The 112,184-nt window shown below is 70.2% G+C and carries 112 protein-coding genes, 5 tRNA genes, 1 other RNA gene and 4 pseudogenes (2 of these 122 cut by a window edge); 60 read left to right on the top strand and 62 right to left on the bottom strand.

Annotated features, from left to right (window positions below):
* From OG607_RS23330 to OG607_RS23305, 6 genes are all read left to right on the top strand, one after another.
* Nucleotides 1-933 carry the 3' portion of a cytochrome P450 gene (locus OG607_RS23330; RefSeq protein ID WP_405726677.1) on the top strand. The gene continues 342 nt to the left of window position 1, outside the view, so only the last 933 of its 1,275 coding nucleotides appear in the window; the start codon falls outside the window, past its left edge; its stop codon occupies nt 931-933.
* Nucleotides 930-1,727, top strand: a complete 798-nt coding sequence (locus tag OG607_RS23325; RefSeq protein ID WP_405726674.1) for an isocitrate lyase/phosphoenolpyruvate mutase family protein — start codon at nt 930-932, stop codon at nt 1,725-1,727. The genes OG607_RS23330 and OG607_RS23325 overlap by 4 nt, the downstream gene beginning before the upstream one ends.
* A gap of 255 nt (nt 1,728-1,982) precedes the next feature.
* A complete protein-coding gene (locus OG607_RS23320) occupies nt 1,983-3,479 on the top strand; it encodes a hypothetical protein (RefSeq protein ID WP_405726671.1) in 1,497 nt (498 codons plus the stop codon).
* A 139-nt stretch (nt 3,480-3,618) separates the two neighbouring features.
* Nucleotides 3,619-4,905, top strand: a complete 1,287-nt coding sequence (locus OG607_RS23315; RefSeq protein WP_405726668.1) for an AAA family ATPase — start codon at nt 3,619-3,621, stop codon at nt 4,903-4,905.
* A 152-nt stretch (nt 4,906-5,057) separates the two neighbouring features.
* Nucleotides 5,058-6,263 carry a DUF2201 family putative metallopeptidase gene (locus OG607_RS23310; RefSeq protein WP_405726665.1) on the top strand — a complete coding sequence of 402 codons (1,206 nt, stop codon included), beginning with the start codon at nt 5,058-5,060 and terminating at the stop codon, nt 6,261-6,263.
* Between the two features lie 64 nt (nt 6,264-6,327).
* Nucleotides 6,328-6,525, top strand: coding sequence for a DUF4232 domain-containing protein (locus OG607_RS23305; protein WP_405736983.1), 198 nt, complete (start codon nt 6,328-6,330; stop codon nt 6,523-6,525).
* 151 nt (nt 6,526-6,676) lie between these two features.
* Here the strand turns inward: OG607_RS23305 and OG607_RS23300 are convergent, their stop codons facing one another.
* The 5 genes from OG607_RS23300 to OG607_RS23280 form a co-directional block, all read right to left on the bottom strand.
* Nucleotides 6,677-7,219, bottom strand: a complete 543-nt coding sequence (locus OG607_RS23300; RefSeq protein ID WP_405726662.1) for an SMI1/KNR4 family protein — start codon at nt 7,217-7,219, stop codon at nt 6,677-6,679.
* A complete protein-coding gene (locus OG607_RS23295) occupies nt 7,216-7,752 on the bottom strand; it encodes a hypothetical protein (RefSeq protein ID WP_405726659.1) in 537 nt (178 codons plus the stop codon). Before OG607_RS23295 ends, OG607_RS23300 begins: the two co-directional genes overlap by 4 nt.
* A gap of 40 nt (nt 7,753-7,792) precedes the next feature.
* Nucleotides 7,793-9,790 (bottom strand): PE-PGRS family protein, encoded by a 1,998-nt coding sequence (locus tag OG607_RS23290; RefSeq protein ID WP_405726656.1) that lies wholly within the window; start codon nt 9,788-9,790, stop codon nt 7,793-7,795.
* Nucleotides 9,791-10,318: 528 nt separating this feature from the next.
* Nucleotides 10,319-10,741 (bottom strand): PIN domain-containing protein, encoded by a 423-nt coding sequence (locus OG607_RS23285; protein WP_405726653.1) that lies wholly within the window; start codon nt 10,739-10,741, stop codon nt 10,319-10,321.
* Nucleotides 10,738-11,016, bottom strand: a complete 279-nt coding sequence (locus OG607_RS23280) for a ribbon-helix-helix domain-containing protein (protein ID WP_405726650.1) — start codon at nt 11,014-11,016, stop codon at nt 10,738-10,740. The genes OG607_RS23285 and OG607_RS23280 overlap by 4 nt, the downstream gene beginning before the upstream one ends.
* 1,048 nt (nt 11,017-12,064) lie before the next feature.
* Here OG607_RS23280 and OG607_RS23275 point away from each other — a divergent pair.
* On the top strand, nt 12,065-12,349 hold the full coding sequence (locus tag OG607_RS23275; RefSeq protein ID WP_405726647.1) for a hypothetical protein: 285 nt from the start codon (nt 12,065-12,067) through the stop codon (nt 12,347-12,349).
* A complete protein-coding gene (locus OG607_RS23270; RefSeq protein ID WP_405726644.1) occupies nt 12,331-12,744 on the top strand; it encodes a DNA-binding protein in 414 nt (137 codons plus the stop codon). Before OG607_RS23275 ends, OG607_RS23270 begins: the two co-directional genes overlap by 19 nt.
* 274 nt (nt 12,745-13,018) lie before the next feature.
* Here OG607_RS23270 and OG607_RS23265 read toward each other — a convergent pair whose 3' ends face one another.
* The 6 genes and pseudogenes from OG607_RS23265 to OG607_RS23240 all read right to left on the bottom strand — a co-directional run bounded on the left by OG607_RS23265 (nt 13,019) and on the right by OG607_RS23240 (nt 18,620).
* Nucleotides 13,019-14,491: an ATP-binding protein gene (locus OG607_RS23265; RefSeq protein ID WP_405726641.1), complete on the bottom strand. Its 1,473-nt coding sequence runs from the start codon at nt 14,489-14,491 to the stop codon at nt 13,019-13,021.
* Between the two features lie 51 nt (nt 14,492-14,542).
* The gene (locus OG607_RS23260) at nt 14,543-15,367 is read right to left on the bottom strand and encodes an ATP-grasp domain-containing protein (RefSeq protein WP_405726638.1); all 825 of its coding nucleotides are present in this window, start codon (nt 15,365-15,367) and stop codon (nt 14,543-14,545) included.
* A pseudogene (locus OG607_RS23255) lies at nt 15,367-15,603 on the bottom strand (ADP-ribosylation/crystallin J1); the annotation flags it as partial. The pseudogene OG607_RS23255 and the gene OG607_RS23260, both read right to left, overlap by 1 nt.
* Before the next feature lie 177 nt (nt 15,604-15,780).
* Nucleotides 15,781-15,906 carry a hypothetical protein gene (locus tag OG607_RS23250; protein WP_405726635.1) on the bottom strand — a complete coding sequence of 42 codons (126 nt, stop codon included), beginning with the start codon at nt 15,904-15,906 and terminating at the stop codon, nt 15,781-15,783.
* 748 nt (nt 15,907-16,654) lie between these two features.
* Nucleotides 16,655-17,599 (bottom strand): FAD-dependent monooxygenase, encoded by a 945-nt coding sequence (locus OG607_RS23245; RefSeq protein ID WP_405726632.1) that lies wholly within the window; start codon nt 17,597-17,599, stop codon nt 16,655-16,657.
* A gap of 55 nt (nt 17,600-17,654) precedes the next feature.
* Nucleotides 17,655-18,620 carry a zinc-binding dehydrogenase gene (locus tag OG607_RS23240; RefSeq protein ID WP_405726629.1) on the bottom strand — a complete coding sequence of 322 codons (966 nt, stop codon included), beginning with the start codon at nt 18,618-18,620 and terminating at the stop codon, nt 17,655-17,657.
* Between the two features lie 120 nt (nt 18,621-18,740).
* On the opposite strand from OG607_RS23240, the gene OG607_RS23235 reads away from it, so the two are divergent.
* Nucleotides 18,741-19,250, top strand: coding sequence for a MarR family winged helix-turn-helix transcriptional regulator (locus tag OG607_RS23235; protein ID WP_405726626.1), 510 nt, complete (start codon nt 18,741-18,743; stop codon nt 19,248-19,250).
* Nucleotides 19,251-19,274: 24 nt separating this feature from the next.
* Here OG607_RS23235 and OG607_RS23230 read toward each other — a convergent pair whose 3' ends face one another.
* The gene (locus OG607_RS23230) at nt 19,275-20,234 is read right to left on the bottom strand and encodes an NADP-dependent oxidoreductase (protein ID WP_405726623.1); all 960 of its coding nucleotides are present in this window, start codon (nt 20,232-20,234) and stop codon (nt 19,275-19,277) included.
* Nucleotides 20,235-20,364: 130 nt separating this feature from the next.
* Between OG607_RS23230 and OG607_RS23225 the strand changes: the two genes are divergently transcribed.
* The 4 genes from OG607_RS23225 to OG607_RS23210 all read left to right on the top strand — a co-directional run bounded on the left by OG607_RS23225 (nt 20,365) and on the right by OG607_RS23210 (nt 22,673).
* Complete coding sequence (locus OG607_RS23225) at nt 20,365-21,228, top strand: helix-turn-helix transcriptional regulator (RefSeq protein WP_405726620.1); 864 nt, start codon at nt 20,365-20,367, stop codon at nt 21,226-21,228.
* A 106-nt stretch (nt 21,229-21,334) separates the two neighbouring features.
* Nucleotides 21,335-21,751, top strand: coding sequence for a hypothetical protein (locus OG607_RS23220; protein ID WP_405726617.1), 417 nt, complete (start codon nt 21,335-21,337; stop codon nt 21,749-21,751).
* Entirely contained in the window at nt 21,748-22,350 is a 603-nt protein-coding gene (locus OG607_RS23215; protein ID WP_405726614.1) for a DUF4232 domain-containing protein, read from the top strand. The genes OG607_RS23220 and OG607_RS23215 overlap by 4 nt, the downstream gene beginning before the upstream one ends.
* Before the next feature lie 35 nt (nt 22,351-22,385).
* Nucleotides 22,386-22,673, top strand: coding sequence for a hypothetical protein (locus OG607_RS23210; RefSeq protein WP_405726611.1), 288 nt, complete (start codon nt 22,386-22,388; stop codon nt 22,671-22,673).
* Nucleotides 22,674-23,005: 332 nt separating this feature from the next.
* Here OG607_RS23210 and OG607_RS23205 read toward each other — a convergent pair.
* A tRNA-Ser gene (locus OG607_RS23205) sits at nt 23,006-23,090 on the bottom strand.
* A gap of 75 nt (nt 23,091-23,165) precedes the next feature.
* On the opposite strand from OG607_RS23205, the gene ffs reads away from it, so the two are divergent.
* Nucleotides 23,166-23,256: signal recognition particle sRNA small type (ffs, locus tag OG607_RS23200), an RNA gene on the top strand.
* A gap of 22 nt (nt 23,257-23,278) precedes the next feature.
* Here ffs and OG607_RS23195 read toward each other — a convergent pair.
* Complete coding sequence (locus OG607_RS23195; protein WP_405726608.1) at nt 23,279-24,844, bottom strand: helicase HerA-like domain-containing protein; 1,566 nt, start codon at nt 24,842-24,844, stop codon at nt 23,279-23,281.
* Nucleotides 24,845-24,945: 101 nt separating this feature from the next.
* Here OG607_RS23195 and OG607_RS23190 point away from each other — a divergent pair, with 101 nt between their 5' ends.
* The 3 genes from OG607_RS23190 to OG607_RS23180 all read left to right on the top strand — a co-directional run bounded on the left by OG607_RS23190 (nt 24,946) and on the right by OG607_RS23180 (nt 27,322).
* Entirely contained in the window at nt 24,946-25,242 is a 297-nt protein-coding gene (locus tag OG607_RS23190; RefSeq protein WP_329315766.1) for a type II toxin-antitoxin system VapB family antitoxin, read from the top strand.
* Nucleotides 25,243-25,365: 123 nt separating this feature from the next.
* The gene (locus OG607_RS23185) at nt 25,366-26,073 is read left to right on the top strand and encodes a LytR C-terminal domain-containing protein (protein ID WP_405726605.1); all 708 of its coding nucleotides are present in this window, start codon (nt 25,366-25,368) and stop codon (nt 26,071-26,073) included.
* A gap of 292 nt (nt 26,074-26,365) precedes the next feature.
* A complete protein-coding gene (locus tag OG607_RS23180) occupies nt 26,366-27,322 on the top strand; it encodes an IS481 family transposase (protein WP_405723995.1) in 957 nt (318 codons plus the stop codon).
* Here OG607_RS23180 and upp read toward each other — a convergent pair.
* Nucleotides 27,319-27,954 carry a uracil phosphoribosyltransferase gene (gene upp, locus OG607_RS23175; protein WP_405726602.1) on the bottom strand — a complete coding sequence of 212 codons (636 nt, stop codon included), beginning with the start codon at nt 27,952-27,954 and terminating at the stop codon, nt 27,319-27,321. The two genes, OG607_RS23180 and upp, sit on opposite strands and share 4 nt — an antisense overlap.
* Between upp and OG607_RS23170 the strand changes: the two genes are divergently transcribed.
* The 9 genes from OG607_RS23170 to OG607_RS23130 all read left to right on the top strand — a co-directional run bounded on the left by OG607_RS23170 (nt 27,953) and on the right by OG607_RS23130 (nt 33,187).
* The gene (locus OG607_RS23170; protein ID WP_405726599.1) at nt 27,953-28,273 is read left to right on the top strand and encodes a hypothetical protein; all 321 of its coding nucleotides are present in this window, start codon (nt 27,953-27,955) and stop codon (nt 28,271-28,273) included. The two genes, upp and OG607_RS23170, sit on opposite strands and share 2 nt — an antisense overlap.
* A 197-nt stretch (nt 28,274-28,470) precedes the next feature.
* Nucleotides 28,471-29,022 carry a hypothetical protein gene (locus OG607_RS23165; protein ID WP_405726596.1) on the top strand — a complete coding sequence of 184 codons (552 nt, stop codon included), beginning with the start codon at nt 28,471-28,473 and terminating at the stop codon, nt 29,020-29,022.
* Nucleotides 29,023-29,084: 62 nt separating this feature from the next.
* Nucleotides 29,085-29,516, top strand: a complete 432-nt coding sequence (gene tadA, locus OG607_RS23160) for a tRNA adenosine(34) deaminase TadA (protein ID WP_405726593.1) — start codon at nt 29,085-29,087, stop codon at nt 29,514-29,516.
* A 57-nt stretch (nt 29,517-29,573) separates the two neighbouring features.
* Nucleotides 29,574-29,663 (top strand) — tRNA-Ser (locus OG607_RS23155).
* Nucleotides 29,664-29,821: 158 nt separating this feature from the next.
* On the top strand, nt 29,822-29,986 hold the full coding sequence (locus tag OG607_RS23150; RefSeq protein WP_329315755.1) for a hypothetical protein: 165 nt from the start codon (nt 29,822-29,824) through the stop codon (nt 29,984-29,986).
* A gap of 31 nt (nt 29,987-30,017) precedes the next feature.
* The gene (locus tag OG607_RS23145; RefSeq protein ID WP_405726590.1) at nt 30,018-30,311 is read left to right on the top strand and encodes a Dabb family protein; all 294 of its coding nucleotides are present in this window, start codon (nt 30,018-30,020) and stop codon (nt 30,309-30,311) included.
* Nucleotides 30,312-30,504: 193 nt separating this feature from the next.
* Nucleotides 30,505-31,350 carry an RNA polymerase sigma factor SigF gene (locus tag OG607_RS23140; RefSeq protein WP_405726587.1) on the top strand — a complete coding sequence of 282 codons (846 nt, stop codon included), beginning with the start codon at nt 30,505-30,507 and terminating at the stop codon, nt 31,348-31,350.
* 173 nt (nt 31,351-31,523) lie between these two features.
* The gene (locus OG607_RS23135) at nt 31,524-32,465 is read left to right on the top strand and encodes an RNA polymerase sigma factor SigF (RefSeq protein ID WP_329315750.1); all 942 of its coding nucleotides are present in this window, start codon (nt 31,524-31,526) and stop codon (nt 32,463-32,465) included.
* 41 nt (nt 32,466-32,506) lie between these two features.
* Nucleotides 32,507-33,187, top strand: coding sequence for a hypothetical protein (locus OG607_RS23130; RefSeq protein WP_405726584.1), 681 nt, complete (start codon nt 32,507-32,509; stop codon nt 33,185-33,187).
* Here OG607_RS23130 and OG607_RS23125 read toward each other — a convergent pair.
* Entirely contained in the window at nt 33,180-33,371 is a 192-nt protein-coding gene (locus tag OG607_RS23125) for a hypothetical protein (RefSeq protein ID WP_405726581.1), read from the bottom strand. The two genes, OG607_RS23130 and OG607_RS23125, sit on opposite strands and share 8 nt — an antisense overlap.
* 60 nt (nt 33,372-33,431) lie before the next feature.
* On the opposite strand from OG607_RS23125, the gene OG607_RS23120 reads away from it, so the two are divergent.
* The 3 genes from OG607_RS23120 (at nt 33,432) to OG607_RS23110 (ending at nt 36,629) form a co-directional block, all read left to right on the top strand.
* A complete protein-coding gene (locus tag OG607_RS23120) occupies nt 33,432-34,379 on the top strand; it encodes an aldo/keto reductase (protein ID WP_405726578.1) in 948 nt (315 codons plus the stop codon).
* A gap of 170 nt (nt 34,380-34,549) precedes the next feature.
* Nucleotides 34,550-34,978: a MarR family winged helix-turn-helix transcriptional regulator gene (locus OG607_RS23115; RefSeq protein ID WP_405726575.1), complete on the top strand. Its 429-nt coding sequence runs from the start codon at nt 34,550-34,552 to the stop codon at nt 34,976-34,978.
* Nucleotides 34,979-35,015: 37 nt separating this feature from the next.
* Complete coding sequence (locus OG607_RS23110; RefSeq protein WP_405726572.1) at nt 35,016-36,629, top strand: MDR family MFS transporter; 1,614 nt, start codon at nt 35,016-35,018, stop codon at nt 36,627-36,629.
* 124 nt (nt 36,630-36,753) lie between these two features.
* Here the strand turns inward: OG607_RS23110 and OG607_RS23105 are convergent, their stop codons facing one another.
* Nucleotides 36,754-37,314 carry a Uma2 family endonuclease gene (locus OG607_RS23105; protein ID WP_405726569.1) on the bottom strand — a complete coding sequence of 187 codons (561 nt, stop codon included), beginning with the start codon at nt 37,312-37,314 and terminating at the stop codon, nt 36,754-36,756.
* Nucleotides 37,315-37,367: 53 nt separating this feature from the next.
* Between OG607_RS23105 and OG607_RS23100 the strand changes: the two genes are divergently transcribed.
* A complete protein-coding gene (locus OG607_RS23100) occupies nt 37,368-37,838 on the top strand; it encodes a PPOX class F420-dependent oxidoreductase (protein ID WP_405726566.1) in 471 nt (156 codons plus the stop codon).
* 6 nt (nt 37,839-37,844) lie between these two features.
* Nucleotides 37,845-38,300 (top strand): hypothetical protein, encoded by a 456-nt coding sequence (locus tag OG607_RS23095; protein WP_405726563.1) that lies wholly within the window; start codon nt 37,845-37,847, stop codon nt 38,298-38,300.
* Nucleotides 38,301-38,348: 48 nt separating this feature from the next.
* Here OG607_RS23095 and OG607_RS23090 read toward each other — a convergent pair whose 3' ends face one another.
* From OG607_RS23090 to OG607_RS23075, 4 genes are all read right to left on the bottom strand, one after another.
* The gene (locus OG607_RS23090; protein ID WP_405726560.1) at nt 38,349-40,793 is read right to left on the bottom strand and encodes a glycosyltransferase family 39 protein; all 2,445 of its coding nucleotides are present in this window, start codon (nt 40,791-40,793) and stop codon (nt 38,349-38,351) included.
* Nucleotides 40,790-42,313 carry a glycosyltransferase gene (locus OG607_RS23085; RefSeq protein WP_405726557.1) on the bottom strand — a complete coding sequence of 508 codons (1,524 nt, stop codon included), beginning with the start codon at nt 42,311-42,313 and terminating at the stop codon, nt 40,790-40,792. Before OG607_RS23085 ends, OG607_RS23090 begins: the two co-directional genes overlap by 4 nt.
* 26 nt (nt 42,314-42,339) lie before the next feature.
* Nucleotides 42,340-43,842 (bottom strand): sensor histidine kinase, encoded by a 1,503-nt coding sequence (locus OG607_RS23080; protein WP_405736980.1) that lies wholly within the window; start codon nt 43,840-43,842, stop codon nt 42,340-42,342.
* 130 nt (nt 43,843-43,972) lie between these two features.
* Complete coding sequence (locus OG607_RS23075) at nt 43,973-44,716, bottom strand: response regulator transcription factor (protein WP_329315729.1); 744 nt, start codon at nt 44,714-44,716, stop codon at nt 43,973-43,975.
* 234 nt (nt 44,717-44,950) lie between these two features.
* On the opposite strand from OG607_RS23075, the gene OG607_RS23070 reads away from it, so the two are divergent.
* Together OG607_RS23070 and OG607_RS23065 are read left to right on the top strand one after the other, a co-directional pair.
* The gene (locus tag OG607_RS23070; protein ID WP_405726553.1) at nt 44,951-45,796 is read left to right on the top strand and encodes an LLM class F420-dependent oxidoreductase; all 846 of its coding nucleotides are present in this window, start codon (nt 44,951-44,953) and stop codon (nt 45,794-45,796) included.
* A 152-nt stretch (nt 45,797-45,948) separates the two neighbouring features.
* Nucleotides 45,949-46,824 carry an MEDS domain-containing protein gene (locus tag OG607_RS23065; protein WP_405726550.1) on the top strand — a complete coding sequence of 292 codons (876 nt, stop codon included), beginning with the start codon at nt 45,949-45,951 and terminating at the stop codon, nt 46,822-46,824.
* Between the two features lie 30 nt (nt 46,825-46,854).
* Here OG607_RS23065 and OG607_RS23060 read toward each other — a convergent pair whose 3' ends face one another.
* The 3 genes from OG607_RS23060 to OG607_RS23050 form a co-directional block, all read right to left on the bottom strand.
* Entirely contained in the window at nt 46,855-47,067 is a 213-nt protein-coding gene (locus tag OG607_RS23060) for an EF-hand domain-containing protein (protein ID WP_405726547.1), read from the bottom strand.
* Between the two features lie 75 nt (nt 47,068-47,142).
* Nucleotides 47,143-47,544, bottom strand: a complete 402-nt coding sequence (locus OG607_RS23055; RefSeq protein ID WP_405726544.1) for a hypothetical protein — start codon at nt 47,542-47,544, stop codon at nt 47,143-47,145.
* Entirely contained in the window at nt 47,534-48,145 is a 612-nt protein-coding gene (locus OG607_RS23050; protein ID WP_405726541.1) for a histone deacetylase, read from the bottom strand. Before OG607_RS23050 ends, OG607_RS23055 begins: the two co-directional genes overlap by 11 nt.
* Before the next feature lie 108 nt (nt 48,146-48,253).
* Between OG607_RS23050 and OG607_RS23045 the strand changes: the two genes are divergently transcribed.
* Nucleotides 48,254-49,258, top strand: coding sequence for a Bro-N domain-containing protein (locus OG607_RS23045; protein ID WP_405726538.1), 1,005 nt, complete (start codon nt 48,254-48,256; stop codon nt 49,256-49,258).
* A gap of 126 nt (nt 49,259-49,384) precedes the next feature.
* On the opposite strand, the gene OG607_RS23040 is transcribed toward OG607_RS23045, so the two are convergent.
* The 3 genes from OG607_RS23040 to OG607_RS23030 form a co-directional block, all read right to left on the bottom strand.
* A complete protein-coding gene (locus OG607_RS23040; RefSeq protein ID WP_405726535.1) occupies nt 49,385-50,512 on the bottom strand; it encodes a GNAT family N-acetyltransferase in 1,128 nt (375 codons plus the stop codon).
* A 117-nt stretch (nt 50,513-50,629) separates the two neighbouring features.
* Nucleotides 50,630-50,702 (bottom strand) — tRNA-Arg (locus tag OG607_RS23035).
* A 193-nt stretch (nt 50,703-50,895) separates the two neighbouring features.
* A tRNA-Ser gene (locus OG607_RS23030) sits at nt 50,896-50,986 on the bottom strand.
* A 210-nt stretch (nt 50,987-51,196) separates the two neighbouring features.
* On the opposite strand from OG607_RS23030, the gene OG607_RS23025 reads away from it, so the two are divergent.
* The 3 genes from OG607_RS23025 (at nt 51,197) to OG607_RS23015 (ending at nt 55,865) form a co-directional block, all read left to right on the top strand.
* On the top strand, nt 51,197-51,688 hold the full coding sequence (locus OG607_RS23025; protein WP_405726532.1) for an SSI family serine proteinase inhibitor: 492 nt from the start codon (nt 51,197-51,199) through the stop codon (nt 51,686-51,688).
* A 178-nt stretch (nt 51,689-51,866) separates the two neighbouring features.
* On the top strand, nt 51,867-55,283 hold the full coding sequence (locus OG607_RS23020; protein WP_405726529.1) for a PAS domain-containing protein: 3,417 nt from the start codon (nt 51,867-51,869) through the stop codon (nt 55,281-55,283).
* A 90-nt stretch (nt 55,284-55,373) separates the two neighbouring features.
* Entirely contained in the window at nt 55,374-55,865 is a 492-nt protein-coding gene (locus tag OG607_RS23015; RefSeq protein ID WP_405726526.1) for a hypothetical protein, read from the top strand.
* A 77-nt stretch (nt 55,866-55,942) separates the two neighbouring features.
* On the opposite strand, the gene OG607_RS23010 is transcribed toward OG607_RS23015, so the two are convergent.
* From OG607_RS23010 to OG607_RS22955, 12 genes are all read right to left on the bottom strand, one after another.
* Nucleotides 55,943-57,592: a long-chain fatty acid--CoA ligase gene (locus OG607_RS23010; RefSeq protein ID WP_405726523.1), complete on the bottom strand. Its 1,650-nt coding sequence runs from the start codon at nt 57,590-57,592 to the stop codon at nt 55,943-55,945.
* A gap of 85 nt (nt 57,593-57,677) precedes the next feature.
* The gene (locus OG607_RS23005) at nt 57,678-58,226 is read right to left on the bottom strand and encodes a SigE family RNA polymerase sigma factor (RefSeq protein ID WP_405726520.1); all 549 of its coding nucleotides are present in this window, start codon (nt 58,224-58,226) and stop codon (nt 57,678-57,680) included.
* Nucleotides 58,227-58,373: 147 nt separating this feature from the next.
* Nucleotides 58,374-59,438, bottom strand: a complete 1,065-nt coding sequence (locus OG607_RS23000; protein ID WP_405726517.1) for a DUF1906 domain-containing protein — start codon at nt 59,436-59,438, stop codon at nt 58,374-58,376.
* A gap of 113 nt (nt 59,439-59,551) precedes the next feature.
* Nucleotides 59,552-60,748 carry a lipid-transfer protein gene (locus tag OG607_RS22995; protein ID WP_405726514.1) on the bottom strand — a complete coding sequence of 399 codons (1,197 nt, stop codon included), beginning with the start codon at nt 60,746-60,748 and terminating at the stop codon, nt 59,552-59,554.
* Nucleotides 60,745-61,125 carry an acyl dehydratase gene (locus tag OG607_RS22990; RefSeq protein WP_405726511.1) on the bottom strand — a complete coding sequence of 127 codons (381 nt, stop codon included), beginning with the start codon at nt 61,123-61,125 and terminating at the stop codon, nt 60,745-60,747. The genes OG607_RS22995 and OG607_RS22990 overlap by 4 nt, the downstream gene beginning before the upstream one ends.
* Before the next feature lies 1 nt (nt 61,126).
* Nucleotides 61,127-62,020 carry a bifunctional MaoC family dehydratase N-terminal/OB-fold nucleic acid binding domain-containing protein gene (locus tag OG607_RS22985; protein WP_405726508.1) on the bottom strand — a complete coding sequence of 298 codons (894 nt, stop codon included), beginning with the start codon at nt 62,018-62,020 and terminating at the stop codon, nt 61,127-61,129.
* A gap of 246 nt (nt 62,021-62,266) precedes the next feature.
* Nucleotides 62,267-62,572 (bottom strand): hypothetical protein, encoded by a 306-nt coding sequence (locus OG607_RS22980; RefSeq protein WP_405726506.1) that lies wholly within the window; start codon nt 62,570-62,572, stop codon nt 62,267-62,269.
* 333 nt (nt 62,573-62,905) lie between these two features.
* Nucleotides 62,906-63,691, bottom strand: coding sequence for a calcium-binding protein (locus tag OG607_RS22975; RefSeq protein ID WP_405726503.1), 786 nt, complete (start codon nt 63,689-63,691; stop codon nt 62,906-62,908).
* A gap of 101 nt (nt 63,692-63,792) precedes the next feature.
* On the bottom strand, nt 63,793-64,215 hold the full coding sequence (locus OG607_RS22970) for a hypothetical protein (RefSeq protein WP_405726500.1): 423 nt from the start codon (nt 64,213-64,215) through the stop codon (nt 63,793-63,795).
* A 365-nt stretch (nt 64,216-64,580) separates the two neighbouring features.
* A complete protein-coding gene (locus OG607_RS22965; protein WP_405726497.1) occupies nt 64,581-65,069 on the bottom strand; it encodes a hypothetical protein in 489 nt (162 codons plus the stop codon).
* 167 nt (nt 65,070-65,236) lie between these two features.
* A tRNA-Ser gene (locus OG607_RS22960) sits at nt 65,237-65,321 on the bottom strand.
* Nucleotides 65,322-65,386: 65 nt separating this feature from the next.
* Nucleotides 65,387-66,886 (bottom strand): S1C family serine protease, encoded by a 1,500-nt coding sequence (locus tag OG607_RS22955; RefSeq protein WP_405726494.1) that lies wholly within the window; start codon nt 66,884-66,886, stop codon nt 65,387-65,389.
* A gap of 89 nt (nt 66,887-66,975) precedes the next feature.
* Between OG607_RS22955 and OG607_RS22950 the strand changes: the two genes are divergently transcribed.
* The 3 genes from OG607_RS22950 to OG607_RS22940 all read left to right on the top strand — a co-directional run bounded on the left by OG607_RS22950 (nt 66,976) and on the right by OG607_RS22940 (nt 69,603).
* Nucleotides 66,976-67,818 carry a glycerophosphodiester phosphodiesterase gene (locus OG607_RS22950; RefSeq protein ID WP_405726491.1) on the top strand — a complete coding sequence of 281 codons (843 nt, stop codon included), beginning with the start codon at nt 66,976-66,978 and terminating at the stop codon, nt 67,816-67,818.
* Nucleotides 67,819-67,989: 171 nt separating this feature from the next.
* Complete coding sequence (locus tag OG607_RS22945) at nt 67,990-68,520, top strand: ATP-binding protein (protein WP_405726488.1); 531 nt, start codon at nt 67,990-67,992, stop codon at nt 68,518-68,520.
* A 90-nt stretch (nt 68,521-68,610) separates the two neighbouring features.
* Entirely contained in the window at nt 68,611-69,603 is a 993-nt protein-coding gene (locus tag OG607_RS22940) for a DUF5926 family protein (protein ID WP_405726485.1), read from the top strand.
* A 175-nt stretch (nt 69,604-69,778) separates the two neighbouring features.
* On the opposite strand, the gene OG607_RS22935 is transcribed toward OG607_RS22940, so the two are convergent.
* Both OG607_RS22935 and OG607_RS22930 read right to left on the bottom strand, forming a co-directional pair.
* On the bottom strand, nt 69,779-70,330 hold the full coding sequence (locus OG607_RS22935; RefSeq protein WP_405726482.1) for a hypothetical protein: 552 nt from the start codon (nt 70,328-70,330) through the stop codon (nt 69,779-69,781).
* Nucleotides 70,331-70,441: 111 nt separating this feature from the next.
* Entirely contained in the window at nt 70,442-71,110 is a 669-nt protein-coding gene (locus OG607_RS22930) for a bifunctional DNA primase/polymerase (RefSeq protein ID WP_405726479.1), read from the bottom strand.
* Between the two features lie 623 nt (nt 71,111-71,733).
* Between OG607_RS22930 and OG607_RS22925 the strand changes: the two genes are divergently transcribed.
* The 4 genes from OG607_RS22925 (at nt 71,734) to OG607_RS22910 (ending at nt 76,593) form a co-directional block, all read left to right on the top strand.
* Complete coding sequence (locus tag OG607_RS22925; protein WP_405726476.1) at nt 71,734-73,119, top strand: PP2C family protein-serine/threonine phosphatase; 1,386 nt, start codon at nt 71,734-71,736, stop codon at nt 73,117-73,119.
* 49 nt (nt 73,120-73,168) lie between these two features.
* Nucleotides 73,169-74,626 carry an aminopeptidase P family protein gene (locus OG607_RS22920; protein WP_405726473.1) on the top strand — a complete coding sequence of 486 codons (1,458 nt, stop codon included), beginning with the start codon at nt 73,169-73,171 and terminating at the stop codon, nt 74,624-74,626.
* Nucleotides 74,627-74,748: 122 nt separating this feature from the next.
* Complete coding sequence (locus tag OG607_RS22915; RefSeq protein ID WP_405726470.1) at nt 74,749-75,528, top strand: polysaccharide deacetylase family protein; 780 nt, start codon at nt 74,749-74,751, stop codon at nt 75,526-75,528.
* Between the two features lie 213 nt (nt 75,529-75,741).
* The gene (locus OG607_RS22910; RefSeq protein WP_405726467.1) at nt 75,742-76,593 is read left to right on the top strand and encodes a hypothetical protein; all 852 of its coding nucleotides are present in this window, start codon (nt 75,742-75,744) and stop codon (nt 76,591-76,593) included.
* Between the two features lie 36 nt (nt 76,594-76,629).
* On the opposite strand, the gene OG607_RS22905 is transcribed toward OG607_RS22910, so the two are convergent.
* Nucleotides 76,630-77,103 carry an ATP-binding protein gene (locus OG607_RS22905; protein WP_405726464.1) on the bottom strand — a complete coding sequence of 158 codons (474 nt, stop codon included), beginning with the start codon at nt 77,101-77,103 and terminating at the stop codon, nt 76,630-76,632.
* Nucleotides 77,104-77,359: 256 nt separating this feature from the next.
* On the opposite strand from OG607_RS22905, the gene OG607_RS22900 reads away from it, so the two are divergent.
* The 9 genes from OG607_RS22900 (at nt 77,360) to OG607_RS22860 (ending at nt 86,962) form a co-directional block, all read left to right on the top strand.
* Nucleotides 77,360-78,085: a hypothetical protein gene (locus tag OG607_RS22900; protein ID WP_405726461.1), complete on the top strand. Its 726-nt coding sequence runs from the start codon at nt 77,360-77,362 to the stop codon at nt 78,083-78,085.
* A gap of 101 nt (nt 78,086-78,186) precedes the next feature.
* Nucleotides 78,187-78,957 (top strand): YcnI family protein, encoded by a 771-nt coding sequence (locus OG607_RS22895; RefSeq protein ID WP_405726458.1) that lies wholly within the window; start codon nt 78,187-78,189, stop codon nt 78,955-78,957.
* 70 nt (nt 78,958-79,027) lie between these two features.
* Nucleotides 79,028-79,681 carry an SCO family protein gene (locus tag OG607_RS22890; RefSeq protein WP_405726455.1) on the top strand — a complete coding sequence of 218 codons (654 nt, stop codon included), beginning with the start codon at nt 79,028-79,030 and terminating at the stop codon, nt 79,679-79,681.
* Nucleotides 79,678-80,145, top strand: coding sequence for a copper chaperone PCu(A)C (locus OG607_RS22885; protein ID WP_405726452.1), 468 nt, complete (start codon nt 79,678-79,680; stop codon nt 80,143-80,145). Before OG607_RS22890 ends, OG607_RS22885 begins: the two co-directional genes overlap by 4 nt.
* Nucleotides 80,146-80,155: 10 nt before the next feature.
* Nucleotides 80,156-82,096 (top strand): copper resistance CopC/CopD family protein, encoded by a 1,941-nt coding sequence (locus OG607_RS22880; protein ID WP_405726449.1) that lies wholly within the window; start codon nt 80,156-80,158, stop codon nt 82,094-82,096.
* Entirely contained in the window at nt 82,096-83,343 is a 1,248-nt protein-coding gene (gene efeB, locus OG607_RS22875; RefSeq protein ID WP_405726446.1) for an iron uptake transporter deferrochelatase/peroxidase subunit, read from the top strand. Before OG607_RS22880 ends, efeB begins: the two co-directional genes overlap by 1 nt.
* 35 nt (nt 83,344-83,378) lie before the next feature.
* The gene (gene pheA / locus OG607_RS22870) at nt 83,379-84,308 is read left to right on the top strand and encodes a prephenate dehydratase (protein WP_405726443.1); all 930 of its coding nucleotides are present in this window, start codon (nt 83,379-83,381) and stop codon (nt 84,306-84,308) included.
* A 552-nt stretch (nt 84,309-84,860) separates the two neighbouring features.
* Nucleotides 84,861-86,138: a serine--tRNA ligase gene (gene serS / locus OG607_RS22865; RefSeq protein ID WP_405726440.1), complete on the top strand. Its 1,278-nt coding sequence runs from the start codon at nt 84,861-84,863 to the stop codon at nt 86,136-86,138.
* Nucleotides 86,135-86,962 carry an HAD-IIB family hydrolase gene (locus OG607_RS22860; RefSeq protein WP_405726437.1) on the top strand — a complete coding sequence of 276 codons (828 nt, stop codon included), beginning with the start codon at nt 86,135-86,137 and terminating at the stop codon, nt 86,960-86,962. The genes serS and OG607_RS22860 overlap by 4 nt, the downstream gene beginning before the upstream one ends.
* Here the strand turns inward: OG607_RS22860 and OG607_RS22855 are convergent.
* The 11 genes from OG607_RS22855 to OG607_RS22805 form a co-directional block, all read right to left on the bottom strand.
* Nucleotides 86,892-87,662, bottom strand: a complete 771-nt coding sequence (locus OG607_RS22855; RefSeq protein WP_405726434.1) for a rhomboid-like protein — start codon at nt 87,660-87,662, stop codon at nt 86,892-86,894. The two genes, OG607_RS22860 and OG607_RS22855, sit on opposite strands and share 71 nt — an antisense overlap.
* A gap of 35 nt (nt 87,663-87,697) precedes the next feature.
* Nucleotides 87,698-88,291, bottom strand: coding sequence for a YceI family protein (locus OG607_RS22850; RefSeq protein WP_405726431.1), 594 nt, complete (start codon nt 88,289-88,291; stop codon nt 87,698-87,700).
* Nucleotides 88,292-88,381: 90 nt separating this feature from the next.
* Entirely contained in the window at nt 88,382-88,561 is a 180-nt protein-coding gene (locus OG607_RS22845) for a hypothetical protein (RefSeq protein WP_405726428.1), read from the bottom strand.
* A gap of 132 nt (nt 88,562-88,693) precedes the next feature.
* Nucleotides 88,694-89,416 carry an ABC transporter permease subunit gene (locus tag OG607_RS22840; protein WP_405736978.1) on the bottom strand — a complete coding sequence of 241 codons (723 nt, stop codon included), beginning with the start codon at nt 89,414-89,416 and terminating at the stop codon, nt 88,694-88,696.
* Between the two features lie 30 nt (nt 89,417-89,446).
* Nucleotides 89,447-90,364, bottom strand: coding sequence for an ABC transporter ATP-binding protein (locus OG607_RS22835; RefSeq protein ID WP_329315609.1), 918 nt, complete (start codon nt 90,362-90,364; stop codon nt 89,447-89,449).
* The gene (locus OG607_RS22830) at nt 90,361-91,275 is read right to left on the bottom strand and encodes an ABC transporter permease (protein ID WP_405726423.1); all 915 of its coding nucleotides are present in this window, start codon (nt 91,273-91,275) and stop codon (nt 90,361-90,363) included. The genes OG607_RS22835 and OG607_RS22830 overlap by 4 nt, the downstream gene beginning before the upstream one ends.
* Nucleotides 91,256-92,179: an ABC transporter ATP-binding protein gene (locus tag OG607_RS22825; protein WP_405726420.1), complete on the bottom strand. Its 924-nt coding sequence runs from the start codon at nt 92,177-92,179 to the stop codon at nt 91,256-91,258. The genes OG607_RS22830 and OG607_RS22825 overlap by 20 nt, the downstream gene beginning before the upstream one ends.
* A gap of 131 nt (nt 92,180-92,310) precedes the next feature.
* Nucleotides 92,311-92,919, bottom strand: coding sequence for a hypothetical protein (locus OG607_RS22820; RefSeq protein WP_405726417.1), 609 nt, complete (start codon nt 92,917-92,919; stop codon nt 92,311-92,313).
* Nucleotides 92,916-93,179: a hypothetical protein gene (locus OG607_RS22815; RefSeq protein ID WP_405726414.1), complete on the bottom strand. Its 264-nt coding sequence runs from the start codon at nt 93,177-93,179 to the stop codon at nt 92,916-92,918. The genes OG607_RS22820 and OG607_RS22815 overlap by 4 nt, the downstream gene beginning before the upstream one ends.
* Before the next feature lie 18 nt (nt 93,180-93,197).
* Nucleotides 93,198-94,418: a hypothetical protein gene (locus OG607_RS22810; protein WP_405726411.1), complete on the bottom strand. Its 1,221-nt coding sequence runs from the start codon at nt 94,416-94,418 to the stop codon at nt 93,198-93,200.
* Between the two features lie 116 nt (nt 94,419-94,534).
* Complete coding sequence (locus OG607_RS22805) at nt 94,535-94,894, bottom strand: DUF6344 domain-containing protein (RefSeq protein WP_405726408.1); 360 nt, start codon at nt 94,892-94,894, stop codon at nt 94,535-94,537.
* A 280-nt stretch (nt 94,895-95,174) separates the two neighbouring features.
* Between OG607_RS22805 and OG607_RS22800 the strand changes: the two genes are divergently transcribed.
* Nucleotides 95,175-96,062: a D-alanyl-D-alanine carboxypeptidase family protein gene (locus tag OG607_RS22800; RefSeq protein WP_405726405.1), complete on the top strand. Its 888-nt coding sequence runs from the start codon at nt 95,175-95,177 to the stop codon at nt 96,060-96,062.
* Here OG607_RS22800 and OG607_RS22795 read toward each other — a convergent pair.
* Nucleotides 96,052-96,285, bottom strand: a pseudogene (locus OG607_RS22795) (HEAT repeat domain-containing protein); the annotation flags it as partial. The gene OG607_RS22800 and the pseudogene OG607_RS22795 overlap by 11 nt on opposite strands.
* A gap of 24 nt (nt 96,286-96,309) precedes the next feature.
* Nucleotides 96,310-96,570, bottom strand: a pseudogene (locus OG607_RS22790) (winged helix-turn-helix domain-containing protein); the annotation flags it as partial.
* Nucleotides 96,571-96,778: 208 nt separating this feature from the next.
* On the opposite strand from OG607_RS22790, the gene OG607_RS22785 reads away from it, so the two are divergent.
* The gene (locus OG607_RS22785; RefSeq protein ID WP_405726402.1) at nt 96,779-97,666 is read left to right on the top strand and encodes an LLM class flavin-dependent oxidoreductase; all 888 of its coding nucleotides are present in this window, start codon (nt 96,779-96,781) and stop codon (nt 97,664-97,666) included.
* Here the strand turns inward: OG607_RS22785 and OG607_RS22780 are convergent.
* Nucleotides 97,659-98,084, bottom strand: coding sequence for a DUF6083 domain-containing protein (locus tag OG607_RS22780; protein ID WP_405726399.1), 426 nt, complete (start codon nt 98,082-98,084; stop codon nt 97,659-97,661). The two genes, OG607_RS22785 and OG607_RS22780, sit on opposite strands and share 8 nt — an antisense overlap.
* Before the next feature lie 116 nt (nt 98,085-98,200).
* Between OG607_RS22780 and OG607_RS22775 the strand changes: the two genes are divergently transcribed.
* Both OG607_RS22775 and OG607_RS22770 read left to right on the top strand, forming a co-directional pair.
* Nucleotides 98,201-99,058, top strand: a complete 858-nt coding sequence (locus OG607_RS22775) for an HAD family hydrolase (protein ID WP_405726396.1) — start codon at nt 98,201-98,203, stop codon at nt 99,056-99,058.
* A gap of 101 nt (nt 99,059-99,159) precedes the next feature.
* Nucleotides 99,160-99,543 carry a hypothetical protein gene (locus OG607_RS22770; protein ID WP_405726393.1) on the top strand — a complete coding sequence of 128 codons (384 nt, stop codon included), beginning with the start codon at nt 99,160-99,162 and terminating at the stop codon, nt 99,541-99,543.
* A 13-nt stretch (nt 99,544-99,556) separates the two neighbouring features.
* Here the strand turns inward: OG607_RS22770 and OG607_RS22765 are convergent.
* The 5 genes and pseudogenes from OG607_RS22765 to hisC all read right to left on the bottom strand — a co-directional run.
* Nucleotides 99,557-100,675, bottom strand: a pseudogene (locus tag OG607_RS22765) (GAF domain-containing sensor histidine kinase); the annotation flags it as partial.
* Between the two features lie 236 nt (nt 100,676-100,911).
* Entirely contained in the window at nt 100,912-104,394 is a 3,483-nt protein-coding gene (gene cydD / locus OG607_RS22760) for a thiol reductant ABC exporter subunit CydD (protein ID WP_405736975.1), read from the bottom strand.
* A gap of 34 nt (nt 104,395-104,428) precedes the next feature.
* Entirely contained in the window at nt 104,429-105,433 is a 1,005-nt protein-coding gene (gene cydB / locus OG607_RS22755; protein ID WP_405726390.1) for a cytochrome d ubiquinol oxidase subunit II, read from the bottom strand.
* A gap of 15 nt (nt 105,434-105,448) precedes the next feature.
* Nucleotides 105,449-106,957: a cytochrome ubiquinol oxidase subunit I gene (locus OG607_RS22750; protein ID WP_405726387.1), complete on the bottom strand. Its 1,509-nt coding sequence runs from the start codon at nt 106,955-106,957 to the stop codon at nt 105,449-105,451.
* Nucleotides 106,958-107,088: 131 nt separating this feature from the next.
* Nucleotides 107,089-108,162 carry a histidinol-phosphate transaminase gene (hisC, locus tag OG607_RS22745; protein ID WP_405726384.1) on the bottom strand — a complete coding sequence of 358 codons (1,074 nt, stop codon included), beginning with the start codon at nt 108,160-108,162 and terminating at the stop codon, nt 107,089-107,091.
* Nucleotides 108,163-108,453: 291 nt separating this feature from the next.
* Between hisC and OG607_RS22740 the strand changes: the two genes are divergently transcribed.
* From OG607_RS22740 to OG607_RS22730, 3 genes are all read left to right on the top strand, one after another.
* Entirely contained in the window at nt 108,454-109,551 is a 1,098-nt protein-coding gene (locus OG607_RS22740; protein WP_405726381.1) for a LacI family DNA-binding transcriptional regulator, read from the top strand.
* Between the two features lie 115 nt (nt 109,552-109,666).
* Nucleotides 109,667-110,740 carry a metallophosphoesterase gene (locus tag OG607_RS22735; protein WP_405726378.1) on the top strand — a complete coding sequence of 358 codons (1,074 nt, stop codon included), beginning with the start codon at nt 109,667-109,669 and terminating at the stop codon, nt 110,738-110,740.
* 135 nt (nt 110,741-110,875) lie between these two features.
* Entirely contained in the window at nt 110,876-111,775 is a 900-nt protein-coding gene (locus OG607_RS22730) for a hypothetical protein (RefSeq protein WP_405726375.1), read from the top strand.
* 35 nt (nt 111,776-111,810) lie between these two features.
* Here OG607_RS22730 and thiC read toward each other — a convergent pair whose 3' ends face one another.
* On the bottom strand, nt 111,811-112,184 hold the final stretch of the coding sequence (thiC, locus tag OG607_RS22725) for a phosphomethylpyrimidine synthase ThiC (protein WP_405726372.1). It continues 1,351 nt past the right edge of the window; only the last 374 of its 1,725 coding nucleotides appear in the window; the start codon falls outside the window, past its right edge — the gene reads right to left on this strand; the stop codon is at nt 111,811-111,813.

Raw genomic sequence — 112,184 nt, 5'->3', positions numbered from 1 at the left:
TTCGGCGGGGACGGCGCGGATGCCGACGCGGATGCCGACGCGGCGGTGGCCTGGCTCCTGCCCCGGATGCTCGCCGCCGAGCCGGAGGTCGCCGCCAATCGCATCGGACTGCTTGTGCAGGCATGCGATGCGACCGGCAGCCTGGTCGACCACGCTCGGCGCGCGGCCGGCGACTGCCCGGTCGCGCACTCCACCGAGACGCTGCTGGCCGAGACGCTGCGGTACGACCCCCCGGTCCGTGCGATGTACCGGATCGCCGTCCGCGGCACCCGCGTCGCGGGTGTCGCCATCGCCGAAGGCGATCTGGTGACCCTGGACATCGCGGCGGCAAACCGGGACCCGGAGGTCTACGAAGATCCCAGTGCCTTCGACCCCGAACGGTCCGGCCCACCTACCCCGACCTTCGGCGGCGAACCCCGAATCTGCCCCGGAAGGAACCACGCCCTGGCCCTCGCGGCCGGGATCCTGGACAGAGCACCGGGCGAGATCGTCGAGGCCATGGTGGAACACGTCCTGACCCTCGCGGACACCTGGACAGCCTGGGACGGGCGCCCCGCCCCCGTCGACGACCGGATCTACACCCCGCACAAGGCGATCCGCAGAGTCGCCGACCATCTGGTCGACCACCTCGCCGAGATGGAGGCACGTCTCGCCGGAACGGAACCCCAGCCCGACCACTGGCACGCATCGGAGACCACCACGCCGGCCGACCTCGCCCCGTTCACACAGGCCGACCTCGACGAGGCGCACAGCCGGCTCAGCCGACTCGCCCGGATCTGGTCGAACCGTCTCAACGCCCTGACGCCCGAGCAGCTCGACCAGTCCCCCGGCTCCGGATGGAGCTTCCGCAGGCTCGCGCTCCACCTGGCAGGCTCCGTCTACTACGCAGACGCGATCGGCTTCCTTGCGCCCACCGAACGCAGGACGCCATGACCAACTTCTCCGTCTTCTCCGCACTGCACCACGCCGATACGCCGCTGCTGCTCCCCAACGCCTGGGACCACGCCTCGGCGGCAGCCCTCGCCCAGCAGGGTTTCGCGGCGATCGGCACAACGAGTCTCGGCACGGCCGCAGCGGCCGGCCTGCCCGACGGCATGGCAGCGACCCGGGACGAGACCCTCCTTCTGGCCAAGCGGCTCGGCAACGGGCCGTTCCTGCTCTCGGTCGACGCCGAAGGCGGGTTCAGCGACCACCCGGCGGCTGTGGCCGAACTGGCCCGCGAACTGGCCGCCGCCGGGGCAGCCGGCATCAACCTGGAGGACGGCCGGGCCGACGGCACCCTCACACCGGTGGACCTGCACGCAGCCAAGATCGCGGCAGTGAAGGCCGCAACACCCGATCTCTTCGTCAACGCCCGTACCGACACCCACTGGCTGGACGGCCCGCAGACCGAGACCTCCCGTCGGCTCGACGCATACCAGCAGGCGGGCGCCGACTGCGTGTTCGTCCCAGGCCTGTCCGACCCGACGCAGATCGCCGCCCTGGTGAAGACCCTCGACGTCCCGTTGAACATCCTCTACTCCCCCTCCGGCCCCACCGTTGCGCACCTCGGCAACCTGGGCGTACGCAGGGTGAGCCTCGGCTCGTTGCTCTTCCGAACCGCACTCGGCGCCGCGGTGAGTGCGGCGACGGACATTCGTGCGGACCGACCGGTGCGGGGAAAGACACCGACATACTCCGAGGTCCAGCAACTGTGCCCCGGCGTCGACCCCGACCTGGCGAAGTGATCCACACGAAACGCGCAGCGGAACCTGAGTCCGGCAACCTGAGCCCAAGACCTGGTCGCGTGCCGCTGCTCAGCGGCCGAAGCGCTTACAGGGCGGTGTCACGCAGCCCACTCCGGGTGTTGCGGCGTGCGTCGAGGAAGGGTGATGGGCGGTCGAATAGGACTGACAGTTCTCCATCGTGGTGCTTATGATGCCGGGGATGAAGAAGAACTCCTCGTACGGATCGGGGGAATCGTTCGCGCAAGGTGAGTGCTGATGGCACATCACTTCGTGAACACGATTCCGCCCCACCTGTTGATGTGGCAGCGCGTACGCGAGTACGCCGTGCCGCCGTCCATGATCGAGACCGCGACCGCACGGCGTGCGGCCGGTGACTGGGCGGGGGCCTGTGCCGCCGCCCGGGTCGACACCGATCTCGATCTGCGCGCCGTGCGCGACCGCCACGGCACCGAACTCGTCACCCGCCTTCGTGCGGATCTGCGTCGGTTGGCGCCGGATCTGCTCCGTTGGCACATGCCCCGGATCTTTCCCGACGGACGGCTCCGGCCCGGCCTGACCATCTCCCTGAGTCGTTACCGCAGTGGCGGCGCCACGCCGTTGCAGCTGGTCGTGCGGACACCGCCGGCCTGGGCGGACGCCGGACAGCGGATGTCCCTGGCCCTGTGGGAGGAGTCCGGGATCGGCGCCCCGAGGCACCATCCACACCCGCATCCCGACCGGCGTTTCCGGCTCGACCTGCACCGGCATCTCTGGGACTCCGGGCGGTGCGGCGAACTGGCGTGGCGGTGCGGTGCGGGCGGGGCGCCGTTCCTGGCGCCGTCCGACCAGCCCTACGCGCTCGCCCGGCCGGACGTGCCGGACCTGCCCGATCGGTCCGCCGTCCACGACTGCTCGTGGGCGTCGGCACGGTGGGCCGCCGAGGCCGAGCTGCTGTTGGGGGCCGAGGGGCGCCCTTACGGGTCCTTCACCGTGCGGCTCGGTGCGCGGAGCCGCGCCGTGTTCGAACTCGTCGCCCCCGACGAAAGCCATGTCCCGACGTTCCGGCCGCTTCGGGAGACGCTGCCGCCGCAGGAGGTCGCGGCGCTTCCGGTGCTGCCGGAGGCGGCGGCGCGGGTCCTTCCGGATCTGGAGCTGCTGAGGGCCGGGCTGGTCGCGTCCGATCGGCTGCATCCGCTCGTGGCCACAGCGTTGGCGGTGGCTGACTCGGTGGCGGCGGCCGGCCCCGGCCCCCAGCCCGGCGACCCGCACCGGGTGGAGTGCCGGGGCGAGATCCACCGGATCGCGCTGCGGGACGGGGTGCTGGCGGCGATCGATCACGACCCGGCACAACTGCGCCTGGAGGAACTGCTGGTGGCGCTCGGCGGCCCCGCGCTGCCCTGCCTGCGGGCGATCGACGCGGTGCACCGCGATCCGGAGGCCCTGCCCGCGGTCCGGGAGCGGATCGGCCACGGTGACATCGCCGGGGCGCTGAACGTGGTCGAGGGGCTGCTCGGTCCCGGTGCGGTCCTGCGCGACGGGCCGCTCCGGGAGGAGCTGGAGTCGGCTGCGGCCCGCCGCATCGACCACGGACTTTTCCGCTCGGGGCTGGTCGCCGTGCACCCCGCTGCCGGTGCGGTCGGGGGCGGTAACGCCTCCGGCCCGGGGCATGCGGAGCCGGGCCACCGGCCCCGGCTCGACCGCCGCATGCCTGCCTCGATGCGCCACAAGCGGAACAGCCGGGCACGGCCCCGTACCGGCCTGACCCTGACCTGACCTGCCCCTGGTTACCGCGCGACCGCCTGACCGGCTGCCCCGCCTACGTCCCGCATTCGCACTGCGCGTTCCGCGCCGCACGACCCCAACACCTCCGGACGGGCCGTCCCGTTCCCCTATCCCACCCCAGGTGATGCCCATGAACTCCAGTACCCTCCTGCCCGCACCCACCCCCGCCGGCGCATCCGCATCCACAACCGGCACCCGACTCGTCGTCGCCGAGGACCTCCTGGCCCTGCTGCGGACGACCACCACCGAGCCGCGCCCCGATGAGCAGCTCGAAGCCCTCACCCTGGCTGTCGCGGCCGACCTGCCCGTGCTGCTGTGGGGCGAGCCGGGCATCGGCAAGACCGCGGCCCTGACACAGCTCGCGGCCTCCCTCGACCTGCCGCTGACGACCGTGATCGCCAGCGTCCACGAGCCGACCGACTTCTCCGGGCTGCCCATCGTCGGCGACGACCCCACGGTGCAGGGGGTGCCGATGGCGCCGCCGCAGTGGGCCGTGGAACTCGTGCGGGCCGGGCGGGGGTTGCTTTTCCTGGACGAACTCTCCACCGCCACCCCGGCCGTCCAGGCCGCGCTGCTCCGGGTCGTCCTGGAGCGGAGGGTCGGGGCACTGCAACTGCCGCCGGGAGTACGGATCGTGGCCGCCGCCAATCCGCGCGCGTCGGCGGCGGACGGGTGGGAGCTGAGCCCTCCGCTGGCGAACCGGTTCGTGCATCTGTACTGGGTGCATGACCGGGATGTGGTGGTGCGCGGGCTGGGCGGGATCTGGCCCCGGGCGGAGCTGCCCTCGCTGCTGCCGGAGCGGCTGCCGGAGGCGGTGGCTTACGCCCGGCGCGCAGTCTGCGGTTTCCTGGAAGCCCGGCCGACGCTGATCCACCGGCTGCCGAACACCGAGACACGGCGCGGCGGTGCTTGGCCCTCGCCCCGGAGCTGGGAGGCCGCGTTGACTCTGCTGGCCTTCGGCACGGCGGCCTCCGCCTCCCGGGAGGTGCTGGCGCTGCTGGTGAGGGGCGCGGTGGGGGACGGGCCAGGGCTCGAACTCCTCGCCCATCTGGACCGGATGGAACTGCCGGACCCGGAGTCGTTGCTGGGCGATCCGGCCGCCGCCGAACTGCCTGCGCGGGGCGATCTGCGGCAGGCCGCGCTGGAGGCGGTGGTGGCCGCCGTAGGGGCACGGCCGCAGCGGGCGCGGTGGGAGGCGGGCTGGGCGGTGCTGGTCCGGGCGCTGGAGACCGGGGCCCCGGACCTGCTGGTCGCCCCGGCGACGACGCTGGCCGCGCTGCGGCGCGACGACTGGGAGGTGCCGGAGGCGGTGGAGCGGCTGGCCGGGGTGATCGGTCTCGCCCGGCTGGCGGACCGGTCGGTGGGGCGGGCCGCGGCGGCGGCCGACGCCAGGCGTACGACGGGGGCGCGCCGATGACGGGGGCCGCGAAGCGCCCGGGGCCGCGCCCAGTGCCGCGCCCGATGTCCCGGCCCGCGCCGCCGCGCCCGGTGCGGGCCACCGTGCCGAGGCCGCCGGCCGGCTCGTCCGGGCCGTCCGGGCCGTACGGCCGGCCCGGACTCCCTCTGGACATGGAGAAGTTGCTGGCCGCACGGCTGCACGCGGTGAAGGTCCGTCCCTACCTGGCCGGCGCGCTCTTCGCACTGCACGTGGTGGAGGACCGGTCGGTGCCGACGATGGCGGTGGACGCGCACTGGCGCTGCTACGTCTCCCCCGGCTTCGTGGCGCGCACCCCGGTGGAGGAACTGGCGGGCGTCTGGGTGCACGAGGTCTCCCACCTGCTCCGAGACCACCACGGACGGGGCGAGCGGTATGCGCGGGAGCACGAGGAGTACGGGCCGGGCGAGCGGCTGCGGCGGAACATCGCCGCCGACTTCGAGATCAACGACGACATCTACGGCGACGGTCTGCCCCGGCCTGCCGGGGCGGTGCTGCCGTCGCTGCTGCGGCTGCCCGACGGGCTGCTGATGGAGGAGTACCTGCGGAGGGCGTCGATGTCCGGGCTCGCCGCGGACCTGGCCTGGCTGGACTGCGGCAGTGGGGCCGACGGGCAGGACCGGCCGTGGGAACTGGGACCCGACGGGGCACACGGGCTGAACAAGCAGCAGCGGGACGCGGTCCGCTTCCGGGTCGCCGAGGGGATCAAGGGCCGGCCGGGCGACGCTCCGGAGGGATGGCGCCGGTGGGCGGACGAGGCGTTCCATCCACCGCAGCCGTGGCGGCAGTTGCTGGGGGCGGCGGTCCGCTCCGCGGCGGGTGCGGCGGGAGCGGGCGAGGACCACAGCTACCGGCGTCCGTCCCGCCGATCGGCCGCTGTTCCCGGGGTGCTGCTGCCGAGCCTGCGCCGTATGCCACCCCGGGTCTGCGTCGTGATCGACACCTCAGGGTCGGTGAGCGACGCCGAGTTGGGCAGCGCGCTGCTGGAGGTGGCGGCGATCTCGCGGGCGGTGGGCGGGCGGCGCGACCTGGTCTCGGTGATCTCCTGCGACGCGGCGGCCGGGGTCGCCGTCCCGCTCTGCCGCGCCGAGAACATCGAACTGGTCGGGGGCGGGGGCACGGATCTGCGCTCCGGTTTCGCCCGGGCACTCCGCTCCCGGCCCCGCCCGGACGTGATCGTCGCCTTGACGGACGGCCAGACACCCTGGCCCTCCGCACAGCCACCCTGCCGCACCGTCGTCGGTCTCTTCCCCCGTCCAGCGAGCGCAGTGGACGAGGAAAACCCCGACTACGCCCCGGACACCCCGCCACCCTGGGCTCGCGTCGTCATCATCAGCTGAGAAAGCGCAGCGGCGCGGCACCACGATCGTGGTCGCAGGACGCGTTGTGCGGGCACGCTGAGTAATCGGTGAGCAGGTCCGCCCGCACCGGTCGGCGTACGCAACGATCCGCACCAACAATCCTGACGTCGTGCCGAAGTGCCGACCGACGTCGGCTTACATCCGGGTCTACCCGCCCGCCAGCCACCGGACCGTACTCATTCGGTACCACCTACGTGTCTGCGGCCTCTTCGAGATCAACCCGGTGCAACGCACCCCATAGCAGGGAAACGCAGCCGCACTGCGGCGGCGCGAGTCAGCTGACCTTGACGGTCCACGCCGCCGAGTGCGGCCAGTCGAGCAACTCGACCGTCACCGCGACGTGCATGGGCTCGCTCTCGATCTTCTTGCCGGTCGATGTCCCGTGCGACTTCTCAGCCGCTCGCTGCGAGGCGGCGTGCGGCGTCGGGCCAGGGCGTGGGTTGCGGCCCGTCCTCGGCCATCATCACCTCCTCCTCCCACCAGCCGGTCCCGTCCAGCCAGGAGGTCAGCCACTGGGCCACGGACGGCGAGTCCAGGAACCACGCGTCGGCCCAGTCGTCAGGGCCGGCATTCGGCTCGAAGAGGAGAACGGGAGCGTCGGGGGCCAGGCAGTCGACAGCGGCGTACATGCCGCAGCCCCAGTCCAGGATCGGCAGCACGCCGCGCGGCCAGTATTCCGAGCGAGCGTTCTGAAGCGGCCCGTACTCGGATACGGCGGTTCGCCCGTCGCCGACGAGCGGCAGAAGGGTGTACTCAGGGCCGAAGCCGCCGTTGGCGACCTGGAGGTACAGCAGGCGGAGCAGCGGCGGCAGGCTGAAACCGAGTGCATGCTCGGCGTCGGCGATGTCCTGTTCGCTGACGGACGGGGCAAGGGCCCCTGCCTCCCGCTCAGCGCGGTCACGCACACGCAGCAGGAGCTCGGACAGGTCGTTCATGCAACTGCCTCTTCGACGGTGAGATGCCGGGCGATGATGTCTGCGGACTCCGGCGCGAGCCGGTAGATCCCCTGCAGGCTCAGCGCCCGCAGGAGCCGGCCGTCCTCGACGTACTTGAGCTTCCGCTCGCCCCGGCGCGAGGTGAAGGTGAGGTGCTCCAGGTGCTCTCCGGGCAGCGGCCGGTCGAACCTGAGCGGACTGCCGGGCGGCCCCAGCACGACCTCGGAGATGCAGCCGCTCTTCAACGGGCGCCAGTGGATCAGCTTGGGATAGTCCTCGTCGGCCAGTTCCGCGCCGGCCCTGTCGTAGTCGACGATCCGCTGGACCTCCATCGAGCAGACCGGGTACAGCGCGGCCTGCCAGGCCCGAACGGCGAAGATCCGGTCGCCGGGCGCGACGCCGGCACGTCGGAAGCTCGGACGCGACTGATGGGGACCGCCGAACAGCGTCGTCGGGCGCTGCCCCGTGAAGCCTGCGCGTATCAGTTCACGGCACAGGTCATTGGTCCACAGCACGGTGTAGGAGTTGGCCACGGCCCCGAACATAGCGGCGGGCACCGACAGCGCGTCCCGGCTACCGGTCCAGGAGGTGTTGCATGACGGTTTCGGGAACAGCCGGGTTCGCGGCGGCGCGGGCGGCGGTTGCGGTGTCGTGCAGGAGGGTGGCCAGGACGCGGGTGGGCAGGCGAGGGTCGGCCGCTGCCTCGTCCCTGATGCCATGGTGGGGGTCGTCGAGCAGGCGGATCACGGATGCGGCGGACAGTCGCCGGTCGCGCAGGGCGCACCAGCGGACACCTGAGTCCGCGTCCCTGCTGAACCGCTCCACCAGTTCGACGGTCGACTCCGGATCGAGGAGAGCGAGCTTGCGCCTGAGGGGGTTGGGATCGTCCGCGTAGCGCATGGTCCCGAGCCGGGGGAAGTTGGGGTGCTCGACCATCCGTGCAGCCGAGTAGCCGTCCCAGCTCTCCACCATTTCCAGCAGCACGTCGGCAGGGGCCTGGGCGCAGTGTTCGGCCAGGAAGAGCCGGACGACCCAGTCCTCGTCGTGCGCCAGCAGGTCCACCACGTCGGGTGGCAGGTTCTTCGCGCAGGCGGCGCTGCGGCGGAGCATCACGTGTGCGGAGGTGGCGCAGCGGCGCATGGCCTCCTCGTCGTCCTCCAGTTCCCGGACCCACGGGAGCGGGTGGCAGCAGGCCTTGGGGTCGAACTCGATCGCTGTTCGGGAGCGTTCCGCTTCGGTGAGGTCCGGGCGGATGGAGACCAGCCGGCGGACTTGGGGGTCGGGGTCCTGGCCGAGCAGGGCCACCAGGTCGGCGTCCAGGTTCGGGTTCTGCGCCGCGGCACTGTGCAGCTCGGTCTCGGTGCCGTGGACCAGGTCCTCGGCCAGCTCCCGGGCGAGCACGCAGGTACGGGCGGCACGCTCTCGGTGCCTGTCGCTGGGGAGTTCGGCGAAGTCAGCCGCCGAAAGTGGCGTGGGAGGCGTGGAGCAGTGGTGCCTCAGAACGGCTTCGGCTCGCACCCCGGCGTCGGGGTCCGCGAGGAGGGCTGCCTGCGTCGAGGGGGCCAGGTGAGTCCAGGCGCGCGGGGCGGCTGCATCACGCACCCGGGGGTCCGGGTCGACGGCGAGTGCGGCAAGATGCCGCACCGGCAGATCGCGGTGGAGAGCCAGTTCGGCGCGCACGCGCGGGCTGGGATCGGCGGCGAGCTGGGCGTACGTCGCATCGGTGAGTGATGATCGGCCGTCCACGGCGCACGTGAGGAATATCCACCGGTGATTGGGCTCGGGATCGTGGAAGAGTTCGGCGCGCTGTTCGGCGTTGAGCAGCCACCGTTCCGCCAGCCCTTTGCGTACTCGCCACTCGGGGTGCGCAACCCAGGCCCGGACCACGTCTTCGGGGAGTTCCCGGTAGATCAGCCAGGACGGAAGCCGCTCCTCGGGGCCGACGTCGAGGAGACGGAGCAGCACGGGCGCCGGCGCGGCACGGTTCCTGGCCAGCCCATCGCGCCACGCTCCGCGCAGCCCGGCCGGGGCGGTCTTCCACCGCAGGACGGTGTTCCAGCCGGCCTTGCGCTCCTCCGCGCTCTCCGCAGCCCGGGCCTGTGCCGACGATTCCAGCCAGTCGGTGAACGGGGCGATGGCGACGAACCAGACCGCGTACTCCTCGGTGGTGGCGCCCAGAACGCTCTCTCCGTCCAGGGACATGGCCACGAATTCCGGTTGGCCCGGCTTCGGGCCGAGAAGCCCGGCCAGATCCCAGCGCCCCGCCAACCGCACTCTGGTCCAGTGGCCGCGCTCGCAGCAGGTGCAGCCCTGATTGGCGACGCTGATCAGGAACTCCCCGTCGGTGTTGATCACGCCGTGCTCGACAGCGAGCCGGTGCCACTGCTGGTTCAACTCGGCGACCAGGTCGGGATGGTCGTTCGGCACAGCGAGCGTGGGCTCTGCGTTCCCTGCGATCACCGGCCGCCAAGCGGCCGCTGCGGGCCGTGCATCGGAGACCCGGCCGTGCCCGACTACCTCCAGGCCGGCGCGATGGAGCAGTTCGCTCAGTGCACTCTTCCCACCCGTCACGACGGCCATCTTCCTCTACGGCCAATGGTGCGAAGTTGTGAACCTCGGCCCGATCTGTCGCCGACTCGGACAAGGCTCCTGCGTCACCGAAGGCCGTGAGCGGGGGCAAACCCCACCAGGGATCTCGCCCAGACGCGTGCCCTGCTTCATGGGCTCGTCCGGCAAGGAGCGCGACGGATGCCCTTCGTCATCCCATCGTGCAGCTCATAGCGGGGCAGAAGCCCCGCGCAGGCTGCACATGAGACCAGAACTGAGACCATGCAACGACGGAAGCCCCGACCATGATCAGTCGGGGCTTCATGTCTGCCCTGGCGGGCGGGTGCGGAGGATACGAGATTCGAACTCGTGAGGGGTTGCCCCCAACACGCTTTCCAAGTCTCCGCCCGGGCGTTCGGGGGCGGCCATGGGCGTCCCAACCTGCGGCGGAGGGGCCTGACCCCCAGGCTTCGGATGGTCCTGAACGGGGGCGAATGCAACTGGAACTGCAACTGCGCCCGGACCTGCCGGGACGGAGCGGCAGCAGCGGAGTCAGACTTTTCTGACAACGATTCGGTTTGGAAGAAGCTTCTCCAGGTCGCCCACGTCGGAGGTGAAGACGGTGACTTGACCCTTTTGCGAGAGGGCGACGACGGCGAGCATGGCGTCGATTGCGTACTTGTGACCGTGCAGGTTGGTGTCGGCCAACAGTCTGCGCGCCCGCCTGGCTTCCTCCTTGCCCAGGTCGGCCACGTTGACGCGGGAGAGGACCCAATCCCAGCGCTGTTCTGTCGTTCTTCCGTCGTAAGCCTCGACCAGTGTCATGGGAGAGGTCACCACCTCGGCTTCCCCGCGCGCAGCGAGGTCGAGCCAGGCGATCATCGAGCGATCACCACGGACGGCGAGAGACAGCGCCTCGCAGTCCAGGACGAAGACGCGAAGTGACTTCGCCTCGCTGGCGCGCTTCTTGGTCACGCGGCCTCGCCGGCACGCTTGGTACCGGCGGTCTGGCGGCGCTTGTGCTCGGCATCGAGGTCTTCCAACGCGTCGTACGCCGCCGAACGCTCGGGATCGGTGACCGGTCCGTGCTCCTCTTCGAGCCAGTGCACGAGTTCCTGGAGCTTGTCCCGGTCCCGCTTCGAGCGGAGCGCCTCGGTGACGTAGGCCGAGATGCCGCGTTCATCTGCCTCCGCACGGATCTCCTCAAGGAGATCCTCGGGGATGGTCACTGTCACCTTCTTTGATGCCATACAGATGACCATACTCGCCGTATACTTAGCCCGCAAGATGCTTGGGCTGGCGCCACCGGCTGGCAGATGTGATTCACATGATCCAAAAATGCCTCATGCTTGCTGCTGACTTCGATCTTGTGGAGCTGCACGATGGTCCTACTTGGCGCTGGATCGACGAATGCCGGGCTTCCTCTCCCTCGGCCTGAATGATCAACACGGTGGATGTACCTCGGCGGGTACAGACATCCGCCAGGCAGAGTTGGACGATTCAAGTGTTGAAATCCCAGACTGGCCGGCAAGCAGTGACGGAGCGGCCCATGTGGAACATTGCCGCTGGTTGGAGCACCGCGATACTTGCGGTCGCCTCCCTGCTGGGCTTGCTTGGCATCCTGCTGGATCGGTTGGCCGCAGTATTGCGGAAGGTCGGAAACCTGGTGCACGCCTGGCGGGAGCTCTCGTCGTTGCTCAAACGCCAACACGGCGGGGATCCTCGCCCTGGCGTCGAACCACGACCTCGGTCAAGGATTCCGGGCTTGTAGGTTGACGTTCGAAGGTCGCCGCAGCCCCAAGCGATGGTTCTGCCGCAAGCTGACCCATATCGGCGCTGCCCCAACCGAGAAGGCTCAAGGGAGTGCTGAGATTACGAACGATGAAGGGCCCGACCGCGATGCGGTCGGGCCCTTCATCTGCCCTGGCGGGCGGGTGCGGAGGATACGAGATTCGAACTCGTGAGGGGTTGCCCCCAACACGCTTTCCAAATGTTCGCCCGGCTGTTCGGCAACGGCCGTCAGCGTCCCGACCCGCTGCTGAGCGCTTCGACAGACACCCCGTGGACGCCCACGAACGAGGCTGAATGCAACCCGAACCCGCAACCCTCTCGCCGGCACGTTCCCAGCCTCCCCGTTTCGGTTGGGGGCACCGGGGTGGGGCCGCTCGCGCCGCACGACGATCCGGGCGCCGGCCCCGACCGCGATGCGGTCCGAGAACTCGTTTGGACTCACGGATCGTGATGCCCGGCGGACGGCACATCCGGGCATGATTCCTACTTCTTTGATAATCTCGGTTCATGAGTGAGATGCCCTACAGCGTCGGAGAGGGGCCTGCCACCAGGGTGAGCCTCTCTCTCCCCGAGGGAACAGCCGAGGCGATTCGCCGGCGGGTCGGCAAGCGTGAGTTCTCTGCGTTCATCACCGCAGCGGTGGAGCGTGAGCTGCGCGGCCAGATCCTGGACGAGTACCTGGCCGACTACGAGCGCCGTAAGGGGCCGGTCTCCGAGCAGGAGCAGGAGCGGGCGCGCCAGGTCTTCGACGAGGTGTTCGCCGAGGAGGGCGAATGGCCCGCCGCAAGCTGACTCACGAAGGCACTCTCGTTCTCGACTGCGAGGGGTTGTCGAAGTTCGTCACCGATGACGAGCCAGTCGTCGCTCTTGTCGCGGAAGCTCGCAAGCGGGGCATGGAGGTGGTGATCAGCGCGCTGACCATCATCGAAGCCACAAACCGCCGCACCGACAAGGCACGGCTCGCCTGGGTCCTGTCAGGAGTGCGGATCGTGCACATCGGCGACGAGGAGGCCAAGGCCGCCTCCGCCCTGCTGATCAACGCGGGGCTCCACGGTCACAAGTACGCCATCGACGCCGCCGTGGCCGAGATGGCCCTGCGGCACCGGCGGCCGGTCGTCCTGCTCACCTCCGACATCGACGACATGGTCAAGCTCTGCGGCGACAGAGTCCGTCTCGTCGCCGTGTAAAGGCTGCCGATCAGCTGTCGTGGGCTGCTGCGCTCGCACGCCACTCCAGAGCCTGCGGTTTTGGTATCGGTCGACCCGCACTTGACCTGCTTGCCCATTCGTCCCCCTCGGTCCGATCGGAGACTTGCCATGCCAGTCCCATCGTCACCGGCCAGAGCTGCGAACCGCTCTACCTGTGCGCGCATTCGACCGATTCCAGCCCTTTCAGGTCTGGATCATGACATTCTCGCCGAGGCCGATCGACATCAAGGCAGCAGCTCGCTCAGGGCCGGTGTTATGCCTGGCCGTACAGGGCTGCCAGATCGATCAGCTGGATGCCAGGGGTGACGTCGGCGGCGTTGCGGGCCTTGTCGTTGAAGCCCGCCCCGCTGAAGCAGATGAGTTGAGTGTGGGTGGTGTCGTAGCGTCCGGCCTGGGCGATGAGGTCGCGGATGTGCCGGAGGCGTTCAATGTGGGCGATGCCCATGGTGTCGTTCCACTTGGCTTCTCCGATGGCGAGCAACGGCGGCTTGCCGCCGTCCGCGATGCCGACGACCGCCACATCGACCTCATGGCCGGTGCGAGCCTTGGGGTCATGGACGACGCCGTGGCCCACTCGGGCCGGGAGGCCGCCGAGCAGCTCGGGGTCGGCATGGTGCAGGGCCCAGTCACGGCAGACCTGTTCGAAGTGGGGGCCCAGCACGTTGCTGACGAAGCGGCGACGGCTGGCCTGCCAGACCCGGGGGGCGCTGCCGGGCCGCTCCAACTGGTCCCAGACCGGGCGCATGATTGCGTGGTAGAAGCCGATCAGTGGTTCCGCGATCCGGTAGGTGGGGCGGTTGTCGCGGAAAGCGTCGGCGTCGCGGTGCAGCAGCCCGGCGTCTTCGAGAACGTTGATGGGGTGCGCGATGTCAGTGGCCTTGCGTTCCAGGTAGCCGGCCATGCCTCCGCGGGTCGCGTTGCCGTCGGCGACGGCCGCCAGGACGGACAGGTAGAGGGCGGTGTCCCGCAGATCGGGCTCCTCGGCCAGCAGATAGCGGGCTTCGCGGAACAGAGGCGTCTCGGGGTTCAGAACCGTACGGACAACCCAGGCGTCGAAGTCGTCGGGCCCGCTGGGGCTGTCTCCTCGCGCGAACTCGCGCCGGTAGGCGGGCGTACCGCCGACGATCGCGTTGACCTGCAGGGCCAGCCGGGGGTTGGTGATGTCCCAGAACTCGGCGGCAAGGCGGTGGTCGAGGGGGCGCACCACAAGCTCCAGTCCCGCCCGGCCCCTCAGCGGTGCGTTGCCGGACAACAGCTTGCCCATGAAGGACAGGGCCGAGCCGCACAGCAGCAACCGGGCACGAGAGCCCGTGCGCTGCTCACGCAGCGGACGGAACGCCTCCTGAATGATGGAGGGCAGCTCCGGATTGGCCCTGACGAGGTACGGGAACTCGTCGATCACCACGGGCAAAGGGCGCTCGGAGCCGAGGGCAAGGAGCGCGTCGACGGCTTCGGCCCAATCGGCGAAGTGGTAGGGGCTCGCGGGCCGGACATGAGCGGTGAGCGCCGTGCTGATCCGGCGCAGAGACTCGGCGTCAGCGGCCTCGGTCGCGCCGAAATAGAAGCCTCCCTCGGCACGACAGGCCGCGTCGAGCAGGAAGGTCTTGCCCTGGCGGCGTCGGCCGGAGACCACTCCGAGCGTGGCACCGGGCTGCAGGTCGGTGATGAAGCGGGTCAGCGCCGACCACTCGTAGTCGCGATCGAACATCTCGGCGGGCTTGTCCACGCGCCACCTCTCTCGGACGCATATAGAAGCACGTATCTATAAAACGTACTCCTATATGTACCCGGATGCTGGCGACGCGTGCAGGAACGGCACGTCGCCCTGGGAAAGCTGGTCGCGAGGACCTGCTGCGCGCAGGACGACGTCCAGCACGGCATCGACCCGGGCCGTGTAGCTGTGGGAGAACCAGGGCATATTGGCCTCCACCACGGCCCAGCGCTCATGGCCGGTGTCGGGGTCCTGGGCGAGGCCGACATCGACGGTGACCGCACTGGGCAGGGACTCCCCGACCGAGGCGAGGAGCCGTTCGGCGAACCGTCGCACCTCCCGCTCACGCGAATCCCCGTCGAGCGGCGCGGTGTCCAGCCGCCCGTACACGGCATACCGGCTCCCGGCCACGACCCGGCGGTCGAGCACGAACAGCCGGTACTCCGCGGCGAAGGTCACCACGTCGGAAACGAGGGCCGGGGTGTCCGGGCCCACCCCCTCACCCGTGCGGGGCAGCCTCGATCCGTCGGCGTACACCGCAGCCGGGAACGACTTGGCGCTCGGCGGCTTGACGAAGACCGGACGACGCAACGCCCACGCCTCCGAGAGGGTGGTCAGCTCGATCCGACGCCCCGTGAACTCCTCCGGCAACCGCGCCAACCAGTCGTCCGACGGCTCCAGCAACCCCAACCCGAGCACGTTGGCGATCCGGCCGGCAGCCAACGGACCCCCGTACCAGTGCACCGCCCGCCCCACCAGCCCGTCCAGCACCTGCCCGTCCGTGAGCACCCGCACTTCCATGCCGCGCCGAGCCGCCGCTTCTGCGAGCAGCCCGGTCGTACTGGTCCGCTGCCCGGAGGTCACAAAGACCGCTGCCCGCCCACCGCCCATCACGAGCCGGCTGCCCGGAACTCATGGACGACCTCGATCAGGCCCACAATGTGCCGGTTGAACTCCACCAGTTCCTCCGCCGGAACCCACAACTCCAGAATCGTCTCCCCGCCCGCCTGCCGCACCGGATAACGAGCCAGGAACCCCGTATCCACCTCGAACCGGGTCACGTATCCAACCCCCGAAGCCGGCACATTCCAGTCCCGGGCGATCCGGACCGCGTAATCCTCGTTCAGATTACCGACCGCAGGAGCTCGGATACCGGCTCTGAACTGCGACGATTCATAGACTACATGTCCGTTGAGTGGTCTCATGGCACGAGCCCGGCACTGGCGGGCGGCCGGGCTCGTGGACACTCCCAGTGGGGTTAGGTCGTGCTGGTGAGGACCGTGTCAGCGCGTCCCTGCCCTCTCTCAGCTCCTGGCCCAGCTCGGCACCTCAGCTGCCGACTCGACCCAGGCCAGCAGGTGCCCGATGATCACATCAACCTCGTCCTGGGAGTCGGGGCGAAGGTCTGCTTGCCAAACCACCTCAGTCACGTCATCGATCCCCATGAGGTGGCCCCAGCCCCCGGCATACACAGCAGCGTTGCCCCACCGGCTCCCCGCTTCGGCCGTCACCTTCGCATCGGCAGTCGGTTTGCGCCCCGGACGGTGGGGGAGCCCATCAGTAGGACGAAGCCGCAGCACCACCTTGGTTCCTCGTGCTCGGCACTCGGCCTCGTTCTCCGCAAACCAATTCTCAAGCCACTGTGGCAGCTCGCCCATGCCGCCCCCTCACTCTGGCGTCCGGCAGAAGTCCATCCTGGCACCAGTCACCACCGATGGGCCGAGCACCCGCACCGATACAAGATCAGCGACAGTGTCCGTTCACCCATACCTGTCTGGGTACTTTCAGGTGTCTGACGACGCGCCTCATGGCCCGTCCACCGGAACGGTGGACCGTCGGCCGCCACAGCGCCGTCGCCCCCATCACCGCCACCCCTCCCCAGTCGTCCCGACAAGCGGCTCACCGTACCGGCATCGACGCCACCAGCCCCAGCGATTTCCCTCCGGGAGGCAGAGGTGAGAATGCCTGGCAGCGCCAGGATGGGTGAAATGACTGCAATGCCTGATATACATGCAACCCGAATTGCAACCCAAGCATGCCGAAGAGCCGGACCGTGATCACGGTCCGGCTCTTCGTTTCGCCTGGTCAGGCGGGTGCGGAGGATACGAGATTCGAACTCGTGAGGGGTTGCCCTCAACACGCTTTCCAAATGTTCGTCTGGCTGTCCGGACGGGTTCATCAACGTCTTGACCTGCGGTGAAGCTCCTCGCCAGGCCCTCTATGGACCCCATTGAACGGGGGTGAATGCAACCCGAACTGCAACCCTCGCCACACCCGTCCACGCCGGTAGGTGTCGGCCAGCCTGGCGTTCATCTTGAACGCGGACGCCCAGGACACAGAGCGGATGACAACGTCGTCGCGGCCGGTGCGTTCGCGGAAGAACGCGGTGAGCCCCTCGGCCGGGAGGTCCAGGTCGACGTCGAAGGGGACGGGTGCCTGGAGCTGGAACATGTCGGTGCCGTAGAGCGGGCACATCGACACCTGCCCGGCGGTGTCCTCGCCCCAGCGGTGCCAGGCGTCCGACGACACGCCGTCCACGTACACGTCGGCCACGATCGCCCGCACGCCGAGGGTCTTGCCGGGGAAACCGATACCGAGGGTCTTGCGGACGAAACTCGAACCGCCGTCGGCTCCGATCAAGTAGGCGGCCCGTACGGCCTGTTCGCCGTCCGGAGTGGCGATCCGCGCGGTGACGCCGTCGGCGTCCTGGTCGAAGCCGACGAGTTCATTGCCGTAGCGCGGGGCGTGCCCGAGTTCGGCCAGTCGCTCGCGCAGCCGGCGCTCGGTGAGGAACTGCGGAACGAGCAAAGGTATTTGGTACGGCTCCTCCGGCGTCGGCTCCGGCATCTCCACGCCTACCTGGTCGATGGGTCCGTCGTCGGTGTAGATGCGCTGGACGGGGTACTCGCCACCGGAGGCGACGATCCGGTCGATCACGCCGAGGTCCTCGAACACCTCCTGACTGCGGGGCTGGATGCCCTTGCCGCGGGAGCCGATGAACGGCTGCGGCGCCTTGTCGATCAGCAGGAAGGCGACGTTCCTGCGGGCGAGGTCGATGGCGAGGGTCAGCCCGGCCGCGCCGGTCCCGCAGATGATCACATCTGTGCCGGTGGTGTGTGACATGGCTCAGTGCTCCTTCGGTAACTCCAGGACGAGATGTATGGCGGCCTTGCCGGGTTCAGGGCACCAGGACGGTGCGCACACCGGGGACCTCGGGTGCGTTCCACGCGGTTTCGACGTCGGCGAGCGGTACCGCCTTGGCGGTGACCGCGAGACCTCCGGCCTCGATCTCGTCGACGAGGGACGGCAGTTCCTCCAGGTACGTCCTGGTCGAGACCGCGCCCTGGCCGTTGCCCTGGAGCCGGAAGTTCGCCGAGCGCAGTGCCACTGACGGGAGTTCGATGGTGGGGCCGGCCATGGCGCCGATCTGGATCCAGTTCAGGGCGCGGCTACGGTCGGGGCGGGCCTGGAGCACCGCCATGATCGCGTCCCCGGCGGGCTTGCCCCACAGGTAGTCGATGACCAGGTCGACCTCGGCGGCCTCCTTGGCCAGGGCCGCCGCGGTGGCGGTGGCGTCGTCGGTGAGTGCGACGGTCGCGTCCGCGCCGAGCCCGGGCAGGGTCGCCAGGCGTGCCTGGTCGCGGCCGGCGCCGACGACCCGGCCGGCGCCGAGGCGCTTGGCTACCTGGACGGCCATCTGGCCGGCGTTGCCGGTCGCGCCGAGGATCAGCACCGACTGTCCGGCCTCGATCGGGACGCGGCGGCGCAGCGCCACCCAGGACGACATGGCCGGGTTCATCGCCGCGGCGATCTTCACCACGTCCGCGCCGTCGGGCAGCGGGATGCTGTGGCGGCTGTCGATGACGGTCCGGGTGGCCATCGGGCCGACGAGTTCGTCATCGGCGACGAAGTACACAAGCCTGCCGTCTTCCCGCCGGCCGACCCCGTCGACACCGGGCACCATCGGCAGCTTGCCGGTGCTGGTGTAGTGGCTGCCCGACGCGCCGGTACGCACCCGTGGGTGCAGGCCCACCGCGAGGACGTCGACAAGTTCCTGGTCCTCGTCGGAGGGAGCGGGCAGGTCGAAGGGCTCGTAGCGGGGCGGGTTGTCGAACGAGTGGACCACCGCAGCGTGGATGTCCATGGCTGCTCTCCTCAGATTTGGTACGCGGGACGAAGGATTTAGTAGGTGCCACGAAGGATTTAGTTCGTGCCACGAATTAAACTAGTAGGTGCCACGTACCTTTGCAAGTAGAATCGGGACATGACGTCATCCCACGACATGCCACCCCCGCCCGTGCCGTCGCCCGTGCCGTCGCCCGCAGACGAGGATTTCGGGCTGGTCGACGCCCTTGCCCAGCTGTCGTTCCTGGTGCAGAGCGCCCTGGCCGAGATCGCCGGGCAGTACGACCTGTCGGTCGTCCAGACCCGGATGCTCGGGATACTTCGGGACCGGGAGCCGACGATGAACCAGCTCGGCCGCCACCTCGGCCTCGACAAGTCCTCGATCACCGGCCTGGTCGACCGCGCGCAGCGCCGCGGCCTGGTCACCCGCACGGCCAGCGCCGTCGACCGCCGCTCGTTCCAGGTGTCGATCACCGACGCGGGCCGGCAGCTCGTCGAGCAGGTCGCCGCTCAGTTCGCCGAGCGGATCGAGTGGTGTGTCGAGCCGCTGCCCGAAACCGACCGGAAGCGGCTGTCACGGATGGCGACCCGGATCGTGACCGCGGACGCCCAGGTCCGTGGCATCGACCTGCGCACCGCACCCCACTGACCGCACCCCACTGACCGGACTCCGTCAGACGGAGGTACGCGGCACCGTCACCACGTGCTTGCCCACGACGCCGCCGCGCTCGAACGCCTCATGTGCCGCGGCGATGTCCGCGAGCGGGTACACGCTGTCGATCACCGGGCGCAGCGCACCCGAGGTGACATGGCCGGCCACATCGCGCAGTACGGGGGTTTCGGGGTTGGCGCTGAAGGTGCGGATGCGGCGGGAGCCGTGCACGCTCGACGCGGCGATCGCGGCCAGGGCGGACGGGGACAGTCCGACGGTGACCATCCGGCCGCCCTTGGCCAACCGGCTTCGGTAGCAGTGCAGTTCCGAGCCGACCGTGTCGACGATGACGTCGAACGGCCCGATCCGGTCCGAGGTGGTGGAGCCGTAGTCCAGGACCTCGTCGGCGCCGAGGTCGGTGAGGAGCTCGGCGTGGCGGTCGCGGGCCAGAGCGGTCACATGGCCGCCCATGGCGTGCGCCAGCTGCACGGCGGCCGTGCCGACTCCGCCGGCCGCGCCCCGGACCAGGACCCGTTCCCCGCTCTTGAGGTGCACGCTGTCGCGCAGCGCGATCAGCGCCGTGGAACCCGCGACGACCAGGGAGGCCGCCTCGACCGACGAGAGGTCCGCCGGGGCGTGCGCGATCCGGTCCGCGGAGACCACCACGTACTCGGCCGCCCCCGCGGTGGTGTGCCGCTGACGGGGATGCACCATGCCCCACACCCGGTCCCCGACCCGGTAACTCTCGACACCGGCGCCGGTCGCGGTGACGGTGCCCGCGAAGTCCAGTCCCACACCGATCGGGAACCGGCGTCCCGACACCATCTTCAACTCCCCGGCCCGGACGATCACATCGTGTCCGTTCACGCTGGACGCCTCGACCGACACCAGTACCTCACCCGCGCCGGGAGCGGGACGGTCCACGTCATTGATCCGCAGAACGTCCGCCGTACCGAAACCCATGATCTGAACGGCCTTCATGTCGCTGTCCTTCCGTGACCGGCTGTGGTGCAACCGATCCTGGACCCTGCGTACGGCATCACGGTCGTTCGCCTTTTCCTGGGTCTGGCAGACCCACCCTCGCGAGCCGCGCTCGCGGCATACTGACGCCGTGACCGACGCCCCCCTCGCCATGAGCGACGATCCCCGACGCGAACTCGCCGAGTTCCTGCGCACCCGCCGAACTCGGCTGCGACCACAGGACGTCGGCCTGGAGCCCGGCCCGCGGCGGCGCGTCGCCGGGCTGCGGCGGGAGGAACTGGCGCTGCTGGCCGGGGTGAGCTCGGACTACTACCAGCGCATGGAGCAGGGACGCGACGTCCGCCCCTCCGAACAGGTCCTGGACGCCCTCGCACGCGCCCTCAACTTCTCCGCCGAGGAGACCCGCCACCTGCACAGCCTCGCCGCCGCCGCACGCACACCGGCCCGCCTCCCGCGTTCGTACGAGCCGGAGGAGGTACCCGACACCACGCTACGACTGCTGCACACCATGACCTCGCCCGCTCTGGTCGTCGGCCGTTTCCTGGACGTGCTGGCCTGGAACCCGCTCGGCGGTGCCCTGCTGGGGGAGTTCACCCGGCAGCCGCAGAGGGAGCGGAACCTGCTGGCGCTGTTCCTGCACCCCGAGGCCGACCGGGCGTGCCCGAACCGGGCGGCCACCGTCGCGGAGCTGATCGGGATGCTGCGGACGCAGGTCGCCGCCGATCCGGGACACCCGCGCGCGATCGAGCTGGTGGGTGAACTCGCGGTCCGCAGCGACGAGTTCGCGGGGCTGTGGGCCCTCCACGACGTAGAGGAACCGACCCGCGGCCAAATGCGCCTCAACCACCCCCTGGCCGGCGAACTGAACCTGGACTGGGACGCCTACCCGATACCGGGCAACCCCGGCCCCGCGCTCATGGTCTGCACCGCCGCCGAGGGCAGCCCCGACGCCGAGCGACTCCAACTGCTCGCCGGCCTGCTGGGCGCTCGCTGACCCACCACAGAATCGAACCCTCCTGCTCATCGCCGAACGGTTTGCCCGCCAGCGGCTGCGTGCTTCGGCCAAGGTCGAAGGCCACCACACCGACGGCAAACCCGTCGTGCTCTTCCTGTGCGTCCACAACGCCTGCCGCAGCCAGATGGCCATGGGCTTCTTCCAGCACCTCGCCGGAGACAACGCGTTCGCCTGGTCGGGCGGCTCCGAACCGGGCTTCGAGGTCAACCCGGTGGCCACGAGGTCCTCCTCGTGGATCTCGCTCGGCCCCGGACAGAGCCGCCCGCGGCCAGCACCTCCTCAAACGAACATGAATTTCACCTGTAAAACTTCCGGATGGCGAGCGCCTGCTGTCGAAATCCCGCCACACCGATGCGAACTTCCCGCGGGCGTTCGTCGTCTCAATAGATGTGAGCTGCAAGCTCACGCGCAGCACCCTGAGCCGGGCCTCCGGCTCCCACCGCTCTGGTCCCGCCGGATGCGGGGCCGCTGTCTTTCACCGGCACGGAAGCGTGCGTCATGATCCCCATCCGCGTCCCCAAGCGCGCGGCGGCCATTACCGCTGCCCTCGTCCTGGGCGCCACCGGCACCGCCCTGGGCGGAGCCCAAGCCGCGCAGACCTCCCCGGCCACCCCGACCTGCCACGTAGCCGACCTGCACCTGTCCATCGGCCCGGTCTCGGGCGGCGCGGGCTCACTCTTCTACCCCATCCGGTTCACCAACACCTCCAGGCACACCTGCGCCCTGCGCGGCTACCCCGGCGTGAGTGTCGTGAACATCCGCCACCACCAGATCGGCGCCCCCGCCGCTCGCACCGGTCAGCCCGTGACCACCGTGCAGGTCCGCCCGCACCGGTCGGCTACGCAACGATCCGCACCAACAATCCTGACGTCGTGCCGAAGTGCCGACCGACGTCGGCTTACATCCGGGTCTACCCGCCCGCCAGCCACCGGACCGTACTCATTCGGTACCACCTACGTGTCTGCGGCCTCTTCGAGATCAACCCGGTGCAACGCACCCCATAGCAGGGAAACGCAGCCGCACTGCGGCGGCGCGAGTCAGCTGACCTTGACGGTCCACGCCGCCGAGTTGAGACGAAGACCGCCCTGTTCGCCCAGGTGAGCGGCAGGAGACAGAGGTCACTCCACATCTACTCCATGCGCGCGGGCCAGCCCGGCGCCCTGCTGCTGGATGTCCCAGTGGACTCCTTTGACGTGAAGGTCACGCCGGAGATCGGGGCCGGAGTAGACGGTGAACTTATCGGGCTGCGTGAGGCCGATCAGGAAGCGGAGGCCGCGCAGGAGCGTGCTGCCGCGCAGCGCCGGAAGGTGGCTCGCCGCTTGGACTCGCTGGGACTATCCGGGCGGGAAATCGCCTCTGTGCTCAAGGTCAGCCCTCAACGGGTTTCCCAGCTCCTAGGCAAAAGCGGGGCTCGCCGCGCGTGAGGCCGCAACACAGCGTCTGACGAGGGGCTGCAGTTGAGGGCACGTGAGGCTACTCGCCCGGAAGTAGATCTGAAGCCATCTTGAGCGCCTGATGTGCAGGGGAAGGGCTTGCTCGCGCCCCCAACAGCTGACGCTGCCGACCTCACCGCGATTGCCCCGGGTTGAATGGGGCCAAGTGGGACCGGCGGGAGCGTGAGCGTAGCCGTTCCTTACTCGTTGCCGAATTGCCCATTTTGACCGAAATAAATGCAACCCAAACTGCAACCCAACCATGCCGAAGAGCCGGACCATGATCACGGTCCGGCTCTTCGTTTCGCCTGGTCAGGCGGGTGCGGAGGATACGAGATTCGAACTCGTGAGGGGTTGCCCCCAACACGCTTTCCAAGCGTGCGCCCTAGGCCACTAGGCGAATCCTCCGCCGCAAACACTACAAGACGGGAGGGGGTGCTAGCGAACTCGATCGGGGGTGATCGGATCGGGTAGGCTGGGCGCAGCCCCTCACGTGGCGCTATCTCGCTGAACCCCCCCAGGGCCGGAAGGCAGCAAGGGTAGGTGAGCTCTGGCGGGTGCGTGGGGGGTCTTTGCGTTCTGCGGACAGGCCCTAGCTAGCGGCGGCGGGAGCGCTTGGCGGTGCCGAAGAGGGAGCGGGTGATCTCGCGGCCCAGCTGGGTGCCTACGGAGCGGGCGAGGGATTTGAAGACGCCGCTGTGGACGACCTGCTCGATGACACCGGGTTCGGGTTCTGCGGGCTTGGGTTCCTCGGGGCGCGGCTTCGCGGGCGCGGGTTTGGGCGCGGGTTTGGACGTGAGCTTCTCGTAGGCGGATTCGCGGTCGATGGCCTGGGCGTAGCGGGCGTGGAGCGGGGAGCCGGTGACGGCGGTGGTGAGGGCGGTGGGGTCGAGGGGGCCCATGAGGGACTGGGGGGCGCGGAGGCGGGTGGCGGCTACGGGGGTGGGGGCGCCGGTTTCGCTGAGGACGGTGACGACGGCTTCGCCGGTGCCGAGGGCGGGGAGGACGGCGGCGAGGTCGTAGGGGGACTTGGGGAAGGTCTGGACGGTGGCGCGCAGGGCCTTCGCGTCGTCGGGGGTGAAGGCGCGCAGGGCGTGCTGGACGCGGTTGCCGAGCTGGGCGAGGACGTCGGAGGGGACGTCCTTCGGGGTCTGGGTGACGAAGAAGATGCCGACGCCTTTGGAACGGATGAGGCGGACGGTCTGGGTGATGGCGGTGAGGAAGGCCTTGGAGGCGCCGGAGAAGAGAAGATGCGCCTCGTCGAAGAAGAAGACGAGCTTGGGCTTGTCGAGGTCGCCGACTTCGGGGAGGTCCTCGAAGAGGTCGGCGAGGAGCCACATAAGGAAGGTGGAGAAGAGCTGGGGGCGGTCCTGGACCTCGGGGAGTTCGAGGACGGAGACGATGCCCCGGCCGTCCGGCGCCGTGCGCAGCAGCTCGGAGGTGTCGAATTCGGGCTCGCCGAAGAAGGTGCCGGCGCCCTGGGCCTCGAAGGCGGTCAGTGTGCGCAGGATCACGCCGGCGGTGGCGGGGGAGATGCCGCCGATGCTCTTGAGCTCGGCCTTGCCGGCCGCGTCGGAGGTCAGGAAGGTGACCACCGCCCGCAGGTCCTTGAGGTCGGTCAGCTCCAGGCCCTTGGTGTCGGCGTAGTGGAAGATCAGGCCGAGGGACTGCTCCTGGGTGGGGTTGAGGCCGAGGACCTTGGACATCAGTACGGGACCGAAGCTGGTCACCGTCGCCCGCAGGGGGATGCCGGTGCCCATGCCGCCGAGGGCGTAGAACTCGGCGGGGAAGGCGGCCAGGGCCCATGGCCGGCCGACCTCGGCGGCGCGCCGGGTGACGCGGTCGCCGGGGGCTCCCGGGGCGGAGATGCCGGAGACGTCACCCTTGATGTCGGCGAGGAAGACGGGGACGCCGGCGGCGGAGAGCTGCTCGGCGATGAGCTGGAGGGTCTTGGTCTTGCCGGTGCCGGTGGCGCCGGCGACGAGGCCGTGGCGGTTGAGCATGCAGAGGGGGATGCGGATGGGGAAGTCCGGGTGGCAGCCGCCGTCCCAGAGGAGGGATCCCAGCTCCAGGGACGGGCCCGTGAAGGCGTAGCCCTTGGCGATGATCTCGAGGGCGGTATCGGAGGCGGGATCGCGAGCGGGATCGGCATCCGTCGACATGGTGCTAGCTCCCGTTATCGGCTGCTTTCATCAGCTTTCCCCACCATCGCACTCATGCGCCGAGGCTGCGCCCGTACACGCTTGCCCGGTAGGCTTTCCGTGTGATCTTCAAGCGCATCGGAAGCGGGCGGCCGTACCCCGACCACGGCCGGACAAGCACCCGCGAATGGGCGGACGTCGCACCGCGCCCGGTGCGCCTCGACCAGCTGGTCACGACGAAGGGGCAGCTGGATCTGGAGACCCTGCTCGCGGAGGACTCCACCTTCTACGGCGACCTCTTCGCGCATGTCGTGAAGTGGCAGGGCGACCTGTACCTGGAGGACGGGCTCCACCGCGCCGTAAGGGCCGCCCTGCAGCAGAGACAGGTGCTGCACGCGCGCGTGCTCGAAATGGACTGAGCCTCGAACAGAGGACTGTGACTGAGCCGTCGTCAGCCTGCCGTTCGTCCTTTCGGGTTCAACTCCGCCCCATTGGTTGATCATTTAGTAGGCCTGGACCGAATCGCGGATTACGCTGCGCCTATGAGCATGCTGACTCCCCCCGGAATGGGCGGGAAGTACCGCATCACCGGGACCCAGTACCCGCGGATGCGACGCCCAAGAAATCGGGGCCGCATTCTGGCGGCCGTCATCGCGACGGTCGTCGTGGTCGGCCTGATCGGATACGGCACCCTGCAGCTCATCGATGTCTTCGGCGGGAACGGCAAGGACCCGGCCAGCATCGCGCAGGCCGCGGCCGCCAAGAAGCGCGAGTGCGAGGCGGCGTCGGCGAAGGCATCGGCGGCAGCGGCGTCCGCGGCGGCGCTGCCGCTGGTGACGAAGCTGCCGGAGACGGGCGAGGTGACGATCAACGTCTACAACGCCACCGCGAAGAGCGGCCTGGCCAAGGACACCGCCGACGAGCTCGCGGCGCGCGGCTTCAAGATCGGCACCTTCGGCAACGCGCCGCCCGAGTACGACCGCAAGGTCAAGCAGTCCGCGCTGCTGGTCGGCGGTACGAAGGCGGTGGCCGCCCTCCAGGTGGTGGGCGCCCAGCTCACCGGCACGGTGACGCAGATCGACGCCAAGCGGTCCGGCGCGGTGGTCGACCTGATGATCGGCAACGCCTTCAAGAAGCTGTCCGCCGAGAAGGCCACGGCCAAGACCCTGAAGACGCTGAAGGCGCGGGCGGCGCAGGCCAAAGCCAGTCCGTCACCCGCGCCCAGCGCGAACAGCGGGGCCGGCTGCTAGGGCCTGTCCGGCGGATCTTGGCCGGACAGGCCGCGGCGTCCTGTGCGGTGCATCGCAAGGCGCCGGAGTGCCCGCAGGGTGGTTTCCTGCGGGCACTCCGGCAACGCCGCGAGGTGCCGCCCGCCGCGCCGGCGGCTGATGTCGCTGTGGCGTCTCGGACCAGGCCAAGATCCGCCGGACAGGCCCTAGGTGTATTGATCACGAGCGTTGTTGACACGTGTCGTGCTTGATCAAAGGTGAAGACCTCCGGTGTGGTGGAGCTGTCTAGGACCGCACCACACCGGAGGTCTTCGTGTCCCACCGTAATGCCCGGCTGACCGTTCACGGCAGGCGACTGCTGGTCGAGCGTGTCACCTCGGGCCGGCCCGTCGCCCACGTGGCCGCTGAGATGGGTGTCTCCCGCGCCACCGCCCACAAATGGGTCCGCCGGTGGCGGGCCGAGGGCGAGCCGGGCCTGCACGACCGGCCCAGCAGTCCCCGCACGACCCCGCACCGCACCCCGGCCGCGACCGAGCAGGACGTCTGCCGTCTGCGCCGCGAGCGCAAGCTCGGCCCGGCCCGCATCGGCCCGATCCTGGGCCTGCCCGCCTCGACCGTGCACCGCATCCTGACCCGCCACGGCCTGCACCGCCTGGCCTTCCTGGACCGCCCCACCGGCCAGGTCATCCGCCGCTACGAACGCGACCGCCCCGGCGAGCTCATCCACGTGGACGTGAAGAAACTCGGACGGATCCCCGACGGCGGCGGCCACAAAACACTCGGCCGCCAGGCCTCCCGCGCCACCAAGACCGGCGTCGGCTTCGACTACGTCCACTCCGCCGTCGACGACCACACCCGCCTGGCCTACAGCGAGATCCACCCCGACGAGAAAGCCGCCACCTGCGCCGACTTCCTCCGCCGGGCCGCCGCCTTCTTCACCACCTGCGGCATCCACCGCATCGAACGCGTGCTGACCGACAACGCCTGGTCCTACCGCAAAAGCACCCAATGGAAGCAGGCCCTCACCGACCTGGACGCGACCGGCAAACTCACCCGCGCCTACCGGCCCCAGACCAACGGCAAAGTCGAACGCTTCAACCGCACCCTGCTCGACGAATGGGCCTACCTACAGCCCTACACCAGCAACGACCAGCGCACAGCCGCCCTGACAGACTTCCTCCACAGCTACAACCACCATCGCAGCCACACCGCACTCAAAGGCCAGCCCCCGATCAGCCGCGTCAACAACCCTGCGGGTCAATACACCTAGGTCGCCGTCCCGTACAGGCGGTCGCCCGCGTCGCCGAGGCCCGGCACGATGTAGCCGTGCTCGTTGAGGTGGCTGTCCAGGGCCGCCGTGACGACGGTGACCGGCTTGCCGGCCAGCGCCTCCTCCATCGTGGCGACGCCCTCGGGCGAGGCCAGCAGCACGACGGCGGTGACGTCGTCCGCGCCGCGCTCGATGAGCAGGTTGATCGCGGCGACCAGGGTGCCGCCGGTGGCGAGCATCGGGTCCAGGACGTACACCTGGCGGCCGGAGAGGTCCTCCGGCATGCGGGTGGCGTAGGTCTTGGCCTCCAGCGTCTCCTCGTCGCGGATCATGCCGAGGAAGCCGACCTCCGCGGTCGGCAGGAGGCGTACGAGGCCTTCGAGCATGCCCAGGCCGGCCCGCAGGATCGGGACGACCAGCGGGCGGGGGTGGGAGAGGCGTACGCCTGTGGTCTTGGCCACAGGGGTCGCGATGTCGACCTGCTCGGTGCGCACATCGCGGGTCGCCTCGTAGGCGAGGAGGGTGACCAGTTCGTCGGCCAGCCGCCGGAAGGTCGGCGAGTCGGTGCGCTCGTCGCGCAGAGTGGTGAGTTTGTGCGCCACCAGCGGGTGGTCGACTACGTGGATCCGCATGGACACGACTCTATCCGCGTACGGCGGCCCTCCGCCGCATGCGCAAGTCGGCGCTTCAAACCACACTGGAGAGGGAAGTCCTGCACATACGCCCAGTGCGCAGTGCCCAGTGGATCAGCAGCAGGGGTGGTGCCCAATGGCAGCCGAGCGCGACGAACCCCGTATGCCGGGAGAGAGCGACGCCGAGCGGCGACGGCGGCGCGCCCTGTTCCTGCGGGAGCTGAACGAGGCGAAAGAGCTGCGCGAGCGCGTCCAGCCGCGCCGCGCGCGGGCGGCACGCGCGCGCCAGCAGATGCGCATGCGGACCTTCCGCTGGTAGTCCGCAGTGCCTGCGCAGGGCAGGCACAGGCCCTCCGCACCCCCTCCGCAGGCAAAAAAGCTTGAAGGCCAGGCACGACGCAGCGCGGAAGACCTCTCGCAGAGCCCGGGTTTCTGCCACGATGCCGAGTGGGCGGGGAGAGAATCACGTACGGCTCCGCCCAGTCCGGACGGCCTGAGACCTGTGGGAGAGTCACGGTGTACTTCGCCGCACTGCTCGCGCGCACCGAGGACGGTTGGCAAGCGAGCGAGACCGATCTCGACGATGTGGAAACCCTCGGCGACCTGACCGACCTGGCCCGTGAGGCTTCGGCCGAGGAGGAAACGGTCCTGGTCTTCATCGAGCAGGAGGACGCCTGGTTCGGCGTCGTCCGGGTCGATGGTGAGGAGGATCCCAGGATCTACGTATCCGACGCGGCCGCCGCCGCCCGCAGCTCGTACGGTGAGATCCTGCTCACCGACGAACTGCTCGGGCGGGACCCCGGCGCCGCCGACAACCTCGACGACCTCGTCGACCTCGACGGCACCGAGGAGGGTGACGAGGACGCGGACGACGACGATGTCGTCCCCGGACCGACCGAGGCGGCCGCACCCGTCGGCCCGCTCGGCGACGCCGACATACTGGTCGACCTCGGCATGAGCAACAAGGCGCTGCTGGCTCTCAGCGGCGACGGCGCACTCACCGGCGAGGCGCTCGGCGAGATCGCCGACACGCTGGGCTGCGCCGACGTCCTGGAGGCAGTGCGCTGAGCTCATCCGTCCCACCGCCCGGCCCGGCGCACGATCCGCTGCGCGACCCATGGGCCGGGCCGATGCGCCACGCCCTCACCGAGGCCGGGCTCGCCCCGCTCACCGGCGACGTGCCGGTGGGCGCGGTCGTGCTCGGCCCCGACGGCCACACCGTCATCGGCCACGGCCGCAACGAACGCGAGGCCACCGGCGACCCCACCGCCCACGCCGAGGTCCTCGCCATCCGCGAGGCCGCCAAGGCGGTGGGCGAGTGGCGGCTGTCCGGCTGCACCCTCGTCGTCACCCTTGAGCCCTGCACGATGTGCGCCGGCGCGATCGTCCTCTCCCGGCTCGACCGCGTCGTCTACGGCGCCGCCGACCCCAAGGCCGGCGCCACCGGCTCCCTCTGGGACGTCGTCCGCGACCGCCGCCTCAACCACCGCCCCGAGGTCATCGAGGGCGTACTGGCGGACGAGTGCTCGGCGCTGCTCACCCGCTTCTTCAGAGCGACCTGAGGGCTACCTGATCAAACGATTTCAAAGCACACGTCCGCGTCCGCTAAGCTCTCTCTCGGTAGCGTGTCCGAGCGGCCTAAGGAGCACGCCTCGAAAGCGTGTGAGGGGGCAACTCCTCCGTGGGTTCAAATCCCACCGCTACCGCCAGCAACACCCCTCCGGACTGCTTCGATGCAGCCAGAGGGGTGTTTTTGCGTGCCGCCCCGTGCCCCGGGTGCGAAGCGGGACGACGGCCTCCGCCGGAGATCGGCGGAGGGTCGTTTTGTTCAAGGGTGATTGAGCCATCCGGTGGATACACTCCAGACATGGCGCAGGCGAAGAAGATCTCCATGTACGTCGTCGTGGTGTTCGTGCTGTACACCGTCATCACGTCGCCGGCACGCGCTGCGGACCTCGTCCAGATAGGCTTTCAGGGCATATCGGACGCCGCCCAGGGCGTCGGTGAGTTCATGACCCAGCTGATCAACTGACCAGCGGGGTGCCGGTGAGGAGTAGTACAGCGTGATACGCCATCTGGTCCTGTTCAAGCTCAACGAGGGCGTCCAGCGCGACGAGCCGCGCGTCGTGGCGGGGGCGAAGGCGTTCGAGGAGCTGGGGGCGCTGGTTCCGGAGCTGGCGTCGTGGGAGGTGGGCTGGAACATCTCGGACCGGCCGATCGCGTACGACTATGCGATCAACTCCTCGGTGGCGGACGCGGATGCGCTGAAGGCATACCTCGAGCACCCGGCGCATCAGGCCGGCGTGGCGCAGTGGCGGGAGTTCGCCACCTGGGTGATCGCCGATTACCCGTTCTAGTTAACCGTTCCAGCGGTTCTTGCTGAGCCCCTCACCCTCCGGGTGGGGGGCTTTTGTCATGGAAAACCCCAAGTCAAGGTCAACTCGCCTTCAACACGGTGTTATACGGTGCTTGCGTACAGTGCACATGAATTGTGATGCTATGACCGCTTTTGACGGATGAGTGGACCGATGAGGGTGGGGTGGTTTTTCCGTGTCGGCCCGTACGGCGTCACCAGCAAGCAGCGACAGAAGCGGGGGCGGGAGTCGGACCCGTACCCGTACCCCGAATGCCAATGCCGTCGAGGCGAGGGCGCTCACGCAGGTGCTCTTCGAGCAGCTGACCGGCCTGAAGCCGGGCACCGCGGAGCACTCGCGGGTACGGGCGGCGCTCATCGAGGTGAACCTGCCGCTGGTGCGGTACGCGGCCGCCCGCTTCCGCAGCCGCAACGAGCCGATGGAGGACGTGGTCCAGGTCGGGACGATCGGGCTGATCAACGCGATCGACCGGTTCGATCCGGAGCGCGGGGTGCAGTTCCCGACCTTCGCGATGCCCACGGTGGTCGGCGAGATCAAACGTTACTTCAGGGACAACGTACGGACGGTCCACGTGCCGCGCCGGCTGCATGAGCTGTGGGTGCAAGTCAGCGGGGCGATCGAGGATCTGACGGTGCTGCACGGGCGTACGCCGACGACCGCGGAGATCGCGGGCCGGCTGAAGCTGGCCGAGGAGGAGGTCCTGGCCTGCCTGGAGGCGGGGCGGGCGTATCACGCGACGTCGCTGGAGGCGGCCCAGGAGGGCGGGGACGGGGCGCCGGGGCTGCTGGACCGGCTGGGGTACGAGGATCCGGCACTGACGGGCGTGGAGCACCGGGACCTGGTGCGGCATCTGCTGGTGCAGCTGCCGGAGCGGGAGCGCCGGATTCTGCTGCTGCGCTACTTCGGGAATCTGACGCAGTCGCAGATCAGTGCGGAGCTGGGGGTGTCTCAGATGCATGTGTCACGACTGCTGTCGCGGAGCTTCGCGAGGCTCAGATCCGCAAATCAGATCGAATCATAGCTGAATAGGATTAAACAACCTGCGAAGAAATGTCGACATGGCGCTACAGCGTGTTGCCGACATGTGACATTCTGCGGATACCGCGTTTGTCGCGGGCTGGTGGCCGGTATTCCAGTTGGAGGAACGACCCGTCGCCCGTCTGCGACACCCGTCCGCGACCTCAAGGGGGTGGCATGTCCGTAGAAGTGGGCAGTCCGAAGGTGCTCCGTACCGACGCAGCGCCGGCCGACGCTCTCAGCGGCAAGGCCATCGACATCACCACCGCCGCCGACTCAGCCGACACCGTCGTCGAGGCTGTCGACCCAACCACCGCGATCGCCGAAATCGACATTCCCGTCGAGGTGAGCACCGCGGTCGACACCCGTACGCTCTCCCGCGCGCTGTTCCTGCGGCTCGCGCAGCTGTCCCAGGACAGCCCGGAGAAGACGTACGTCCGGGACACCCTCATCGAGCTGAACCTCCCGCTCGTCCGGTACGCGGCGGCTCGCTTCCGCAGCCGTAACGAGCCCATGGAGGACATCGTCCAGGTCGGCACCATCGGCCTGATCAAGGCGATCGACCGCTTCGACTGCAACCGCGGCGTGGAGTTCCCGACCTTCGCGATGCCCACGATCGTGGGTGAGGTGAAGCGCTTCTTCCGCGACACGTCGTGGTCGGTGCGCGTGCCCAGGCGGCTCCAGGAGCTGCGGCTCGCGCTGACCAAGACCAGCGACGAGCTCGCGCAGAAGCTGGACAGGTCCCCGACCGTGGCCGAGCTCGCTGTGGCGCTCGGTGTGTCGGAGGAGGACGTCGTCGACGGCCTCGCGGTCGGCAACGCGTACACCGCGAGCTCGCTGGACTCCCCGCCCCCGGAGGACGACGGCGGCGAGGGCTCGCTGGCGGACCGGCTCGGCTACGAGGACACCGCGCTGGAGGGCGTCGAGTACCGCGAGTCGCTCAAGCCGCTACTGGCCCAGCTGCCCCCGCGGGAGCGGCGGATCATCATGCTGCGCTTCTTCGCCAACATGACCCAGTCGCAGATCGGCGAGGAGGTCGGCATCTCCCAAATGCACGTCTCCCGGCTGCTCACCCGGACCCTGTCCCAGCTGCGGGACGGTCTGACGGCTGAGCAGTAGAGAGTGTTCCGTTACTGACGCCACGTCAGTAATCTGGCGCGATGGTTCACCTGCCGTCCGGCCGCCGGGGCGCGGTCCTTGCCGCTGCCTCGGCGGCCGTGGTGTGTCTCGGCGCGTTCGCCACCTTCGGCCCGGGCGGCGGCACGGATCAGGGCTACCTCGCGGTCGGCCCGGCAGGGCCGACGGGGACGGCCACGGGGAACGTCCCGCCGGACGGGGGCGTGGAGTGGGTGCCGCTGGACGGCAGCCCCGGGAGCGGCAGTCCTGGCGCTTCCGCTTCCGTACGGACTCCTGGCGGTGGGCCTGGCGGTACGCCGCCTGCGCGGGCCGAGACGCCGGGCCGGGCACCTGGCCGGGTGTCGGCCCCCGCGTCGGCCCCTGAGGCTTCACCGAGCGCTGACGCGTCCACGACCGCCCCCGCACCGGCGCGGCTCACGGTCAGCGGGCCCACGCGGGCAGCGTCGGATGTCCGCTGGTGCGAATACGTCACCGTGACCTTCACCAACACCGGCGCTCAGCCGGCGACGACGGGCACCGTCACCTTCGGCACGCACATCATCGGCCTGCTCGGCATCGACTGGGCGACCGTGGAGACCGACGAGGCGGTGCCGGTGCCGGTGGAGGGCGGCGAGAAGAAAGAGAGGACCTGGGAGATCTGCGTGGACGCCTGGCGGGTGCCGCTGGGCATGCACGTGGAGACCCAGGACGTCCGGCTCAGCTGAGGGCGAACCAGGCCACGACGGCGACCACCACGATCGCGGCGATGACGCCGACGATCAGGCCGGTCTTGCTGCCGCCGGAGGCGGCGACGGCCTGCTGCGGGGGCTGCTCGTCCACGAAGGCCCGGAACATCTGGGTACTGCCGGCCGGGTCGTAGTTGTTCTCGGGGCTGTTGGGAGTGCTCATGGGCCGGAACCCTAGCGAAGATGCGGAATGGAGGGCACCCCAGGGTTGCTTACGTAACACATGACACGCATTGGAAACTCGGATCTCGATGTCTTCCCGCTCTCCCTGGGCGGCAATGTGTTCGGCTGGACGGCCGACGAACAGGCCTCGTTCGCCGTACTCGACTCCTACGCAGCCGCGGGCGGCAACTTCATCGACACGGCCGACGGCTACTCGGCCTGGGTCCCCGGGCACAGCGGCGGGGAGTCGGAGGGGGTCATCGGCCGCTGGCTGGCGGCGCGCGGAAACCGGGACGACGTGATCGTGGCCACCAAGGTCAGCTCGCACCCCGAGTACAAGGGCCTGAGGGCCGCCAACATCAAGGCCGCCGCCGAGGCCTCGCTGCGCAGGCTGGGCACCGACCGCATCGACCTCTACTACACGCACTTCGACGACCCCGAGGTGCCGGTCGAGGAGATCATCACAGCCCTCGACGCCCTGGTCGGTGAGGGCAAGGTGCGGCAGATAGCGGCGTCCAACATCACCCCGGAGCGGCTGGCGGAGTCCCTGGAGTTCTCCGACCGCGAGGGCCTGGTGAAGTACGTCGCGCTGCAGCAGCACTACAACCTCGTGGAGCGCGACGGGTACGAGGGCGCGCTGCGCGAGGTCGTCCAGGCGCACGGTCTGTCCTCGGTGCCGTATTTCGGGCTGGCCAAGGGTTTCCTGACCGGCAAGTACCGGCCGGGCGGCGAAGCGGTGGACAGCCCGCGCGCGGCCGGGGCCGGGGAGTATCTGAAGGGCGAGCAGGCGGAACGCGGCGTGCGCGTGCTGGCCGCTCTGGACGAAGTCGCCGCTGCGCATGACGCGGAACCGGCGACCGTGGCGCTGGCGTGGCTGGCGGCGCAGCCGACGGTCGCGGCGCCGATCGCCAGCGCGCGCAACGTGGGGCAGTTGGGGGCGCTGGTGGCGGTGGCGGATCTGAAGCTGACCGGGGAGGAGCTGGCGAAGCTGACGGCGGCATCCGACTGACCAGCCGTTTGACCATCCGTTTTCCGGTGAAGGCCCGCCTTGCTTGACCGAAGGCGGGCCTTTCCTTTGGGAGTTTTTTACTCGCTTGCTCCCGACAATCATTTGCCTGCAGCAACCAATGACTCTATGGTTGCTTGAGGCAACTACAACGAGGGCAAGGGGGTGGCGTCATGGCTGACCGGAAGCAGTTCCAGGAACTCGCGACACAGCTGCGCGCCACGATCTCGGTCATGCGGGGAATGGCCCGCGCGCTGCCCGCCGACTGCCAGGTGGCGTCGGTGGGCGTGCTGTCCGTGATCAACCGCCACGGCGAGATGCGGATCGGCCGCCTGGCCGAGCTGCTGGACATCGACATGTCCGTCACCAGCCGCCATGTCGCGCACCTCGCGGACCGCGGCTGGATCGAGCGCGCGCCCGACCCGCTGGACAAGCGGTCCCGGCTGCTGCGGCTCACCACGCGGGGGGATGTGGTCCTGCGCACCGCCCAGGACCACATCGCCGGCGTGCTGGCGGACCGCCTGAGCGACTGGCCGGACGAGGACGTGGAGCGGTTCACGGAACTGCTGGCCCGGCTCAGGACCGATTTCGCCACGACGTGACGAAGCGAACGCGACGACGCGAAGAAGAGGGATGACGATGACATCAACCGCAACACCGCCCGGTGTGCGGGGGCCCGACGCCCAGGCGAGTGACGCGGCCCCCATGACGCACCGGCAGATCATGGAAGCCCTGTCCGGCCTGCTGCTCGGCATGTTCGTGGCGATCCTGTCGTCCACGATCGTCACCAACGCCCTCCCGGACATCGTCGCCGACCTGCACGGCACCCAGAGCGCGTACACCTGGGTCGTCACGGCCTCGCTGCTCGCGATGACGGTCACCACCCCCCTGTGGGGCAAGCTCGCCGACCTGACCAGCAAGAAGCTGCTGGTGCAGATAGCCCTGGTGATCTACGTGACCGGCTCGATGGCGGCCGGCCTCTCGCAGAACTCCGGCATGCTCATCGCCTGCCGCGTCGTCCAGGGCGTCGGCGTCGGCGGCCTGTCCGCGCTCGCCCAGATCGTGATGGCGGCGATGATCTCGCCGCGCGAGCGCGGCCGCTACAGCGGCTACCTGGGCGCGACCTTCGCCGTCGCCACCGTCAGCGGCCCGCTGCTCGGCGGCGTCATCACCGACACCAGCTGGCTCGGCTGGCGCTGGTGCTTCTACGTGGGTGTGCCGTTCGCGGTCATCGCGCTGATCGTGCTGCAGAAGACCCTGAAGCTGCCGGTCGTGAAGCGCGACGTGAAGGTGGACTGGCTGGGCGCGTCCGTGCTGGCCGCGTCCGTCTCGCTGCTGCTGCTCTGGGTCACCTTCGCGGGCGACAAGTACGACTGGATCTCCTGGCAGACCCTGGCCATGATCGGCGGGTCCGTCGCCCTGGGCGGCGTCTTCCTCGCCATCGAGTCCAAGGTGGCGGAACCGATCGTCCCGCTGCGGCTGTTCCGCAACAAGACGATCACCCTGACCTCGGCCGCCAGCGCCTTCGTGGGCATCGCGATGTTCGCCGGCACGGTCTTCCTCAGCCAGTACTTCCAGCTGGCCCGGGACAAGTCGCCGACGATGTCCGGCGTCATGACCATCCCGCTGATCGGCAGCCTGGCCATCGCCTCCACCGTCTCCGGACGGTTCATCACCAAGACCGGCCGCTGGAAGGTCTGGCTGCTCACCGGCGGCGTCCTGATGGCGTCCGGCCTCGGGCTGCTGGGCACCATCCGCTACGACACCGCGTACTGGCAGATGGCCTTCTACATGGCCTTCCTCGGGCTCGGCCTCGGCATGTCGATGCAGAACCTCGTCCTCGCCACCCAGAACCAGGTCCAGCCCCACGAGCTCGGCTCCGCCAGCTCGCTGGTCAGCTTCTTCCGCAGCCTCGGCGGCGCGGTCGGCGTCTCCGCGCTCGGCGCGGTCATGGCCAACCGCATCTCCGGCTACGTCACGGACGGCCTGGCCGCGATCGGCGTCAGGACCGGCGGCACCAGCGACTCCATCCCCGACCTGGACACCCTGGCCGCCCCCGTGCGGTCCGTGGTCGAGAACGCGTACGGACACGGGGTCGGCGATGTGTTCCTGTGCGCCGCGCCGTTCGCCGTGCTCGGGCTGCTGCTGGTGGTGTTCGTCAAGGAGGTGCCGCTGCGGTCGCACAGCGGCCTGCAGGGCGCGGCGGCCGCCGCGGCGGCTCCGGTCACCGAGGACGCCAAGACCGAGGGCTGACGCCCTCCACCCGACAGCCGCCGGTGCGCGCGCCCACAGCGGAAGCGTGCGCACCGGCGGCAGGGGCCCGGCCGGCGGCCGGAGCAGGGGACGGCCGAGGCCGCCCGCCGGGCCCCGATACAGCTCAGTACAGCGGGAAGTCGGCGGTCTCGATCCGCCAGTCCTTCAGCGGCACGGTCTCGCCGAAGACGAACTCGCGGCGGACCGCGTACCGCGGGCCCTCCGGTGTGTGGCGCGGGCTGGAGAGCACCATGCCGGTGCCCGTGCGCGGGTCGACGAGCAGGTAGTCCTCGATGCCCATGGCCGCGTAGTCGCGGGTCTTGCCCTGGTAGTCGTTCTCCGGGTTCGATTTCGAGACGACTTCGACCACGGCGAGTACCTCCCCCGGGTCGACGGTGTCGCCTTCTGTGTCCAGCACCGCCAAGGGCAGAATCACCACATCGGGCCTGCGCAAGGCGGCGGCCACCGAGGGATCCTCGATCTGCGCACCGGACTGGGCGATCACCTGGGGCTCGGTGCCCGCCAGCTGGCTGTTGAGCTGCTCAGCGATGCGGAACGCGATGAGCTGATGCCGTTTGGCGGGGCCCATCACCATGATGATGTGGTTACCGCTGATCTCCACGGCCCACGCTTCCTCGACCTGACGGAGTTCGTCGGCGATGGCACGCATTCGGGCGTACTCCATCGTGGTCCCCTTCCGGTCGGCCGCTGCGAGTATCCCGCGCATAGGCTGGCCTCATGGCTGCCTACATCGCGACGAACACCGACGTCGGCCTCGACCAGCTCCTCGAATTCGTACGCCCTCGCCACCGGGCGATCCTGCTGACCGTGCGCGCCGACGGGCTGCCGCAGGGCTCCCCGCTGACGTGCGGGGTGGACGACTCGGGCCGGCTGGTCGTGTCGACGTATCCGGAACGGGCGAAGACTCGGAACGCGCGCCGGGATCCGCGCGTGAGTGTGATCGTGCTCTCGGACGAGTGGAACGGGCCCTGGGTGCAGATCGACGGGACGGCGGAGGTGATCGACTCACCGGAGTCCGTGGAGCCGTTGGTGGAGTACTTCCGCAACATCTCGGGGGAGCACCCGGACTGGGCCGAGTACCGGGAGGCGATGGTGAAGCAGGGCAAGTCGCTGATCCGGATCACGCCGGAGCGGTGGGGGCCGATCGCGACGGGCGGCTTCCCGGCGCGGCTGGCGCCGGAGGACTGACGGTCGGTGCGCAGGGTGGGATCGGCGGCCCTGGCCGCAGTCGCGGCCGCGTTATGGACCGTGGTGGTGAGCGGCGACGCACCCGCGTTTCCGCAGTCCGGGCCGTTGAGCAGGAACGATGTCATGGCGGAGATCGACTCCGCCATGGCGGGGGCCGGGGTGGACCGGGGCGGCGCGCTCATGATGGTCGCAGGGACCGGCAAACATGGCAGGCCGCTGACGAAGGACTGCCTCGTCACCTGGGACGCAGCCGACCAAGGTGCGGCACAGGCGTACTCCGACGCCGTGTCGGCGCTGCGGCGGCAGGGTTGGCGACCGGCGAAGTACCTCGCGACCAGGGGTGTCTCGCAGAGCACCTCGCTGGTCAAGGGGGGCTGGACGATATGGGTCAGCCACCACTTCAAGGTCCAGCGCATGACGTCCGATTCGCTGGATCTCTTCGCGACGGACGACAGCTGCTGAGCGCGAAAGGGCGGTGGCCGGGTGGCCACCGCCCTTTCGCGTTGAGCCTTACTTCGAGGCGGTGAGGTCGTAGACGGTGACGCCGTCGACCGTCTTGGCGGTGAAGGTGGACTGGACCCAGGAGCTGATCTGGGTGCCGGTGCCGCTGCCGCCCATGCCGCCACCGCCGCCGGTGCCGGAGGCGATGAAGTAGTGGATCTTGCCTTCCTCCACGTACTTCTTGAACTCGGCGAGGGTGGGCGAGGGGTCGCTGCCGTTGAAGCCACCGATGGCCATGACGGGGTCTTCGGTGGAGAGCTGGTAGCTGGCGGCGTTCTGGGAGCCGATGGTGGCGGCGACCCAGGTGTACTTGGAGGCGTCCTGCTCAAGGAGGGCCTTCATCTGGGAGCTGACGCTGGCCCCGTTGAGGAGCCCGCCGACACCGCCCATGCCGCCGCCGCGCGTGCCGCCTTCGGTGCTGCCGCCGGGGAAGCCGCCCTGGCCGTTCTGGGTCTGGCCGTTCTGACCCTGGCCGTTCTGGCCGCCCTGCGTGCCGCCGGGGAAACCGCCCTGGCCGCCCGTACCGCCGCCCTGCGTGCCGCCCGGGAAGCCGTTCTGGCCGTTCTGGCCGCCCTGCGTGCCGCCGGGGAAGCCGCCCTGGCCGCCGGTGCCGCCCTGGGTGCCGCCCTGGCGGTTGCCCATGCCGCCGCGCACGCCGCCGCCGCCGAAGCCCATGCCGCCCTGGACCGAGGGGCCGGCCGTGACGATGGAGCCGGTGTGGCCGGTGTTGACGGTCTGGAGGGTGTACGCGAGCGGGCCGCCGAGCGCGGCGGCGATGCCGAGGCCGGCCGAGGCGAGGGCGAGGTGCTTGCCGAGCCGGGCCGCGAGGAGCAGGCCGAGGGCCGCGACGATGCCGCCGATGAGGACGGCGTAGCGGACGCCCGGGTACCAGTCGGAGGAGCGGTTGAGCAGGTCGTACGACCAGATGGCCGTGACCGCGACCGTGACGGCGAGGATCGCCGAGGCGACGATCTGCGAGCGGCGCTCCCAGAGCATCGTGGCGCCCATGCCGACGAGGGCGGCGATGTACGGCGCCAGCGCGATGTTGTAGTACTGGTGGAAGATGCCGGACATGAAGCTGAAGGTCACGAAGGTGAACAGCAGCGACCCGCCCCAGGCCAGATAGGCCGCCCGCTGCGTGTCCGTGCGCTTCGCGCGCCAGGTCAGCCACAGGCCGGCCGCCAGCAGGATGAAGGCGGCGGGGAGCAGCCAGGCGATCTGACCGCCCATGTCGGAGCTGAAGAGCCGGGTGATGCCGGTCTCGCCCCACATGCCGGTGCCGCCACCGCCGCCACCGCCGCCCACGGAGCCGGTCTCGTTGCCGGTGATGCGGCCGAAGCCGTTGTAGCCGAAGGTGAGGGACAGGAAGCTGTTGTCCTGGGAGCCGCCGATGTACGGACGCGAGGAGGCGGGCCAGAGCTCGACGATGGTGACCCACCAGCCGCCGGAGACAATGAGCGCGAGCGCCGCGTACCCGATCTGGATGAGCCGCTTCTTCACGGTCGCCGGTGCGCAGACCGCGTAGACGATGGCGAGCGGCGGCAGGATCAGGAAGGCCTGCAGCGTCTTGGTGAGGAAGGCGAGGCCGAAGGCCACGCCGCCCAGCACGATCCACTTCGTGCTCGCGTTTTCCAGCGCGCGCAGGACGCAGTAGACGGCGGCGACCATCAGCAGCGCGAGCAGCGCGTCGGGGTTGTTGAAGCGGAACATCAGCGCGGCGACCGGGGTCAGCGCGAGCGAGGCGCCCGCGATGAGGCCGGCGGCGGCGCTGAAGCGGCGGCGTACGGCGGCGTAGAGCACGCCGACCGTGGCGACGCCCATCAGCGCCTCGGGGGCGAGGATCGCCCAGGAGCTGAGGCCGAAGACGCGGACCGACAGGGCCATCGGCCACAGGGCGGCCGGGGGCTTGTCGACGGTGATGGCGTTGCCGGCGTCGAGGGAGCCGAAGAAGAGGGCCTTCCAGCTCTTGCTGCCGGCCTGGACGGCGGCGGAGTAGAAGGAGTTGGCGTAGCCGGAGCTGCTCAGGTCCCACAGGTAGAGGAGGGCCGTGACCAGCAGCAGGCCGATGAAGGCCGGGCGCACCCAGGCCGCGTCCTCGGGGCGGCCGCGCCACACGCGGGCGGCGAAGCCGCTCGGCCCCTGGCCGTCACCGCCGCCACCGCCTCCGCCGCCGCCCTCGCCGGGCGGGGGTACGGTGCCGTCGCCGCCGTAACCGGAGAGCACCGGCTCGACGGTGAACGGGGGTTCGGCGACCGGGACGCCCGCGCCGACGGCATTCGGCGGGGGCGCGTCAGCCGGTACGGGGGTGCGCTGCACGCCGGCCGGCAGGTGCGCCGGGGGCGGCGGCACGGCGGTGGTGCTGGTTGTGGCAACAACGCCGCCGGGCGGCGCCGGAGGGACTTCCTCCGGCGACCGCCACGGCGTCTCGGCCCCGTCGCTGCGGGACGTGGTCATCGGTTACTCCTCGGGTCGTACTCGTGGGGGTCTATGGGGCGCATGCGCATGGTCTCGTCGCCGTAGCCGGTCTGGCCGCTTACCCGCCAGGGGGTGCCGCCCTGCGGGGCGTCGGCGTACGGGTACGGCTGCTGCGGCTGGTACTGCGGTTGCTGCGGCTGCTCCGACTCGTACGGAGTGCCGGGACGGACCTGCACTGCGGGCTGCATGCGCATGCCGGATTCGCCCTGGCCCTGGCCCTGGCCCTCGCCTTCGTCCTCGCCCTGGGACGGGAAGACCCACGCCCGGAAGAGCAGGAAGCGCAGCACGGTCGCCGCGAGGTTGGCCGCGACGAGCACGGCGATCTCGGTGCCCTGCGCGGGCGCGGAGTTCGCGGCGTTCAGGGCGGCGAGCGAGCCGCTGGTGAGGGCGAGGCCGATGCCGAAGACGACCAGGCCCTGGGCCTGGTGGCGCATGGCCTTGTCACGGCCGCGTACACCGAAGGTGAGCCGCCGGTTGGCCGCGGTGTTGCCGACCGCGGAGACCAGCAGGGCCAGGGCGTTGGCGAGCTGCGAGCCCATGCCCATCCGGAAGAGGGAGAACAGCAGCAGATACGCCAGCGTGCTCAGCCCGCCGACGACGCAGAAGCCGACGAGCTGCCGCGCGAGGCCCACCGGGGCCTCGGCTATCTCGTCGCGCGGGTCGTCGCCGAAAGGGCGGCGCAGCCGGTCCAGCGGAAGCGCGCCGGTGGCCAGGGCACGCCCCACGCGCATGACGCCCTTGAGGTCGTCGGTGGCCGTCTTGACGATGTCGACCGTCGAGTTGGGGTCGTCGACCCAGTCGACCGGGACCTCGTGGATGCGCAGGCCGGCCCGCTCGGCGAGCACCAGCATCTCGGTGTCGAAGAACCAGCCGGTGTCCTCGACCAGCGGCAGCAGCCGCTCGGCGACGTCCTTGCGGATCGCCTTGAAGCCGCACTGGGCGTCGGAGAATCGGGCGGCGAGCGACCCGCGCAGGATGAGGTTGTAGGTACGGGAGATGAACTCGCGCTTCGCGCCGCGCACGACGCGCGAGGAGCGGGCCAGCCGCGAGCCGATGGCCAGGTCCGAGTGGCCGGATATCAGCGGGGCCACCAGCGGCAGCAGCGCGTTGAGGTCCGTGGACAGATCCACGTCCATGTAGGCGAGCACCGGCGCGTCGGAGGCGGACCACACGGTGCGCAGCGCGCGCCCGCGGCCCTTCTGCTCCAGCCGGAAGGAGGTGACCTCGGCGATCTCCCGCTCCAGCGTCCGGGCCACGGCCGGGGTGCGGTCGGTGCTGGCGTTGTCGGCGATGGTGATGCGGAAGGGGTACGGGAAGGTCCGGGTGAGGTGCGCGTGCAGTCTGCGCACGCAACCCTCGAGGTCTTTCTCCTCGTTGTATACGGGGATCACGACATCGAGCACTGGCTCGGTCTGCGAGACAGCCAGGTGCTCACGGGCGGGCAGCGTTCCCAGCTGGTGGGATGACGTGCCAGTCGTCGGGAGCTGTTGAGTGCGCATACCAATGACTCTGCGGAGGCGCCCTGTCATGACATTGTGGCCAGACTGAGGGTGAGCTGTGAGTGCGTTACGGGCAGATGAACCCTGAACGCGGTATAGCCCGGCATGCTGTTGAGGGTGATCCGGCCGCCGTGCGCGGTCACCACCGCCTGCACGATCGCGAGGCCGAGTCCCGTACTGCCCACAGTGCCGACGGCCCTTGAGCGCGAGGCGTCGCCGCGCGCGAAGCGCTCGAACACCCGCGGCAGCAGGTCCGGCGGGATGCCGGGGCCGTTGTCCGCGATCTCCACGATCACCTCGAAGTCGTCCGGCACGACCCGGGCGACGACAGTCGTCCCGGGCGGTGTGTGCGTACGGGCGTTGGCCAGCAGATTGGTCAGAACCTGGTGCAGCCGCTGCGGGTCGCCGTGCACGCATGCCGGGTCGTCCGGCAGCTCCAGGTGCCAGTTGTGGTCCCGGCCGACCGCGCGCGCGTCGCTGACGGCGTCCACGACCAGCGGCGACATGTCGGTCTCGGTGAGGGCGAGCGGCCGTCCGGCGTCCAGGCGGGCGAGCAGCAGCAGGTCCTCGACCAGCGTCGTCATCCGCGCCGCCTCGGACTCGATCCGGCCCAGGGCGTGCCGGGTGTCCGGGCCGATCTGCTCCCGGCCGCGCCGGGTCAGCTCCGCGTAGCCGCGGATCGAGGCCAGCGGCGTACGCAGCTCATGGCTGGCGTCGGCGACGAACTGCCGGACCCGGGTCTCGCTCTCCTGCCGGGAGTTGAGCGCCTCGGCGACATGGCCGAGCATGCGGTTGAGCGCGGCGCCGACCTGGCCGACCTCGGTGCGGGAGTCGGTGTCGGAGTCCGGTACGCGGTCGTGGAGGGCCACTTCGCCCTTGTCCAGGCGCAGTTCGGAGACCCGGGTGGCGGTGTTGGCGACCCGGCGCAGCGGGCGCAGCGAGTAGCGGATCAGCAGCGAGCCGGCGAGCGCGGCGGCGACCAGGCCGGCGGCGGCGACCAGGGCCTCGATGGTGATGTAGGTGCTGATGGTGTCGTCCACGTCCGCCGTGGACAGCCCGATGACGGTGTAGCCGCTGCTCGTGCCGGGGGTGTGGACCAGGGTCACCCGGTAGTCGCCGTAGCCGGGGATGTCGACGGTGTGCGTACCGGAGTCGAGCGGCACGGAGGCGAAGGCAGCCTGCTGCGCGGCGCTGAACTTCTTGACCTCCATCGAGGCGCCGGGGGTGCTCTGGACGGCGATGCCCGCCGAGGTGACCGCGCGGTTGCCGTCCAGGTGGGCGCCGATGACGCCGGGGTTCAGGCCGGGGGTGGCCAGGTAGCTGAGCTCGTCCGCGTTGATGCTGTCGGTGCCGGCGTTGTCGCTGCTGAGGGTCCCGGGCGCGGGTCCGGCGGGCAGGTTGCCGCCCTTCAGCGGCCCCGCCGCGCGCTGGGCGACAGCGGCCACCTGCGCGTCGAGCTGCGTATAGAGGTACGAGCGCAGCGAGATCGTCGTCACCGCGCCGATGACCGCGCAGACCACCGCGATCATCGCGATCGACGACACGACCAGGCGCGCGCGCAGCGACAGACGCCGCCGCGGCCGGTGTCCGGGCCGATGGCAGGGCCTTGGCGGCAACTGCCGTGACCGCGACTCCTGGGCAGCAGTGGTCACGAGGTCGTCACACCGTTTCGCCCGGCTTGATCAGATACCCGGCCCCGCGCCGCGTGTGGATCATCGGCGGGCGCCCGGCGTCGATCTTCCGACGCAGGTAGGAGATGTAGAGCTCGACCACGTTGGCCTGGCCGCCGAAGTCGTACGACCACACGCGGTCGAGGATCTGCGCCTTGCTGAGCACCCGGCGCGGGTTGCGCATCAGGTAGCGCAGCAGCTCGAACTCGGTCGCCGTGAGGTGGATGTTGGCACCGCCGCGGCTGACCTCGTGGCTGTCCTCGTTCAGTACGAGATCGCCGACGACCAGCAGCGACTCCGTACGGGCGGCGGCAGCACCGGAGCGGCGCAGCAGACCGCGCAGCCGGGCGACGACCTCTTCGAGGCTGAACGGCTTGGTGACGTAGTCGTCGCCGCCGGCCGTCAGGCCCGCGATGCGGTCCTCGACGGCGTCCTTGGCGGTCAGGAACAGTACGGGGACGTCCGGCGACTCCCGGCGCAGCCGGGCGAGCACCTCCAGGCCGTCCATGTCGGGGAGCATGACGTCCAGGACAACGGCGTCGGGCCGTATCTCGCGTGCGGAGCGCAGCGCGTCGGTGCCGTTGCCTTCGGTGTGGACCTCCCAGCCCTCATAGCGCAGGGCCATGGAGAGCAGGTCTGCCAGTGCCGCCTCGTCGTCGACGACGAGGACCCGGACGGGGGAGCCGTCGGGACGTGTGAGGTCAAGGGCTGCGGAAGATGAGGGCGCGGTCATGGGGGAAATCCTGTGAGCCTGTTCTAAGAGGACACTGTTGTCCGTCTGTGAATTCCCTAAGAAAAAGCTGTACGAGCGCAGTGCACACGTTGGGTAGAGGCTAGGACCCGGACATGAGAGAGGCATGAAGGGTTCCTAAAGGAGTCGGACAGACTCGCCACAGATTGGAATACGGCCCTCCAGGCCCGGGTTCGCACCACTGACGTCGAACGCCAGAGCCCCGGGGAGCGCACGATGAACCAGTCGGTCGGACGGTACGGAATCTGGACCCACGCGCGCGGCGACGGACTCGCCGAGCTCGCCCAAGCCGCCCCTGAGCTGGAGGAACTCGGCTACGGCACGATCTGGCTGGGCGGCAGCCCCGGCGTCGAGGACGCGGCCCCGGTCCTCGACGCGACCTCCTCGATCACCGTCGCGACCGGCATCGCCTCCATCTGGTCGTACGAGGCCAAGGACGTCGCCGCCCGCTTCGCCGAGCTGGAGTCCGCACACCCCGGCCGCTTCCTCCTGGGCCTCGGAGTCAGCCACGCCGCCCTCGCGGGGGAGCGCTACCGGCGGCCGTACGCGGCGATGACGCAGTACCTGGACGAGCTGGACGCTGCTGATCTCCCCGCTGTTCCCGCCGACCGCCGGGTCCTTGCCGCCCTGGGCCCCAGGATGCTGGAGCTCTCCCGCGACCGGGCCGCCGGCGCGCACCCGTATCTCGTCACCGCCGAGCACACCGCCGAGGCCCGCGCCCGGCTGGGCGAAGGTCCGCTGCTCGCCCCCGAGCTGGGCGTCATCCTGGAGGCCGACCCGGACCGGGCCCGTACGGTCGCGCGCGGCGCGCTGGCCATGTACATGCAGCTGCCCAACTACACCAACTCCTGGCTGCGGCTCGGCTTCACCGAGGACGACCTCGCCGGCGGCGGCAGCGACCGCCTGGTCGACGCGCTCTACGCGTGGGGCGACGAGGACCGCGTCAGGCGGCGCGTCGAGGACTTCTGGGCGGCGGGCGCGGACCATGTCGCGCTGCAGCTGCTGGGGGAGAAGGAGCGGCAGGCCGAGGACCGGCGCCGCCTGGCGCAGGCACTGGCATAAGGAGCGGGCGGGCTGATCATCGCACCGGTCGTCCGCTCACCTCTCGCCGCGGCACGCGACATCCCCGTACAGGCGAGGCCACAAAAGGACCGGCTCCGTTCAAGAGTGACCGTCCGGCGACCGGCGGCCGTCACCGGGCGTACGTTCGCGGCATGGACAGCGGCACCAGCGGCACCGTGCCCCGTACGCTCTCGGTCGACCGCATGGCGTCGGGCGATCACGCCTGCCTCGGCTTCGACGACGACGACGCGCGCTGGGAGATCCGGGCCGCCTTCGCCGAGTCAGGGCTCCACCGCGGCGAGCAGGTTCTGCTCTTCACCGACCCGGCCACCAGCGTCGAAGAAACGATCACGCGCCTGTCCGCGCTGGGCGTACGCGCCGCCCGGGCCCTGGCCCTGGGCAGCCTCGTGATCCTCGACAACGGGATCCCCGGCTACGACCCCGCCGCCGGCTTCGACATCGAGGCCCACGCCGCCACCTGGGTCCGGGCCACCGACGACGCCCACCGCCAGGGCTTCCCCGGCATCCGCGCCGTCGGCGACATGTCCTGGGTCCTCCAGGACGTCGACCACGACGGCCTCATCGCCTACGAGGCCGCCCTCACCCCCGTCTTCGCCCACATCGGCTTCACCGCCATCTGCGAGTACGACCGCCGCCGCTTCACCCCGGACCTCCTCGGCCGCGTCTCCGCCGCCCACCCCACGTCCGTACTCCAGCGCCTCGACGCCCTCCACATCGAGCACGCCGACGGCACGCTGGTGATAAGCGGCGACGCCGACCTCGCCACCCGCTCCGAGTTCGAATTCGGCCTGCGCGAAGCCTTCGAGTCCCCCGTCGGCCCGCCCCGCCTCATCGACCTCACCGAGCTGTCCTTCATCGACGCCCACTGCGCCGCCCTGCTCGTCCGCCGCACCGCCGACCTCGACCCGGCCGCGCGGCTCGTTCTGCGGTGCCCTCCGCTGCACGCGCGCACCCTGCGGCTCTGCGGGGCGACGGAGGTGCCGCAGCTCTTCGTGGTGGAAGGCTGAATGGACGGCTGAACGTCCGCGGCTTGCGCCTCAGCCGTTGAGGCCCGCCCAGAACTCCTCGAACGACAGCACGTGGTCGCTGTTGGCGTCCTTGGCGTCGATGACCGCCTGCGCGACCGTCTCGGCCACGTACGGGTCCCCGAGCTCGGCCATGACCTTCTTGTACTCAGCCGCCGTGATGAACCCGTCCCCATCCACGTCGAACCGCTCGAACGCCTTCTTCGCCGACTCAATGTCCGCCATCGGGGCTTCCCCTCCGTATATGTGGTGCATGTGGTGCTTGATTACCTGACCCGCAAACCCTAACCGCGCCCGCCCTCACCCCCAGAACCACCCGGGCGTAGCGCTGTACACCTGCGCCGGGTAGTCACAGGCCTTCGCCTCATACGGCTGCGCCGCCGCCTTCGCCACGATCCGCTCCCCGCGCGCATCCACCCCGTCCGCCGCCACCACCAGCCCCACCACCACCGCCAGACCCGCCACCCCGGCCGCCCACCCCCGGCCCCACACGAGGATCGCCGCCACCAGCCCCGCCACCGCCGCCAGCCCGATCAGCCCGAGCGCCGCTTCCGTGCAGCCGTCCGGCAACTGCGCCGCCCGGCACACCACGTAGTCCCTCGACGGCCCCCCTGCCAGCACCGGTATCCGCTCGGCAACCGCAAGCGCCGGCACCACCACCCCGGCCCCCAGCAACACCCCCGCCCACGTGCTATCCCTCACCCGCCGCCTCCACCAGTGCCTTGATTTCCCCCACGCCCCACTCCCCGGCCACCCCCGGCCGCCCCGCCAAGTACTCCACGATCCCCTTCCCCTCCCACTTCCCCGCCTCCACCAACCCCGCCGCCACATGCCCCAGATACCGCTCCGCCGGCTTCCTCCACGCAATGTCAGCCATCGCCCATGGTGCGGTGCAGGTCACCAACGGCAGTCCTTCCAACTCCCCCAACCCCACCACCGTCTCGTACCGCCCGTCCCCCAACACCACCCGCTCGCCCGCCCCGAGCCCTCCGAAATCCACCGCCAGGCCGCCCTCCGGCCCCGGCACCCCGTGCATCTCCTGCGTCGCAATATCCGCGAACTGCCCCTCCGTCAGCAGATGCGCCCGCGCCCACACCGTGCCGGGCGCCTCCGGGTCGTAGAACGCCATCCCCCCGGTCCATCGCTTCGACTCGTACGCGAAGTACATGCTCCCCGGCAGCTCCACGGGCACCGAGCGCTGCGGGGACCGGGTGTCCCGGCAGCCCGCGAGGTAGATGGCGAGGCGGGTGCGGTGCATGTTGGAGCCGTAGGAGGCGTACCAGACCTGACGGGAAGCGCACATGGCGTGATCGTACGGACGCCGGGCCTGCGGCCGGGCGCGGACCGAACGCGTGGCCGTGTCCCTGGGGTTGACGTTTTCGTTGATCAGCCTATGACCGACAAACCCGACTTGAGTGTTCTGAAGTTCGACTTCCGGGGGACCGATGTCCGCGTGGTGGTGATCGACGGCGAGACGTGGTGGGTGGCACAGGACGTATGCACCGCCCTGGAGATCAAAAACTCCCGTGACACCCTGCGCAAAGTGCTGGACGACGACGAGAGCCGGACGGTGCCATTTTCCCAGGTCAGCCCCACTGTAGATAGTATCTACAGTGGGGCTGACCTGGGCATTCGCACATTTCCGCAGGTCGAGCCCACTGTAACTACTAGTGACAGTGGGCTCGACCTGGGAAGACGCGTTTCGATCATCAACGAATCCGGCCTCTACTCCCTCATCCTCCGCTCCCGCAAACCCGCCGCCAAAGCCTTCAAGCGCTGGGTCACCCACGACGTCCTCCCCTCCATCCGCCGCACCGGCACCTACTCGACGGACCAGCGCCCCGCCTCCTCCGGCCTCCCCGCCGACATGCAGCTCTTCATGCGCGAGGTCTCCCGCGTCACCACCGACGCCGCCGTCGCCGCCGCCCGCGAGGTGGGCCGCGAGATGGGCGCCGAACTCCGAGCCGCCGTCCGCGAGGGCTTCGGCGACATGACACAGGCCCTGACCACCTGCGTACGCGAAGTGCTGGAAGCGGCGACCCTGCCCGCCCAGCGTGCAGCGATCGCGCCCGCCGGGGACGAGCCCCTCTGGCACGCTTCCATCCCCACCGAGGCCATGTCCTTCGGGGCCCTGGCGGACCGGCTGCGCGCGGAGTTCGAGTGCCCCGGCATCACCCGTGAGCGGCTGTTCGCGATAGCCCGCGACGCCCGGCTTCTACGCCGCCTGGAGGCCCCGTACGCCGGGCACACCCTGCTGGAGCAGCGCTACGACGTCCTCTTCGCCGTCCGCCGCGTCAACGGCTCGAGCCGGGGCTGGGAGTGCACGTACCACTTCCAGCCCATGGCCCTGCCCGAAGGCGTAACGATCATGCGCCGCCTCATCGCCCAGGACATGGAGGCCGGGACCCTACGATGACGTCCCGACGGTCGGTCGCGATAGCTGCCGTACGTGTTTCGCCGCATGCCGAGCTGGTCTGTGCTCTCGTTCCTGTCGGGTTCGTGGCCTGGGCGTCCTCTCTGTAGGTACATCCCACGTGGGAGCTCAATACCGGTCCAGGCGGTGCGCGTACGGGATCGGCAGGCACGGGGTACCGCCTCCGGGGAACCAAGCCGTGCAGAGATCCCGGTACCGTCCGGGGATCGGGACGCCGTGCGCGTATGCGTCATCAATCGACCAGTGGCCGAGAAGCAGCCGGATGAGTGCCTTGTCATCGGGGAGCAGGTCGCCACGTCGCAGCACGGCCCACGCCGCGTCGTACGCATCGTCCGGCTGTCGCCCGGCGGCCCGGCGCCGCAGCTCGGGTTCGAGCTTCCGCAACAGCTCCGGCCGGTTCAGGATGGCGGCCATCATCCCGCCACTCGGCGGAAATCTCTCCTGGTAGGTGCAGCCCATGGAGCGTGCCACTCGGCCTACGAGGCTGTCGGTCGGCTCGCGCACCCTGAATTCGCTCAGGCGCGTCTGCCAGCAGAGTCGGGCGACGGCCAGGAGCAGCCGGTTTGCGGCGGCGGCGTCCTCGGCCACCAGTTCGTCCACGGTCAGCGAACCCAGGGGATCGCCGAAGGCTCGGCCCTCCAGTACGGCATAGCCGACGACAGCGTCATCGGTCCGCACGACCAGTGTCTGCGACCCGGGCTTCCACGTGGTCGAGGGAATGAGCCGGTTCCAGCCTGTGTGCCGTTCATGGGTCCAGGGCCGCTTGGTGTGCGCGGTGTTGTACAGGCGGATCATCGCTGGAAGATCGTCCGACGAGCCGCTGCGGACCTCCGGGTCAGCCGCACCCAGATCGCGTCCTGCCGCTCGTTCGACGTTGCGTACGGGGACGACCAGGTGGCCTTCGGAGACAGCCCTGACGAAACCGAACTTCTCGTACACCCCCTCGATGCCGTCGGACACGAAGGCGACGTCCACCCGCTGCGCCATGCCGGCCAGTGACCGGCGTAGGAGCCGGCTCATGTGCCCCCGGCGTCGGAACTCCGGCAGGGTCTCCACACCACCGATGCCTTCCGCGGCAACGGCCACCGCACCGAATCGCTGCCGGAAGGACACCACCTCCAGCTCGGCGACCGGTTCACCTCCGTCGGTCCGCAGCCGGCAGTAGCGCACCCGCAGACTGCGCACTTCCTGGCCCACGACTTCGGTATAGCCGGCACCTGGCTCATGATCCGACATGGAAAGTTCCTCAGCCTCCCGATCACACCGCTGTGCAAGGCCGTTGCTGTACTTCGCTGCCGTACGGCACGAAAAAGCCCCCTCCGGGATGATCCCGGCGGGGGCTTTGATCTGCTGTGCACTCGGCAGGATTCGAACCTGCAACCTTCTGATCCGTAGTCAGATGCTCTATCCGTTGAGCTACGAGTGCTTGTGCTTCCCGGCTGTTTCTGGCCGGTCGGCGTTGCGGGAACAACATTACATGACCTGCGGCGTGAGGTGAAATCCATTAGCCGCACCCGGCCTGAGCTGCGAAAACGACCCCAGAGCAGCCCTGCGGCAACCCTGCGAAGCCCAACGTCGGAAGCCCCGGCCGAAGATCGGCCGGGGCTTCCGGGGTGGAGCGGAGGCTGAGGGATTTGAACCCTCGATGGGATTGAAGTCCCAAACCGCATTAGCAGTGCGGCGCCATAGACCGGACTAGGCGAAGCCTCCAGACTGCACGCCCGCGCGAGCGGGTGTGTGCAGATGATGACACAGCCGGGCGGGCTGTCACCAATCGCTGACCAGATTACTAGGCGTCGTACGGACAGGGCAAAGAGGTTCGGCGAGGGTTCGGCGAGGTTCCGGCCGGCGGGGTGGGTGACGCGCCCACTATCGGGTGATTCAGGGGGGCGGGAGGGGGCGGGGAGGTAGGGACGGGGCATGCGAATGAACCGAGTGCGAGTGTCGCTGGGCGCGGTGTCGGCGGTGTGTGCGGTGGGGCTGCCGCTGGTGGGCGCGCCAGGGGCGGTGGCGGTGGCGGCCGCCGAGCCGGGGGTGGGGGACCGGCTGACGGTGACGGTGGATGACGGGGCAGGGCATGCGGCGATGTACGAGCTGGAGTGCCACCCGGCAGGGGGAACGCATCCGGATGGGCAGGCGGCGTGTGACCGGCTGGATGCGCTGGGGGGACCGGCGGGGCCGGCGCCGAAGGGGCAGATGTGCACGATGATCTACGGGGGGCCGGAGACGGCGACGGTGGTCGGGAGCTGGGCGGGAGCGGAGGTGGACGCGCGGTACAGCCGGACGAACGGGTGCGAGACGGCACGGTGGAGGGACATGGCTCCGGTGCTGCCCGTACCGGCGGCGACGGACGGGTGGCAAGGGGACGGACAGGGACGTGACGGACGCCACAATCTCATCGGGCAACCTTGAACCCTTGCACACCGCAGGGGACATGGGCATCCGCGACCGCCGGGCCAACCGCTGCCCGTACACTCGCTCTAGTGACATGCCGCCGTGGCGGCGGGCAAGATAGGCCGCCACCACCAGCAGACCCCGCCAGACCCAAGCGGTGTGCGGCATATGCGGTACATCAGGGAGGACGCGTCTCGTGAGCAGCAGGCCATCCCGAGGCGCTGCTCGCCTCGCGGCAATACTGGACGCCCTGCCGGACGCGCTGCTCCTGGTGAACGCCAACGGCACGGTGGTCAACGCGAATTCCATAGCGCTGGACACCTTTGAGTCTCCCGGGACGGCACTCGTCGGGCGCGGGCTGCTGGACCTGTTCCCGACCTTCGACTCCAAGCGCATCCCGGGCTCGATGCGCAGGCCGGATGACGACGACGGGCGGACGAAACCGACCCGGATGATCGCCCGGCGCACCGACGGCAGTGAATTTCCGGTGGAGGTTACGAGCGCGAACATCGACGACGCGCGCACGGCCTTCGCGGAGACGTACAGCTATACGGGCGACGAGCTGCTGATGCTCGTCGTACGGGACCTCACCGGCGCCCTGGACACCGAGGCGGAACTGTCCCGGCAGCAGCGGCAGACCGAGATGATCCTGCGCGCGGCGAGCGAGGGCGTGGTCGGGGTCGACACCGAGGGCAAGGTCGTCCTCGTGAACCCGGCTGCCGCGCAGATCCTGGGCTTCCGGGCGACCGACCTGGGCGGGCAGGAGCTGCACCCGCTGATCCAGCACTCGCGGGCGGACGGCAGCCCGCTGCCGTACGAGGAGACCTCGCTCGCCGAGACGCTGCGCAGCGGGCTGAAGCACCGCGTGCGCGGACAGGTGCTGTGGCGCAAGGACGGCCGGGCGGTGCCGGTGGACCTCACGACGGCGCCGGTGCGCGAGGGGGACCAGCTGGTCGGGGCGGTGATGACGTTCACCGACCAGACGCGGTTCAACGCGCTGGCGGCGCGGAACACGCAGTTGCAGGCGGTGCTGAGCGACTCGCTGCGCGGGCCGATCGACGAGCTGCGCGGCGAGCTGGTGGGGCTGGCGGCGGACCCGGCGGGGCATCTGTGGCCCGAGGCGAACCAGATTCTGCACCACCTGGCGGCGGGGTACGCGCGCATCACGACCCTCATCGACAACGTGCTGGCCTTCCAGCGGCTGGACCGGGGCGAGGACAAGCTCGCGCGCGAGACGACGTCCCTGGACAAGGTCGTCGCGACGGGCGTCGAGGGCGCGGTCGAGCTGATCGGACCCGGGCGTGCGCAGTACGCGGTGCACGCGCCGCCCATCGAGGCGTCGGTGGACCCGGACCGGCTCGCGCAGGCGATCTCGCACCTCATCGCGGATGTGGCGGGGGTCGACGCGGCCGGGAACATCCCGGTGCTGCCGGCGGGCGGCGACTCGACGATCGTGGTGGCCGCCGCGCAGCGCGGGGATGTCGTACGGATAGAGGTGCGCGGGCCGCATGCGGGCGGCGATCCGGTGCATCTGCCTATTGCGCGCGGCATCGTGGAGCGGCACGGCGGCGTCCTGCAGACGCACAAGGTGCCGGGGCAGGGAAGCGCGTACGTGCTGGAAGTGCCGCTCGGAGCCAAGGGCCCGGGCGGCGCCACGGGCGCCGTGAGGGAGCCGGTACGGGAGTCGGAGACGACCGTCATGCCGGTGCCGGTCGAGCCGGTGCGCGGTACGGGTACGAAGCCGGGGCCGGCGAAGCAGCAGGCTGCGGCCGCGCCGGAGCAGGGCGGTGCCCTCGCGCTGCCGGCGGCCGAGGCGGACACCCCGAGCGGGCGGCGCCGCGCGCTGCGGCAGCCGGAGGCCGTGGAGATCCCGGCTCCGGCGCAGGCTCCGACTCCGACTCCCACCCCGGTGCCGGTCCCGGTACAGGTTCAAGTTCCGGTTCCCGCTCAGCCTCAGATCCCGGATCCGGCATCCGCGCAGGCGCCCGCCCCGGTTGCGGCGGTTCCCGAGCAGCCGCAGCCGACGGGGCGGCGGGCCCGCCGCCCCGAGGGCGATGAGGAGCAGTCGGCGGGTCTCCCGGCGCTGCCCCCTGCGGCTGCCGACGTTCAGCAGCCGCATGCGCAGGACGCGCCCACCGGACGGCGGGCACGGCGTGCGCAGGAAGCGCCTGTGGCTCCGGAGTGGCCGGAGGCGCACGGATCCGCGCCGCAGCAGCCGCGGCCGTCGGCCATAGTCGACCCTCGCAAGCTTCCGGCGCCTCAGGCCCAGCAGCGCCCCGCGCTCGAACTCGAAGCCGCACCGCAGGCTCAGGCACAGGCACAGCAGGTACAGGTGCAGCAGGCACCCCAGCCGCAGATCCCGCCGCAGTCCCAGCCGCAGCAGCAGCCCGAGGTCCAGCTCCAGGTCCCGCCCCAGCCCCAGATCCCGGAGCAGGCGCAGCGCGCCCCCCAGTTGCAGCCCCAGCCCCAGCTGCAGGCCCAGCCTGAGCCGCATGCGCATGCGGCGCCCCAGGCCCAGCCGCACCCGCAGAACGACACCCAGGGCCGGGCCATAAGCGTGCGCACGCTCGGCCAGGGCGTCCCCTTCGCCCAGCAGATCGCCGAGCAGACGCAGAGCACGCCCAGCGGCCGCCGCCGCAAGCTCAACGCCCCCGCCGAGCCCGACACCGGCGCGCGCCAGCACCCCGCTGTCGCGGAACTGCCGCATGCGCAAGGGCAGGCGCCACAGCTCCAACCCCAGCTCCAGCCACAGCTTCAGCCCCAGCCACTGCTCCAGCCGGAACTGCAGCCCCAGGCCGCCGGGCGGGCCTACGCCATAGGCGCCCCCGCCGAGGGCGACGAGGGCCCGGAGCCGCTGGACGGCCCGAACGGCGCGGTGGATGTCACCGACGAGCCCGTCCCCGTACTGGGCGAGCCGCGCCGGCTGCTCGTATGGCCGGAGCCGGATGTCTCGACCCGCCAGGCGCTTACCGACCGGGGCTACCGGCCGGTGATCGTACGGTCCCGCGAGGAGGTCGACGCGCAGGTCGCCGAGCCGCCCGCCGCGCTCTTCGTCGACCCGCTGACCGGGCCGATCACCCGCACCGCCCTGCAGTCGCTGCGCCAGGCGGCCGCCCAGGCCGAGGTCCCGGTGCTGGTCACGGCCGGGCTCGGGCAGGCTACGCGCGAAGCGGCGTACGGCGCCGATCCCGCCGTACTCCTCAAGGCGCTGGCCCCGCGCGACAGCGACCAGCACCCGCCCCGGGTCCTGCTGGTGGAGAGCCACCAGCCGATCGCGGAGGCCTTCACCGGCACGCTGGAGCGGCGCGGCATGCAGGTCGCGCAGGCCGGTTCCGAGGCGGACGCGATGACGATCGCGACGCAGGTGCACCCGAATCTCGTCGTCATGGACCTGATGCTCGTACGGCGCCGCCGGCACGGCATCGTGGACTGGCTGCGCGCCAACGGGCAGCTCAACCGCACCCCGCTGGTCGTCTACACCTCCGTGGACATCGACCCGGCCGAGCTGCCGCGCCTCGCGTCCGGCGAGACGGTGCTGTTCCTCGCGGAGCGGTCTACGAGCCTGGATGTGCAGGGCCGGATCGTCGATCTGCTGAGCAAGATCGGAACCTGACGCTCTTTCGGCTCACCCCGGTCGCAGTTGACGGTCCGTCATGTTTCTCTCGAGAGGTCAGTTACGACCGCACTCACCTTCGAGGAACGCATGACTCAGCGATACGTCCCCGTCGTCCTGTCTCTGTTCCTGGTTCTCGGACCGCTGAGCGGCGCAGCCCTCGCCGCGGATGCCCCGGGGGCGGCCGCCGTGCCCGTCACGGCACCGCTCGCGGCCCCCGTAAAGGTCCGCGACCTGACCCTCAACGACCCGGGGAACGGCGACACCCTCGCCACCCGCAGGCCGGTCTTCACCGGCCTGGGCAAGAACGGCGACACGGTCACCGTCTGGCCCACGGATGGTGACGCGTACTGCACGGCTGCCGTCGCCGAAGGCAAGTGGAGCTGCACCCCGACCCGCGACCTGCCGGTCGGCCAGCAGATCCTGGCGGTCAACGAGACCAGCACGGGCGTTGCGAAGTCCCAGGGCCTCGTGCGCCTGCGGATCTTCGTCAGGCCGGACGCCGGACCCACGGACGCCGGGCCCACCGACGCCAAGCCCACGGACGCCAAGCCCACGGACGCCAAGCCCTGCCCCGAGTAGGACTGGTGATCAACGCGTACCGGGAGGGGGCGGCCCATCAGGGCCGCCCCCGCACCAAAGCCGACGCTCAGCTCAGGTCAGCTCAGCTTCGTGACATCCAGCTTCCCGTCCGCGTAATCCCTGCGGATCACCTTCTTGTCGAACTTGCCGACGGACGTCTTCGGCACCGCCGGGATGATCGCCCACCGCTCCGGCAGCTGCCAGTGCGCGATGCGCCCGGCGAGGAAGGCGCGCAGCGACTCGTAGGTAGCCGATGAGCCCTCCTTCAGCACCACCGTGGCCAGCGGCCGCTCGCCCCACTTGTCGTCCGGGACGGCGACGACGGCGGCTTCGGCGACCTCGGGGTGGGCCATGAGGTGGTTCTCCAGCTCGACGCTGGAGATCCACTCGCCGCCGGACTTGATGACGTCCTTGGCCCGGTCGGTGAGGGTGAGGTAGCCGTCCGGCGTGATCGTGCCGACGTCTCCCGTACGCAGCCAGCCGTCCGGGCTGAACTTGTCCTCGGGCCGGAACGGGTCGGCGCCCGCGCCCCCGTAGTACGCGCCGGCGATCCAGGGCCCGCGCACCTCCAGCTCGCCCGCGGCCTCGCCGTCCCAGGGCATGAACTCGCCGTCCGGGCCCGCGAGGCGGGCCTCGACGCCCGCCGGGAAGCGGCCCTGGCTGATGCGGTACGGCCATTCCTGCTCGGGGGTGAGGCCGGGAGGGGTCTGCGCGAGCGAGCCGAGCGGCGAGGTCTCGGTCATGCCCCAGGCGTGGCAGACGCGCACGCCCAGCTTGTCGTACGCCTCCATGAGGGCCGGCGGGCAGGCGGAGCCGCCGATGACGACGGAGGCGAGGGAGGAGATGTCGCGGGGCCTGGCGGTGAGTTCGCCGAGCAGGCCCTGCCAGATGGTGGGCACGGCGGCGGCGTGGGTGGGGCGCTCGGCCTCGATCATCTCGGCGAGGGGGCCGGGCTGGAGGAAGCGGTCGGGCATCAGCAGGTTGATGCCCGACATGAAGGCGGCGTGCGGGATACCCCAGGCGTTGACGTGGAACATCGGGACGACGGGGAGGGTGGTGTCGCTGGTGGTCAGGGCCATCGACTCGGCCATGTTGACCTGCATGGAGTGCAGATAGACCGACCGGTGCGAGAACAGCACGCCCTTCGGGTCCCCGGTGGTGCCGGAGGTGTAACACATGGCGGCGGCCTCGCGCTCGTCCAGCTCGGGCCAGTCGTAGGTCATCGGGCGGCCGCCGATCAGCGACTCGTACTCGTGGACGGCGGGACTGCAGCCGTCCAGCAGCGAGGTGTCGCCCGGGCCGACCACCACCACATGCTCGACGGACTCCATCCCGGGCAGCAGCGGGGCGAGCAGCGGCAGCAGCGAGCCGTTGACGAGTACGACGCGGTCAGCGGCGTGCTTCGTGATCCACACCAGCTGCTCGGCGGGCAGCCGCAGGTTGAGGGTGTGCAGGATCGCGCCCATGGCCGGAATCGCGAGATACGCCTCGACGTGCTCCGCGTTGTTCCACATGAGCGTCGCGACCCGGTCGTCCCGCCGTACGCCCAGCTCGTCGCGGAGCGCGTTCGCCAGCTGTGCGGCGCGCAGCCCGGTCTCCCGGAAGGTGCGGCGCTGCGGCTCGCCGGTGCCGGTCCAGGTGGTGATCTTCGAGTCCCCGTGGACCAGGGTGCCGTGCACCAGGATGCGGGTCACTGTCAGCGGAACGTCCTGCATTGTGCTCAGCACGGGGATGCCTCCTCATTGAAGCGGTGGAGCGACTACGCGAGGGTAGGTTTCCCGTGATTGTGCTGGCATACCGCGCGGTATGTCACTACCTCCCGACCAATTCAGGGTCTTCGCGTAGCTTGGACAGCGCGCGTGACACCGCGCTCTTCACCGTGCCCACGGACACCCCGAGGGCCTCGGCGGTCTGCGCCTCGCTCATGTCCTCGTAGTACCTGAGTACCACCATCGCCCGCTGGCGGACCGGCAGCCGCGATATCGCGCGCAGCATCGCATCGCGCTCCGCCTGCTGCTCCGCCCCGTCCGGTCCGGCGGCCGCCGTGGCCGACGGCTCGGGCAGCTCGTCGGTCGCGTACTCGTCGACGCGGCGCTTGCGCCACTGCGAGGTGCGGGTGTTGACCAGCGTCCGGCGTACGTAGCTGTCCAGCGCCCGGTGGTCGTCGATCCGCTCCCACGCCAGGTACGTCTTGGTCAGCGCGGTCTGCAGCAGGTCCTCGGCATCGCTCGGGTTCGGCGTGAGCGAGCGGGCGGTACGCAGCAGCGCCGGGCCCTTGGCCCGTACGTAGCTGGTGAACTCGTAGCCGGCGCAGCTGGTGGCGTAACCGGCGAACTTGCTCGTGCACACTGGCGTGGTCATGGCTCAACGCTATGAGCGGGCCGGGTCCCGGCGGATCCGCCGCAGGTGCCGAAACGGGATCACCCTCAGGGTGTAGACCGGGGGCTGTCCCCACCTACCGTGGGCTGACCCGGTACCCCGACGACCCCTACTCCTACTCCGCTGCTCCTACTCCCCCGAGACGATGGCAACCGGGGCATCCATCCGGTTGCGGTCGATGCGCAGCTGCCGCCCGCCGTGCCGCTCCCTGACATTCCCCGAGTACTGGTGGATCCGCCGGTGCGGCTGCCACGCCCCGCGCGCCAGCATCGGCTCCCGGTGCAGCGACGGCGGCACCCGCCAGCGCGCGTACCAGATCACGCTCGGCATGTCCGGGATCCCGGCCGCCCGCGCCCGCCCCATGTGGGCGATCCCGGAGTCCGAGCTGCTGTAGAAGCCCGGCAGATAGCCGCCCGCCCGCACCTGGCGGTCCCACGCCCTCACGAACGACAGCACCGGCGCCGTGCACCGCGACCCGACCACGCTGTACGCCTCCATGTCCAGGTAGATCGGGCTCCCCGGCTCGAACCCCAGGCGCCCCGCCTGCGCCACCGCGTCCCTGGCCTCCGCCGTCCCCTGCCGCCACGGGTGGTCCCGGCTGATCCGTTGCTTCCGCTTCGCCCTGCTGAACGCGCACGGTGCCTGCGACCCCACATAGATCGGCAGCACCCGCCACCCCATCCGGTCCGCGCTGCGCACCCAGCCCCGCGTGAGGTTGGGCTGCTTACGGCAACTGCGGGCCAGGCCGGCGTAGTACACCCCCACCGCGCGGTAGTCCGAACGCAGCCACGCCCGCATCGTACGGGTGGCGGGAGTTCTGCAGGTGTCGAAGCCCCAGCCACTGAAGATGCGCGGCGCGGCGGGGGGTGCGGCAGCGGGCTCAGCGGCGGGAGCTGCGTACGGCTCCGCCAGCGGCGGATCGGCCACGTCGTCGACGCCCGCCACGTCGTCGACGCCCGCCACGTCGTCCGGGCCCGCCGCGTCGCCTGGGCCCGCCTCATCGTCGAGGCCTGCCTCATCGCCGAACTCCGCCCAGGGCGCCGCCGTCAGCACGCTGTCCCCGTCCGGGTCGTCGCCGTCCGGACCCGGCCCCGGTACGGCCAGGGCCGACGTCGCGGTCAGCAGGCACAGCAGCAGGGTCAGGGTGGCCACGATCGCCGTCGCATATCGGACGATCGGGTTGTTTTCACGCATGCCCTGAGTGAACGGTCCGGTCCGGCCGCATTCCCTCAGACACGCTGACCGTTCATCCGTCTGGGGTGGGGGCACCTCCCCGGCGCATCACCCCCTGCGCCTCACCCCGCACCTCACCCCGCGCCCAGAATCAGCCCCGACGTAGGAACCCCCGTCCCAGCCGTGACCAGCGCATGCGCCGCGCCCGCCACCTGATTGACCCCCGTCCCCCGCACCTGCCGCACACCCTCCGCGATCCCGTTCATGCCGTGCAGATACGCCTCCCCCAGCTGCCCCCCGTGCGTGTTGACCGGCAGCCGGCAACCCGGGCCCCCGACCTCCAGGCCGCCGCCCGCCGCGAAGTCCCCCGCCTCGCCCCTCCCGCAGAAGCCGAACTCCTCCAGCTGCATCAGCACGAACGGCGTGAAGTGGTCGTACAGCACCGCGACATCCACATCGCCCGGCCCCAGTCCGGCCGTGCGCCACAGCTGGCGCGCGACAACGCCCATCTCGGGCAGCCCGGCCAGGTCCCGGTCCTGCCGGTAGTAGCTGGTCATCTGCTCCTGCGCGCGCCCCGCGCCCTGCGCGGCAGCCCGGATGACCGCCGGGGGATGCCGCAGATCGCGGGCCCGCTCTGCGGAGGTCACCACGACCGCCGCGCCGCCGTCCGTCTCCTGGCAGCAGTCGAGGAGCCGCAGCGGCTCGACGATCCACCGCGACGCGGCGTGCTCGGCCAGGGTGATCGGCTTGCCGTAGAAGTACGCGGCCGGGTTGGTCGCCGCGTGCTTGCGGTCGGCGACCGCGACATGGCCGAAAACCGATGCTTCCAGCCCGTAAGCGTACAAATATCGCTGTGCCGACATAGCGACCCATGACGCCGGCGTCAGCAGCCCGGACGGCAGGTTCACCCCGAGCGCCGCCCCCTCCGCCGACGGCTCGCGCTCCTGCACCCCCGCCCCGAAACGCCGCCCCGACCGCTCGTTGAAGGCGCGGTAGCAGACGACCACCTCCGCGACGCCGGTCGCGACCGCCATCGCGGCCTGCATGACCGTCGCGCAGGCCGCGCCGCCCCCGTAGTGCACCCGCGCGAAGAACCCCAACTCGCCCATCCCGGCCGCCTGGGCGACCGCGATCTCCGGGCTGGTGTCCATGGTGAAGGTCACCATGCCGTCCACATCCCCCGGCGTCAGCCCGGCATCGTCCAGCGCCGCCCGCACCGCCTCCACGGCGAGCTTGAGCTCACTGCGTCCGGAGTCCTTCGAGAACTCCGTCGCCCCGATCCCGGCGATGGCCGCCCGGCCGCCGAGGCTGTCCCGCCCGCGTACGCTCACGGCAGCACCACCTCCGCGCTCCCGGTGACATGCCGGCCCAGCCGGTTGGCGCCGACCACCTCGACGGCCACGACCGGTCCGTCGACCGCCGTGACGCGGCCGGTCAACACCAGCTCGTCATCGGGGTAGTTGGGCACCCCGAGCCGGATCCGCAGGCGCCGCAGGGCGGCGGTCGGGCCGAAGAACTCGGCTACGTAGCGGCTCACCAGCCCGTTCGTGGTCAGGATGTTCATGAAGATGTCCGGCGATCCCCTGCCCCGCGCGGCCTCGGCGTCATGGTGCACGTCCTGGTAGTCGCGGGTCGCCACCGCACCGGCCACGATCAGCGTGCGCGTGACAGGAATCCGCAGCTCGGGCAGCACGTCACCGACCTCCACCTCAGCCCTCCCCACGAAACACGGGCACGGTCAACTCGTCGTCCGTATTGAGGAATTCCAGCCTGACCGGCATCCCGATCCGCACCTTGTCGTACGGCACCCCCACCACGTTCCCCAGCACCCGCACCCCCTCCGCCAGCTCCACGAGCGCGACCGCGTACGGCGGATCGAAGGCCGGAAAGGGCGGATGGTGCATCACGACGTAGCTGAAGACCACCCCGTCGCCACCCGCCCGAACGGTGTCCCAGTCAGCCGACCCGCATGCATCACAACCCGGCAGCCAGGGCAGCCGGAGCGCCCCGCACCCCGCGCACCGCTGGATGAGGAGCCTGCGCTCCCGAATGCCCTCCCAGTAGCCCGCGTTGTCGCGGTTGACCACCGGCCGTGGACGCCGTGGCCCCGCTGTTTGCTTTGGCGCTTTCCCTTGCGCGGGCGCGTACTTGAGAATACGGAAGCGATGCGTGCCGACCAGTTCACCACCCTCCGCCCGGACTTCCATCCGGGTGGTGACGAAGTGCCCTGTCCCCAGCTTCGTGGTCTTGCTCCCCGACACCGACTCGATCACCGCGTCGAACGTGATCCGCTCCCCCGGCAGCAGCGGCCGCACATACTCCTGCTCGCAGTCCGTCGCGACGACCGACGTACACCCCGCCGCGTCCAGCCTCCCGAGCAGTTCCTCGTACGCCGACGAGCGCCCCGCCCCCGCCGCGTGCCCCGACAGCCCGCCCATCGTCCACACCTGCAGCATCGCCTGCGGCGCCGACCCGTCCACCGGTACCGGGTGGCCCATCGCCTCGCACCAGTGCCGGATCATCGGCCCGTTCACCGGGTCCTTCCCCGCTCCCCCCACGGCTGCGGCCCGGCCCTCATACGCCTGGAACGCCTGGAAGTCCATCGGTTGTGTCCCGGTCTGCGAGGGTATGAGTTCCCGGAAGTCGCGTTGCACGGCGGGCGGCCTCCCCTGCGAAGTCTTTCTGACTGACCGTCAGATTCCTTCCCGCCCGACCCTCCTGTCAAGGTTGCCGAAAGTTATCCACACCCTGTGGACAGTCCGGCCCCCTGAACACGGCTGCGCGACGGCACTGAGGATGCCGTCGCGCAGCCGCCCCTTGCGCGGGACCGGACCCCCGCTACCTCCGCATCACCACAGCGGGCTGAAGTGCACGTTCACATTCGACTGGTCCACCGACGTGAACGCCGAACCCACCACACTCGCCGTGTTGTTCTGGTTGGACGCCCCCGCCCCCGTCGCCGCCTGCTGCGTCGTCGTCACGCTCCCGAAGTTGTCGCCGCCGACGTTGCCACCGCTGTTGCTGACCACGGTCGCATTGGATCCGCCGCCGGCGATCGCGCCGTTGTCGGCCATCGCCGTGCCGGTGAACAGGGCCGCCGCCAGGGGCAGTGCGGCCATCGCGGCCAGGACACGAGCGGTACGGATGCTTGCCATGAAGATTCCCTCCAGGGGACGAGAACTGGGTCTGCCTTGCCGGCCTGCTGCGACGTCGCCGAGACCAGAGTTGCCCACCCAATCCATCGCGAACCACCCTTCAACGCCCATTTACCTCGCAAGCGTGACGATCTGTCGATAAACCCCTAATGTCACCCCACCCCTTACAAACCGGCCCACCCCGGCCCCCACACCCCTTGCCCACCAACAGGTGAATCGTTCCGGCACATTTCCGGCCAATAAGGGGTGGCCTTGCCGTCGACGACAAGGCCACCCCTTTTACGACTGATCAGTGACGCGCCGCATACGCGACGAACGCAGCTCAGGACGTGGCTATCGGACGTCTACGAAGTCGCCGGTCGCGCTGACCGCCGGAGTCGTCGTCGTGCCCGCGAAGCTGTAGCGGAAGTAGCCGTCGATTGAGGCGGTGACGGTTGTCTTGAGGTTGCCCGTCGAGTTGGACTTGATCGTCTTCACCGTGGTGTAGGTGTTGCTGCCCTTCTTGCGGAACTGCAGCTTCACCGACTGGTTCGTGTAGCCGTGGTACTTGTTGTCCTCCCAGTTGGCCCGGGAGAGCTTGCCGGTGACCGTGATGGTCTTGCCCTTCTTCACCGGCTCCGGCGAGGCGTTGACCGTCAGCTTCGAGTAGCGCTGCACCTTGAACGTGGTGGCCGCGTCCCGGTGGATGTAGTTGTAGTCATTGGCGGAGACCAGCGTGCCGAGGTTCCAGGTGGCCGCCGCGCTGTTGTTGACGAAGCCGGTCGCCGCCTGCGGGTCGAACGTCAGCGTGCCCGTGCAGGTCGACGTGGTGGCACTCGCCTTGACGCACGTGATCTCGCCGTCGTCGTACCAGATCTGCGCGTAGTTCGGATTCGGACCGAAGGCGCTGATGTACGTGGTCTCGACGATGCCCGAATCGTCCGACGCGGTCACGGAGACCTTGGCGGACACCACCTTGGTGGTACCGACCACGACCGGCTTGCCGCCGTTGACGACGACCTTGTCGATGGTGATGTTTCCCGAACCGCCGTCTTCCGCCTGGGCGGCGGTGGCACCGATTGCGGTGGCGACCAGCGCGACGCTGGTGCCGAGCAGGGCAAGGCGCGCGGTTGTGCGCATGAATGTTCCCCCATGGAGTCTTTGATTGATTCAGGCGTCACAGGGCCGGGCCGCACCTTTGCGATGCGGCCCGGCCCCGTAGGCGCAGAGCTTGCCCGGAATCAGGACTTGGTCTCGTTGCTGCAGTACCAGTCGCCGTAGCGGCTGCCACCGCTGTAGCGGGCCTCGCACACGCGCACAGTGATGTTCTCGGTGATGTCGTAGTTGCACTGGCGGATCTCGGTGCCGTTGTCGCCGATGCTGGTGGTGTCGTAGCAACCAGTGCGCAGGTCCTGCCAGGTGTACCCATCACAGCCGACGTTGGCGCAGACCAGCTGCTGGATCTTGCCGTACACCGCGTAGCCGTCGGCGGAGAGGTCGGTGATGTAGAGCCAGTCACCGTCCGGGTAGAACGTCGAATTGCCCCAGCTCTTGTTGACGGACACGTTGAGCCCGCTCGCGGAGGCGGAACCTTCCATCCCCGCGACCATGATCGTGCTCGCCGCCAGGGCCAGACCGACCTGTGCCAGCCTCTTGAGCTTCATTAAGAGTCCCCCATTGTGCCGGTGTTCGATTGAGGTGAGATGACACAGCACTCGTGATCGGAATGTCAACTTGTTTTGCATACCGGCGAGTTGAGGTCTGCCGACGTCGCCCAGCAGATCGAAGGCACCTGGTGCACAGCCCCGTTTTCCCTACCTCATCAAGCCCCGGCGGGGGATCGGCCGGCACCGGGATGGAGGGGGCGCCGTACGCGACCGCGGGTCCGAAGTGGCGTGCGCGGGGAGCTCCCATCCCGTCCACCATCAACCCAGGCAGAGCCGAGCAGACGCGGAACCACGCCCGCTCCACGGTGTGTGGGTCGGCGGCGGACGGGATGGAAGCTGGGGTAGGTGTGTGGTTGAGCTGGTCAGGCGAGAGACGACCGAATCCGGTCGATGGCGCGCAGAACCTCATCTCTGTTCTTCGCACTCTTGATCCAGGTTGGCAGCCGCGCGACGATCGTCATCTTTTTTACTTGCGCATCCCATGGGGCTCGCTCACGCAACGGTGCCTGTACGAACTTCCGGATCAGTTCCAGGTGTTCCGGGTTGTAGGCCCACAGCCAGCCGTGTCGCACCTCTGTCTGCAACCACAACGGCAGACCGAAGTAAGGATCTGTTGCTTCGCCTCGCCCTCGAAAGAGGCGGAACCCTCCCCCAGCAGCATTTCGCGACAGACCGCACGCCCTACACACGAGACGGCGGCGCGCGAACACCGAGGGAACCGCGTCCTCAGCCGCAGGTGCCATCGGGGCAACGTGTGCGATCCCGGCGCACTTCGGGCAGCGCACGAGCACATGATCAATGAAGTGGTACTTCGTGTGCTGCGCGTCGCGGAACCGCTGTGGCGAGAGCATGACGCCAGTATGCGATCCCTCTGCCTGACCATGCTCACGCACGGAAGGACCGTGCCCGTTCCGTGCCCGATCAGGCGGGGAATCGCGGGGAACCACGGTCGCTCGCGGCGAGGAGGAACGAGGAGAGCCCCCGACCGATCCTGCTGGTCAGAGGCTCTCCACCACTGCGGTGGGTGTGGGATTTGAACCCACGGTGACTCGCGCCACGACGGTTTTCAAGACCGTTCCCTTAGGCCGCTCGGGCAACCCACCCCGCGTCGCCCACCTGGGGTGACGCGGGGACAGCCTAACGGGTCGGGGGAGGGGGCTGCGAGGGATCAGCTGGTGCTGTCGCCCTTGCGCTCGCCGAGGGTGAGGGAGACGGTGTGGGACTGGCCGGAGCGGGTGTAGGTGAGGGTGACCTTTTCGCCGGGCTCGTGCTGCCAGATCTCGGCGATGAGGGTGGGGGAGGAGTCGATGACGGCGTCGTCGAACTTGGTGATGATGTCGCCGGCCTGGAGGCCTGCGACGGCGGCGGGGCCGCCGGAGGTGATGGCGTCGGTGCCGGTGGAGATCTTGGCGCCCTCGCCGGTGTAGGAGGAGTCGACGGAGACACCGATGACCGGGTAGACGGGCTGGCCGGTCTTGATGAGGTCCTGGGCGACGCGCTTGGCCTGGTTGATGGGGATGGCGAAGCCGAGGCCGATGCTGCCGGACTGGGAGGTGCTGTCCGAGCTGCCGGTGGACTGGATGGCGGAGTCGATGCCGATGACGGCGCCCTGGCCGTTGAGGAGGGGGCCGCCGGAGTTGCCGGGGTTGATGGAGGCGTCGGTCTGTATGGCGGACATGTACGAGGCGCTGGCGCCGGTGCCGTCGCTGGAGGCGACGGGGCGGTGCATGGCGCTGACGATGCCGGTGGTGACGGTGCCGGAGAGGCCGAAGGGGGCGCCGATGGCGATGGTGGCGTCGCCGACGGCGGTGGCGTCGGAGTCACCGAGGGCGAGGGGGGTGAGCTTGTCGGCGCTGATGCCCTTGAGCTTGATGACGGCGACGTCGTAGCCGGAGGCGCGGCCGACGACCTCGGCGGTGTACTTCTTGCCGTCGGAGAAGGTCGCGGTGAGCTTGCCGCCGTCGGCGGCGGGGGCGACGACGTGGTTGTTGGTGAGGATGTGGCCCTGCTTGTCGAAGACGAAGCCGGTGCCGGTGCCGCTCTCGGAGCTGCCGGTGGCCTCGATGGTCACGACGCTGGGGAGGGCCTTCTTGGCGATCGCCGCGACGGAGGTGGAGGCGCGGCTGAGGTCCTTGGAGCTGCCGGAGGTGGTGACGGTGGTGGAGCTGGAGGCGTTGTCGCTGTTGCGGTCGGCGGCCCAGTAGCCGACGCCGCCGCCTACGCCGCCCGCGAGGAGCGCCGCGACCAGGACGGCGGCGACGAGGCCACCGTTGCCGGGCTTCTTCGGCGCGGGCGCCGGCGCGCCCGGGACCGGGGCGCCCCAGACGGGCCCTTCCGGTCCGCCGGGGGAGGCGGGCAGCGGGGCGGGGGCGCCGTACGCGGACGGGGCGGGCGGGGCCTCGGCGCCGAAGGCGGCGGCAGGGGCAGCGGGGACGGCCGGGGCACCGTACGCGGACGGGGCGGGCGGCTCGGCGGTGGCGACAGCGGCCGGCACCGGGGCCGGGGCGGACGCCGGAACCGCGGGTGCCACGGGGGGCGCGGGAGGCGCCATGGGAGGAGCCGGCGGTACGGCAGGCAGCTGGGCCGTCTGCGGCTCCGCATCCGTAACGGAAGGCGCGGGCGACTCACTCGCAGCCGGAGCCGGGCCGACCTCGTTCTCGGTGCTCACAGCTGTTCTCCTCGGGGTAAGACGGAAGTAATGACCGACAGGCTGAACACAGCTTTTCCCATCGGGCGTCAGACCGCCGTAAACGCCTGATGGACCGGCGATGGCACGATAGCCCGGTGACTTATGATTCCGGCACTCCGATCCAGGTCGTCGCCCACCGTGGAGCCTCGGAGGATGTCCCGGAACATACGCTTGCGGCCTACCGCAAGGCCATCGAGGACGGCGCCGACGCGCTCGAATGCGATGTGCGTCTCACCGCCGACGGCACGCTGGTGTGTGTGCACGACCGTCGGGTCAACCGTACGTCCAACGGCCGGGGCGCCGTGTCCGCGATGGAGCTGGCCGATCTCGCCGCGCTCGACTTCGGCTCGTGGAAGGGCCAGCACGCGGACGCCGAGGAGCCCGACCGGTTCGACGCGGACCCGGAGGAGCTCAGCGGTGTACTGACCCTGGAGCGGCTGCTGCAGCTCGTCGCGGACACCGACCGCCGTATCGAGCTGGCGATCGAGACCAAGCACCCCACCCGCTGGGCGGGGCAGGTCGAGGACCGGCTGCTGGAGACCCTCGCCCGCTTCGGGCTGGCCGGGCCGCCGCCCGGTGAGCCCTCACGCGTACGGGTGATGAGTTTCTCGTCACGCTCGCTGCGCAGGGTGCGCCTCGGCACGCCCGGCCTGCCGACCGTCTTCCTCATGCAGTACGTGCTGCCCAGGCACCGCGACGGCCGGCTGCCGGCCGGGGTGCGGATCGCCGGGCCCGGCATCCGGATCCTGCGGGCCAACCCCGGCTACGTGGCGCGGCTGAAGCGGGCCGGGCACCAGGTGCACGTGTGGACGGTGAACGAGCCGGAGGACGTGGAGCTGTGCGTGGAGCTCGGGGTGGACGCGATCATCACGAATCGGCCGAAGCAGGTACTGGCGCAACTGGGCCGGTGAGCGTCGCCTAAAGGAACGCCGACAGGTGCGCCGATATGTACAGGGTGTGCACCGGCGCGTTCGGACCGTGTTCGACCGATGTGAGTGCCCCAAGAGATCGCAGTTGGCCGGTTTCCGGTACGGACCAGGGGGGCATCCATCCCGTGGCGTGGGGTGAAGGAGGTCTCGGGGGTGGCTTTGGTGGTGGCCCAGGAGGTGCCGACGTCCTCGACCATGGCCCTGCCCCATGGTCCGACGGGCGTCGCTGAAGCGCGGCGGAAGCTGCGCAAGGAGCTCTGTTCGCACGGGGTTCCGGACACGGTGATCGACGACGCGGTGCTGATCCTGTCCGAGCTGCTCAGCAACTCGTGCAGGCACGCGCGCGCGCTCGGCGCGGACTTCGAGGACGACGGCATGTCGCCCGGCAGCGGTATCCGCGCGTCCTGGCGGCTCGGCGAGGACGGTCTGCTCACGGTCGAGGTCACGGACGGCGGCGGGCCCACCCGGCCGATGCCGGCCAGTCCGTCCCTCACCGCACGCGGCGGGCGCGGGCTCGGCATCGTACGCAGTCTGTCGATGGCCTGGGGCGTGCGGGACGCGCCCGGCGAGGTGACGGTGTGGGCGATGCTCGCGGTGCGCGGCAGACACGCGCGGCGGGACGATCTCGCGCCGCGGATCGACGTGCCGATCGACTTCGCGGATCCCTTCGAGGACCTCGGGTAGGGCTCGCGTCGACTCTCCATAGGCCTGCCGCGGACGGGTTGAGCGCTAGGCTCTCGCCGGAACACCGCCGTTACCGGGAGAGATCGAGCCATGGCCAAGAAGCGCCCGACGAATCCGTCCACCAGGGGCAAGGCGAATGCTGGCCCGCAGATCACCGACGGGGAGATCCCGGTCGTCGGGGCGCGCGAGCCGTGCCCCTGCGGGTCCGGGCGGCGGTACAAGGCGTGCCACGGCCGGGAGGCGGCGCACGCGGTGACGGAGCTGGTGCGGCGGCCGTTCGAGGGGCTGCCGGGCGAATGCGACTGGGTGGCGCTGCGCGAGCTGGTGCCGGCCGCGACCGTCGAACTCACCCTGAAGGGTGGCCTGCCGGAGGGAGTTCCCTCCGTGACGCTGGCCACCGTCCTGCCGATGGCCTGGCCGGGGCTGCGCCGTGACACCGGCGCGGTGCTGCTCGGGCTGCAGAACGACACGGCGTCGGGCGACATGAGCCTGGCCCTCGCCGACACCCTCACCCGTGCGCTTTCCGCCAACCCCGGATCGCCGGTGGAGGGCACCCGCCCGGCGGCGGACGGGCCGCGGATGCAGGATCTCCTGGACCTGGACGCGCCGTTCACGCCCGTCGTGCACACCGGCTTCGAGTTCTGGCTGGGCAGCGCGCAGGACGCGGCGGACGCCACCGGCGAGGTCGCCGCGTCCCTGGAGCGGGCGAACGCTGCCGCGATCCCGACCGTACGGCTGACCGGCGTCGACGCCGCGTACTGGTGCGAGACGCCGGAGAAGAACCACCTGCGCTGGGTCATGCCGCACCCCGAGGAGAAGCTGCTCGACGCGCTGGCCCGGCTGCACGCCGCCGGGGAGTCCTCGCTGGGCGAAGGCACCCGTCTGGTGGGCTCGTTCAGGGCGCACGGGCTGCTCGTCCCGGTCTGGGACCTGCCGGCCGGGGTGTCGGCGGACGAGGTGGAGAAGCCGGCGGCCGCCTTCGGCGAGCGGCTGGAGCGGGTGCTGGCCTCCGATGCACCGCTGACGGCCGACGAGCGGCGGGCGCGCAGCGGCTTCACCAACCGCCAGATCACACTCAGCTGACACGACGCAAGAAGTGATCCTGGTCACACTCCTCGCTACGGGCCGGTAATCACGGGCCACGGCGGGGAGTTGGGCTGGCTGGACCTGGTCGTACGAATTTGCGTACGAGAGAAATCTTGTTACCGTTTAAACAGTCCGGTCGCTGGTGCATCCCCCGTCGCCAGCGACCGGACGTTCAATTTTCCGGCTGGGTGCCGGATCCGGCGCGCAGCAGCAGCCGGTCCGCGTTCTCCCCGGCCCTGGCGATCTCCGCGACCGCCGCGTAGCTCCGGTCCGGAACTGTCCGTTCGCGCGGCGTCTCACAGCTCCCGGCCCGCTCGTCCGCCCCGATGGGGCAATCCACCTGCACCGTCCGCCCATCGGGCCGCATCAGCGTAAGTACGCCGCTGAGCGCTTCGCCGGTCGTGTTGCGGAAGTACGTACGCGCCCAGGTGTCGCCGTCCTCGCTGATCGTGCAGGTCTGCGCGCGCAGGCCCTCGGGCGAGGAGAGGCGGGGGCCGCACGAGGCGGTCTGCCGGGTGTCCTCGGGCTCGGCGTCATCGGCGTCATTGGCATACGGGCCGGCGTCATCAGCCGTGCCGAGCACCGGCAACACGTCCAGCAGACCGCGGTCCTTGGCGCTCGGGGGCCCGGCGGTCGCGGCGGCCAGGGGCACCAGCGCGATGAGCGCGACGACGCTCGCGAGGGCGATCAGGCGCAGATTCGACGCGGGCTCCATCCGGCTCATGAGCCGAACATAGCGGCAGCACAAGGGCCGATCAGGGGACCGCGCGCCATTCGCCGGACAACGGCCCCCTGACCCAACCCGAAAGAGTGAACGGCCCGGGAGTCAGGGCCTTCAGTACGTGAGCCGGGTACCGTCCGGCTCCGTCGTGCCCGCCTGCACCAGGGTGTTGATGACGACCGCGACGCTCGGCAGCCACGGCGCCCGCGCTCCCGCGTCCACCATCGGCGCCCGGACCCAGCGGGCCTGCCCGGCCCCTACTGGCGAGGGCGGCAGCACGACGTATCCGCCCTGGCCGTGATAGCGCAGCGAGGTCGGCACCCACTCCTGCCGGTCGAGGAGTTCACCGAGCTCCTCCAGCGCGTACGGGGCCACGAGCAGCGCGATACGGGTGGGGGTGGCCACCACGGGGCCGACCCGGACCCCGAGCTTGTCGAAGACCTCAAGGGCCCTGGTGCCGGCGGCCAATGGGAGGCTCACGGCCGAGACCGGGCCACCGGTGGCAAGCACCAGTGGCATATCGGGGCGCGAACTCCACCACCAGCGCACCATGCGTGGGTCGTGCGTCGCCGCGAGCAGGCCGGGATCGTGCGGATGCACCCCCGGCACCGGACAGTCGGGGCGCAGACAGGCGCAATCGCGCTCCGCCGGGTTGCGCCGGCCGCCATTGGGGTCGTGCCCGGCACCGGGCACAACCGGCCATTGCCACTGCTCGGCGCACGTGAGCGCAGCCCGCAGCAACTCCGTGCCGCCCTTGCGCCGCTTTCCGAGGATCTCGCGCATTTTGTGCTCGTCCTTTCCGTCAGCGCTAAGGGAGCTCAGGGAACTCAGGGAGCCAAGGATCTGCCCATTACACAACGTAACCTGGAGCACACCGCTTACGAGGCAGCGCATCACGTCTCAAGCCGAGCGTGGAACATGGCGGGGGGTGGCGCGCGCATGGCGCTTGCCTTGCATCTGGCACTTGCGCTTGCTCTGTGTAATCCCGTTGGGCTGTGCGAACCACCCGCCGTGGGTGAGAAAGCGGCCCGCGTCGTTTAGGACGCTTGAGCCGGGCGCCAGGTTCCTGGCCGCCTAATCTCACCTCGTACGTACCCACTGACATGGATATGACGCGCTGTCGAACCCCCTCAGTCGACCCCGGACCGTGGCACTGGGTGTCCTTTTTCAGCCAAGGTACTGGGAGTGACTCAGGTCATACGCCGCCCCGACACCAGCCCATCTACCTGGGCAATCCTGGACATGGCCTCAACGAGGCGGTACAAGTGAATCCATTGATAGCGGCGCAGCATGACCAGGGGGTTTGCGATGCTATTGACAGAAATGCGCTGCTCTGCGGAGCCTTGCGCCCGCAGCGACGAAGATCGTGAAAGCCGGCAGCCATGACGGCCGCGCGCCTGCCAAAAGTGGCCGGAATCGACCCACTGATTCCGACATCGGCGCACACTCCCGCTCCCGTCGCGCCCACACCCGAACAGCAAACCCGCCATGGTGACTTCCGGCCCGTCGACCAACTGGCGGCCGTCCAGGACCGGTTGGCCTGCTGGATCTCCGACCTCACCATGCTCCACGAGCTCACCGAACGGCTCACGCAAACCAACACACTCGATGACGCCCTGAGTGAACTCCTGCGCGCCGGCGGCACCCTGCTCGGCGCCCGCCGGGGCCTGGTGGTGCTGGATCCGGCCGACGGGCTCGGCCCGGACAGCTCCGTCGGGCTCGGCCTGGGGCGGGCCGACCTGGGCACGATCGAGACGGTTCCGGTCCCGCCCGGAGGGGCACTCACAGAAGCCGGAGAAGCGCCGGAACCGGCCGGCGAAGTCATCCACGCCGACCTGCTGCACGAGTCCGGACTCGACCCCCGCCACCGTGAAGTGGCCGCCCACCTGGGCTTCGGCGCCAGCTACTCGCTCCAGCTGATCGCCGGCGCCGACGCCGGCGAACCGCTGGGCTCCGCCGTCTGGTTCTACGACGAGCCCGCCCAGCCCGTCGAGCGCCAGCGCCACCTCGCGAGCCTGTACTGCCGGCACGCCACCGCGCACCTCGCCCGCCTGGTCGAGCTGACCCGTGCCCGTACCACCGTCGCCACGCTCCGTGACGAACTGCTGCCCGCCCGGCTCCCCCGGGTGCCCGGCATGCGCCTCGCGGTGCGGCACCGCACCGGGCCGCGCGGCGGCGGCGACTGGTACGACGCCCTGCCGCTGCCCGAGGGCGCGCTGGGGCTGGCGGTCGGCGGCGTCACCGGCTCCGGGCCCAGCGCGGTCGCGGCGATGGGGCGGCTGCGGGCATCCCTGCGGGCGTACGCCGTGATGGAGGGCGAGGACCCGGTCGCCGTACTGTCCGACCTGGAGCTGCTGCTGCGGCTGACCGAGCCGGCCCGGTCGGCCACCGCCCTGTTCGGGTACGCCGAGCCCGAGCTGCGCAAGATCCTGCTGGCCGGCGCCGGGCACTGCCCGCCGCTCGTCGTGGGCGCCAGGCGGGTGGAATTCCTGGAGACCTCGCTGTCCGCGCCGCTGGGCATGCTCTCCTGCTGGGAGGCACCCAGTGCCGAATTCGAGGCCCGTGCCGGGGAGACCCTGCTCCTCTACACCGACGGCCTCCTGCACCGCACCGGCGAGCCCATGGACCGCGCCCTCGCCCGCCTCCACGCCGCCGCGAACACCGCGCCCCGCCCCGCCCTGGACGACCCGGCGGTGCTGGTCGACCACATCCTGCGCACCGTCCTGCCGGACGGGCTGGACGAGGCGGACAGCCCCGAGGACGTCGTCCTGCTGGCGGCGCGCTTCGACTAGGACTACGTACGTACGATGGGTGCTCTGGTCTATCGCGAGGAGGCATCACGTGGCCGAGGACCGCGCCCCGGAGAACCCTGAGGGCGACGAACCCATCAAGAAGCGGAAGAACGGCCTCTACCCGGCCGTCTCCGACGAGCTCGCCGAAGTAATGAAGTCGGGCTGGGCCGACACCGAGCTGCACGACCTGCAGCCCGTCGAGCAGGCCCCGTACGCCGCCAAGCGGCGCGCCGCGCTGTCCGCGCGCTTCCCGGGGGAGCGGCTGGTCATCCCGGCCGGCAACCTCAAGACGCGCGCCAACGACACCGAGTACGCGTTCCGCGCGGCCACCGAATACGCCCACCTCACCGGCGACCGGACCCAGGACGCCGTCCTGGTCCTGGAGCCGCGCGCGGAGGGCGGCCACGACGCCACCGCCTATCTGCTCCCCCGCTCCTCCCGCGAGAACGGCGAATTCTGGCTCGACGGCCAGGGCGAGCTGTGGACCGGCCGCCGCAACAGCCTCGCCGAGGGCGAGCAGCTGCTCGGCCTGCCCTGCCGCGACGTGCGCAAGGCGGCCGACGAGCTGCGCGAGAAGTCCGGCGCGGTGCGGGTCGTACGCGGCTACGACGCCGGGATCGAAGCGGCCCTGCACGACAAGGTGACCGCCGAGCGCGACGCCGAGCTGAAGGAGTTCCTCTCCGAGCTGCGCCTGGTCAAGGACGACTGGGAGGTCGGCGAGCTCCAGAAGGCCGTCGACTCCACCGTCCGCGGCTTCGAAGACGTCGTGCGCGTGCTGGACAAGGCCGAGGCCACCTCCGAGCGCTACATCGAGGGCACCTTCTTCCTCCGCGCGCGCATCGAGGGCAACGACATCGGCTACGGCTCCATCTGCGCCGCCGGCCCGCACGCCTGCACCCTGCACTGGGTGCGCAACGACGGCCCGGTCCGAGCGGGTGAACTGCTGCTCCTGGACGCCGGCGTGGAGACCCACACCCTCTACACCGCGGACGTCACGCGCACGCTGCCCATCAACGGCCGCTTCACCGACATCCAGCGCAAGATCTACGACGCCGTTTACGAGTCCCAGCAGGCCGGCATCGACGCCGTCAAGCCCGGCGCCGCCTACCGCGACTTCCACGACGCCGCCCAGCGCGTACTGGCGGAGAAGCTCGTCGAATGGGGCCTGCTCGACGGCCCCGTCGAGCGCGTCCTCGAACTGGCCCTGCAGCGCCGCTGGACCCTCCACGGCACCGGCCACATGCTCGGCCTCGACGTCCACGACTGCGCCACTGCGCGCACCGAGACATACGTCAACGGCACGCTTGAGCCCGGCATGGTGCTCACCGTCGAACCCGGCCTGTACTTCCAGTCCGACGACCTCACCGTCCCGGAGGAGTACCGCGGCATCGGCGTGCGCATCGAGGACGACATCCTCGTCACGGCCGACGGCAACCGGAACCTGAGCGCCGGACTGCCCAGGCGTTCCGAGGACATCGAGTCCTGGATGGCCGGCCTGAAGGGCTGACCCGACCGACCGGACCGCTGGAAGCGGGTGGTTGGGCCGCCGGATCCGGCGGCCGACCACCCGCTTCTGTGTTTCCTTACATTTTGCCCGACCGTGTATACACCGTGCTTATAGTGATGCGCATGTCATCACCCTTCATAGGCCGGGCACGATCCACAGCCACGGCCCTGGCGATAACCCTTGCCCTCGCCGCGCTCGGCGGCTGCGCCTCCTACGACGTCACATCACCCAAGGACGCGAGGGACAACGCCAAAAGCGGGGATGCCAAAAACGGGGAAGCGAGCGGCACCGTCGACTGCCGCAAGGCCAAGTGCGTCGCCCTCACCTTCGACGGCGGCCCCAGCGAGCCCACCCCGCACCTGCTGGACGTCCTGAAGCAGAAGCACGTCCACGCGACCTTCTTCCTGCAGGGCCGGGGCCACGTCGCCAAATACCCCGGCACGGTACGCCGCATGGCCGCCGAGGGCCACGAAGTCGCCGACCACACCTGGACCCACAAGGTCCTGACCGATCTGGACCCCGCCGAGATCCGCCAGGAACTCTCCTCCGTCCAGGACTCCATCGCGAAGATCACCGGCCACAGGCCCGACCTCATGCGTCCGCCCGAGGGCCGCACCGACGAGAAGGTCTCCAAGGTCTGCCGCGAACTCGGCCTCGCCCAGATCCTCTGGAGCGTCACCGCCAAGGACTACCAGACCAACGACACGGCTCTCATCACCAAGCGCGTGCTCGACCAGACCCGCCCCGACGGCATCATCCTGCTCCACGACCGCTACCCCGGGACCATCCCCGCCGTCCCCGGCATCATCAACACCCTCCGGTCCCGCGGCTACACCCTCGTCACCGTCTCCCAACTCCTCGCCCCCGCCGCCCCCGAACCCGGCATGGTCTACCGGCCCTGAGTCAACATGCCGTGACTGTACGCTAATCGGCTCGTTGTCCCTTATGCGTGGGGGCAACTGGAGTTCGAGGCGTCGAGGGTGTGTGAAGTGGCGGATTGCCGGTGGCCTGTGGACAGCACCGGTCGGCGAGTACGTGGACGGATGAGCAGCCCCCGCTCCTGAGCCCTGGATACGGGCACACCACCGACCGATTCCACACGGGAAGGCATACGCATGCCACCGGAAACCGCATTGATCGAGTCGCGCGCGCTGCGCGACAGCGTCGCAGGGCGCACCGAGGTCCTCGACAAGGTGAAGGCGCTCGCGCTGCTGCCGGACGGGGTACACGTGACGACTCAGGGCGTCGCCGACTACTTCGCTGTCCACAAGGACGTTATCCACAAGCTTCGGCAGCGCCATACGGCCGAACTCACGGAGAACGGCCTGCAGACCCTCCGGGGCTCTGACCTGCGGCGCTTTGAAGTGGACAACCTGTCCACTTCAAACTCCAGTTATCCACAGGGCCGGGCTCAACTGATGCTCTTCACCCGCCGCACCGTCCTCAACGTCGCGATGCTCCTGCGCGACAGCGACATCGCCCGGCGCGTCCGCACGTACCTCCTCGACGCCGAGGAAGCGACGCGGCCGCACCAGGGCGTCGCGCCCGCAGGCTACGTGTCGATGGAACAGCTCTGGGCCGACGCCGCCGTCAAGATCGGCGAGCGAATCCTGGCCGGCCCGATCGGCGAACGCTTCACCGCCATGGAGGCCCGCCAGGACAACGTCGAGGCGCACCTTCACGCGGTCGGCTCCAGCATGATGGAGCTCGGCCCGGTGCTCTCCAGGATCTCGACTCGCATGGAGACCATCGCTACTCGCGTGGACACGATCGCGACTCGCGTGGACACGATCTCGACCCGCGTGGACGGGATCTCAACTCGCGTGGACGGGATCTCGACCCGTCTGGACGGGATGGAGCTTCGGCTCGACTCCGTGTACGAGGTCGTGGGGGCGATGAGCGAACGGATCTCCGACCTGAGCGTGGACATGAAGGCCGTCAAGTCGCGCATCGGCATGACCCAGTAGAGACGAGGTGAAGTGAGATGAGGTGGCGGGACCGGCTCACGACGCCTTGAGCAGGGAGTCGTCCCGCCACTTCAGGATCTTGTCGAAGCTCACGACCGCGCCGTGGCCCGGCCGGTTGTGGAAGTGGACGTGATCGACGAGCGCCTCGATGATGAAGAGGCCACGGCCGTGTTCGGCGGTGTGGTCCTTCTTCGAGAGAGGACGCACGCGTCGCGCGGCGCCGTACGGGGGGATGGCGTGGGCTGCGCCGTACGTGCCGTGGGTGAAGCCGGGGCCGGAATCGGCGACCTCGATGCGGCAGCGGTCACCGTCGATGCGGGCGGTGACGCTGTACTCGCCTTCGGCGGCGTGTTCGACGGCGTTGGCGCATGCTTCGGAAAGGGCGACGGAGAGGTCATAGGAGATGTCCGGATCGACCCCGGCTGTCTCCATTGTCCCAAGGAGAAGCCGTCGGGCGAGCGGCACGCTCGCAGCCTCGCGCCGCAAGTGGAGGGACCACCAGATGCTCATGCTCCAGCCTCCTGGCTGCGGCTCGACATACCCCTACGTATTGCCGCGAAGAGCCGGGCGCAATCGCGTTGTTGACGTGATACCGCTCATTCGGCGGATGCCGGACCCCGGCGCACGGGTGTAAAAGGGACGCCGAGCGCGCGCCGCGCACCTTATCGCAAGCCGGGACCTGCCGTACACAGGGTGCTGCGGCGGTGAGAGGATGACGACCGTCATGGCCCTCCCCGCTTGCTCAGTGCGTCGTGCCGGCGCCGATATGAGACTGCTTCGGGCCGCGGTGTTCACCGCGGTCTGTGTCGCGCTGTCCGCGACCGCGCACATGCTCGCGGCGGGGCATGCGGTGAACGCGTGGCCGTTGCTGGGCGGCTTGCTGGCGGTGTTCGCGGTCGCGGCGCCACTGGCGGGGCGGGAGCGGTCGCTGCCGGGGATCGCGGCGGGGCTGGCGGTCGGGCAGCTGGCGCTCCACACGATGTTCAACGCCGGGGAGATCTGCGCGCGGCCCGCGTCGGCCCGCGGCTCGGGGCTGATGGAGATCGCCGGGCGGCTGCTGTGCAACGACCCCTCAGCGCGGCTCACGCCGGAGACGGCGGAACGGGTCGTGCGCGAGGCCGGGCTCGATCCGTCGCACGTGTCGGGCATGTCGGGGATGGGCGCCGGGAGCCACGCCGCCGCGGAAGCCATGGCGTCGTACTCGCTCTCGATGGTCCTGGGCCACCTGCTGGCCGCCCTCCTCGCCGGCTGGCTGCTGCGGAGCGGTGAGGCCGCACTGTGGCGGCTGGTGGGGCTGTCGGGCCGGCCGCTGCGGGCCCTGCTGGTGGCGTTCGCGCTCGTACGGGTCCTGGTGGCCGGAGTGGCGGATGTGCCCTCGGCGTCCGGGCTGCGCAAGGCTCGGTTCCCGGAGGAGGGGCGGCGGCCGCGGGCTGTGCTGCTGCGGCACAGCGTGGCGCGGCGGGGGCCTCCGGCGCTCGCTCCGGCGGCCTGACGGCGGCGTCCCGGACTCCACAGAGGGAGGGGACGTCGGCGGGCCGCATGCGCACGCCGTAGTCCTCATTCGCCACGACAGACTGTGGAGTACCTGCACCCATGAATTCCTCCCTGAACTCCTCCCTGCGCCGCGCCGCCATCGTCGGCGGCGCCACCGGCACCGCCGTCCTGCTCGCCGCCGTACCGGCCTTCGCGCATGTGTCCGTAACACCGGGATCGGCCGCCAAGGGCAGCTACAGCACGGTGTCGTTCAAGGTCCCGAACGAGGACGACAGCGCTGCGACGATCAAGGTCGAGGTCAATCTGCCGACCGATCACCCGATCGCCTCGGTGTCCACGCAGCCGGTGGCCGGCTGGACCGTGAAGGTCACCAAGTCCAAGCTCGCAACTCCGCTGCAGACGGACGACGGGACGGTCAACGAGGCCGTCACGAAGATCACGTGGAGCGGCGGGAAGATCAAGCCGGGCGAGTTCCAGCAGTTCCCGGTCTCGCTGGGCCCGCTGCCCGACGACACCGACTCGCTGGTCTTCAAGACCCTCCAGACCTACGACAACAAGGAAGTTGTCCGCTGGATCGAGGAGGAGCAGGAGGGCCAGGCCGAGCCCGAGCACCCGGCCCCGACGCTGGAACTGACCGCCGCGTCGGCGGACGGCGACCACCACGCGTCGGCCTCGGCCTCCGCGTCCGCCTCGCCGGTCGCCGGCCACAGCTCGGTCGAGGTCACCGCCTCGTCCTCCGACGCCAGTGACACCACCGCCCGCATCCTGGGCATCGTCGGCATCGTCGTCGGCGCCCTCGGTGTCGGCTTCGGCGTCCTGGCGGGCCGCCGCCGCGACACCGGCGCCGGCACCGGCAACCCGTCGGCCTGACCGGCCGGGGGCCGGGCGGCACGCATGCGCATGCCGCCCGGCCCGTAACTCTCTTCCTGGGGAAAGACTCATGCGCACACGCCGCACAGGGGCAGCACTCGCCGCCGTGGCCGTCCTCGCCGCCGGCCTCGCCGGCTGCAGCAGCTCGTCCGACGACTCGTCGGACCAGCCCGTCGCGGTCATCACCGCGTCCCAGAAGCCGGGCACGGTACTCGACACGCCCTTCGAGAAGCCGGACCTGATCCTCACGGACACGCACGGCAAGAAGTACGACCTGCTCAAGGAGACCAAGGGCAGCCCGACGCTGATCTACTTCGGCTACACGCACTGCCCGGACGTCTGCCCGACGACGATGAGCGACATCGCCATCGCCAAGTCCAAGCTCTCCGCCGCCGAGCAGGCCGCGCTGAAGGTCGTGTTCATCACCACCGACCCCGCCCGCGACAGCCCCAAGCGGCTCGGCGAGTGGCTGGCCGCGATGGACAAGACCTTCATCGGGCTGACCGGCGACTTCACCACCATCCAGGCGGGCGCCCGGTCCATCGGCGTCGACGTCGAGAAGCCGGTGAAGGAGAAGGACGGCTCCATCACCTCCACGCACGGCGCCCAGGTCATCGCGTACTCGCCGAAGGACAACAAGGCGCACGTCCTCTACATGTCCGGGACCACGTCCGACCAGTTCCTGGCCGACCTCCCCAAGATCATCAAGGGTGAGACCCCGTGAGCCCCGTGAACCCTGTGGGGCGCCGCCAGGCGCTCGCCGTGGGGGCGTCGCTGCTCGCCCTGACGGCGGTCGGCGCCTGCTCCTCGGGACACTCCGCCGCCGAGCTCAAGGTCACCGGCGCGTACATCCCGCAGCCGGCGCTCGCCGACATGGCCGCGGGCTACTTCACCGTGACCAACACCGGGGGTACGGACGCGACCCTCACCTCGGTCACGAGCGGCTTCGCCGCGTCCATCACCATGCACAGCACGACGGACGGCCGCATGCGCACGGCGGATTCCTTCGCCGTGCCCGCCGGCGGCAAGCTCGTGCTCAGCCTCGGCGGCAATCACCTGATGCTCATGGATCTCAAACGCAAGCCTCTAGCCGGGGAAAAGGTGTCGCTCAAACTGCACTTCCGCGACGCCGACCCCATTACCGTGCCCGTGCCGGTAAAACCGGCCGGCTATCAGCCGGGGAAGTAAGGGGACCACGATGGCGCTGCCGTTCACCGAATCAGCCCGTCCGGCCTTTGGGGGCCGGGCCGCCGCGCGCATGCTCGCCCTGCTGGGCGTCCTGCTCGCCGTCGTCCTCGGCGGCGCCGTACCCGCTTCTGCGCATGCGGCGCTGCTGAAGACCACCCCCGGCGAGAGCCTGACGGTGAGAACCCCGCCTGCGCAGGTGGCGCTGGAGTTCTCCGAGGGCGTGCTGCTGTCGGACGACTCGATCCGCGTGCTGGGCCCGGACGGCCGCCGCGTCGACACCGGCAAGCCGCACGCGACGGCGGGCAGCACCACAGCGGCCGTCTCGCTGCGCTCGGGCCTGAAGAACGGCACGTACACCGTGGCCTGGAAGGCGGTCTCCGCCGACAGCCACCCGGTGGCGGGAGCCTTCACCTTCAACATCGGCAAGGCGTCGAAGACCACGGTCGCGCTGCCGCAGCAGGACGCCGGCGGAGGCATCGTCGGCACGCTGTACGGGATCGGGCGGTACATCTCGTACGCCGGCTTCGCCCTCCTCGTCGGGGTCTCGGTCTTCCTCGGCGTGTGCTGGCCGCGCGGCGCACTGCTGCGGCCCATGCAGCGCCTGGTCGCGGGCGCCTGGGCCACCATGGCGGCGGCGACGCTCGCGCTGCTGATGCTGCGCGGGCCGTACGCGAACGGCGGCAGCCTCGGCGATGCGCTGGACCTCGGCGGAATCCGGGCCGCGCTGGACACCCGGCCGGGGGCGGCACTGCTGTCGCGGCTGCTGCTGCTCGCCGCCGGGGCGGTGTTCATCGCGGTGATGTTCGGTACGTACGCCAAGCGCGAGGATCCCGTCGAGCGGCAGGACCTGGCCTGGGGTCTGGGCATCGGCGGCGTGGTGGTCGCGGGCGGGCTGGCGTCGACGTGGGCGATGGTCGAGCACGCGTCGGTCGGCATCCAGGCGAACATCTCGATGCCGCTGGACGTACTGCACCTGCTGGCGATGGCGGTGTGGCTCGGCGGCCTGGTGGCGCTGCTGACGGCGCTGTTCAAGGGGCTGGCCATCGAGCGGGAGGCCGTGCAGCGCTTCTCGCGGATCGGCTTCATCTCGGTGGTGACGCTCGTCGCGACGGGCGTCTACCAGTCCTGGCGGCAGGTCGGCTCGTGGAACGCGCTCGTCTCGACCGGCTACGGGCAGCTGCTGTGCGTCAAGATCGGCCTGGTCGTGCTGCTCATCGAGCTGGCCTGGCTGTCGCGCCGCTGGACCGCCCGGCTGGGCGAGGCACAGGTGCAGGCGCCGGTGGCGGCGGCCAAGGTGCTGGCGGGCGCGTCCGCCAAGGGCAAGGGCAGGGCAGAGGACAAGGCAGAGACCAAAGCCGAGGGCGACGCGGGCGGCGAGCGAGCCGGGCAACTGGCCCGGCAGGAGGCCGCGCTGGCGAAAACCGAGGCGAAGAAGGCGCGCGACGCCGACAAGGAGCGCACCGGGCTGCGCAAGTCCGTGCTGGCGGAGGTCGCGGTGGCAGTGGTCGTGCTGGCGGTGACGACAGCGCTGACCGGTACGCAGCCGGGCCGCGCGGCCTCCGAGCAGACCACGGCGGGCACGGTCACCGCGCCGGTCACCACGACCCCGGACCCGGTGGACGTGTCGCTGCCCTTCAACACGGGCGGCACGAAGGGCAAGGGCGACGCGGAGGTCACGCTGGACCCGGCCACGACCGGGACCAACGAGCTGCATGTGCTGATCACCGACCCGGACGGCAACGCCGAGAACGTGCCGGAGGTGCAGGTCAGCTTCACCCTCACCGCCAAGAAGATCGGCCCGATCCCGGTCACCCTGAGCAAGGTCGACACCGGCCACTGGGCCTCGACCAACGTCCAACTCCCGATCCGCGGCACATGGACGATGGCGGTGACCGTGCGGACCTCGGACATCGACCAGATCACCGAAACGAAGACAGTGAAGATCAACTGATGAGCAACGAGAAAACCATCACCCGCAGAGGCCTGCTGGGCGCGGCCGGAGCCGCGGGCGCCGCCGGACTCGTGGCGGGCGGCGCGGGCGGTGCCGTCGCCGCGCAGACCCTGCACGACGACCTGACGGCCCTGGCCTCGGTCGGCGCGGCCACCGTGCCGTTCCACGGCGACCGCCAGGCCGGCATCACCACCCCGCTCCAGGCCCACGGCCACCTCATCGCCTTCGACCTCGCCGCCGGCACGGGCCGCAAGGGCGCCGCCGCGCTGCTGCGCCGCTGGTCGGCCGCCGCCGAGGCCATGACGGCGGGCCGCGTCCCCTCCGGCGACAACCAGATCGCCCTGGACGCCGGGCCGTCCTCCCTCACGGTCACCTTCGGCTTCGGCCGCACCTTCTTCGCCAAGGCGGGCCTGGACAAGCAGCTCCCCGGCTCCCTCGCCCCGCTCCCCGACTTCTCCTCCGACGAACTCGTCGCCGCCCACAGCAACGGCGACCTGTGGGTGCAGATCGGCTCCGACGACGGGCTCGTGGCATTCCACGCCCTGCGCATCGTCCAGAAGGAGGCCGGGGACGCCGCGCGCCTGCGCTGGCAGATGAACGGCTTCAACCGCACCCCCGGCGCCACGGCCGAGCCGCGCACGGCCCGCAACCTCATGGGCCAGATCGACGGCACCAACAACCCCAAGCCGAGCGAGCCCACCTTCGACCGGCGGATCTTCGTCCCCGAATCCGGTTCCGACGGCTCCCCGGAGTGGATGGCCGGCGGCTCCTACGCCGTCGTACGCCGCATCCGCATGCTCCTCGACTCCTGGGACAACCTCTCCCTGGAACGCCAGGAGAAGGTCATCGGCCGCCGCAAGTCCGACGGCGCCCCCCTCTCCGCCGGCTCCGGCGGTACGGAGACGACCCCCGTCGACCTCGACAAGCGCGACGCCGACAACCTCCTCGCCATCGCGTCCGACGCCCACGTACGCGTCGCCAAGCCCGAGTCCAACGGCGGCGCCGCCCTACTCCGCCGCCCCTGGTCCTACCACGACGGCTTCCGCGACGACGGCGCCCCCGACGCCGGCCTGCTCTTCGTCTGCTGGCAGTCCGACCCCCTCACCGGCTTCGTCCCCGTCCAGCGCAAGCTCGACAGCGGCGACGGGCTGTCCCGCTACCTGCGACACGAGTCCAGTGCGCTCTTCGCCGTACCGGGCGGCGCGGCCAAGGGCGAGTACGTGGGCCAGCGCCTCCTGGAGGCGTAGACGGGTCCGCCCGGCGCAGCCGTTAGGCTGAACGCATGTCGCCGGCGAGCCGCTACACCTATCTCGGCCCAGAGGGCACCTTCACCGAAGCCGCACTGCGCACGCTGCCGGAGGCGGCGACGCGGGAGCTGGTGCCGATGGTCTCCGTGCCGGCCGCGCTGGACGCGGTACGCAACGGCGAGGCGGCAGCCGCGCTGGTCCCGATCGAGAACTCGGTCGAGGGCGGGGTGACGGCGACCCTCGACGAGCTGGCGACGGGCGCACCGCTGGCGATCTACCGCGAGGTGCTGCTGCCGATCGCGTTCGCGCTGCTCGTGCGGCCGGGGACGAAGCTGGCGGACGTGAAGACGGTCACCGGGCACCCCGTGGCGCAGCCGCAGGTGCGCAAGTGGCTGGCGGCGAAGCTGCCGGACGCGGTGTGGGAGTCGGCGGCGTCGAACGCGGACGGGGCGCGCCTGGTCCAGGAGGGCCGGTTCGACGGGGCGTTCGCGGGGGAGTTCGCGGCGGCAACGTACGGGCTGGATCCGCTGGTGACGGCGATCCATGACGCGGCGAACGCGCAGACCCGCTTTGTGCTGGTCGGCCGCCCGGCACGGCCGGCCGCGCCGACGGGGGCGGACAAGACGTCGGCCGTGTTCTGGCTGGGGGACGACCACCCGGGCGCGCTGCTGGAGCTGCTGCAGGAGTTCGCCGTACGCGGGGTGAACCTGGTCCGGATCGAGTCGCGGCCGACGGGCGAGGGGATCGGGCAGTACTGTTTCTCGATCGACGCGGAGGGCCACATCACGGACCGGCGCGTGGGCGAGGCGCTGATGGGGCTGAAGCGGATCTGCCCGAAGGTGCGCTTCCTGGGGTCGTATCCGCGGGCGGACGAGGTGCCGCCGAAGCTGCGCAGGGGGACGACGGACGCGGAGTTCACCCAGGCCGCGGACTGGCTGAGCCGCGCGCTCGACGGCCGCGGCTGAGCCTCACAGAGTCAGGGCCTGAGTTATCCACGAAGTTATCCACAGGCATGGGGACCCGCCTGGGGATAACTGGGGATAAGTCGACAGAGGAAGCAGACCTAGTCGACAAATCGGCACACGGGCACCAACTCCGTCCACAGTGGCGCAGGTCACCCCTCACCACCCACTCGTCAGCCCAATACCTTCGAACAACTCGACAGAGGGAAGAGATATCACCCGAAAGGGAGTGTCAGCAGGGTTTGAGCCGGGAATCCATAGCCCAGCACTTCGCCCCCGGAATGATCAGTTCCGTCTTCCACAGTTTCCACGCACAGCCTGTGGATAACGAAAAGGTCACCACTCCCCCCTGTGGATAACTCGGGCTCCCGGACCTGCTCCAACTCCCGTTGTCCACAAGGACCCCACACCCCAGGTGGGACCCCCAGAATTCGGTTGACGGCCACTTTATGGCCGCAATCGCATTTCTCTCCCCTTTTCTTCGAATCGGACAAAACCCCCTATAAAGCACCTAAGTTGTCGCGTGGAAGGCTCCCGCACCGGTAGCCTGTAGCCGTGATTGACCTTCGCCTGCTTCGTGAGGACCCCGACCGTGTGCGCGCGTCCCAGCGCGCCCGTGGAGAGGACGTCGCGCTTGTCGACTCTCTCCTTTCCGCCGACGAGCGGCGCAGGTCGTCCAGTCACCGCTTCGACGAGCTGCGCGCCGAGCAGCGGCAGCTCGGCAAGCTCATCCCCAAGGCCCAGGGCGATGAGAAGACCGAGCTGCTGAAGAAGGCCGGCGGGCTCTCCGCCGCCGTCAAGGCCGCCGACGCCGAGCAGAACGAGGCGGCGGAAGAGGCCCAGCGGCTGCTCCTGCTGCTCGGCAATGTCGTGCACCCTGACGTGCCCGTCGGCGGCGAGGAGGACTTCACCGTCCTGGAGGCCATCGGCACTCCGCGCGACTTCACCGCCGAAGGCTTCGAGCCCAAGGACCACCTGGAGCTCGGCGAACTGCTCGGCGCGATCGACGTCGAGCGCGGCGCAAAGGTGTCCGGCTCGCGCTTCTACTACCTGACCGGCGTCGGCGCCCTGCTGGAGCTGGCCCTGGTCAACGCGGCCATCGCGCAGGCCACGGAGGCCGGCTTCATCCCGATGCTGACGCCCGCGCTGGTGCGGCCGCGCGCCATGGAGGGCACCGGCTTCCTGGGGCAGGCGGCGGAGAACGTCTACCACCTGGAGAAGGACGACTACTACCTGGTCGGCACCTCCGAGGTCCCGCTCGCCGCGTACCACATGGACGAGATCCTGGACGCGGGCAAGCTGCCGCTGCGCTACGCGGGCTTCTCCCCCTGCTTCCGCCGTGAGGCGGGCACGTACGGCAAGGACACCCGGGGCATCTTCCGGGTCCACCAGTTCGACAAGGTCGAGATGTTCTCGTACATCGCGCCCGAGGACGCGGAGGCCGAGCACCAGCGGCTGCTGGACTGGGAGAAGCAGTGGCTGACCTCGCTCGGTCTGCCGTTCCAGGTGATCGATGTGGCCACCGGTGACCTGGGGGCCTCTGCCTCGCGCAAGTTCGACTGCGAGGCGTGGATCCCGACCCAGGGCAAGTACCGCGAGCTGACCTCTGCGTCGAACTGCAATGAGTTCCAGGCCCGGCGGCTGTCGGTGCGGATGCGCGACGAGAAGGGCACCCGCCCGCTGGCCACGCTCAACGGCACGCTGTGCGCGGTGCCGCGCACGATCGTCGCGCTGCTGGAGAACCACCAGCAGGCCGACGGCTCCGTCCTCGTCCCCGAGATCCTGAGGCCCTACCTCGGCGGGCGCGAGGTCCTGGAGCCGGTCGCCAAGTGAGCCGGTCCTTTCTTCCGTACGGGCTCATCGCCACCGACCTCGACGGCACGCTGCTGAACAGCGACCACCAGGTCTCGTCGCGCAATCGTGAGGCGCTCGCCGCGGCCACCGCGGCGGGCGCGGCGCACATCGTGGTCACCGGCCGCCCGGCCTCCCGGACGCTCCATGTCCTGGAGGCCCTGGGCTACGAGGGCCTCGCCGTCTGCGGCCAGGGCTCGGAGGTCTATCACGCGGGCGAGCACCGGCTGCTGACCTCCGTCACCCTCGACCGCTCCTCGGCGCAGCTCGCGCTGGCCAAGATCGAGGCCGAGACCGGCCCGCTGCGGCTCGGTTTCGTACGGGACGGGCTGCACGGCGGCTATCTGGCGGGCCCCGGCTTCAACCTGGCCTGGGACAAGCCGATCGACGGCCGGATGACGAGCCGGGACGAGCTGTGGGCGGAGCCGCTCGCCAAGATCTTCATCCAGCACGGGGACCCGGGTGTCGGCGAGGACGAACTCGCCGTGATCGCGCGCGCGGCGGCCGGGGACCTGGTCGGCATCGTGGTGTCCGGCATCGGCATCGTCGAGCTGCTGCCGCTCGGCCTGACCAAGGCCACCGGGCTGTCGCTGGCCGCCCGCCGGCTGGGGTTCAAGGCCGCCGACACCATCGCGTTCGGCGACATGCCCAATGACATACCGATGTTCGGATGGGCGGCGTACGGAGTCGCCATGGCCAATGCCCACGACGAACTCAAGGCCGTCGCGGACGAGGTCACGGCCTCCAACGACGAGGACGGGATCGCCGTGGTCCTTGAGCGTCTGCTTGCCGGGCGGCCGGCGTGAGCGCGTAGCAGGCGAAGCCGATCAGCACGGCGGAGAAGTGGCCGAGGTCGGTGAAGGTGCGGTCACCGCTCAGCAGCGGGTACCCGAAGAAGCCGAGGGCCGCGGCGGCGTAGAGCCAGCGCAGCGGCCAGGGGCGGCGGGGAAGTAAATAGGTGAGGACGCCGACGACGCCGGCCAGGCCGTAGCTGACGCCGATGTCGACGGTGTGGGCCAGGGAGCGGGGCAGCCGGTTGTCGCGGATGCCCATGAGGACGGCCCGCTGGCTGATCAGGGTCGCGCCGATATGCGCGACAGCCACGACCACGAGCCAGCGGGCGGTGCCGAGCCGGCGTTCGGCGGGAGCGTGCACCAGCTCGTAGAAGGCGAAGTAGATCGCGAATCCGGACGGGGACTCGATCCACAGGGCGCTGAGGACCAGGACGCGGACCGGGTGCGTGGACAGCTCCATGAGGTTGGTGCTGTTGTGGTGCAGCAGGAAGCTGCGGGCCGTGGGGGAGACCACGGCGAGGATGCCGCTGTTGACGGCGAGGATGAGCAGCCAGATGTGGGTGCCGGGCGTGGAGCGGACCCAGGAGACCACGGACCGGACAGGCAGCCGGCGGACACCGGAGCGGGCCGCGTCACGGAGGGGGAGTGTGACGCGGCGGCGCTTCGTCGTCGGACCGGGGCCGGGTTCGTAGCTGGTGTCGTCTACAACCATCCACGCTATTTTCGTTCACCCGGCTGTGAACCGCCTCAGGCGGCCTTGATCGCGGAGATGTCGAAGCTGAGCTTGACCTTCTCGCCGATGAGGACGCCGCCGGTCTCCAGGGCCGCGTTGTAGCTCAGGCCCCAGTCGGTGCGGTTGATGGTCGTCGAGCCCTCGAAGCCGACGCGCTCGTTGCCGTAGAGGTCCTTGGCCGCGCCGTTGAAGGTGAAGTCGATCGAGACCGGCTTCGTTATGCCCTTGATCGTCAGGTCGCCGGTGAGGCGGTACGTCTCGGCGTCGACCTGCTCGGCGGCGGTGCTGGTGAAGGTGATCTCCGGGTGCGCCTCGGCGTCGAAGAAGTCGCCGGTGCGCAGGTGGCCGTCGCGCTGCTCCTGGTTGGTGTCGATGCTGACGACCTTGATCGTCACCTCGGCGGTCGAGGCGGCCGGGTTGGCACCGTCCAGCTGCAGCTTGCCGTCGTACTCGGCGAACTGGCCGCGCACGGTCGTCACCATGGCGTGGCGGACGGAGAAGCCGACCTCGCTGTGGGTCGGGTCGATGGTGTACGTGCCGGTGAGGTGCGACAGGTCCGGACCGTCGATGGTGGCGGTGTCGGACTTGGAACGACCGAAGAGGGCCATGGGAACTCCTGGGGACTAGTTGGTACGGCTTTCAACTTCTTCGACCGTAGCGCTATTCCCTTGAAAGCTCAAGCAGTAGGACTGGGGAGATTACGTGACCCGCACCGGGGCCCCGGCCTTGTGCCGTGGGGAGGCGTGCGAACGCCCGGCCAGGGGGAGCCGCGGCGAGCCCAGACGGGCTGCCAGCCACGGGGTGACCACGGCGATCAGCAGGCCGAGGACCAGCAGAAACAGGCCGACAGCGAAGAGCAGTGGGGGGTCTGACAGCACGGCGGGCTCCGGCTCGATCGGCAAGCGGTGACGGATCCGTCACATCCCAACAAATGTGACAATCCGATATCCGCTACGCCGTGAGCCGGGCCCGCCGCCCCCCGAAGATCACCCTTGCGGGCTACCCAAAGCTCACTCCTCGCCCGCCAGCACCAGCGTCCGCAGCTTCTGCCCCGCGAACCACGTACCGGCCACCGTCACCCCCACCAGCAGCACGACCGCCATCGGCAGCCCCACATCCGAGCTCACCCCGGCCCCGTCGCCCGCGATCTTCTGGGCCAGCGCCAGCGCCCACTGCTGCACGCTCAGCGTCCGCGCCCCCGGCACCAGAGAGCCGATCAGCGACTCCCACACCAGCGCGTAGACCAGCCCGAAGACCACCGCCTGCCGCGTGATCACCCCCAGCAGCAGGAAGACCGCGCTGTACGCGACCGAGGCGGCCGCCGCGGCCGCACCGAAGGCGAACGCCAGCTGCTGGCTGTTGCCGTTGAGGATGAACCCCGCCACGATCGTCGGCACGGCGGAGAAGACCACCGAGACGCCGACCGCGACGACGAGCTTGGTGAAGATGATCGACGGCCGCTTCAGCGGCTTCGCCAGCAGATACACGATCGACCCGTCGTCGATCTCCGGCCCGATCGCCCCCGTACCGGCGACGACCCCGATCAGCGGCACCATCGTCGCGAGCGCGAAACCGCCCAGGATCGAGGACGCCGTCGAGTCGTCGGCACCGGTCAGGAGCCGTACGGCCAGCGAGATCAGGATCAGCAGCACCGGCAGCGCGAAGAGGATCAGGGCCCTGCGGCGGCCGAGCAGCGCCCGGTAGGTGAGCCGGGCCACGGTCGGGTTGTACACAGCGGACACAGTGGACATCGCAGCGGCTCCTTATGCCGTGACCAGGTAGGAGAAGACGCTCTCCAGGGACTCATCCGACGGCGAGACCGTGTAGAGCCGGATGCCGTGCTCGCGGGCGACGCGCGGCAGCAGCTCGGTGAAGCCGCCGAAGTCGATCGCCTGGATGCGCAGCGCCTTCTCCTGCCAGTCCAGCTCGATGCCCGCCGTCGACGCGTCCGCGATCAGCGCGGAGGCCAGCGCCCGGTCGTCGCTGGACCGTACGAGATAGCGGTGCGGCCGGTCCGTCATCAGCCGCCGGATCTTCCGGAAGTCCCCCGACGCGGCATGCCGTCCCGCCACCACTACCTCGATGTGGCTCGCCAGCTGCTCGACCTCCTCCAGGATGTGCGAGGAGAACAGCACGGTCCGGCCGTCGGCCCCCATCTGCCGCAGCAGGTCCATCAGCTGGAGCCGCTGCCTCGGGTCCATCCCGTTGAACGGCTCGTCCAGCAGCAGCACATCCGGCTCGTGGACCAGCGCCGAGGCCATCTTCACCCGCTGCCGCATGCCCTTGCTGTACGTCGCCACCTTCCGGTCCTGCGCGTACTCCATCTCCACGGTGGCCAGCGCCTTGCGCGCCGCCTCCCCCGGATTCGCCAGCCCGTGCAGCTCGGCGTTGGCGACCACGAACTCGCGGGCGGTCAGGAAGTCGTACATCGCCTCCCGTTCCGGCACGATCCCGATCTGCCGGTACACCTGCTCGTTCCGCCAGATCACGGCCCCGTCCAGGGTCACGCTCCCGGTGGACGGGGCCAGGAAGCCGCCCATCATGTTGATGAGCGTCGACTTCCCCGCGCCGTTCGGGCCCAGCAGGCCGGTCACGCCCGGGCCGATCGTCATCGTTATGTCATTGACGGCCACGACATTCCCGAACCAGCGGGACACATGGTCGATGGACAAGGTGGTCACGACAGTCCGACCTTTCGGTAGCGGCTCATCAGCAGGCCGAACGTGCCGCCGATCAGGGCGAGCAGGACAAGCAGGAAGACGCAGCCGGCGAACGCGGAGGACGGGCCGGCGCCGTCGACGTACGAGGAGCTCGCGCCCAGCCACCACGTCTGCACCCCGTCGATCAGTGTGATCGGCGAGAACAGCCCCAGCCAGGCGATCGCGCCCTCGCTGCCCTGCACCGAGGCCACCGCCTGGACGCTGGAGACCGCACCGAACGAGAGCGTGAACAGGGCGATGATCCCCGCGACACCGAAGCCCCGGCGCGGGGTCAACGCCGCGATCAGCAGCCCCAGACCCGCGTAGAGCAGCGACAGCAGCAGCTCGGCGACCAGCGCCTTCGCGAAGCCGGAGGTCGCGTCGGTGAAGTCGAACTTCGCCAGCAGCGCCCCGATGTAGAGGATGGTGACGGGGACGGCGGTGAGGATGAACAGCGCGGTGGCCAGCGCCGCGTACTTCGCCGCGACGTAGTCGATCCGCTCTATCGGGCGCGAGAAGTACAGCGGCGTGACCTTGAAGCGCAGGTCCAGCGACACGGACTGCGGGGCCTGCGCCGCCAGGAAGAGGCTGATCACCGCCTGCATGATGATCGCGTAACGGGTGTACTCGATCGGCATCTTGGTCATCTTCGTGCCGATCGCCACCGCCACGATGATCGCCGCCGGCGCGCACATCACCGCGAACAGGATCATCGGCATGACCTTCGACTTCGCCGACCGGCCCAGGCCGTACGCCCCGCGCAGGCTCTGCGCGTACAGCGACCTGCGGGCGTACGCCCGGCCCAGGCGCGGGCCGTCGTAGTGGCGATAGCCGATGTCATGAATGACGTCCGCGTGCGCGCCGGACTGCGCGTCAGGCTGTGTGGTGCTCATGGCCCGCTCCCTCTCCCCGGAAGATCTCGGCGATGCGGTGGCGGCGCTGCTCCATGCGCACGAGCCCGACGCCGAGCTCCGCCACCGCGTCGCGCACGGTGTCGTACGACTCGTCGTCCGCTATGTCCACCAGCAGCAGACGACCGTCGGCGTGCGCCGTCAGCCCCGCGGCGGTCAGCTTCTCCAGCAACTGCTGCTCGCTGTCGGTCACCTCGACCGCCAGCGACGCCGTCGCCTGCGTGAAGTCGCTCGTCGAATCCGCCCGCAGCAGCCTCCCGCCGTCGATCACGACGATGTGGTCGCTGGTCCGCTCCAGCTCCCCCAGCAGATGCGAGGTCACCAGCACCGAGATCCCGAAGTCCGTGTGGACCCGGCGGATCAGCCCCAGCATCTCGTCCCTGCCGACCGGGTCCAGCCCGTTCGTCGGCTCGTCCAGCAGCACCAGCTGCGGGTCGTGCACCAGCGCCTGCGCCAGCTTCACCCGCTGCTTCATGCCCGTCGAGTAGCCGCCGATGGGCCGGTACCGCTCCTCGTACAGCCCGACATGCCGGAGCGTGTCGGCGGTGCGCTCGCGCGCCGCCGTCGCCGGCATTCCCGAGATCCGGGCCATGTGCACGACGAACTCCGTCGCCGACACATCCGGCGGCAGGCAGTCGTGCTCCGGCATGTACCCGACCCGCGCACGGATCTGAGCCCCGTCGGTCGCCACGTCGAGTCCGAGCACCCGAGCGCCGCCCTCGGTGGCCGAGGACAGCCCCAACAGCAGCTTGATCAACGTAGATTTGCCGGCCCCGTTCGCGCCCACCAACCCGGTCACCCCAGGTTTGACGTCCACGGTCAGCCGGTCCAGCGCGGTCACCCTCGGGTACCGCTTCGTCAGGCCTTCAGTAGCGATCACAGTCACGGACTTGACGGTAGTGGCGCACGCCACATCCCGTCGTCAGTCTCTGGGGTCGGATTCCCCTAGTACTCCGGACTGACCGCCCCGTAGGGGCTCTCAGCCTGTGGGCGCACGCTGCCGACCGGGCGCCTCCTTCAGCCCTTGAACGGGTTGGCGGTGGTGTCCACGACGGTTTTGCGCGGGTCCACGGAGGCGTACGTGTTGAAGTGGGCGACGCAGGCGAGTACCAGCAGCCGGTCGACCCGGGGGTCGTGGATCCTGACACCGTAGTGTGCCCGGACGCCGGCGCGGCGGGTCAGCTCGAAGCCGGGGGATTCAGCGGCGCGGAAGCTGAGGCGGACGGAGAGCAGGACGTCGGCGAGGTCCTGGCGGGGGATGAGACGGAGGGGGGAGCCGTGTCGCAGTCGGCTGTTGAGGCCTTTGGGGAGGCCGGTGAGGACTGCGAGGCCGTGCTGGGTGACGGTCCACTCGTCGGTGCGCAGGGTCCGTTCGCGCAGGCGCACGCTGCCGATTTCGGCGCCGTCGGCCGACATTGCGGAGAAGGGGGTCACGTAACCGGCGAAATCGGCGAACTGCGGTCCGGTGGAGACCCGGTAGGGGTGGGCGGTGTCGTAGGCACCGTCCTTGTGCATGCGAGCCACCGGGTCGCGCCGGCCGTCGGCGCGGACCTCGAAGGTGGTGTGGGCGCGGCCGTAGTCGATCGAGACGGCGAAGGCGTCGAGGGCTTGCAGCGGCCGGCTCATCGGGCACCGCCCGACTCCGTGCGGCGGGTGGCGCGGGCATCGCGGGCGTCACGCGTGGCGGTGCGGCTGAGGTCGGCGATGAGGGGCTTTATGTCGTCGACCTGGGAGCCGGCCCTGAGCTGCTGGTAGATGCGGCCCGCGATCTCCTTCTGCTGCGGGGTCCGGTGGGCCAGCAGTTCGTCGCCGAGTTCGTTGGTCACCGCCGCCCGCTGTTCGGCTGCGGGATCTGCCTCATGGTCTTCGTTCGCGTCAGGATTCACGTCTCACTCCGAGTTCTCTCAGGCTGCCGGAAGCATTGCCATGCGGGAGGCGCCTACGGCCGGGGACCAGCCCCCGCCCTTCTCGAATTCGAAGCCGCGCTGTTCCACGTCGTCGACGAGGCTGCCGACACTCGGCAGGGACGACGGTGAACTGATGAAGTCGGCGACCTTCTGGACATCGCTCTTGATGGTGTCCACGGCTTTCGAGATCGCTTCGAAGATCTTCTCGATGGTCATGATGATCGACACGATCGTCCGGACTATCTTGTAGATCTTGTACATGCGGTAGGCCGTGTAAATACCCGCACCGACATCCGCCAACGGGTCTTCCGGCCCGAGGCCGACCGCCTCGATCGCCGCGTCGCCCGCGGCCATCTTGGCCGCTTCCTCGGCGAGTTGCTTGATCTCGTTCTTGATCAGCTCATCGATCTCGCGCAGGGCCGCATAGACAAGCCCGACGATGACCTCGTACCCGTCCAGGTAGGCCTTGGCCGCGATCTTCGCGGCGTCCCCGACCCCACCGATGCCCATCGTCCAGCGGAAGAGGTACTCGTCGAAGGCGGTCCCGGTGTCGCCCTTCCACTCGGCGCCCAGCTTCCAGGAGCCCTTGCGCAGCGTTCCCGCCACCGTGTAGGCGGCATCGCCCAGGGCGTCGTACGCGTCGTGGAGGTAGCGCAGCCGGCCGTACTCGCCCACCAGGGGCGTCAGCAGCAATTCAACAAGACTCTGGCCGGTGCAGAACTGGAAAAGTTTGTCGGCCCCCTTGAGTTCGCTGTTCCTTCCCAGAGCCAGCAGTTGATGGTGGATGTTCTTCGCGGTGTCGTCCTCGGCGCTCGTGGGCTCCTTGAGAGTGACGTCCTCGTCAGTGAAATCGCCGAGGTGTGAGGCCCCGGGTATCGAGGCGACAGCAGGGAAACTGGCATAGGAATGCGGATATATACCGCGCAGATCAGCTGCGGTTGCCTGATCGGTGCTGGTGTACGCGTCACTCGTGCGCCGGACCTTGTCGGCAATCACATCCATGCCGCGCCGGCACTGGGAGAGCTTGTCACTGAAGAAGTGCGAGACGGAGGGAACGATTTCGAGCAGTGGGAGAAGAAGCAGTCCGTCCAGCCCGCCGGTGTTGGCGCACTGGCTGCCGCTCCACTGGACGAGGGTGTCCAGATGACCGCCCTGTTTTGTTGTGAGATTCGCGTAGGAATGAAAGTCTTCCTGCGGTGGCGCTGTGAACCCCGTCACACATTCTCCCCGTTTTTTCCTCAAGCCCGTTCCCTGACAGGCCCGTTGCGCCGTACACGCTATCCGAGGATCAAATGGGATTACTGTGACGTGTGAATCCGTTGACCATCTTTTGGTCAAGCGGGGCAGAGGTCCCCGTCACCCACCGCGAGTTCCGGGAGGGCCCCCGCAAGGGCGGCATCACCGAACCGGCCGGACAGGCTCCTGGACGACGGCGACGCGCCATGGGCCTCGGCCCGGATGCGCTGCTTCATGGTGGGAGGTACCGAGCGGTCGCCGGACCGCTGCCTCGGCAGAAGCGCCGTAAGGGCCGGGATGGAGGCCGGGGCCGCGACCGGGGCCGCGACTGGAGCCGGGGCCGGGGCCGCGACCGGGGCCGCGGCCTCCGTGGTGGCCTTGAAGCCAAGGACGGCAAGGCACTTGACGAGTGCGGTGATGAAGACGGTCCAGATCTGCGCGATCTTGGCGGCTGCCATGATCCCTCACTTCCGAGTTCCGAATGGTGCGATTTGTCTGCCTTGCTTATGATGCGCACCCCGCTCGGACTTCAGGGCTTCAACGCCCGCGATTCGCCGATCTTCGTACCAACGCCACCCGGACGGCCCAACCGGACCCGAACCTTCCGGAAGCCTGTGACTTTCGCAAAGTCTCGAAAATATTCGCCCTGCACGTACATCCATTCGCATCTCCCATGAGTCACTTGCCTAGCGGCATCCTCATATGGCCGCATCGCAGGGGCATTTGGGAGATTTCATCTTGAAAACCGTCATCAAGGGCACTCGTCGCGTATCCGCGGTCGTCCTCACCGCGGGTGCCGTGCTGATCGCCGGAGCGTTCACCACTCCGGCGCAGGCGGCCACCGCGGCGCCCACGATCGTCGCCAAGGGCGGCTTCGTGATGAACAACGGCACCGGGAAGACCCTCTACACCAAGGCCGCGGACACCCGCCGCTCCACCGGCTCCACCACCAAGATCATGACCATCCGGGTGGTGCTCGCGCAGTCGAACCTCAACCTGAACGCCAAGGTCACGATCCAGAAGGCGTACAGCGACTACATCGTCTCCAAGGGCGCCTCTTCGGCCCACCTGATCGTCGGCGACAAGGTCACCGTCCGCCAGCTCCTCTACGGGCTGATGCTCCCGTCCGGCTGCGACGCGGCGTACGCGCTGGCCGACAAGTTCGGCACCGGTTCCACCCGTGCCAAGCGGGTGAAGTCGTTCATCGGCAAGATGAACTCCACCGCCACGAAGCTCGGCCTGACGAACACGCACTTCGACTCCTTCGACGGCATAGGCAACGGCTCGAACTACTCGACGCCGCGTGACCTGACGAAGATCGCCAGCAGCGCGATGAAGTACTCCACCTTCCGTACGGTCGTGAAGACGAAGTCGTACACGGCGAAGACCACCACGAAGTCCGGCGGCACCCGCACCATGTCGGCGTGGAAGAACACCAACACACTGCTCGGTTACAAGGGCACCATCGGCGTCAAGACCGGCTCGGGCCCCAGCGCCAAGTACTGCCTGGTCTTCGCCGCCACCCGGAACGGCAAGACGGTGATCGGCACGGTCCTCGCGTCCTCCTCGGTGGCCAACCGCACGGCGGACGCGAAGAAGCTGATGAACTACGCGTTCACGAAGTAACCCTCAGCCGCGCGTACGCACGGACGTCGGCGTCCGGGTCGTCGGCGACGGAGGCGAGTGCGGGCCCGGTTCCGGGGTGGCGGCGCAGTGAGCGGACGGCGGCCTTGCGGACGTCGGCATGGGTGTCGGCGAGGGCCGCCGTGAGCACCGGTACCGCCAGGGCGGGGGCGGCGACCGTGAGAGCGGTGGCCGCCCCGGTACGGACCTGCCAGGCGGGGTCGGCCAGGGCGGCGGCAGCGGCCGTGTCGACGACCGTCCCGACTCCGGGCAGCCGCTCGACGAGCTGCTCGGCGCGCAACAGGTCCAGCACCTGGCGCACGGTGTTGCGGGACGCGCCGTAGTCCGCGCCGATGGCGTCCTCGTGCGGCAGTACGCCGTCGGGGAAGCCTTGGCCCAGCAGCTGGTGGCGCAGCAGATCGGCGAGCTGCCGTGCCCGGTCCGCCCGCAGCCGCCGACGCCGCGCGGCCGCGACGGGCGCGGTGTGCTCGCGAGTGCGGTCGGCGGGCATGATCGGGGCTCCCCTGCTCGGGCCTGCCGGGCCTCCGCCGGCGCTGCCCAGGACTCCAGCCACGACTCCGCCCGACTGGTGTTGCCGCGGTGTTGCGCCACTTCGCCATGCCGGTCCACGTCCGTGAGCTGGCCTTACGACACCGTGACCACGGGATCTGCCACCTGGTGGACAGCCCCGCACACCCCATCCGCGTAGGCTCGCACCCATGCGCCTGAGCACAGTGATCCTCCCCATCCACCGGTGGAACGAGGGCCAGAAGATCTGGCGGCGGGCCGAGGACCTCGGTTTCCACGCCGCGTACACCTATGACCATCTGTCCTGGCGGAGCTTCCGCGACGAGCCGTGGTTCGGGGCGGTGCCTACTCTCACCGCCGCCGCGACGGCTACGGAGAGTATCCGGTTGGGCACCCTCGTGACCTCGCCGAACTTCCGGCATCCGGTGACGCTGGCGAAGGACCTGATGACGCTGGACGATGTGAGCGGCGGCCGGATAACGCTGGGGATCGGGGCGGGCGGGACAGGCTTCGACGCGACCGCGATGGGGCAGACGGCCTGGCCGCCACGGGAGCGGGCCGACCGGTTCGGGGAGTTCGTGTCGGTGCTGGACCGGCTGCTGACGGAGCCGGTGGTGAGTTGCGAGGGGGAGTTCTACTCGGCGGTCGAGGTGCGGAACATCCCGGGGTGTGTGCAGCGGCCGCGGATTCCGTTCGCGGTGGCGGCGACCGGGCCGCTCGGGCTGAAGGTGGCGGCGCGGTACGGGCAGGCATGGGTGACGTACGGGGATCCGCGCGGGCCGGGGGATGTGCCGGTGGAGGAGTGCGCAGGGGTGATTTCAAGGCAGATGGACAAGCTGGAGATCGCGTGCGCGGAGATCGACCGCGACATGGGGGAGCTGGACCGGATTCTGCTGCAGGGGTCGACGGCGGAGCGCCCGCTGGATTCGGTGGACGCGTTCGTGGACTACGCGGGGCGGTACGCCGAGATCGGGATCACGGAGATCGTGATCCACTGGCCCGTGCCGGACTCGATCTTCGACACGGACCTGGACGTCTTCGAGCGCATCGCCGGCGAGGGCCTGGCACAGCTCAGCTGACCTCCCGTTCTGCTCCTCCCAGGCCGCGTGCGTTGCGCCGCCACAGGGACAGCAGCACCGGCGACTGGACGGGCGCGGGGTTGGCGGGGCAGATGTCGAAGTGGGTGATCCGGCAGGTGTCGGAGGGCTCGGCGGCCCGGAGACTGACTGCGGTGCCGTCGCCGGCGATGCGCCAGCGGCGGCCTGCGGGTATCGAGGCGGTGGGCCAGGCGCCGGGCTCGATCATGATCCAGCGGCCGCGCACGGTGAGGTGCCACTCGGCGGTGGCGCCGCAGCGGTCGCAGGCGGTGGCAGGGCCGGCGGTCGGGCCGGCGACGGGTATCGAGGTGCGCGCGGCGAAGCGGATGCCGTCCAGGACGGTACCCAAAGCCTCGCCCAGCAGCACCGGTTCACGGTCGGCGTGCTCTGCTTTCTCCATGTCCTGATGGTGGCACCTGCCACTGACAATCGACCGCGCTCCGTGTTCCACTGGTCGCACTCAGCACTGACAGCAGGGTCAGCACAGTCAGCACCGTCACCCGTACACACAGGAGGATGCAGCGCGTGACCTCAGCGACCGATCTGCCCAGGACCGCCCTCGCCACGCCACGCCTGATCGCCACCGACCTGGACGGGACCCTGCTGCGCGGCGACAAGACCGTGTCGGCCCGCACGGTGGCCGCCCTCTCCGCCGCCGAGGACGCCGGCATCGAGGTGTTCTTCGTGACCGGCCGCCCCGCGCGCTGGATGAGCGTGGTCGCCGAGCACACCGCACGCCACGGCATGGCCATCGTCGCCAACGGCGCCGCCGTCTACGACCTGCACCGCGACCGGCTGCTCGCCGCCTACCCGCTGGACGCGCGGGACGCGATGCGGGTGCTCGAGATCCTGCGGGCGGCGGTGCCGGGGACGACGTTCGCGATCGAGCGGACGGGGGGCTTCGCGTACGAGCCGGCGTATGTGCCGTACGAGCCCGACGCCGAGGCGCTCATCGCGCCGATGGAGGAGCTGCTGGGCACACCGCCCGGCCATCAGCCGCTGCTGAAGCTGCTGGCGAAGCACCCGGACATCGACCCCGACCTCTTCCTGGACACCGCGCGGGCGGTGGCGGGGACCTATGCGGAGATCACCCGGTCGAGTCCGTCGGCGCTGCTGGAGGTCAGCGGGAGCGGGGTGAGCAAGGCCACGACGCTGGCGCGGTGCTGTGCGGAGCGGGGCATCTCGGCGGCGGAGGTCGTCGCGTTCGGGGACATGCCGAACGACCTGGAGATGCTGTCGTGGGCGGGGCGCTCGTACGCGGTCGCCAACGCGCACCCCGACGTGCTGGCGGCGACCACTCACCGTACGGCGGCGAACGAGGACGACGGGGTCGCGCGGGCCATCGAGCGGATCCTCGCGGGCGCGGGCGCCTGATCCACCCTCTTATCCGACCCGTTAGCCCGGACGGGTGAACGCGGCGGCGGGCCGTCCACCGGCTCCGTACGGCGGGCCGCCCGCCGCCGTACAAACCGTTTATGCGCGGATTCATCTGGATGGCGGCAGGGCTGCTCGCCCTGCCCTGTGGCTCGACCCGACCGGCTGCCGCCGAACTGCCCGGCGGGAGCCGGACCATGACGGTCCGGGCGGTCGTGGACCACGCCCGGCACCGGGCCGCGGGCTCGTACGCCGAGACCCCGGGCGGCGGGGCGGGGCTGATCACCTGGGACCGCGACGGTATGGCGATGGCCCACAGCGGCATCACCATCACCTCGGCCACGGAGGCCGCCGGCGCCGCCCGGGCCCTGCCGCGCGGCGCGTGGACGGCCCGGGGGTGGGGCGGCGGCTCACTGGACCGGGCCCTGCGGCGGGCGCTGGCGGAGCCGGGGCCAGGGGCGGTGGTCGTGGAGGCCGTTCCGTAGCACGCGGGCCGCGTCAGAGCGGGACCTCCCACACCACGGCCGTGCCGTCGCCGTCCGGGCGGGAGCCGTAGGTGGACGTACCGCCGAGGGACTCGGCGCGGCGGACGAGGTTGTGCAGGCCGCTGCGGCGGCCGGTGAGGGGGATGCCGACGCCGTCGTCGGAGACGACCAGGCGGACGGCGGCGGTGGTGCCGTCGTCGAGGAAGGCGGTGGAGTCGACGATGACGTCGACCCGGGTCGCCCCGGCGTGCCGCAGGACGTTGGACAGCGCCTCGCGCAGCGCGGCGACCAGGTTCTTCGCGCTCCGCTCGCCCACCCGGGCGTCGACCGCGCCCACGAAGCGCACGGAGGGCTGGAAGCCGAGCGGCATCGCGACCGTGCTGACCTCGCGCAGCACGCGCGTGCGCAGGCCGGACGGGGTCTCGGCCGGGCTCTGCTGGAGGGCGAAGATGGTGGTGCGCACTTCCTGGATGGTCGCGTCGAGCTCGTCGACGGCCCTGCCGATGCCGTCCTTGACCTCGGGGTCGTCGGCGCGGCGCTGGGCGCCCTGCAGCATGAGGCCGGTGGCGAAGAGCCGCTGGATGACGAGGTCGTGCAGATCGCGGGCGATGCGGTCGCGCTCCTCGTAGACGGCGAGGCGCTCGCGGTCGCGCTGCGCGTCGGACAGCAGCAGGGCCAGCGCCGCCTGCGCGGCGAACTGCGTGGCGAAGAAACGCTCCTCCTCGGTGTAGCCCGGCTCGCCGCGCAGCCGGGGCAGGGCGAGCGTGCCCACCACGCGGCCGCCACTGCGCAGCGGCAGCATCATGCTGGGACCGAAGCGCGGCGCGATGACGGTGCTGATGCGCAGGTCGGTGGCCGAGTCCTCGACGAACACCGGCTCACCGGCGAGCAGGTGCGCCACGACCGGGCTGTCCGGCTCGATCACTATGCCCACCAGGCCCTCCGGCCTGTCCGCCGACGCGGCGACGACCTCCAGGCCGCCCTCGCCCGTGGGCAGCAGCACGATCCCGGCGGAGGCGTCGGCCAGCCTGCGCGCCCGCTCGGCGACCGTGTTCAGCGCGTCGGCACCGGAAGCACCGGAAGCGCTGTCGGCGTCGAGCAGCGTGGTGCTGACCGCGTTGACGGCGTCCAGCAGCTTGGCGAGGCGTTCTGCCATGAGCCGAGCGTACGGCGCGGCTTAGAGGCCTCGCGAATGGGTGGGACGGGTGAAGGAGCGGGGTGAGGGGCAAGCCTGGCAAGGCGGAGGAGGGAGGCGCTGGGGGTACCCCCTGCACGAAGTGCTTGGGGGAGGAGCTGCGGCGACCGACGACAACGCCGCCAGGCGCCGCCCATCGCCCCGCGACGCCGCCCCACCCATTCGCGAGGCCTCTAGACGGTCAGCAGGTCAGCGGCGCGCTCCCCCTCCAGCGTGCGGCGGAACGGGCCGTCGGTGGCCGCCAGGTCCTCGTACGTGCCGCGCTGGACGATCCGGCCGTGATCGAGGACGACGATCTCGTCGACCTCGGCCAGCCCGTGCAGCCGGTGGGTGATCAGGACGGTGGTGCGGCCGGTGGTCGCGGCGAGCAGGTCGGCGGTGAGGGCGTCGGCCGTCGGCAGGTCCAGATGCTCGGCGGGCTCGTCGAGGATCAGCACCGGGAAACCGGCCAGCAGCGCTCTGGCGAGGGCGAGGCGCTGGCGCTGCCCGCCGGACAGACGGGCGCCGTGCTCACCCACGGCCGTGTCGAGGTCCAGCTCCACGCGGGCCGCGGCGAGGGCTTCGAGGAGATCGGAGTCCGGTGCGCCCGGCCTGGCCAGGCGCAGGTTCTCGCGGACGGTGCTGTCGAAGACATGCGCGTCCTGCGCACACAGCCCGACGATGCGGCGCACCGCGTCGCCGTCGAGGTCCGCGGCATCCTGGCCGTTCAGGGTGTACGTGCCGCCCTCCCGGTCGAGGAAGCGCAGCAGCACCTGCGCGAGCGTCGTCTTGCCCGAGCCGGACGGCCCCACGACCGCGATGCGGCGGCCCGGGGCCAGGTCGAGGTCCACCCCCTCCAGGGCCGGGCGGGGCTGTCCGGCGTGCCGGGCCGTCAGGCCGCGTACGGCGATGGGGAAGGGGTCCGCCGTCGGCGCGGTCGCCGAGCGAAGCGAGATGGGGGTACCCCCTGCACGAAGTGCTTGGGGGAGCTCCGGCTCGCGTACGGGCTCGGGCGCGTCGATGATCTCGTACACCCGCTGCGCCGCCTCACGGCTGCGCTGCCGCTGCTGCGCGGCGAGCGGCATCCCCGCCACCGCCTCGAACGCCGCCAGCGGCGTGAGGACGATGACGGCCAGCGCCACGCCGTGCAGCCGGCCCGCCGCCACGGCCTGTACGCCCACGGCCGCGCACGCGATCACCGTCAGGCCGGTGACCAGTGCGGACAGCCCCGCGCCCAGCGCCGTCCCGGCGGCCGAGCGCGCCGCCAGGGCGGTGAGCGTACGGTCCGCGTCTCCCACCGCCTTCAGACGGGCCGGCAGGGCGCCTGCCACGGTGACTTCGGCGGTGCCGGTGAGCAGGCCCAGGACGTGCGTGGACAGCTCGCCTCTAGCGGGCGCGATCCGCCGCTCGGCGCGGCGGGCGACGGCCACGGACAGCACCGGGATCCCCACGCCTGCGGCGAGGAGGCCGACGGCCAGCGCCGCCCCCGCCTCGGGCAGCAGCCAGGCCGTGAACCCGGCGGTGACCAGGCCTGCGGTGGCGGCGGTGGCGGCGGGTAGCAGCCAGCGCAGGAAGTAGTCCTGCAGGCTGTCCACGTCCGCCACGAGCCGGGACAGCAGATCGCCTCTGCGCGTGCCGCGCAGCCCTGCGGGCGCGAGGCGCTCCAGGCGCGCGTAGACCGCGACCCGCAGATGCGCGAGGGCCCGGAAGACGGCGTCATGCGAGGTGAGGCGTTCGGCGTAGCGGATCGCCGCACGGCCGATCCCGAACGTCCGGGTCGCCGTGACCGCGACCATCAGGTACAGGACGGGGGGCTGCTGGGAGGCCCGGGAGATCAGCCACGCGGACGTCGCCATCAGGCCGACCGCGCACAGGATCGCGAGCACCCCGAGGACGAGGGCCGCCGCGCCCTGGCGGTTCGCGCCGTGGCGGCGGACGCGGCGCAGGGGCGACGCCGCGCTGCGGGCGGGGTCGGTTGCCGTCTCCTCCGCTGCCGGGCCCGGGACCGTTGCGGCTGCTGGGGGCTCCCAGCCGCCCATCCGACTGCCCGGGGACGTGGGCTCGCCGGGGCGGGTGCCCTCGCCCAGCCGGACCGTGCGGTCGGCGAGGGCGAGCAGCGCCGGGCGGTGGACGACGAGCAGGACCGTACGGCCGGCGGCCAGGCGGGCGACGGCGGCCACGACGGCCGCCTCGGTGTCGCCGTCCAGGTTGGCGGTGGGCTCGTCGAGCAGCAGCAGGGGGCGGTCGGCGAGGAAGGCACGGGCGAGGGCGACGCGTTGGCGCTGGCCGGCGGAGAGGCCGGATCCTGCCTCCCCGACGAGGGCGTCCGGGTCGAGGTCGGCGGCTCCGGCGTCGGTGAGGGCGGCGCGGACCGCGTCGGCCGTGGCGTCGGGGCGGGCGAGCCGCACGTTGTCCGCGATCGTGCCGGGGAAGAGGTGCGGGTGCTGGGGGACCCAGGCGATCTGCCGGTGCCAGCCGTCGCAGTCGTACGCGGCGAGGTCTGCGCCGTCGGCCAGCACCCGGCCCGAGGTCGGCTCGGTGAAGCCGAGCAGCGCGCTGAGCAGCGTCGTCTTGCCGATGCCGCTGGGGCCGACGACGGCGACCGTCTCGCCGGGGGAGAGGGTGAGGGAGACCGGGCCGAGGCGGCCGGCCACCGCGAGTGCGTCGAGCTCGATCACCGCCGTGCGAAGGTCCGGTGCCGGGGCGGTGCCCCGTACCGGCGGGGCGGTCTCCAGGACGGCGAAGACCTCGTCCGCGGCGGCCACGCCCTCCGCCGCCGCGTGGTAGTGGGCGCCGACCTGGCGCAGCGGCAGGTACGCCTCGGGGGCGAGGACGAGGATGACCAGGCCGGTGTAGAGGTCGAGGTGGCCGTGGACGAGCCGCATGCCGACCCCGACGGCGACCAGGGCGACCGAGATCGTGGACAGCAGCTCCAGCACGAAGGAGGACAGAAAGGCGATACGCAGGGTTCGCATGGTCGCCCGGCGATAGTCGGCCGTGATGGCGCGGATGGACTCGGCCTGGGCCTTGGCACGGCCGAAGACCTTGAGCGTGGGCAGACCGGCCACGACATCCAGGAAGTGCCCGGACAACCGGGCCAGCAGCTTCCACTGACGATCCATCTGAGCCTGGGTGGCCCAGCCGACCAGCGCCATGAACAGCGGGATCAGCGGCAGCGTCAGGGCGATGGTGAGGGCCGAGATCCAGTCCTCGGTGACGATCCGGGCGAGCACGGCGACGGGTACGACGACGGCGAGCCCGAGCTGGGGCACGTACCGCGCGAAGTAGTCGTCGAGCGCGTCGATACCGCGTGTGGCGAGGGTGGTGAGCTCGCCGCTGCGCTGCGTGGTGAGCCACGAGGGCCCCAACTGCGTGGCCCGCGCCAGCAGCAGGCCCCGCAGCTCGGACTTGACGGCCGCGCTGGCGCGGTGCGCGCACAGCTCGGTGAGCCAGGCGACGGCCGCCCGGCCGACCGCGACGGCGACGAGCAGCACCAGCTCGGTGCGCAGCCCGCCGACGCCGAGGCCGTGCTGGAAACCGCCGACGACGACCTCGGCGACGAGCATCGCCTGGGCGACGACCAGTCCGGCCCCGGCAAGGCCGAGGAGGACGGAGCCGACGATGAACGCGCGGGAGGCGCGGGCGTGGCGCAGCAGCCGGGGGTCGATCGGTTTCACGTGAAACATGCCCTCTCAGTGAGGTGAGCCGTGCTCAGTGCGCTGCTTCGGCGATGTGCTGCGTACCGATGCGCTTGCGGAAGACCCAGTACGTCCACCCCTGGTAGAGCATGACGAGCGGGGCGGCGATCCCGGCACACCACGTCATGATCGTGAGCGTGTACGGCGTCGAGGACGCGTTGGTGACCGTCAGGCTCCACGCCGGGTTCAGCGAGGACGGCATGACGTCCGGGAAGAGCGTCAGGAAGAGCATCGCGACGACGGCGACGATCGTGATCCCCGAGTACGCGAAGGACCAGCCCTCCCGGCCCAGCAGATTCGCCCCGATCGCCGCGAGCAGCGCGATCACGGCGATCGCGGCGGCGACCAGGCTCTTGCCGTCGCCGCCGTCGATCTGGGTCCAGGCCAGGAAGGCCAGTGCGCACACCGCGGCGGCGGCGCCCGCGCCGGTGGCGAAGCGCCGTGCCCGCACCCGGATGTCGCCGAGGGTCTTGAGCGAGGCGAAGACCGCGCCGTGGAAGGTGAACAGGGTGAGGGTGACCAGGCCGCCGAGGACCGAGTAGACGTTGATCAGGTCCCAGAAGCCGCCGACGTACTCCCCCGCCTTGTCGATCTTGACGCCGTGCACGATGTTGGCGAAGGCGACGCCCCACAGCACAGCCGGAATGAGGGAGGTCCAGAAGATCGCGGTCTCCCAGCGCCGCTGCCAGGCCTCCTCGGGGCGCTTGGCGCGGTACTCGAAGGCGACGCCACGGACGATGAGGCAGACCAGGATGGCCAGCAGGGGCAGGTAGAAGCCGGAGAAGAGGGTGGCGTACCAGTCGGGGAAGGCCGCGAAGGTCGCGCCGCCGGCGGTGAGCAGCCAGACCTCGTTGCCGTCCCAGACCGGGCCGATGGTGTTGATGAGGACACGGCGCTCAAGGCGGTCGCGGGCGAGGGCCTTGGTGAGGATGCCGATCCCGAAGTCGAAGCCTTCGAGGAAGAAGTAGCCCGTCCACAGGACGGCGATGAGGACGAACCAGACGTCGTGCAGATGCATCTCTCGGTTCTCCCTTCAGTACGAGAAGGCCATCGGGCGGTCGGCGTCGTCGTGATCGCCGCCGATCCGGGTGGGCGGATTCAGGTCGGCCTCGGTGAGCTCCGGCGGGCCGGCCTTGGCGTACTTGACCATCAGCTTGATCTCGATGACGGCGAGGATCGCGTACAGCGCGGTGAAGACGATGAGCGAGGTGAGGACCTCACCGGTGGAGACACTCGGCGAGACCGCGTCCTCGGTCTTGAGCAGGCCGTAGACGGCCCAGGGCTGGCGGCCGGTCTCGGTGAAGATCCAGCCCCAGGAGTTGGCGATCAGCGGGAAGCCCATGGTCAGCAGGCCGATCCGCCAGTACCACTTCGAGAGCGCCGGGCCGAGCCGCGTGTTCTTGGTGAGCATCAGGTGCGGCGGCTCGTCGTCGCCCGTACGGTGCTGCGGCGCGAGCCACAGCCTGCGGCGGGTGAGCCAGAGTCCGGCGAGGCCGACCGCGAAGGAGGTCATGCCGAAGCCGATCATCCAGCGGAAGCCCCAGTAGGCGACGGGAATGTTGGGCCGGTAGTCGCCGGGCCCGTACTTCGCCTGTTCCAGCTTGTTGATGTCGGTGATGCCGGGGACGTACGAGGTGAAGTCGTCCTTGGCCAGGAAGGACAGCAGGCCGGGGATTTCGATGGCGACCGTGTTGTGGCCCTTCTCCACGTCCCCGTACGCGAAGACCGAGAACGGGGCCGGGGCCTCGCCGTCCCACAGCGCCTCGGCGGCGGCCATCTTCATCGGCTGCTGCTCGTACATGACCTTGCCGAGGCGGTCGCCGCTGACGGCGGTGAGCAGCCCCGCGACGACGGCGGTGATCAGAGCGAGGCGCAGCGAGGTCCGCATCACCTCGACGTGCTTCTTGCGGGCCAGGTGGTAGGCGGAGATGCCGAGCATGAAGGCGGCGCCGGTGAGGAAGGCGGCGGTGAGGGTGTGGAAGACCACGACGAGGGTGGTGTTCTGGCTCAGCACCGCCCAGAAGTCGGTGAGTTCGGCGCGGCCGGTGGCCTTGTTGTAGGTGTAGCCGACCGGGTGCTGCATCCAGGAATTGGCGGCCAGGATGAAGTACGCGGACAGGATGGTGCCGATGGACACCATCCAGATGCAGGCAAGGTGGATCCTCTTGGGGAGCTTGTCCCAGCCGAAGATCCACAGCCCGATGAAGGTGGACTCGAAGAAGAACGCGATCAGCGCCTCGAAGGCGAGCGGAGCGCCGAAGATGTCGCCGACGAAGCGCGAGTAGTCGGACCAGTTCATGCCGAACTGGAACTCCTGGACGATGCCGGTGACGACACCCATGGCGATGTTGATCAGGAAGAGCTTGCCCCAGAACTTGGTCGCCTTGAGGTACTTCTCCTTGGCTGTGCGCACCCAGGCTGTCTCCAGGCCGGCGGTCAGGGCGGCGAGGGAGATCGTCAGGGGGACGAAGAGGAAGTGGTAGACGGTGGTGATGCCGAATTGCCATCGCGCGACGATGACGGTGTCCAGCGCGAGCTGCACGTCATGCCTCCTGACTTGGTGCGCTTGTGAAAGTGAACACGTTCACAAACCAAATAGTACGCACATACATTTGCCCCCTGACACCGGGGTGCGTCAGGGGGCAACAGGGGCAAAGCAGGGGCCGACAGGCCCTAGAGCTCCTTGCGGAATGCCTCCGCCGTCCGCAGCAGCACGTCGTTCGCCGCGGTCTCGCCGATGGTGATCCGTACGCCCTCGCCGGCGAAGGGCCGGACCGTCACACCGGCCAGCTCGCACGCGGCGGCGAAGTCGACGGTGCGCTCCCCCAGGCGCAGCCACACGAAGTTGGCCTGCGCATGCGGCAGAGTCCACCCCTGGGCGGCCAGCCCCTCGTACACCCGGGCCCGCTCGGCGACCAGGGCGTCGACGCGCTCCAGCAGGGCGGCCTCGGCGCGCAGCGAGGCGACAGCCGCGTCCTGCGCAAGCTGGCTCACACCGAAGGGGACGGCCGTCTTGCGCAGCGCAGCCGCGACCGGCTCGTGCGCGATGGCGAAGCCGACCCGCAGCCCGGCCAGGCCGTACGCCTTGGAGAAGGTGCGCAGCACCGCCACGTTGGGGCGGTCGCGGTAGAGCTCGACGCCGTTGGGGAAGTCCGGGTCCGTGACGAACTCGACATAGGCCTCGTCCAGCACGACCAGGACGTCGGAGGGCACCCGGTCCAGGAAGCGCTCCAGTTCGGCGCGGCGGACGACCGTGCCGGTGGGGTTGTTGGGGTTGCAGACGAAGATCAGCCGGGTGCGACCGGTGATCGCGGCGGCCATCGCCTCCAGGTCGTGCACCTCGTCGGCGTCCAGCGGCACCCGGACCGAGGTGGCGCCACTGATCTGCGCGATGATCGGGTACGCCTCGAAGGAGCGCCAGGCGTAGATCACCTCGTCGCCGGGCCCCGCCGTCGACTGGACCAACTGCTGGGCCACGCCGACCGAGCCGGTGCCGGTGGCGATGTGCGAGACCGGTACCTCGAAGCGGTCGGAGATCTCGGCGAGCAGGGCGGAGCAGGCCAGGTCCGGGTAGCGGTTGAAGGACTGCGCTGCGGCGGTGGCCGCCTCCAGCACGCCGGGCAGCGGCGGATAGGGGTTCTCGTTGGAGGAGAGCTTGTAGGCGGTCACCCCCTCGGCCACGGCCGGGGGACGCCCCGGCTTGTAGGTCGGGATGCCGTCGAGTTCCGGGCGCAGTCTTGGGCTCATGGACACACCATACGAGGGCGTGGGCAGCCGCGGGAGGGCCGCTCGGAGCGCTGCGCGCCCGTGGCGCGCCCCGTGGCGCGCATCCCCCGTAAAGGTGAGTTGACACCTCTTCGACATATCGGCCATGCAGGAGAAGATCGCCGCGCGAGCGCTCATAAGCACCGACGAGTCCGGTCTGTCGCCTGTGGATTCAAGGCGACCGGGGGTCCTCAGCCATGGAGAAACGTATCTGTCAAGCTGGTTCCGAGACCCCCCGCCAACGGACCACACGAGCCCTACTATCGGCTCGCCATGACAGCAGCAGGGAACCACCAGGCGAGCCGCCATATCGGACGCCGGCTGGAGCGGGCGGGCATCAGAGATGTGGCCGCCGCGGCCGGAGTCTCGATCACGACTGTCTCCGACGCACTCAACGGCAAGGGCCGACTGCCCGATGCCACCCGACGCCATGTGCGCGAGGTCGCCGACCGGCTGGGCTACCGCCCGTCCGCGGCGGCCCGCACACTGCGCACCGGCAGATCGGGCCTGATCGGCCTGACCGTGACCACGTACGGGGAAGAACCTTTCACCTTCACCGAGTTCGCGTACTTCGCCGAGATGGCGCGGGCCGCGACCTCGGCGGCGCTCGCGCGCGGCTATGCCCTGGTGATCCTGCCCGCGTCCTCGCGGCACGACGTCTGGAGCAATGTCGCGCTCGACGGCACCGTGGTCATCGACCCGTCCGACCATGACCCGGTCGTCACCGACCTGGTCCGCCAGGGCGTACCGGTGGTCAGCGACGGCCGCCCGGCCGGGAATCTGCCCGTGCACGCCTGGGTGGACAACGACCACGAGGCCGCCGTCCTGGGCATCCTCGACCACCTGGCCGCCGCCGGGGCCCGGCGCATCGGACTGCTGACGGGCACCAGCACGGACACGTACACCCGGCTGTCCACCACCGCCTACCTCGACTGGTGCGAGCGCATCGGCCAGGAGCCGGTCTACGAGGCCTACCCGGCCCACGACCCGTGCGCGGGCGCGGTGGCCGCCGACCGGCTGCTGGCCCGCCCGGACCGCCCGGACGCCGTCTACGGTCTCTTCGACCCCAACGGCACCGACCTGCTGGCAGCCGCCCGCCGGTACGGCCTGCGCGTGCCGGACGACCTGCTGCTGGTCTGCTGCAGCGAGAGCAGCGTGTACGCGGCCACCGAGCCGCCGATCACCACGCTCTCCCTCAAGCCCGGCCGGATCGGCACCGCCGTCGTCCAGCTCCTCATCGACGCCATCGAGGGCGCCGATTCCGGCGCCCCGGTGCAGCAGGTCATGCCCACCGATCTGATCGTCCGGACCTCCTCGCAACGGCGCCCACCGCGCACAACGGTCAGCCCGCCGCGCGGTTCCGGGGAATGAGCGGCGCGTAACGCCCGGCGCGTGACGATTTGTCGGCACCTGACGAAATCCTGGTAGCCAGGTGTGTCACGCTGCGACATCGTCATTCCTATGATGGGCGGATGGCGGCGCGAAGGTGGTGGAGGGGTCGATGACTCAGGGGGTCGGTCAGGGACCCGTGCGAGGTACGGCTGACGGCTGGGATCCGGCGATGGCGGCGCAGGCCGTGCCGGCGGGCTACCAGCCCATGCTGATCGACGCACGGATCGTCCCCGTACCCGTAGGCGAGGCACCCGCGGACGGGGAACACGAGGGGTACCCGCCGGAGTACACCCCCACCGTCCGCGATCTTCCGGTGATCACCGACGACCAGGAGGCGCGCCCCGGCCCGCTGTACGTCGTCGGCGATGTGCACGGCTATCTCGACGAGCTGCTCGACGCGCTCTACGACCGCGGGCTCATCGACGCCGAGGGCCACTGGGCGGCCGGCACCGCCCGCCTGTGGTTCCTCGGCGACTTCACCGACCGGGGCCCGGACGGCGTCGGCGTCATCGATCTGGTGATGCAGCTCTCGGCGGAGGCGGCGGCCGCCGGCGGCTACGCCAAGGCCCTCATGGGCAACCACGAGCTGCTGCTGCTGGGCGCCCACCGCTTCGGCGACACCCCGGTCAACTCCGTGGCCGGCACCGCCACCTTCCTGGCCGCCTGGCGGCTCAACGGCGGTCAGACCACCGACATGGAGCGGCTGGAGGACCACCACATCGCCTGGATGTCCCGCCTCGACGCGGCCACCGTCGCCGACGGCCACCTGCTGCTGCACTCCGACACCACCGCATACCTGGACTACGGCACCACCATCGACGCGATGAACGACGCCGTCACCGGCGTGCTCCAGCGCGGCGACGCGGACGAGTGCTGGGAGCTGTTCCGCAAGCTCACCAAACGCTTCGCCTTCCGCGGCGATGACGGCCCGCAGGCTGCCCGCGAGCTGCTGGACACCTACGGCGGCCGGCGCGTCGTGCACGGCCACAGCCCCATTCCGTACCTGCTGGGGGAGGTCGGCGGCGAGTACTCGGGGGACGGGGAGGAGCGGGCGACGCCCGTGGTCGACGGCCCGCATGTCTACGCCGACGCTCTCGCGGTGGCAATGGACGGCGGGGTGACGATGGATGGCAAGTTGCTGGTCGCGCAATTGCCACTTCTGCCCTAAGCTGCCATTTTCCGGAAACACTCTGTCACGCTGTCACCTCCGCGCTCTACCATCGACGTTATCCGTAGGCACGCTCTCCTCCGCTTCCGCCCGGGCTCCGGAGAGGCGCCGGAGACGGAGCATCGGGGGATGCACATGAACAGCGCACAGCACCTGCTCAACGAGGACCGCCAGGACTTCGAGCGTGTCCTCGACGAGGCGCTGCACTCCGCCGAGATCCGTGAGGCTCTCGCCGAAGGCGCCAGCCCGCTCAACAGCGAACAACTGCGCACGATGGCGCTCAGCGCCATCGAACCGATAGCCGCCTGCGCAGCACCGGAATACCAGCAGTACCGGAACGTACGCGAGCAGCTTCGCGCGGCGGCCGACAGCATCCGCGGCGTGTCCCGGCGCGCGGCCGCCCCGGTCGGCGCGGGCAGCATCGAGTACGCGGCGGCCATGGGCCCGGTCGCCGACCCCGGAGGCTCCGGCGCGGGGCTGTTCGCCGTCGTCGCCGTCCTCACCCCGATGCTGGCCGGCGCCGCCGCCGTCATCTTCCTGCTGGTCGGCTACGCCCTGCGCATCTCACACCCCGTGCCCGCCATCGCCCAGCCGCTGATCAGCGCCGGGTGGCTGTTCGCCGGGGTCGCCGTCCTCGGCATCGTCCTCGCCATCATCAGCCTGCTCCTCACCGCCCTGCGCAACGGCTCCACCGCCCTCCACGACGGCCCCGACGAGCTCCCGCCCGAGCTCGCCCACGCCCGCGCCGCCTGGCAGCGCGCCCTGCTCGAACGAGGCCTGCGGCCCTTCCTCTTCGAAGCCCTCGCCCAGGCCGCCACCGCCCCGCCGCCGGCCCCCGCCGCCTACGACCCCGGCCCGGGCCCGGGCCGCGCTTCAGGCCCGCGCATGCCGCGCCTGGGCTACTCGCGCCCCGACTTCACCAGTCCGGGCCCCGAGGAATCCCCGGAGCCCGGACACCGTTTCACCAGCCCCGACTTCACAAGCCCGGACTTCACCAGCCCCGACTTCGGCGGCCCGGACAACCCTCCCGCCTGACCGTCAGGCGGTCAGGCGGTCGGTCAGTCAGGCGGTCAGTCGGCTATCGGCAGGTACACCCTGTTCCCGGACGCCGCGAACTCCTCGGACTTCATGCGCATGCCGTCCTCGTACTCGCGCCGGATGTCCTGCGAGATCTTCATCGAGCAGAACTTCGGCCCGCACATCGAGCAGAAGTGCGCCGTCTTGGCGGGCTCCGCGGGCAGCGTCTCGTCGTGGAAGGCGCGGGCGGTGTCCGGGTCGAGAGCCAGGTTGAACTGGTCCTCCCAGCGGAACTCGAAGCGCGCGTCGGACAGGGCGTCGTCCCAGGTCTGCGCGCCCTCGTGCCCCTTGGCGAGATCGGCCGCGTGCGCGGCGATCTTGTAGGTGATGACGCCGGTCTTGACGTCGTCGCGGTCCGGCAGGCCCA

Source organism: Streptomyces sp. NBC_01537 (genome assembly GCF_045040445.1).
Taxonomy (GTDB): domain Bacteria; phylum Actinomycetota; class Actinomycetes; order Streptomycetales; family Streptomycetaceae; genus Actinacidiphila.
Note: the sequence above shows the minus strand (reverse complement) of the source record. Positions and strands in the feature narration are given on the sequence as shown.

Bases quoted from the DNA above. Each gene is read 5' to 3' on its own strand.
- OG607_RS23100 (WP_405726566.1), top strand. From the start codon at position 37,368: ATGGCTGCCTACATCGCGACGAACACCGACGTCGGCCTCGACCAGCTC.
- OG607_RS23065 (WP_405726550.1), top strand. From the start codon at position 45,949: ATGGACAGCGGCACCAGCGGCACCGTGCCCCGTACGCTCTCGGTCGAC.
- OG607_RS23320 (WP_405726671.1), top strand. From the start codon at position 1,983: ATGGCACATCACTTCGTGAACACGATTCCGCCCCACCTGTTGATGTGG.
- OG607_RS23050 (WP_405726541.1), bottom strand. From the start codon at position 48,145: ATGTGCGCTTCCCGTCAGGTCTGGTACGCCTCCTACGGCTCCAACATG.
- OG607_RS22895 (WP_405726458.1), top strand. From the start codon at position 78,187: ATGAATTCCTCCCTGAACTCCTCCCTGCGCCGCGCCGCCATCGTCGGC.
- OG607_RS22890 (WP_405726455.1), top strand. From the start codon at position 79,028: ATGCGCACACGCCGCACAGGGGCAGCACTCGCCGCCGTGGCCGTCCTC.
- OG607_RS23300 (WP_405726662.1), bottom strand. From the start codon at position 7,219: ATGAACGACCTGTCCGAGCTCCTGCTGCGTGTGCGTGACCGCGCTGAG.
- OG607_RS22770 (WP_405726393.1), top strand. From the start codon at position 99,160: ATGCGCGGATTCATCTGGATGGCGGCAGGGCTGCTCGCCCTGCCCTGT.
- OG607_RS23075 (WP_329315729.1), bottom strand. From the start codon at position 44,716: ATGACCGCGCCCTCATCTTCCGCAGCCCTTGACCTCACACGTCCCGAC.
- OG607_RS23005 (WP_405726520.1), bottom strand. From the start codon at position 58,226: ATGACCACGCCAGTGTGCACGAGCAAGTTCGCCGGTTACGCCACCAGC.
- OG607_RS23120 (WP_405726578.1), top strand. From the start codon at position 33,432: ATGACACGCATTGGAAACTCGGATCTCGATGTCTTCCCGCTCTCCCTG.
- OG607_RS22910 (WP_405726467.1), top strand. From the start codon at position 75,742: ATGCCACCGGAAACCGCATTGATCGAGTCGCGCGCGCTGCGCGACAGC.
- OG607_RS22940 (WP_405726485.1), top strand. From the start codon at position 68,611: ATGGCCAAGAAGCGCCCGACGAATCCGTCCACCAGGGGCAAGGCGAAT.
- OG607_RS23185 (WP_405726605.1), top strand. From the start codon at position 25,366: ATGAGCATGCTGACTCCCCCCGGAATGGGCGGGAAGTACCGCATCACC.
- OG607_RS23060 (WP_405726547.1), bottom strand. From the start codon at position 47,067: ATGGCGGACATTGAGTCGGCGAAGAAGGCGTTCGAGCGGTTCGACGTG.
- OG607_RS22855 (WP_405726434.1), bottom strand. From the start codon at position 87,662: ATGGTTGTAGACGACACCAGCTACGAACCCGGCCCCGGTCCGACGACG.
- OG607_RS22970 (WP_405726500.1), bottom strand. From the start codon at position 64,215: ATGAAGCTCAAGAGGCTGGCACAGGTCGGTCTGGCCCTGGCGGCGAGC.
- hisC (WP_405726384.1), bottom strand. From the start codon at position 108,162: ATGAGCCCAAGACTGCGCCCGGAACTCGACGGCATCCCGACCTACAAG.
- OG607_RS22780 (WP_405726399.1), bottom strand. From the start codon at position 98,084: ATGGAGAAAGCAGAGCACGCCGACCGTGAACCGGTGCTGCTGGGCGAG.
- OG607_RS23000 (WP_405726517.1), bottom strand. From the start codon at position 59,438: ATGCGTGAAAACAACCCGATCGTCCGATATGCGACGGCGATCGTGGCC.
- OG607_RS22905 (WP_405726464.1), bottom strand. From the start codon at position 77,103: ATGAGCATCTGGTGGTCCCTCCACTTGCGGCGCGAGGCTGCGAGCGTG.
- OG607_RS22985 (WP_405726508.1), bottom strand. From the start codon at position 62,020: ATGGACTTCCAGGCGTTCCAGGCGTATGAGGGCCGGGCCGCAGCCGTG.
- OG607_RS22830 (WP_405726423.1), bottom strand. From the start codon at position 91,275: ATGAGCACCACACAGCCTGACGCGCAGTCCGGCGCGCACGCGGACGTC.
- OG607_RS22950 (WP_405726491.1), top strand. From the start codon at position 66,976: ATGGACCGGCGATGGCACGATAGCCCGGTGACTTATGATTCCGGCACT.
- OG607_RS22965 (WP_405726497.1), bottom strand. From the start codon at position 65,069: ATGCTCTCGCCACAGCGGTTCCGCGACGCGCAGCACACGAAGTACCAC.
- OG607_RS22900 (WP_405726461.1), top strand. From the start codon at position 77,360: ATGAGACTGCTTCGGGCCGCGGTGTTCACCGCGGTCTGTGTCGCGCTG.
- OG607_RS23150 (WP_329315755.1), top strand. From the start codon at position 29,822: ATGGCGCAGGCGAAGAAGATCTCCATGTACGTCGTCGTGGTGTTCGTG.
- OG607_RS23170 (WP_405726599.1), top strand. From the start codon at position 27,953: ATGGACACGACTCTATCCGCGTACGGCGGCCCTCCGCCGCATGCGCAA.
- OG607_RS22980 (WP_405726506.1), bottom strand. From the start codon at position 62,572: ATGGCAAGCATCCGTACCGCTCGTGTCCTGGCCGCGATGGCCGCACTG.
- OG607_RS23135 (WP_329315750.1), top strand. From the start codon at position 31,524: ATGTCCGTAGAAGTGGGCAGTCCGAAGGTGCTCCGTACCGACGCAGCG.
- OG607_RS23105 (WP_405726569.1), bottom strand. From the start codon at position 37,314: ATGGAGTACGCCCGAATGCGTGCCATCGCCGACGAACTCCGTCAGGTC.
- OG607_RS23110 (WP_405726572.1), top strand. From the start codon at position 35,016: ATGACATCAACCGCAACACCGCCCGGTGTGCGGGGGCCCGACGCCCAG.
- OG607_RS23245 (WP_405726632.1), bottom strand. From the start codon at position 17,599: ATGTCACACACCACCGGCACAGATGTGATCATCTGCGGGACCGGCGCG.
- OG607_RS22850 (WP_405726431.1), bottom strand. From the start codon at position 88,291: ATGGCCCTCTTCGGTCGTTCCAAGTCCGACACCGCCACCATCGACGGT.
- cydB (WP_405726390.1), bottom strand. From the start codon at position 105,433: ATGCATCTGCACGACGTCTGGTTCGTCCTCATCGCCGTCCTGTGGACG.
- OG607_RS23325 (WP_405726674.1), top strand. From the start codon at position 930: ATGACCAACTTCTCCGTCTTCTCCGCACTGCACCACGCCGATACGCCG.
- OG607_RS23085 (WP_405726557.1), bottom strand. From the start codon at position 42,313: ATGCGCACTCAACAGCTCCCGACGACTGGCACGTCATCCCACCAGCTG.
- OG607_RS23315 (WP_405726668.1), top strand. From the start codon at position 3,619: ATGAACTCCAGTACCCTCCTGCCCGCACCCACCCCCGCCGGCGCATCC.
- OG607_RS22935 (WP_405726482.1), bottom strand. From the start codon at position 70,330: ATGAGCCGGATGGAGCCCGCGTCGAATCTGCGCCTGATCGCCCTCGCG.
- OG607_RS23090 (WP_405726560.1), bottom strand. From the start codon at position 40,793: ATGACCACGTCCCGCAGCGACGGGGCCGAGACGCCGTGGCGGTCGCCG.
- OG607_RS23270 (WP_405726644.1), top strand. From the start codon at position 12,331: ATGGCCCGCCGCAAGCTGACTCACGAAGGCACTCTCGTTCTCGACTGC.
- OG607_RS22740 (WP_405726381.1), top strand. From the start codon at position 108,454: ATGACAGCAGCAGGGAACCACCAGGCGAGCCGCCATATCGGACGCCGG.
- OG607_RS22975 (WP_405726503.1), bottom strand. From the start codon at position 63,691: ATGCGCACAACCGCGCGCCTTGCCCTGCTCGGCACCAGCGTCGCGCTG.
- OG607_RS22785 (WP_405726402.1), top strand. From the start codon at position 96,779: ATGCGCCTGAGCACAGTGATCCTCCCCATCCACCGGTGGAACGAGGGC.
- OG607_RS23070 (WP_405726553.1), top strand. From the start codon at position 44,951: ATGAACCAGTCGGTCGGACGGTACGGAATCTGGACCCACGCGCGCGGC.
- OG607_RS23215 (WP_405726614.1), top strand. From the start codon at position 21,748: ATGATCCCCATCCGCGTCCCCAAGCGCGCGGCGGCCATTACCGCTGCC.
- OG607_RS23260 (WP_405726638.1), bottom strand. From the start codon at position 15,367: ATGGGCGGTGGGCGGGCAGCGGTCTTTGTGACCTCCGGGCAGCGGACC.
- OG607_RS23130 (WP_405726584.1), top strand. From the start codon at position 32,507: ATGGTTCACCTGCCGTCCGGCCGCCGGGGCGCGGTCCTTGCCGCTGCC.
- OG607_RS23280 (WP_405726650.1), bottom strand. From the start codon at position 11,016: ATGGCATCAAAGAAGGTGACAGTGACCATCCCCGAGGATCTCCTTGAG.
- OG607_RS23310 (WP_405726665.1), top strand. From the start codon at position 5,058: ATGGAGAAGTTGCTGGCCGCACGGCTGCACGCGGTGAAGGTCCGTCCC.
- OG607_RS22880 (WP_405726449.1), top strand. From the start codon at position 80,156: ATGGCGCTGCCGTTCACCGAATCAGCCCGTCCGGCCTTTGGGGGCCGG.
- OG607_RS23040 (WP_405726535.1), bottom strand. From the start codon at position 50,512: ATGTCGGATCATGAGCCAGGTGCCGGCTATACCGAAGTCGTGGGCCAG.
- OG607_RS23025 (WP_405726532.1), top strand. From the start codon at position 51,197: ATGCGAATGAACCGAGTGCGAGTGTCGCTGGGCGCGGTGTCGGCGGTG.
- OG607_RS23125 (WP_405726581.1), bottom strand. From the start codon at position 33,371: ATGAGCACTCCCAACAGCCCCGAGAACAACTACGACCCGGCCGGCAGT.
- tadA (WP_405726593.1), top strand. From the start codon at position 29,085: ATGCGCCACGCCCTCACCGAGGCCGGGCTCGCCCCGCTCACCGGCGAC.
- OG607_RS23080 (WP_405736980.1), bottom strand. From the start codon at position 43,842: ATGATCGCGGTGGTCTGCGCGGTCATCGGCGCGGTGACGACGATCTCG.
- OG607_RS22820 (WP_405726417.1), bottom strand. From the start codon at position 92,919: ATGAGCCGGCCGCTGCAAGCCCTCGACGCCTTCGCCGTCTCGATCGAC.
- upp (WP_405726602.1), bottom strand. From the start codon at position 27,954: ATGCGGATCCACGTAGTCGACCACCCGCTGGTGGCGCACAAACTCACC.
- OG607_RS23240 (WP_405726629.1), bottom strand. From the start codon at position 18,620: ATGGACATCCACGCTGCGGTGGTCCACTCGTTCGACAACCCGCCCCGC.
- OG607_RS22930 (WP_405726479.1), bottom strand. From the start codon at position 71,110: ATGCGCGAGATCCTCGGAAAGCGGCGCAAGGGCGGCACGGAGTTGCTG.
- OG607_RS23230 (WP_405726623.1), bottom strand. From the start codon at position 20,234: ATGAAGGCCGTTCAGATCATGGGTTTCGGTACGGCGGACGTTCTGCGG.
- efeB (WP_405726446.1), top strand. From the start codon at position 82,096: ATGAGCAACGAGAAAACCATCACCCGCAGAGGCCTGCTGGGCGCGGCC.
- OG607_RS23195 (WP_405726608.1), bottom strand. From the start codon at position 24,844: ATGTCGACGGATGCCGATCCCGCTCGCGATCCCGCCTCCGATACCGCC.
- OG607_RS22805 (WP_405726408.1), bottom strand. From the start codon at position 94,894: ATGGCAGCCGCCAAGATCGCGCAGATCTGGACCGTCTTCATCACCGCA.
- OG607_RS23235 (WP_405726626.1), top strand. From the start codon at position 18,741: ATGACGTCATCCCACGACATGCCACCCCCGCCCGTGCCGTCGCCCGTG.
- OG607_RS22775 (WP_405726396.1), top strand. From the start codon at position 98,201: ATGCAGCGCGTGACCTCAGCGACCGATCTGCCCAGGACCGCCCTCGCC.
- OG607_RS23015 (WP_405726526.1), top strand. From the start codon at position 55,374: ATGACTCAGCGATACGTCCCCGTCGTCCTGTCTCTGTTCCTGGTTCTC.
- OG607_RS23210 (WP_405726611.1), top strand. From the start codon at position 22,386: ATGCGCGCGGGCCAGCCCGGCGCCCTGCTGCTGGATGTCCCAGTGGAC.
- OG607_RS22915 (WP_405726470.1), top strand. From the start codon at position 74,749: ATGTCATCACCCTTCATAGGCCGGGCACGATCCACAGCCACGGCCCTG.
- pheA (WP_405726443.1), top strand. From the start codon at position 83,379: ATGTCGCCGGCGAGCCGCTACACCTATCTCGGCCCAGAGGGCACCTTC.
- OG607_RS23115 (WP_405726575.1), top strand. From the start codon at position 34,550: ATGGCTGACCGGAAGCAGTTCCAGGAACTCGCGACACAGCTGCGCGCC.
- OG607_RS22730 (WP_405726375.1), top strand. From the start codon at position 110,876: ATGAACAGCGCACAGCACCTGCTCAACGAGGACCGCCAGGACTTCGAG.
- OG607_RS23275 (WP_405726647.1), top strand. From the start codon at position 12,065: ATGAGTGAGATGCCCTACAGCGTCGGAGAGGGGCCTGCCACCAGGGTG.